The 115,343-nt window shown below is 61.5% G+C and carries 100 protein-coding genes, 4 tRNA genes and 1 riboswitch (1 of these 105 running past the window's edge); of the genes, 25 read left to right on the forward strand and 79 right to left on the reverse strand.

The genetic code is table 11. The annotated features are described in order from the left end of the window. The 6 genes from GCN74_RS03530 to GCN74_RS03555 all read right to left on the reverse strand — a co-directional run. Positions 1–172 (reverse strand): transposase (locus GCN74_RS03530; RefSeq protein ID WP_152255391.1); only part of this gene is annotated, 172 nt, incomplete at its 3' end. Between the two features lie 45 nt (positions 173–217). Then, entirely contained in the window at positions 218–1,105 is an 888-nt protein-coding gene (locus GCN74_RS03535) for a hypothetical protein (RefSeq protein ID WP_226938850.1), read from the reverse strand. Positions 1,106–1,378: 273 nt separating this feature from the next. After that, a complete protein-coding gene (locus GCN74_RS03540) occupies positions 1,379–4,489 on the reverse strand; it encodes an efflux RND transporter permease subunit (protein ID WP_152255392.1) in 3,111 nt (1,036 codons plus the stop codon). Then, a complete protein-coding gene (locus GCN74_RS03545; RefSeq protein ID WP_152255393.1) occupies positions 4,486–5,658 on the reverse strand; it encodes an efflux RND transporter periplasmic adaptor subunit in 1,173 nt (390 codons plus the stop codon). Before GCN74_RS03545 ends, GCN74_RS03540 begins: the two co-directional genes overlap by 4 nt. A gap of 88 nt (positions 5,659–5,746) precedes the next feature. Continuing rightward, on the reverse strand, positions 5,747–7,105 hold the full coding sequence (locus GCN74_RS03550; RefSeq protein WP_152255394.1) for an ATP-binding protein: 1,359 nt from the start codon (positions 7,103–7,105) through the stop codon (positions 5,747–5,749). Further along, a complete protein-coding gene (locus GCN74_RS03555) occupies positions 7,102–7,830 on the reverse strand; it encodes a response regulator (RefSeq protein WP_034753223.1) in 729 nt (242 codons plus the stop codon). Before GCN74_RS03555 ends, GCN74_RS03550 begins: the two co-directional genes overlap by 4 nt. A 196-nt stretch (positions 7,831–8,026) precedes the next feature. Between GCN74_RS03555 and GCN74_RS03560 the strand changes: the two genes are divergently transcribed. Then, complete coding sequence (locus GCN74_RS03560) at positions 8,027–8,560, forward strand: Spy/CpxP family protein refolding chaperone (protein WP_226938851.1); 534 nt, start codon at positions 8,027–8,029, stop codon at positions 8,558–8,560. 71 nt (positions 8,561–8,631) lie between these two features. On the opposite strand, the gene dsbD is transcribed toward GCN74_RS03560, so the two are convergent. The 33 genes from dsbD to creB form a co-directional block, all read right to left on the reverse strand. Continuing rightward, a complete protein-coding gene (gene dsbD, locus GCN74_RS03565; protein WP_152255395.1) occupies positions 8,632–10,584 on the reverse strand; it encodes a protein-disulfide reductase DsbD in 1,953 nt (650 codons plus the stop codon). Positions 10,585–10,748: 164 nt separating this feature from the next. Then, a complete protein-coding gene (rplQ, locus tag GCN74_RS03570; RefSeq protein ID WP_034753219.1) occupies positions 10,749–11,141 on the reverse strand; it encodes a 50S ribosomal protein L17 in 393 nt (130 codons plus the stop codon). 139 nt (positions 11,142–11,280) lie between these two features. Then, positions 11,281–12,258, reverse strand: coding sequence for a DNA-directed RNA polymerase subunit alpha (locus GCN74_RS03575; protein WP_008444343.1), 978 nt, complete (start codon positions 12,256–12,258; stop codon positions 11,281–11,283). Between the two features lie 108 nt (positions 12,259–12,366). Next, positions 12,367–12,990 (reverse strand): 30S ribosomal protein S4, encoded by a 624-nt coding sequence (gene rpsD, locus GCN74_RS03580; protein ID WP_071325659.1) that lies wholly within the window; start codon positions 12,988–12,990, stop codon positions 12,367–12,369. A 258-nt stretch (positions 12,991–13,248) separates the two neighbouring features. Next, positions 13,249–13,653, reverse strand: coding sequence for a 30S ribosomal protein S11 (gene rpsK / locus GCN74_RS03585; RefSeq protein WP_010394475.1), 405 nt, complete (start codon positions 13,651–13,653; stop codon positions 13,249–13,251). Between the two features lie 17 nt (positions 13,654–13,670). Beyond that, on the reverse strand, positions 13,671–14,036 hold the full coding sequence (rpsM, locus tag GCN74_RS03590) for a 30S ribosomal protein S13 (protein WP_046681666.1): 366 nt from the start codon (positions 14,034–14,036) through the stop codon (positions 13,671–13,673). 14 nt (positions 14,037–14,050) lie between these two features. Then, positions 14,051–14,164 carry a 50S ribosomal protein L36 gene (rpmJ, locus tag GCN74_RS03595; RefSeq protein ID WP_010394471.1) on the reverse strand — a complete coding sequence of 38 codons (114 nt, stop codon included), beginning with the start codon at positions 14,162–14,164 and terminating at the stop codon, positions 14,051–14,053. Positions 14,165–14,206: 42 nt separating this feature from the next. Next, entirely contained in the window at positions 14,207–14,425 is a 219-nt protein-coding gene (infA, locus tag GCN74_RS03600) for a translation initiation factor IF-1 (RefSeq protein ID WP_005663428.1), read from the reverse strand. 18 nt (positions 14,426–14,443) lie between these two features. Next, the gene (secY, locus tag GCN74_RS03605) at positions 14,444–15,778 is read right to left on the reverse strand and encodes a preprotein translocase subunit SecY (RefSeq protein ID WP_010394438.1); all 1,335 of its coding nucleotides are present in this window, start codon (positions 15,776–15,778) and stop codon (positions 14,444–14,446) included. 32 nt (positions 15,779–15,810) lie between these two features. After that, positions 15,811–16,242 carry a 50S ribosomal protein L15 gene (rplO, locus tag GCN74_RS03610; RefSeq protein ID WP_034753211.1) on the reverse strand — a complete coding sequence of 144 codons (432 nt, stop codon included), beginning with the start codon at positions 16,240–16,242 and terminating at the stop codon, positions 15,811–15,813. A gap of 30 nt (positions 16,243–16,272) precedes the next feature. After that, positions 16,273–16,452 (reverse strand): 50S ribosomal protein L30, encoded by a 180-nt coding sequence (rpmD, locus tag GCN74_RS03615; protein WP_010394435.1) that lies wholly within the window; start codon positions 16,450–16,452, stop codon positions 16,273–16,275. Positions 16,453–16,462: 10 nt separating this feature from the next. Continuing rightward, complete coding sequence (rpsE, locus tag GCN74_RS03620) at positions 16,463–16,981, reverse strand: 30S ribosomal protein S5 (RefSeq protein WP_010394433.1); 519 nt, start codon at positions 16,979–16,981, stop codon at positions 16,463–16,465. 9 nt (positions 16,982–16,990) lie between these two features. After that, positions 16,991–17,353, reverse strand: coding sequence for a 50S ribosomal protein L18 (gene rplR / locus GCN74_RS03625; protein WP_010394431.1), 363 nt, complete (start codon positions 17,351–17,353; stop codon positions 16,991–16,993). 13 nt (positions 17,354–17,366) lie between these two features. Continuing rightward, a complete protein-coding gene (gene rplF / locus GCN74_RS03630) occupies positions 17,367–17,900 on the reverse strand; it encodes a 50S ribosomal protein L6 (protein WP_071325661.1) in 534 nt (177 codons plus the stop codon). A gap of 10 nt (positions 17,901–17,910) precedes the next feature. Further along, positions 17,911–18,306 (reverse strand): 30S ribosomal protein S8, encoded by a 396-nt coding sequence (rpsH, locus tag GCN74_RS03635; RefSeq protein WP_071325662.1) that lies wholly within the window; start codon positions 18,304–18,306, stop codon positions 17,911–17,913. 14 nt (positions 18,307–18,320) lie between these two features. Beyond that, positions 18,321–18,626, reverse strand: a complete 306-nt coding sequence (gene rpsN, locus GCN74_RS03640; protein WP_131375588.1) for a 30S ribosomal protein S14 — start codon at positions 18,624–18,626, stop codon at positions 18,321–18,323. Positions 18,627–18,630: 4 nt separating this feature from the next. Continuing rightward, entirely contained in the window at positions 18,631–19,170 is a 540-nt protein-coding gene (gene rplE, locus GCN74_RS03645; protein ID WP_010394421.1) for a 50S ribosomal protein L5, read from the reverse strand. Positions 19,171–19,176: 6 nt separating this feature from the next. Next, entirely contained in the window at positions 19,177–19,491 is a 315-nt protein-coding gene (gene rplX / locus GCN74_RS03650) for a 50S ribosomal protein L24 (protein ID WP_010394419.1), read from the reverse strand. A 9-nt stretch (positions 19,492–19,500) separates the two neighbouring features. Beyond that, the gene (gene rplN / locus GCN74_RS03655) at positions 19,501–19,869 is read right to left on the reverse strand and encodes a 50S ribosomal protein L14 (protein ID WP_008444317.1); all 369 of its coding nucleotides are present in this window, start codon (positions 19,867–19,869) and stop codon (positions 19,501–19,503) included. Positions 19,870–20,122: 253 nt separating this feature from the next. Beyond that, positions 20,123–20,395, reverse strand: coding sequence for a 30S ribosomal protein S17 (gene rpsQ / locus GCN74_RS03660; RefSeq protein ID WP_010394415.1), 273 nt, complete (start codon positions 20,393–20,395; stop codon positions 20,123–20,125). Then, positions 20,392–20,583, reverse strand: coding sequence for a 50S ribosomal protein L29 (gene rpmC / locus GCN74_RS03665; protein WP_010394412.1), 192 nt, complete (start codon positions 20,581–20,583; stop codon positions 20,392–20,394). The genes rpsQ and rpmC overlap by 4 nt, the downstream gene beginning before the upstream one ends. 12 nt (positions 20,584–20,595) lie before the next feature. Continuing rightward, on the reverse strand, positions 20,596–21,015 hold the full coding sequence (rplP, locus tag GCN74_RS03670; protein WP_038497037.1) for a 50S ribosomal protein L16: 420 nt from the start codon (positions 21,013–21,015) through the stop codon (positions 20,596–20,598). Positions 21,016–21,017: 2 nt separating this feature from the next. After that, positions 21,018–21,842 (reverse strand): 30S ribosomal protein S3, encoded by an 825-nt coding sequence (rpsC, locus tag GCN74_RS03675; protein ID WP_034753199.1) that lies wholly within the window; start codon positions 21,840–21,842, stop codon positions 21,018–21,020. A gap of 9 nt (positions 21,843–21,851) precedes the next feature. Beyond that, positions 21,852–22,184: a 50S ribosomal protein L22 gene (gene rplV / locus GCN74_RS03680; RefSeq protein WP_170840583.1), complete on the reverse strand. Its 333-nt coding sequence runs from the start codon at positions 22,182–22,184 to the stop codon at positions 21,852–21,854. Next, positions 22,181–22,456: a 30S ribosomal protein S19 gene (rpsS, locus tag GCN74_RS03685; protein ID WP_008444295.1), complete on the reverse strand. Its 276-nt coding sequence runs from the start codon at positions 22,454–22,456 to the stop codon at positions 22,181–22,183. The genes rplV and rpsS overlap by 4 nt, the downstream gene beginning before the upstream one ends. A gap of 10 nt (positions 22,457–22,466) precedes the next feature. Further along, the gene (gene rplB / locus GCN74_RS03690) at positions 22,467–23,294 is read right to left on the reverse strand and encodes a 50S ribosomal protein L2 (RefSeq protein WP_034753198.1); all 828 of its coding nucleotides are present in this window, start codon (positions 23,292–23,294) and stop codon (positions 22,467–22,469) included. Further along, positions 23,294–23,611 (reverse strand): 50S ribosomal protein L23, encoded by a 318-nt coding sequence (gene rplW / locus GCN74_RS03695; RefSeq protein ID WP_010394398.1) that lies wholly within the window; start codon positions 23,609–23,611, stop codon positions 23,294–23,296. Before rplW ends, rplB begins: the two co-directional genes overlap by 1 nt. Continuing rightward, a complete protein-coding gene (rplD, locus tag GCN74_RS03700; protein ID WP_034753197.1) occupies positions 23,608–24,228 on the reverse strand; it encodes a 50S ribosomal protein L4 in 621 nt (206 codons plus the stop codon). The genes rplW and rplD overlap by 4 nt, the downstream gene beginning before the upstream one ends. Positions 24,229–24,231: 3 nt before the next feature. Beyond that, on the reverse strand, positions 24,232–24,888 hold the full coding sequence (rplC, locus tag GCN74_RS03705; protein ID WP_076565200.1) for a 50S ribosomal protein L3: 657 nt from the start codon (positions 24,886–24,888) through the stop codon (positions 24,232–24,234). 335 nt (positions 24,889–25,223) lie between these two features. Further along, positions 25,224–25,436 (reverse strand): hypothetical protein, encoded by a 213-nt coding sequence (locus tag GCN74_RS03710; RefSeq protein WP_152255396.1) that lies wholly within the window; start codon positions 25,434–25,436, stop codon positions 25,224–25,226. Between the two features lie 219 nt (positions 25,437–25,655). After that, positions 25,656–27,047 carry a cell envelope integrity protein CreD gene (gene creD, locus GCN74_RS03715; RefSeq protein ID WP_152255397.1) on the reverse strand — a complete coding sequence of 464 codons (1,392 nt, stop codon included), beginning with the start codon at positions 27,045–27,047 and terminating at the stop codon, positions 25,656–25,658. 87 nt (positions 27,048–27,134) lie between these two features. Beyond that, positions 27,135–28,556 carry a two-component system sensor histidine kinase CreC gene (gene creC, locus GCN74_RS03720; protein WP_152255398.1) on the reverse strand — a complete coding sequence of 474 codons (1,422 nt, stop codon included), beginning with the start codon at positions 28,554–28,556 and terminating at the stop codon, positions 27,135–27,137. Beyond that, positions 28,553–29,284: a two-component system response regulator CreB gene (creB, locus tag GCN74_RS03725; RefSeq protein WP_152255399.1), complete on the reverse strand. Its 732-nt coding sequence runs from the start codon at positions 29,282–29,284 to the stop codon at positions 28,553–28,555. The genes creC and creB overlap by 4 nt, the downstream gene beginning before the upstream one ends. A gap of 176 nt (positions 29,285–29,460) precedes the next feature. Here creB and GCN74_RS03730 point away from each other — a divergent pair, with 176 nt between their 5' ends. Next, positions 29,461–30,009, forward strand: a complete 549-nt coding sequence (locus GCN74_RS03730) for a tetratricopeptide repeat protein (protein ID WP_193316952.1) — start codon at positions 29,461–29,463, stop codon at positions 30,007–30,009. A 16-nt stretch (positions 30,010–30,025) separates the two neighbouring features. Here GCN74_RS03730 and GCN74_RS03735 read toward each other — a convergent pair whose 3' ends face one another. The 6 genes from GCN74_RS03735 to rpsL all read right to left on the reverse strand — a co-directional run bounded on the left by GCN74_RS03735 (position 30,026) and on the right by rpsL (position 36,059). After that, entirely contained in the window at positions 30,026–30,871 is an 846-nt protein-coding gene (locus tag GCN74_RS03735; RefSeq protein WP_152255401.1) for a DUF817 domain-containing protein, read from the reverse strand. Positions 30,872–31,077: 206 nt separating this feature from the next. Continuing rightward, positions 31,078–31,395, reverse strand: a complete 318-nt coding sequence (rpsJ, locus tag GCN74_RS03740) for a 30S ribosomal protein S10 (RefSeq protein ID WP_010394389.1) — start codon at positions 31,393–31,395, stop codon at positions 31,078–31,080. Between the two features lie 180 nt (positions 31,396–31,575). Beyond that, the gene (gene tuf / locus GCN74_RS03745; RefSeq protein ID WP_152255402.1) at positions 31,576–32,766 is read right to left on the reverse strand and encodes an elongation factor Tu; all 1,191 of its coding nucleotides are present in this window, start codon (positions 32,764–32,766) and stop codon (positions 31,576–31,578) included. Positions 32,767–32,838: 72 nt separating this feature from the next. After that, positions 32,839–34,944, reverse strand: coding sequence for an elongation factor G (gene fusA, locus GCN74_RS03750; protein WP_131378985.1), 2,106 nt, complete (start codon positions 34,942–34,944; stop codon positions 32,839–32,841). A 108-nt stretch (positions 34,945–35,052) separates the two neighbouring features. Further along, complete coding sequence (gene rpsG / locus GCN74_RS03755) at positions 35,053–35,523, reverse strand: 30S ribosomal protein S7 (RefSeq protein WP_010394377.1); 471 nt, start codon at positions 35,521–35,523, stop codon at positions 35,053–35,055. Between the two features lie 152 nt (positions 35,524–35,675). Continuing rightward, a complete protein-coding gene (gene rpsL, locus GCN74_RS03760; protein WP_010394376.1) occupies positions 35,676–36,059 on the reverse strand; it encodes a 30S ribosomal protein S12 in 384 nt (127 codons plus the stop codon). A gap of 432 nt (positions 36,060–36,491) precedes the next feature. On the opposite strand from rpsL, the gene GCN74_RS03765 reads away from it, so the two are divergent. Then, positions 36,492–38,417 (forward strand): phosphoethanolamine transferase, encoded by a 1,926-nt coding sequence (locus tag GCN74_RS03765; protein ID WP_193316953.1) that lies wholly within the window; start codon positions 36,492–36,494, stop codon positions 38,415–38,417. A gap of 9 nt (positions 38,418–38,426) precedes the next feature. Here GCN74_RS03765 and GCN74_RS03770 read toward each other — a convergent pair whose 3' ends face one another. After that, positions 38,427–40,010 (reverse strand): MutS-related protein, encoded by a 1,584-nt coding sequence (locus GCN74_RS03770; protein ID WP_152255522.1) that lies wholly within the window; start codon positions 40,008–40,010, stop codon positions 38,427–38,429. Positions 40,011–40,257: 247 nt separating this feature from the next. Between GCN74_RS03770 and GCN74_RS03775 the strand changes: the two genes are divergently transcribed. The 8 genes from GCN74_RS03775 (at position 40,258) to GCN74_RS03810 (ending at position 49,174) form a co-directional block, all read left to right on the forward strand. Then, a complete protein-coding gene (locus tag GCN74_RS03775; protein ID WP_152255403.1) occupies positions 40,258–41,523 on the forward strand; it encodes an efflux RND transporter periplasmic adaptor subunit in 1,266 nt (421 codons plus the stop codon). 24 nt (positions 41,524–41,547) lie between these two features. After that, positions 41,548–42,261: an ABC transporter ATP-binding protein gene (locus GCN74_RS03780; protein WP_099665745.1), complete on the forward strand. Its 714-nt coding sequence runs from the start codon at positions 41,548–41,550 to the stop codon at positions 42,259–42,261. An 8-nt stretch (positions 42,262–42,269) separates the two neighbouring features. Next, the gene (locus GCN74_RS03785; RefSeq protein ID WP_152255404.1) at positions 42,270–43,592 is read left to right on the forward strand and encodes an ABC transporter permease; all 1,323 of its coding nucleotides are present in this window, start codon (positions 42,270–42,272) and stop codon (positions 43,590–43,592) included. 28 nt (positions 43,593–43,620) lie between these two features. Next, a complete protein-coding gene (locus GCN74_RS03790) occupies positions 43,621–44,859 on the forward strand; it encodes an ABC transporter permease (protein WP_152255405.1) in 1,239 nt (412 codons plus the stop codon). A 28-nt stretch (positions 44,860–44,887) separates the two neighbouring features. After that, on the forward strand, positions 44,888–46,240 hold the full coding sequence (locus GCN74_RS03795) for a sigma-54-dependent transcriptional regulator (protein ID WP_152255406.1): 1,353 nt from the start codon (positions 44,888–44,890) through the stop codon (positions 46,238–46,240). Between the two features lie 14 nt (positions 46,241–46,254). Next, positions 46,255–47,571 carry a sensor histidine kinase gene (locus GCN74_RS03800; protein WP_226938852.1) on the forward strand — a complete coding sequence of 439 codons (1,317 nt, stop codon included), beginning with the start codon at positions 46,255–46,257 and terminating at the stop codon, positions 47,569–47,571. A 239-nt stretch (positions 47,572–47,810) separates the two neighbouring features. Then, positions 47,811–48,335 (forward strand): FxDxF family PEP-CTERM protein, encoded by a 525-nt coding sequence (locus tag GCN74_RS03805; protein ID WP_152255408.1) that lies wholly within the window; start codon positions 47,811–47,813, stop codon positions 48,333–48,335. A gap of 59 nt (positions 48,336–48,394) precedes the next feature. Further along, on the forward strand, positions 48,395–49,174 hold the full coding sequence (locus GCN74_RS03810) for a spermidine synthase (protein ID WP_152255409.1): 780 nt from the start codon (positions 48,395–48,397) through the stop codon (positions 49,172–49,174). A 10-nt stretch (positions 49,175–49,184) separates the two neighbouring features. On the opposite strand, the gene GCN74_RS03815 is transcribed toward GCN74_RS03810, so the two are convergent. Further along, positions 49,185–50,669, reverse strand: coding sequence for a PLP-dependent aminotransferase family protein (locus tag GCN74_RS03815; protein ID WP_152255410.1), 1,485 nt, complete (start codon positions 50,667–50,669; stop codon positions 49,185–49,187). A 108-nt stretch (positions 50,670–50,777) separates the two neighbouring features. Here GCN74_RS03815 and GCN74_RS03820 point away from each other — a divergent pair, with 108 nt between their 5' ends. Together GCN74_RS03820 and GCN74_RS03825 are read left to right on the forward strand one after the other, a co-directional pair. Further along, the gene (locus GCN74_RS03820) at positions 50,778–51,437 is read left to right on the forward strand and encodes a pyridoxamine 5'-phosphate oxidase family protein (RefSeq protein ID WP_152255411.1); all 660 of its coding nucleotides are present in this window, start codon (positions 50,778–50,780) and stop codon (positions 51,435–51,437) included. A gap of 87 nt (positions 51,438–51,524) precedes the next feature. Further along, positions 51,525–52,352: a class I SAM-dependent methyltransferase gene (locus GCN74_RS03825; protein ID WP_193316954.1), complete on the forward strand. Its 828-nt coding sequence runs from the start codon at positions 51,525–51,527 to the stop codon at positions 52,350–52,352. 322 nt (positions 52,353–52,674) lie between these two features. On the opposite strand, the gene GCN74_RS03830 is transcribed toward GCN74_RS03825, so the two are convergent. The 4 genes from GCN74_RS03830 to GCN74_RS03845 form a co-directional block, all read right to left on the reverse strand. Continuing rightward, entirely contained in the window at positions 52,675–52,869 is a 195-nt protein-coding gene (locus GCN74_RS03830; RefSeq protein ID WP_152255412.1) for a hypothetical protein, read from the reverse strand. Positions 52,870–53,145: 276 nt separating this feature from the next. Then, positions 53,146–54,783 (reverse strand): serine hydrolase, encoded by a 1,638-nt coding sequence (locus tag GCN74_RS03835; RefSeq protein ID WP_152255413.1) that lies wholly within the window; start codon positions 54,781–54,783, stop codon positions 53,146–53,148. A 24-nt stretch (positions 54,784–54,807) separates the two neighbouring features. Next, positions 54,808–56,667: a M1 family metallopeptidase gene (locus GCN74_RS03840; protein ID WP_152255414.1), complete on the reverse strand. Its 1,860-nt coding sequence runs from the start codon at positions 56,665–56,667 to the stop codon at positions 54,808–54,810. A gap of 119 nt (positions 56,668–56,786) precedes the next feature. Next, entirely contained in the window at positions 56,787–59,168 is a 2,382-nt protein-coding gene (locus GCN74_RS03845) for a M1 family aminopeptidase (protein ID WP_152255415.1), read from the reverse strand. Positions 59,169–59,313: 145 nt separating this feature from the next. Continuing rightward, positions 59,314–59,495, forward strand: a riboswitch (yybP-ykoY riboswitch). Between the two features lie 9 nt (positions 59,496–59,504). Between GCN74_RS03845 and GCN74_RS03850 the strand changes: the two genes are divergently transcribed. Together GCN74_RS03850 and GCN74_RS03855 are read left to right on the forward strand one after the other, a co-directional pair. Then, positions 59,505–60,080, forward strand: coding sequence for a TMEM165/GDT1 family protein (locus tag GCN74_RS03850; protein ID WP_152255416.1), 576 nt, complete (start codon positions 59,505–59,507; stop codon positions 60,078–60,080). A gap of 115 nt (positions 60,081–60,195) precedes the next feature. After that, entirely contained in the window at positions 60,196–60,399 is a 204-nt protein-coding gene (locus GCN74_RS03855; RefSeq protein WP_193316955.1) for a hypothetical protein, read from the forward strand. Here the strand turns inward: GCN74_RS03855 and GCN74_RS03860 are convergent. Together GCN74_RS03860 and GCN74_RS03865 are read right to left on the reverse strand one after the other, a co-directional pair. Beyond that, positions 60,396–69,035 carry a GH36-type glycosyl hydrolase domain-containing protein gene (locus GCN74_RS03860; RefSeq protein ID WP_413541522.1) on the reverse strand — a complete coding sequence of 2,880 codons (8,640 nt, stop codon included), beginning with the start codon at positions 69,033–69,035 and terminating at the stop codon, positions 60,396–60,398. The genes GCN74_RS03855 and GCN74_RS03860 overlap by 4 nt on opposite strands. Before the next feature lie 405 nt (positions 69,036–69,440). Continuing rightward, entirely contained in the window at positions 69,441–71,480 is a 2,040-nt protein-coding gene (locus GCN74_RS03865; RefSeq protein ID WP_152255418.1) for an aminotransferase class V-fold PLP-dependent enzyme, read from the reverse strand. A gap of 153 nt (positions 71,481–71,633) precedes the next feature. Here GCN74_RS03865 and GCN74_RS03870 point away from each other — a divergent pair, with 153 nt between their 5' ends. Beyond that, complete coding sequence (locus GCN74_RS03870) at positions 71,634–72,131, forward strand: Lrp/AsnC family transcriptional regulator (protein WP_152255419.1); 498 nt, start codon at positions 71,634–71,636, stop codon at positions 72,129–72,131. A 54-nt stretch (positions 72,132–72,185) separates the two neighbouring features. On the opposite strand, the gene GCN74_RS29505 is transcribed toward GCN74_RS03870, so the two are convergent. Continuing rightward, positions 72,186–72,320 carry a hypothetical protein gene (locus GCN74_RS29505; RefSeq protein WP_264372871.1) on the reverse strand — a complete coding sequence of 45 codons (135 nt, stop codon included), beginning with the start codon at positions 72,318–72,320 and terminating at the stop codon, positions 72,186–72,188. On the opposite strand from GCN74_RS29505, the gene GCN74_RS03875 reads away from it, so the two are divergent. Further along, a complete protein-coding gene (locus GCN74_RS03875; RefSeq protein WP_152255420.1) occupies positions 72,319–74,313 on the forward strand; it encodes a methyl-accepting chemotaxis protein in 1,995 nt (664 codons plus the stop codon). The genes GCN74_RS29505 and GCN74_RS03875 overlap by 2 nt on opposite strands. Positions 74,314–74,332: 19 nt before the next feature. Here the strand turns inward: GCN74_RS03875 and GCN74_RS03880 are convergent, their stop codons facing one another. Then, entirely contained in the window at positions 74,333–74,833 is a 501-nt protein-coding gene (locus tag GCN74_RS03880; protein WP_152255421.1) for a thioredoxin family protein, read from the reverse strand. A 149-nt stretch (positions 74,834–74,982) separates the two neighbouring features. On the opposite strand from GCN74_RS03880, the gene GCN74_RS03885 reads away from it, so the two are divergent. The 4 genes from GCN74_RS03885 to GCN74_RS03900 all read left to right on the forward strand — a co-directional run bounded on the left by GCN74_RS03885 (position 74,983) and on the right by GCN74_RS03900 (position 79,553). After that, positions 74,983–75,246: a hypothetical protein gene (locus tag GCN74_RS03885; RefSeq protein ID WP_152255422.1), complete on the forward strand. Its 264-nt coding sequence runs from the start codon at positions 74,983–74,985 to the stop codon at positions 75,244–75,246. A gap of 79 nt (positions 75,247–75,325) precedes the next feature. Beyond that, positions 75,326–76,492, forward strand: coding sequence for an HPP family protein (locus tag GCN74_RS03890; protein ID WP_152255423.1), 1,167 nt, complete (start codon positions 75,326–75,328; stop codon positions 76,490–76,492). Then, the gene (locus GCN74_RS03895; protein ID WP_152255424.1) at positions 76,489–77,586 is read left to right on the forward strand and encodes a M48 family metallopeptidase; all 1,098 of its coding nucleotides are present in this window, start codon (positions 76,489–76,491) and stop codon (positions 77,584–77,586) included. Before GCN74_RS03890 ends, GCN74_RS03895 begins: the two co-directional genes overlap by 4 nt. A gap of 155 nt (positions 77,587–77,741) precedes the next feature. Further along, the gene (locus GCN74_RS03900; RefSeq protein WP_152255425.1) at positions 77,742–79,553 is read left to right on the forward strand and encodes a DUF885 domain-containing protein; all 1,812 of its coding nucleotides are present in this window, start codon (positions 77,742–77,744) and stop codon (positions 79,551–79,553) included. Positions 79,554–79,625: 72 nt separating this feature from the next. Here the strand turns inward: GCN74_RS03900 and GCN74_RS03905 are convergent, their stop codons facing one another. From GCN74_RS03905 to GCN74_RS03995, 19 genes are all read right to left on the reverse strand, one after another. After that, positions 79,626–80,465: an HDOD domain-containing protein gene (locus GCN74_RS03905; protein WP_152255525.1), complete on the reverse strand. Its 840-nt coding sequence runs from the start codon at positions 80,463–80,465 to the stop codon at positions 79,626–79,628. A gap of 75 nt (positions 80,466–80,540) precedes the next feature. After that, complete coding sequence (locus tag GCN74_RS03910) at positions 80,541–81,404, reverse strand: ArsR family transcriptional regulator (protein ID WP_226938853.1); 864 nt, start codon at positions 81,402–81,404, stop codon at positions 80,541–80,543. Between the two features lie 392 nt (positions 81,405–81,796). After that, entirely contained in the window at positions 81,797–86,038 is a 4,242-nt protein-coding gene (rpoC, locus tag GCN74_RS03915; protein WP_152255426.1) for a DNA-directed RNA polymerase subunit beta', read from the reverse strand. A gap of 109 nt (positions 86,039–86,147) precedes the next feature. Further along, positions 86,148–90,254: a DNA-directed RNA polymerase subunit beta gene (rpoB, locus tag GCN74_RS03920; RefSeq protein WP_152255427.1), complete on the reverse strand. Its 4,107-nt coding sequence runs from the start codon at positions 90,252–90,254 to the stop codon at positions 86,148–86,150. A gap of 232 nt (positions 90,255–90,486) precedes the next feature. Then, complete coding sequence (rplL, locus tag GCN74_RS03925; RefSeq protein ID WP_152255428.1) at positions 90,487–90,858, reverse strand: 50S ribosomal protein L7/L12; 372 nt, start codon at positions 90,856–90,858, stop codon at positions 90,487–90,489. A 67-nt stretch (positions 90,859–90,925) separates the two neighbouring features. Then, positions 90,926–91,465 (reverse strand): 50S ribosomal protein L10, encoded by a 540-nt coding sequence (rplJ, locus tag GCN74_RS03930; RefSeq protein ID WP_034753621.1) that lies wholly within the window; start codon positions 91,463–91,465, stop codon positions 90,926–90,928. Between the two features lie 320 nt (positions 91,466–91,785). Further along, the gene (gene rplA / locus GCN74_RS03935; RefSeq protein WP_034753134.1) at positions 91,786–92,481 is read right to left on the reverse strand and encodes a 50S ribosomal protein L1; all 696 of its coding nucleotides are present in this window, start codon (positions 92,479–92,481) and stop codon (positions 91,786–91,788) included. Then, positions 92,481–92,915 carry a 50S ribosomal protein L11 gene (rplK, locus tag GCN74_RS03940; protein WP_034783246.1) on the reverse strand — a complete coding sequence of 145 codons (435 nt, stop codon included), beginning with the start codon at positions 92,913–92,915 and terminating at the stop codon, positions 92,481–92,483. The genes rplA and rplK overlap by 1 nt, the downstream gene beginning before the upstream one ends. 114 nt (positions 92,916–93,029) lie before the next feature. Next, complete coding sequence (gene nusG / locus GCN74_RS03945; protein ID WP_076565135.1) at positions 93,030–93,656, reverse strand: transcription termination/antitermination protein NusG; 627 nt, start codon at positions 93,654–93,656, stop codon at positions 93,030–93,032. Next, positions 93,656–94,039 carry a preprotein translocase subunit SecE gene (gene secE / locus GCN74_RS03950; RefSeq protein ID WP_010394308.1) on the reverse strand — a complete coding sequence of 128 codons (384 nt, stop codon included), beginning with the start codon at positions 94,037–94,039 and terminating at the stop codon, positions 93,656–93,658. The genes nusG and secE overlap by 1 nt, the downstream gene beginning before the upstream one ends. A 32-nt stretch (positions 94,040–94,071) precedes the next feature. After that, positions 94,072–94,147, reverse strand: a tRNA-Trp gene (locus tag GCN74_RS03955). 66 nt (positions 94,148–94,213) lie between these two features. Further along, positions 94,214–95,404, reverse strand: a complete 1,191-nt coding sequence (tuf, locus tag GCN74_RS03960) for an elongation factor Tu (RefSeq protein WP_152255402.1) — start codon at positions 95,402–95,404, stop codon at positions 94,214–94,216. 88 nt (positions 95,405–95,492) lie between these two features. Continuing rightward, positions 95,493–95,567, reverse strand: a tRNA-Thr gene (locus tag GCN74_RS03965). Between the two features lie 43 nt (positions 95,568–95,610). Then, a tRNA-Gly gene (locus tag GCN74_RS03970) sits at positions 95,611–95,684 on the reverse strand. Between the two features lie 62 nt (positions 95,685–95,746). Then, positions 95,747–95,831, reverse strand: a tRNA-Tyr gene (locus GCN74_RS03975). A 222-nt stretch (positions 95,832–96,053) separates the two neighbouring features. Next, positions 96,054–97,700 (reverse strand): tetratricopeptide repeat-containing response regulator, encoded by a 1,647-nt coding sequence (locus tag GCN74_RS03980; RefSeq protein WP_152255429.1) that lies wholly within the window; start codon positions 97,698–97,700, stop codon positions 96,054–96,056. A gap of 122 nt (positions 97,701–97,822) precedes the next feature. Beyond that, entirely contained in the window at positions 97,823–99,418 is a 1,596-nt protein-coding gene (locus tag GCN74_RS03985; protein WP_152255430.1) for a DUF3369 domain-containing protein, read from the reverse strand. A 63-nt stretch (positions 99,419–99,481) separates the two neighbouring features. After that, positions 99,482–100,561 carry a J domain-containing protein gene (locus GCN74_RS03990; RefSeq protein ID WP_152255431.1) on the reverse strand — a complete coding sequence of 360 codons (1,080 nt, stop codon included), beginning with the start codon at positions 100,559–100,561 and terminating at the stop codon, positions 99,482–99,484. A gap of 149 nt (positions 100,562–100,710) precedes the next feature. Next, positions 100,711–101,862: a class I SAM-dependent methyltransferase gene (locus GCN74_RS03995; RefSeq protein WP_152255432.1), complete on the reverse strand. Its 1,152-nt coding sequence runs from the start codon at positions 101,860–101,862 to the stop codon at positions 100,711–100,713. Positions 101,863–101,964: 102 nt separating this feature from the next. Here GCN74_RS03995 and GCN74_RS04000 point away from each other — a divergent pair, with 102 nt between their 5' ends. The 4 genes from GCN74_RS04000 (at position 101,965) to pepF (ending at position 106,241) form a co-directional block, all read left to right on the forward strand. Next, a complete protein-coding gene (locus GCN74_RS04000; protein WP_152255433.1) occupies positions 101,965–102,750 on the forward strand; it encodes an SDR family oxidoreductase in 786 nt (261 codons plus the stop codon). Between the two features lie 64 nt (positions 102,751–102,814). Next, positions 102,815–103,213: a dihydroneopterin aldolase gene (locus GCN74_RS04005; RefSeq protein WP_034783508.1), complete on the forward strand. Its 399-nt coding sequence runs from the start codon at positions 102,815–102,817 to the stop codon at positions 103,211–103,213. Positions 103,214–103,290: 77 nt separating this feature from the next. Then, positions 103,291–104,181 (forward strand): tRNA 2-thiocytidine(32) synthetase TtcA, encoded by an 891-nt coding sequence (ttcA, locus tag GCN74_RS04010; RefSeq protein WP_413541523.1) that lies wholly within the window; start codon positions 103,291–103,293, stop codon positions 104,179–104,181. Between the two features lie 179 nt (positions 104,182–104,360). Beyond that, positions 104,361–106,241 (forward strand): oligoendopeptidase F, encoded by a 1,881-nt coding sequence (gene pepF / locus GCN74_RS04015; RefSeq protein WP_152255434.1) that lies wholly within the window; start codon positions 104,361–104,363, stop codon positions 106,239–106,241. A gap of 65 nt (positions 106,242–106,306) precedes the next feature. Here the strand turns inward: pepF and kefC are convergent, their stop codons facing one another. The 5 genes from kefC to GCN74_RS04040 form a co-directional block, all read right to left on the reverse strand. Further along, positions 106,307–108,127, reverse strand: coding sequence for a glutathione-regulated potassium-efflux system protein KefC (gene kefC / locus GCN74_RS04020; RefSeq protein WP_152255435.1), 1,821 nt, complete (start codon positions 108,125–108,127; stop codon positions 106,307–106,309). A gap of 84 nt (positions 108,128–108,211) precedes the next feature. After that, positions 108,212–109,993, reverse strand: a complete 1,782-nt coding sequence (locus tag GCN74_RS04025; protein ID WP_152255436.1) for a M14 family metallopeptidase — start codon at positions 109,991–109,993, stop codon at positions 108,212–108,214. Between the two features lie 125 nt (positions 109,994–110,118). After that, on the reverse strand, positions 110,119–112,839 hold the full coding sequence (locus tag GCN74_RS04030; RefSeq protein WP_152255437.1) for a TonB-dependent receptor plug domain-containing protein: 2,721 nt from the start codon (positions 112,837–112,839) through the stop codon (positions 110,119–110,121). A 162-nt stretch (positions 112,840–113,001) separates the two neighbouring features. Beyond that, entirely contained in the window at positions 113,002–114,507 is a 1,506-nt protein-coding gene (locus tag GCN74_RS04035; RefSeq protein ID WP_152255438.1) for a S41 family peptidase, read from the reverse strand. Positions 114,508–114,627: 120 nt separating this feature from the next. Beyond that, positions 114,628–115,343 carry the 3' end of an indolepyruvate ferredoxin oxidoreductase family protein gene (locus tag GCN74_RS04040; protein ID WP_152255439.1) on the reverse strand. 2,881 nt of this gene lie beyond the right edge of the window, so 716 of the gene's 3,597 nt are visible here — the last part of the coding sequence; the start codon falls outside the window, past its right edge; it ends in the stop codon at positions 114,628–114,630.

Raw genomic sequence — 115,343 nt, forward strand, 5'->3', positions numbered from 1 at the left:
AAGGACCGTAGCGTGGCGGAATGTCGCGCCAAGGGGCGCCTGTGCGCAAGCGCCATAGGATGCCATTGATCACGTGCCGATGCTCGACATACACGTGACCGTGATGGGGATTGGACGGCAGATGGGGTGCAAGTTTGCGCCACTGCTTTTCAGTAAGGTCAGTTCGGCTCATCGTCCTATGACCATTCAACCCTAATTAAGTTCAGTCAGACAGACCCTAGCGCCGTCCCGGTCCCGGACGCTTCTCGGAAAAGAATTCCTGGCGCAGGAAGGCCATCAGTTCGGCCGTGTCTTCCACGCGGGCGCTGAGGTTGACGTTGCGGCCCAAACGCCGCGATTCCCACACGAAGTCGCCTGGCTTCTCGGCACGGATCAGCTGGATCATCTTCTTGATGATGGCCGTTTCGATATCGGGCTCGTTGCCCAGCTCCACTTTTTCCTGCTTCAGCCAATTGCGCTTGAAGTTGCCGTTCCAGCCCTTGAACTTGACTTCGGCACTGAACGAGGTCTGGTTGACGATGGAAAACACGCCGCCCGAATCCTCGCGGTCGCTGCCGGAATTGCGTCCTTGCGCGCCGGCGATATTCGCCCTGGCCACGCGCATGGCGCGGTCGTTTTCGCTTTCCTCGGCCGGCGGCGCGGGATTCTGCGCCTCGCGCTGCTTGCGGCGCTGTTCGATCATCGAACTCATGTCTTCGGCCGGCGGCGGCGGCAACGGCACTTTCGACACCAGCGGCGGCGTGAACGTTTCCAGTTTCGGCTTGTCGCGCGGCACATCCTTCGTCACCACGCGCTTGCTGGGCGCCGGCGGCGGTTTCACCTTGGCAACTTTCGTGTCCTTTGGTTTCGGCGTGGGTTTCGGCTGCGGCTTCGGTTGCGGCTTGTCCTTCAGCGGCGCGATATATACCATCGCACTTTCCTTCTTCGGCGGCGGAATCTTTTCGATCTTGTCGCTGCGTAACAGGACATACGCGGCGAGCAGCACGTGCAACAAGACGGACACGCCCAGCGCAACCTTGCGCGTGGTGCTGGTCCTGGACCCGTAGGCCGGTGGTGGCTGGATCAATTGACCGCACGTGGGGCAATAATCGGAGTCTGCAGCCATCAAATGGGTCGTGTCATGCAAAATGAATCGTGCTTTCTGTGTAGCGACAAAAGTAATCTTACAGGGCAGCCATAGTGCCAGAGTCCCTTGCTTTTGGGAACACTTCCTGTACATTTCCAACCCGAAGCGTACAGGATAGCGGTATTCCTTGCAGCCCAAGCTAGGGTACCCGAGCCGCCTCTTGACGGTTGTTACCGTATGTATCACTCCCCATACAAAACCGGCGCCGCATTCACGCAGGAATGGGGCGCCGGTCACGGGTCAGCCAGGTGCTCAGGCCTTGCCGTCGAGTGCCACCAGTTGCTCGTCCGTCAATGGACCCGTACCGCTGTACTTGTCCAGGAACAAATAGATGACGGGCGTGATAAACAGGGTTATCACTTGCGAAAACAATAATCCGCCCACCACGGCCAGGCCCAGCGGCTGGCGCAGCTCGGCGCCGGCACCCAGGCCCAGGGCGATCGGCAAGGCACCCATCAGGGCCGCCGCCGACGTCATCATGATGGGACGGAAACGCAGGATACAGGCCTGGCGGATGGCCTCGGGCGGGCTCATGCCTTCATTGCGCTGCGCATGCAGGGCAAAGTCGATCATCATGATGGCGTTTTTCTTGACGATACCGATCAGCATCAAAATACCGATGATGGCAATCATCGTCAGGTCCATGCCGAACAGGCGCAAGGTCAATAGCGCCCCCACGGCCGCCGACGGCAAGCCGGCCAGGATGGTCAGCGGGTGGATATAGCTTTCATACAGCACACCGAGCAGCACATAGATCACGGCCAGCGCGGCGATGATGAGGATGATCTGGCTCGACTGCGAATCCTGGAACACGGCCGCATCGCCGCCGTAGCGCGTGATGATGGAAGCCGGCAAGCTCATTTCCTTGCCCATCACGTCGATCTTGCCCGTGGCGATGCCCAGCGGCACGTCCGGCGCCAGGTTGAAGGCGATCGTCACGGCCTGCAGCTGCCCCTGGTGGTTGACGGCCGTGGGACCGATCGTGCGTTCCACATAGGCAATACTGGACAGTTTCACCAGCTCGCCCGACTTGCTGCGCACGGACACGCGCGTGAGCGCATCGTCATACTGGCGGTCCGGCGTGGCCGCTTCCAGGATCACGTAATAGCTGGCTGCCGAGGAATAGATGGTCGACACTTGCCGCTCGCCAAAGGCGCTGTACAGGGCCGTGCGGATGTCGGACATTTGCACGCCCAGCAGATTGGCCTTGTCGCGGTCGATCCGGAGCGATGCCTGCAAGCCCTTGATCTGGGAATCGCTGGTGACGTCGCGGAAGGCCGGGTCGGCACGCATGCCTGCAATAAATTTTTCCGCCCAGTCATTCAAGGCATCGGGACTGACGCTTTGCAAGGTGTACTGGTAACGGCTCTTGCTCTGGCGCCCGCCCAGCTGCAAGTTTTGCACGGGACGGAAATACACGGCCATGCCGGGCACGGCACTCGTTGCGCGGCGCAGGTTTTCCAGCACCACGGGCATTTTCGGCCGTTCGCTGCGCGGTTTCAGCACCATGAACATGCGGCCCGTGTTGCCCCCGCCGACGAACGAAGTCACATCCTGCACGCTGGGGTCCGCCTTGAGCACGGCTGCCACGCGGGCTTGCAAATCCTGCAATGCCGCCGAGGAAATATCTTCCGACGCTTCCGTATTCACCTGGATCTGGCCCAGGTCTTCCTCGGGGAAGAAGCCTTTCGGTATCGTCGCGTACAGCAACACCGTCAGCGCGAAAGTACACACGGCAATGAACAGCACCACGTTGCGGTGCGCCAGGGCCTTGTCGAGCAAATGCACGTAGCCGTTGCGCAATTTCGTGAAACCCGCCTCGAAGTGGCGGCCGATGAAGGACTTTTCGCCATGCGTGGGGTCGTTGTCATTGTGCTCGCGCGAATCGGCCGGCAGGAAGCGGCTGGCCAGCATCGGCACCAGGGTCAGCGACACGATGGCCGACACCAGGATGGAGAGCGAGACGACGACGGCAAACTCGTGGAACAGCAAGCCGATCACGCCCGGCATGAAGAAGATGGGGATGAACACGGCCACCAGCGAGACGGAAATCGAGATGATGGTAAAGCCCATTTCCTTGGCGCCCACCAGGGCCGCCTGGATCGGTTTCTTGCCCATTTCGATATGCCGCACGATGTTTTCCAGCACCACGATGGCATCGTCGACCACCAGGCCCACGGCCAGGGTGATGCCCAACAGGGAAACGTTGTCGAGGCTATAGCCGAGCCAGTACAGCAGGGCCAGCGCGCCGAGCAGGGAAATGGGCATGGTGACGGCCGGAATGAAGGTGGCCGCCGCGCGGTGCAGGAACAGGAAGATCACCAGTACCACGAGGATCACGGTCAGGGCCAGGGTCAGGTTGACGTCGTGAATGGCTTCGCGGATCGAGACGGAACGGTCGTTGACCAGGCTGATCTGGATGGAAGCAGGCAATTGCGCCTTGAAACCGGGCAAGAGTTTGCGCACGGCGTCGACCACTTGCACCGTGTTCGCATCCGGTTGGCGCTGCACCAGCAAGGTGATCGAGCGCTCGCCATTGAAACTGCCCGCCGTCTTGGTCGACTGGAAACTGTCTTCCACCTGGGCCACTTCCTTCAGGCGCACGGGCTGGCCATTGCGCGTGGCGACGATGAGCTCGGCAAAATCGGCCGCCTTCATCATTTGCGGGTTGCCCTGGATGGTCAGAGTCTGGCTGGGGCCGTCGAGGATGCCCAGCGGCGAATTCGTGTTCGACGCGCGCAGCGCGGTGGCCAGCTCGTCCATGGTCAGGTTGCGCGCGTTCATCAGGTCGGCACGGGCACGCACGCGCACGGCGAAGCGTTTCTGGCCATTCACGCTGACCTGGGCCACGCCAGGCAAGGTCGACAGGCTGGGCGCGATCAGGTTTTCCGCATAATCATTCAGGTCCGACAAGTTCAGCGATGGCGAAGTCATCTGGATGAACAGCACGGGCGCATCGGCCGGATTGACTTTGCGGTAGGACGGCAAGTCCGTCATTTCCGTGGGCAACTGGCGCTGCGCGCGCAGCAGCGCCGCCTGCACGTCGACGGCGGCCTCGTTGACATTGATGCTGGCGTCAAACTCCAGGGTCAGCGAAGTATTGCCCAGCGTACTCGTGGAGGTGATCAGGCTCAGGCCCGCGATGGTAGAAAACTGCTTTTCCAGCGGCAAGGCAACGGAAGACGCCATGGTATCGGGGCTGGCGCCGGCCAGGTCGGCGCTGACATTGATGACGGGCGTGTTATAGCTCGGCAAGGCTGCCACGGGAATGTGGCCATACGCCAGCACGCCGGCCAGGATGATGCTCAAGGACAACAGCACCACCATGACGGGGCGGCGAATGCTCAGTTCGGACAGGTTCATGCTGGCTTGCCTTGCGGTGCGACGGCGCCATCGGCGGCCTTGTGTTTGTCCGCCAGGCGCACCTTGCCGCCCGGACGCAGGTTCTGCTTGCCGTCGACGATGACTTTTTCATCGCCGTTCAAGCCCGTGACGACGGCATTCGGGCCGAACGCATACACGCGGGCAATCTTGCGCACCTTGGCCGTGTTGTCGGGCTCCATCGAATACACGAAGATGCCCGTGGTATTGGTGATAATGGCGTTTTGTGGGATGACCAGCGCATCCTTGAGCGTGCGCACGGTCAGCTGCGTATTCACATACTGGCCGGGCCACAGGTCGGTGCTGCCGTTATTGAAACGGGCTTTGACCTTGATCACACCCGTGGCGGGATCGACGGCATTGTCGATGAAGTTCAGTTTGCCTTCGAGCTGCTTGCCGCCCGCGTCGGACAGCAAGGCCGTGACGGGCACGTCGCCCGCTTTCTGCGCCGCCAGCAAGCCTGACAGACTGCTTTCAGGCAAGGTGAACGACACGTCGATGGGATCGAGCTGGGTAATGCTGGTCAGGGACGTGGTCGGCTGCACCAGGCTGCCCGCGTAGACATTGATCGCGCCCACGCGGCCGCCCTGCGGCGCGCGCAGGACGGTGTAGCTGGAGTCGACCTGGGCGGCGCGCAAGGCGGCCTGGTCTGCGGCCAGCAAGGCGCGGGCCGCGTCCAGCTGGCTTTGCAGGGTATCGACGGCGCCCTGGGCGATGAAATTCTTGCTCAGCAAATCCTGGCTGCGCTTGAGCTGGCGCTCGAAGTCCTGCACCGAGGCACGGTCGCGCAAGACCTGCGCCTGCGCCTTGTCCGCATTCGCATGCTCGCTGCGCGCATCGAGCGTGAACATCAGCTCGCCCTGCTTGACGAACTGGCCTTCGCGGATATGCACCTTGGTAATCGTGCTGGTCGTCTGCGGATGCAGGTCGACGCTGCTGATCGGCATCACGCTGCCATTGGCTTGCAGCACCATCGGCACATCCTGGCGCAGCGGCGCAACCACGCTCACCGTGGTCGGCGCCTGTCCGCCCTTGCCCCCTTTGCCGTCCTGGCCGCCGGCAGCTGCGCCGGACTGATGGTTGAAATACCAGATGCCGCCACCGATACACAGGGCCGCACCCACGAGGATTGCCAGACTAGTCTTTTTCATTGTTCTGTCACGCTGTTGCAGCGCAGGGCTGCAGGTTGAATGTAGTTGCCAGGGGGCATAAAAGCACAATATTGTCGCACGGAAATGCCTACTTTCCAGCGTAATACTCTGGCACGATGAGGGTGACTTCCAGTCCGCCGTCGGCATGATTGGCCAGCAAGACCGTGGCGCCATGCTGCTCGGCGATATTGCGCGCGATGGTCAGGCCCAGGCCCGTGCCGCCCGATTCGCGCGAACGCGATGTCTCGATGCGGTAAAACGGTTCGAACACTTTCGCCAGTTGATCCGGCGCAATACCCGGCCCGCCATCGCGGATGCGGATGCGTGCCGCGCCCGCGATGCGCTCGACGGTCACCTGCGCATACAGGCCATATTTGACGGCATTGTCGATCAGGTTCACGAGGCAGCGCCGCATGGCGATGGGACGGGCCATCAAGGCCATGCCGGCCTGCCCGCCCAGGGTAACTTTTTGGCCGGCATCGGCCGCGTCGGAGCAGACGCTGTCGAGCAGGGAATCGAGATCGAGCGCCTGCATCGCCTCCGTGCTGTCCATCGAACGGGCCAGATCCAGCCCTTCCTTGACCATGCTCTGCATGGCCGACAAATCGCCCACCAGGCGGTCATACAATTCCGTGTCAGCCACTTTTTCCAGGCGCAGGCGCAAGCGCGTCAGCGGCGTTTGCAAATCGTGCGTGATGGCGGCCAGCATTTGCGTGCGCTGGGAAATATGCTGGCGGATGCGCGCCTGCATGGCATTGAAGGCGGCGCTGGCCTGGCGGATTTCGCTGGCCCCGGACAGGGTCAGCGGCGGATGGTTGATGTCGTTGCCCAGGTCTTTCGCCGCCTGCGCCAGCTGCTTGAGCGGGCGCATGGTCATGCGCGTGACCAGGTAGGCGAGGATGGCAATGCTGATCAGGAAAGGCAGCAAGGTCATCCAGTCGTTGTGTTCATTGAACGAGGGCTGCTGGCGTGGCGGCAAGACCATCAGGCGCAGCACGTGGCCGTCCTGCATGCGCACGTCGAGGTTTTCGCACGTGCCGCCCCACGGCTTGGCGGCAAACATGCCCGGCGACTGGCGCGGCTTGATGCAGGCGGCGGGACGCTCGGCCAGCGCGCTGACCTTGAAACCTTCGCCCAGCTTGGCTTGCAGGGCCGTGGAAAATTCCGTCGGCGCGCCGGGCGTATGTTCCGTCTCGGGACGCAGCTCCAGGCGCACGCTGCCCTTGTTGGCCACTTTCAGGTAGGCGGCGCGCGACGCCAGCGGCACCACGTCGGCCGCCATCACCAGCTGCTCGGCCCGTTCAACGGCATGGTAGTCGCGGTATTGCTCGATGGCGCGCTGGCGTTCGCCCACGGCCAGCCACTGCGTCAGCGCCGCAGAAGCAACGATGCCGATCAGCAAAAACATGAAGACGCGGCCCGTCATCGACCCCAGGAAGGCCTTCACGCGTGGGGCTCCACATTGACCTGCCCGGCCAGCACGTAGCCGCCGTTGCGCACGGTTTTGATGATTTGCGGCAAGCGCGCATCTTCACCGAGCTTTTGCCGCAGGCGGCTGATCTGGATATCGATCGAGCGGTCGAACGGGTCGGCGTCGCGCCCCTGCGTCAGGTTCAGCAGCTGGTCGCGGTTGAGCACGCGGTTCGGGTGTTCCAGGAACACGCGCAGCAAGCGGAATTCCGCCCCCGACAGCATGATCACCAGGCCGCTGGGATTGAGCAGATGGCGGGCCGTCAAGTCCAGGGTCCAGCCGGAAAAGCGGATTTGCTGCGCCTTGTCCGACGGTACGTTCGATGGCATGGCATGGCTGCGGCGCAAGACGCTGCGTATGCGCGCCAGCAATTCGCGGGGCTCGAACGGTTTCGGCAAATAATCGTCGGCGCCCATTTCCAGGCCCAGGATGCGATCCAGCGGCTCATTGCGCGCCGTCAGCATGATCACGGGCACCGTCGATTGGGCGCGCAGCTTGCGGCACAAGGTCAGGCCGTCGTCGCCAGGCAGGTTCAAATCGAGCACGATCAGGTCGGGCCGCGTTTCATCGAGGATTTTCCACATGGCCGTGCCATCTGCCGCGCCCAGGGTGCGGTAGGCGTTCGTTTCCAGGTAATCCGCCAGCAAGCTGCGGATATCGCGGTCATCGTCGACGATGAGAATTGTAGAAGTGGGTTCCATGGTACGAATTATCCCCACTTCCCCCGCCCTTGCACAACGCATTTGTATCGTCTTGTATATAGGAGACCCGAAGAAACATATAGATACAAACTGTCTGGCAGCGGACACTTCGGGGAAACATGGCGCGTCCAACATGGATTCATGTGCAGCAACATGTACATCCCTCATCTTTTACAAAGTTTACAAAGGAATCCAGATGAACGCCTCAATGACAACCTTGCGCAAGAATTTGATCATCGCCATGAGCGTACTCGGCATGGGTGCGGCATCGCTGACCGTCCACGCCCAGGAAGCGGCCGCCAGCGCGCCTGCCGCCAGTACCAAGATGCAACACGATGGCCAGCACCGCGGCGGCAATCCTGCCGAACGCATGGCCAAGTACCAGGCCCGCCTGCACGACAAGCTGAAGCTGACCGCCGCACAGGAACCGGCCTGGGCCACATTCACGGCCGCCAATGCGCCGAAAAAGCCCATGGGCGACTGGAAAGCCAAGCGCGAAGCGTTTGCGAAGCTGTCGGCGCCGGAACGCATGGAACAATGGATCGCCATGTCGAAGGAACGTATTGCCAGCCAGGAAAGCCGCCTGGCCGCGCTGAAAACCTTCTACGCCGTGCTGACGCCGGAGCAAAAGAAAGTGTTTGACGACAGCGTTCCTGGCGGCAAGCACGGCGGTATGCGCGGCCATCGCGGTGGCCACCATGGCATGCAGCAGGCGCCGAAAGCCGGCTAAGTTTTCGCTGGCGTAGAAACAGAAAAAGCCTGCGATGCAGGCTTTTTCTTATTGACAAGACAAGTGACCGCTTACTGCCCGTCGAGCTTGCGCAATGAGGTCAGGAAGGTCGCCGCATTCTGGAAGCCGATCACGCGCGACTGGGGAATTTCCTGTCCTTGCTGGTTGAACATGATGATGCCTGGCGGGCCGAACAGCTGAAAACGTTTCAGCATGGCCTTGTCGTCCCCATCATTGGCCGTCACGTCCACTTGCAGCAGCACGGCTTGCCCCATCTTCTCGCGCACGGCGGGATCGACAAAGGTCAGTTTTTCCATTTCGATGCAGGATACGCACCAGTCCGCGTAAAAGTCCAGCAAGGCTGGCTTGCCATTGAGCTGGGCCAGCGCCGCATCGAGCTGCGCCACGGTCTTGACGCGCGTAAACGCTTGCGCGTGCACCTGGCCACCGCCCAGGTGCGCCAGCGGCGCCAGCGGGTCGCGGCCACCGCTGGCCACGCCGACCAGCTGCAGCACGCCCAGCACGGCAAACACGAGGCCGAAGGCCTTGGCGACCCAGGCGTTGTTCGCGCCGCTCTTGCCCACCAGCAAATACATGCCGTAGCCGACGAACAGGACCGTCCAGCCCAGCATCTGCACGGCGCCCGGCAGCACGGGCGAGACCAGCCACCAGGCCACGCCCAGCAGCAGCACGCCGAAGAAGCGCTTGACGGCATCCATCCAGGCGCCGGCGCGCGGCAGCAAGGTGCCGGCCGACACGCCCACCAGGATCAGGGGCACGCTCATGCCCACGGCCATGGCGAACAGGGCGCTGCCGCCGATGACGACGTCGCGCGTCTGGCTGATGTACAGCAAGGCGCCGGCCAGCGGCGCGGCCACGCACGGTCCCACGATCAGGGCGGAAATAGCGCCCATGACGAACACGCCCGCCAGGCGGCCCGACGATTGCTGGTTCGACACGGACGTCAGCTTGCCTTGCAGGAAGGCCGGCACTTGCAGCTCATAAAAGCCGAACATCGACAGCGACAGGCCCGCCATCAGCAGGGCAAAGAAACCCAGCACCCACGGATTTTGCAGCTTGGCCGCCAGGCCTTCGCCGGCCAGGCCGGCCGCCACGCCCAGCGCCGTGTAGACGATGGCCATGCCGAGCGCATACGTCAGCGACAGCAGCAAGCCGCGCGAACGGCTGACCTTGGCGCCATCGCCGACGATGATCGACGACAGGATGGGTACCATCGGCAGCACGCACGGCGTGAATGCCAGCCCCAGGCCCAGCAGCATGAACAGGGGCACGATGACGAGCAGCTTGCCGCCTTTCAGCGCCGATTCGATCTTGCCCATCTCGTTCTGCGCCGGCGCCGGCTTGGCCGCCACGGGGGCAGCGGCGACAGGATCGGGGGTACTGGTGATATCGGCACTGGCGATGCTCATCACGGATACGCCAGGCGAGGCCTGCGCCTGCGGGCCGTTGACGGCCGCCGTGTCGACTGCCGGTGCGGCCGGCAAGGCGAACTTCGATGGCAGGCCGGCACCGGGCGCCACGCTCTGGCCGCCGCCACCGCCCACCAGCTGGGCCGTCGCATCCTGCGGCGCATAGCACAGGCCCTTGTCGGAACAGCCCTGGCCCGTCGCCTTCAGGGTAAAGGCGCCGGCCGCTTCCACGGGTATCGTGATGGTCAGGGTCTTGCGGAACGTTTCCACATTCTTCTGGAAGGTGTCGTCGAACTTGACTTTGCCAGCCGGATACACGGGGGTACCCAGCCTGGCGCCCACGGCGTCGAATTTGAAGCGCTCGTGATACATATAGTAGCCATCGGCGATCACGTAGGTGACGGCGATGGTGGACGGGTCCTGCATGCGGGCTGAAAATTTAAAAGCCAGCTCGGGATCGAGGAATTCATCGTCGGCGCGGGCATGGCCGGCGCCAAAAATGGCAATCAGCAGGAAGCAGCAGGCGGCAAACCAGGTGAGCAAGGGATGGCGTGGCGCGGCGCGCGCGGTGGCGCTGGAGGGGAAACGGGACATGAACTACCTTTTCGACCATTCGACAGAGGACGCGCGGAGCAGGCAGCGCTTGTGCCGGGCCGGCGCGAAAGGAGAATAGTACACTGCAGTAAGAATAGCTGCAGCAGAAAACAAAAAAGCCAGGCTAGGCCTGGCTTTCCTTGATGCGGATGCCGCTACTGGGATTACTCGCCAGCAACTTCAACTGCTTCGGTCGTATCTGGACGATCCATCAGTTCAACGAACGCCATAGGAGCGTTATCGCCGACGCGGAAACCCATTTTCAGGATACGCACATAACCACCGTTACGGTTGGCGAAACGTGGGCCCAGTTCAGCGAACAGTTTGACGACCATTTCACGGTCGCGCAGGCGGTTGAAGGCCAGACGCTTGTTTGCCAGGGAGTCGGTTTTGCCCAGGGTCAGAATTGGCTCGACAACGCGGCGCAGTTCTTTTGCTTTTGGCAGGGTGGTTTTGATCGCTTCGTGACGCAGCAGCGATACTGTCATGTTGCGCAGCATTGCCAGACGGTGGGACGAGGTACGATTCAGTTTACGGAGGCCGTGACCGTGACGCATGATAAATCCTTTCGGTGAGTGTTTAAATTCCAGTTCTTCGATCAGCTGATCGGGAAACCCCTGACAGCCGCGGACCGGTTTGGTACTACAAAATAAAAGCCTGGGACACCTGTCCCAGGCAGTTTGCTACAACTACGAATTACTTTTCCAGGCCGGCAGGCGGCCAGTTTTCCAGCTTCATGCCCAAGGTCAAGCCGCGCGATGCCAGCACTTCCTTGATTTCGTTCAGGGACTTGCGGCCCAGGTTTGGCGTTTTCAGCAGTTCGTTTTCCGAACGTTGGATCAGGTCGCCGATGTAGTAGATGTTTTCCGCTTTCAGGCAGTTCGCCGAACGCACGGTCAACTCCAGGTCGTCGACTGGACGCAACAGGATAGGATCGACCAGCGGAGCGCGCGATGGCGCTTCGGCGGCGGCTTCCGTGCCTTCCAGGGCAGCGAACACATTCAACTGGTCCACCAGGACGCGGGCCGACTGGCGGATCGCTTCTTCCGGCGAGATCACGCCGTTGGTTTCGATGTTGATGATCAGCTTGTCCAGGTCGGTACGCTGTTCCACGCGGGCCGATTCAACGAAGTACGATACACGGCGCACTGGCGAGAACGACGCATCCAGGATGATGCGGCCGATGGTCTTGTTCGTGTCTTCCGACAGGCGACGCACGTTACCAGGAACGTAGCCGCGGCCTTTTTCAACCTTGATCTGCATGTCCAGCTTGCCACCAGCGGTCAGGTGGGCGATCACGTGGTCAGGGTTGATCAGTTCGACGTCATGCGGCAGGTCGATATCGGAGGCCAGGATCGCGCCTTCGCCTTCTTTTTTCAGGGTCAGGGTTACCGAATCGCGGTTGTGGACTTTGAAAACCACACCCTTCAAGTTCAGCAACAGATCGACGACGTCTTCTTGCACGCCATCGAGGGAGGAATATTCGTGGACGACGCCAGCGATCGTCACTTCGGTCGGCGCGTAGCCTACCATCGACGACAGCAGAACGCGGCGCAACGCGTTACCCAATGTGTGGCCATAGCCGCGCTCGAACGGTTCCATCACGACCTTGGCGTGACCTGCACCGAGAGCTTCAACATCGATAATACGTGGCTTCAACAAACTGTTTTGCATGAAATGTCCTTTTCAATACCCTCGGCTCATTACACCGATAAGGCTGATGGCATTAGTAAAACGCCCACCCGAAAGAAAACGAGTGGGCGGTGATGGTGCTAACTACTATTAACGCGAGTACAGCTCGACGATCAGCGATTCGTTGACGTCGTTAGCGATTTCGTTACGCTCTGGCAGGGACTTGAAGGTACCTTCCATTTTCTTGGCATCAACCGAAACCCAGCTAGGCATACCAACTTGTTCAGCCAGCGACAGTGCTTCAACGATACGCACTTGCTTTTTCGATTTTTCACGAACAGCGATGATGTCACCAACTTTAACTGCGTACGAAGCGATGTTCACAACGATACCGTTCACGGTGAACGCTTTGTGGCTGACCAGTTGACGCGCTTCAGCGCGGGTCGAGCCAAAGCCCATGCGGTAGCAAACGTTGTCCAGACGGGTTTCCAGCAACTTCAACAGCGTTTCGCCGGTGTTGCCTTTACGACGGTCTGCTTCAGCGAAGTAGCGGCGGAATTGACGTTCCAGCACGCCGTACATGCGCTTGACTTTTTGCTTTTCGCGCAGTTGGTTACCGTAGTCCGAGGTGCGGGCGCCGGATTTGACACCGTGCTGGCCTGGTTTGACGTCCAGTTTGCACTTGCTGTCCAGCGAGCGACGTGCGCTCTTCAGGAACAGGTCTGTACCTTCACGGCGGGAAAGTTTTGCTTTAGGTCCGATATAACGTGCCACGATACTTCCTTTTTTTAAATGATAACGCCCCAGCCACATGCATGATCAAACACACTGATGCGGTTAGGCGCTAGTCTGATTTGGTTTCAATCAGACGGTGGCTGAAAACGAAAAACCCGTCAAACAGGATTTGACAGGCAAGAACAGCCGGGCAGTATAACCGTTTCCGGCTCCCTGCTCCAGCGTTTTCACACAACTGTACTGAGTTACAACAGACAGCAAAGCAGCTGGCGCCGAAGCGCCCTCTGCAACACTATCTTAGATACGACGACGTTTCGGTGGACGGCAACCGTTGTGCGGTACCGGCGTCACGTCCTGGATCTCGGTGATCTTGATGCCCAGGTTGTTCAGCGCGCGAACGGCGGATTCACGACCAGGACCTGGGCCCTTGATACGTACTTCCAGGTTCTTCACGCCACACTCAACAGCCACTTTACCAGCGGCTTCCGCGGCGACCTGCGCTGCGAATGGGGTCGATTTACGCGAACCCTTGAAGCCAGCACCGCCGGAGGTAGCCCACGACAAGGCATTGCCTTGACGATCGGTGATGGTAATGATGGTGTTATTGAACGAAGCGTGGACATGTGCGATGCCTTCAGCGACGTTCTTTTTAACTTTTTTACGCACGCGTGCTGATGCGGCGTTATTTTGCGACTTAGCCATAATTATTCCCTAGCGGATTATTTTTTCAGCGATTGAGCGGCTTTACGCGGTCCCTTGCGGGTACGTGCGTTCGTACGCGTACGCTGGCCACGGCAAGGCAGACCCTTACGATGACGCATGCCGCGGTAGCAACCCAGATCCATCAAACGCTTGATGTTCATGGACAGTTCACGACGCAGATCGCCTTCGACGATGAATTTACCTACTTCATCGCGCAGTTTTTCCAGTTCGCTGTCATCCAGATCTTTGATCTTTTTGTTGGTTGCTACACCGGTCGATGCACAGATTTTCTCTGCGCGTGGACGGCCCACACCGTAGATGGCTGTCAGGCCGATAACGGTATGCTGATGATTTGGGATATTAACCCCTGCAATACGTGCCATTTGTTATTCCTCGATTAACCTTGACGCTGCTTGTGACGTGGTTCCACGCAGATTACGCGGACTACGCCTTTGCGCTTGATGATCTTGCAGTTGCGGCAGATCCGCTTGACTGATGCGAGAACTTTCATTTTGGGGCTCTTTCTTTCGCTTCTTTGGTTTGATTCACTGTGTTACTTGGTACGGAACACAATGCGGGCTCGGCTCAGGTCGTACGGCGTTAACTCCACCGTCACCTTGTCTCCAGGGAGAATGCGAATATAGTTCATCCGCATTTTACCTGAAATATGCCCGAGCACCACGTGTCCGTTCTCCAGCTTCACTCGAAATGTTGCATTTGGGAGATTCTCAAGAATCTCGCCCTGCATCTGTATGACGTCGTCTTTTGCCATTCGGTATGTTTACCGCGCTTAACGCGTCGGAATTCCGCCCTTGAAATTTGCTTTGCGCAGCAGCGAATCATATTGCTGCGACATCACGTAGTTCTGTACTTGCGCCATGAAATCCATGGTGACAACTACAATAATCAATAAAGAAGTACCGCCGAAATAGAATGGTACTTTCCACTGGGCTTGCATAAATTCCGGCAATAAACACACCAGGGTGATGTAGACTGCGCCGGCAAGTGTCAAGCGTGTCAGGATCTTGTCGATGTAACGGGCTGTCTGTTCGCCTGGACGGATCCCGGGAATGAACGCACCGCTTTTCTTCAAGTTATCCGCTGTTTCCTTGCTGTTAAATACCAGCGCTGTATAGAAGAAACAGAAAAACACGATCGCCACTGCGTACAACAGCGCATGGATAGGCTCACCAGGCCCCATCGATGCTGCCAAATCTTTCAAGAACCGCACCGCAGGGTTAGCGTTGTCGGCGCCCTTTGAAAACCAGTCCACGATAGTGGCCGGGAACAAGATGATCGAAGAAGCAAAGATCGGCGGGATCACGCCGGCCATGTTCAGCTTCAACGGCAAATGGCTGGTTTGACCGCCATAAATCTTGTTGCCTACCTGGCGCTTCGCGTAGTTGACCAATATTTTGCGCTGACCACGTTCGACGAATACGACGAAGTACGTTACCAGTGCTACCAGGATCACGATGAAAATCGCGCTGAAGCTGCCGATCGAACCATTCGACACCTGAGTGAACAAGCCACCCAACGCCGACGGCAGACCTGCTGCAATCCCGGCAAAAATGATGATCGAGATGCCATTACCCAAACCACGCTCGGTAATTTGCTCACCCAACCACATCAAAAACATTGTTCCGGTCAACAAAGTGACGACCGTCACGAAGCGGAATGCAAGACCAGGTTCCAACACCAGACCAGCTTGCGACTCCAGTGCGACTGCAATGCCTAACGCTTGGAACAGTGCCAGGGCAACCGTGAAATACCGGGTGTACTGGGTGATCTTGCGACGACCTGCTTCGCCTTCTTTTTTCAACGCTTCCATCTGCGGTGACACGATCGACAGCAATTGCATGATGATCGAGGCCGAGATATAAGGCATGATACCCAGCGCAAACACTGTAAAACGAGACAAGGCACCGCCCGAGAACATGTTGAACATGCCCAGGACGCCGCCTTCGTGCTCCTTGAACAGCGAGGCTAATTGTGTCGGGTCAATCCCGGGAACCGGGACGTGAGCACCGATACGATAAACCACCAATGCGCCAAGCAAAAACCAGAGCCGTCCCCAAGGGAAACCGGCCGCTGCACTTTTAGCAAGTTGTGGATTAGTCGCCAATTTTCGCTCCGATCAAGCTGTTAGCGGTCAACTCAGGCTACCGAGCCGCCGGCTGCTTCGATGGCTGCTTTCGCGCCAGCGGACACTTTCAAGCCCTTCAAATTCACCGCTTTGGTGATTTCGCCGGACAAGATCACGCGCACGTCACGGGCCAACACGCCCAGAACGCCAGCTTGCTTCAAGACCAGAATGTCGACATCGCCAACAGCCAGGTTGTTCAGATCGGACAGGCGCACTTCAGCTTTGAAGGTTGCGTGCATCGATTTGAAACCGCGCTTAGGCAGACGGCGTTGCAGAGGCATCTGACCGCCTTCGAAACCGACTTTATGAAAGCCGCCCGAACGCGATTTCTGACCTTTGTGACCACGACCCGAGGTTTTACCCAGGCCGGAGCCGATACCGCGACCGACGCGACGCTTGTAGTGCTTAGCGCCTTCGGCTGGTGCAATAGTATTCAATTCCATGATTTGCTCCGTTCGTGTAAGCCCGAAGGCTTACCCGACAACTTTAACGAGATACGATACTTTATTGATCATGCCGCGTACGGATGGGGTGTCTTGCAACTCGGAAACCGAATTTACACGACGCAGACCCAGACCGCGCACGGTAGCGCGATGCGATTCGCGCGTACCGATCAAGCCCTTGACCAATTGCACTTTGACTGTGTTTGTCATTTTGTCCACCTTAAGCCAGAATGTCTTCGACCGACTTGCCGCGCTTGGCAGCGATATCGGAAGCAGTGCTCATTTTCGACAGGCCGTCCAGCGTAGCGCGTACCAGGTTGTATGGGTTGTTCGAACCGGTGGATTTCGCCACCACGTCCGTCACGCCCATCACTTCGAAGATAGCGCGCATTGCGCCACCAGCGATAACGCCAGTACCAGGCTTAGCTGGGTTCATCAGGACCTTGGAGGCGCCGTGACGACCAACAACCGTGTGATGCAAGGTACCGTTTTTGAGCGGCACTTTGATCAGGTTGCGACGGGCTTCTTCCATTGCCTTCTGCACGCCAACTGGCACTTCTTTCGATTTGCCCTTGCCCATGCCGACGCGGCCATCGCCATCACCAACTACGGTCAGCGCGGCGAAACCCATGATACGACCACCCTTGACCACTTTGGTCACGCGGTTGATCGCGATCATTTTTTCGCGCATGCCATCATCCGGCTTGTCGCTTTGCATTTTTGCTTGCATTTTTGCCATGATTGATCCTTAGAACTTCAGACCGGCTTCGCGTGCGGCTTCTGCCAACGCTTTCACACGGCCGTGGTAACGGAAACCGGAGCGGTCAAACGCAACTTCGGTAATCCCTGCTTTCAACGCTTTTTCAGCGACGCGCTTGCCGATCAAGGCTGCAGCAGCGGCATTGCCGCCTTTGCCGGATTGGCCTGCCAGTTCAGCGCGAACTTCCGCTTCAGCCGTCGAGGCCGAAACCAGGACTTTAGCGTCCGGGCTGATCAGGTTGGCGTAAATGTGCAGGTTGGTGCGATGCACCGACAAGCGATTTACTTTCAATTCCGCAATCTTGATGCGGGTTTGGCGTCCGCGGCGAAGCCGTGATTCTTTCTTATCCATCGTCAGCCCCTAATTACTTCTTCTTGGTTTCTTTAAGCTTAACCACTTCGTCCGCATAGCGAACGCCCTTGCCTTTATACGGCTCAGGAGCGCGGTAAGCACGAACTTCAGCGGCGACCTGGCCAACCTGTTGACGGTCGATACCTTTAATCAGGATCTCGGTCGGGGTTGGTGTTGCGCAGGTAACGCCGGCTGGCATGTCATGCACTACAGGGTGCGAGAAACCCAGGGACAGATTCAGCTTGTCGCCTTGAGCTTGCGCCTTGTAACCCACGCCTACCAGGTTCAGCTTTTTCTCGAAACCCTTGGTGACGCCAACAACCATGTTGTTGACCAGTGCGCGCAGCGTGCCGGACATGGCATTGGCTTCGCGGCTGTCGTTCGCCACGTCGAAACTCAGGGTTCCTGCATTGTTTTCTACTTTGACCAGGCCGGTGAGGGCTTGGGAAAGCACGCCCAGCGGGCCTTTTACGGTGATCGCTTGTGCGGAGATGGCGACTTCGGCGCCAGCTGGCACTACGATAGGCATTTTAGCTACTCGAGACATGTGTAACTCCTTAAGCCACGTAGCAAATAACTTCGCCGCCGACACCGGTAGCGCGTGCTTTGCGGTCAGTCATGACGCCTTGCGGAGTCGACACGATCGCCACACCCAAGCCATTCATCACAACAGGGATCTCGTCTTTACCCTTGTAGACGCGCAGGCCCGGACGGGACACGCGCTCCAAGCGCTCAATAACGGGACGGCCAACATAATACTTCAAACCGATCTTCAGTTCCGCCTTGCCACCAGCTTCGGCAACAGCGAAATCTTCAATGTAACCCTCGTCCTTCAGGACGTTGGCAATCGCAATTTTGACTTTCGACGATGGCATGGCCACGGTCGTTTTTTGCACGCCTTGTGCGTTGCGAATGCGGGTCAGCATATCGGCGATAGGATCGCTCATACTCATTGCATATTCTCCTATTACCAGCTTGCTTTTGTCATACCCGGAATTTCACCACGCATGGCGAATTCACGGAGCTTGATACGACCCAGACCGAATTTACGGAATGTGCCGCGCGGACGACCGGTGATTGCGCAACGGTTACGTTGACGCGTCGGATTCGAGTTACGTGGCAGCGCTTGCAATTTCAAGCGCGCTTCGTAACGCTCTTCTTCCGATTTCGACTGGTCATCAACGATGGCCTTCAGCTCAGCGCGTTTGACGGCGAATTTCGCAGCCAGGTCTACACGCTTTTGCTCACGGTTAATCAGTGCCAATTTTGCCATGATCTCAGTTTCTGAACGGGAATTTAAAGGCGGCGAGGAGCGCTTTGGCTTCATCGTCGGTCTTAGCGGTTGTCGTGATGCTGATATTCATACCGCGCAACGCGTCAATCTTGTCGTACTCGATCTCAGGGAAGATGATCTGTTCCTTGACACCGATGTTGTAGTTACCACGACCATCAAATGCACGGCCGTTCACACCACGGAAATCGCGTACGCGCGGCAGAGCCACGGTAATGAAGCGATCCAGGAACTCGTACATGCGAGCGCCGCGCAGGGTGACCATCGTACCGATCGGATAACCTTCACGGATTTTGAAGCCTGCGATAGCTTTGCGCGACTTGGTGGTCACTGGCTTCTGGCCGGCGATCTTGGTCAAGTCAGCAACAGCGTGCTCGAGAACTTTTTTATCCGCGATAGCCTCACCAACACCCATGTTCAGGGTGATCTTGGTCAGGCGTGGAACTTCCATTACCGACTTGTAACCAAACTTGCTGGTCAGGTCGGCAACGACTTTTTCTTTATAGAATTCTTGGAGACGTGCCATGATTTCTTAAGCCTTCACTACTTCGCCGGAGGATTTAAAGACGCGGACTTTTTTGCCATCCACTTCTTTGAAACCCACGCGATCTGCCTTGCCAGTCGCTGCATTGAACAATGCAACGTTGGACACGTGAATTGGCATGGTCTTATCGACGATACCACCAGTTACGCCAGTCATCGGGTTTGGCTTAGTCGCTTTTTTAGCGATGTTAATGCCGTCAACCACGATATGTTCAGCATCGATACGCTGCTGTACCACACCACGTTTGCCCTTGTCTTTCCCGGTCAGAACGATGACTTCGTCGTTTTTACGAATCTTATCCATTACGACTCCTTACAGGACTTCCGGTGCCAGGGACACGATTTTCATGAACTTCTCAGTGCGCAGTTCGCGCGTGACAGGTCCAAAAATACGGGTACCGATCGGTTCCAGCTTGGCGTTCAACAGAACGGCGGCGTTGCCGTCGAACTTCACCAGGGAACCGTCTTGGCGGCGAACACCTTTAGCGGTGCGCACAACCACGGCGTTATAAATTTCACCTTTTTTGACACGGCCACGTGGCGCAGCAACCTTGACGGTTACCTTGATCACATCGCCAATGCCAGCATAACGGCGCTTGGAGCCGCCCAATACCTTGATGCACATTACTTCTTTGGCACCGGTATTGTCAGCCACTTCGAGCCGGCTTTCAGTTTGAATCATAGTATTCTCTTTCCCAACTTAAGCCGAAGAATCCACACAATGTAGACCCACGGTCAGTCTTGGTCCCGCCAGAGCCGCCCTGCTGGGCTTCACTGTTTGGGTGCATGACCTTCATACATCAACTGACCGCGAATGCTACTGTCTGTGGCCAGACACTTTGCGGCGTTACATGAACGAAGCCCGCAAGTATTACATACAATTTGCGGGCCTGCAAGTACTAATTAAAACCCACCGCCGAAACGGTGGTTTTTATTTAAACGGTTGGTGCGGCTTGAACCACACGTGTCACCGTCCATGCCTTCGTTTTGGAGATCGGGCGACCTTCCTGGATCTCGACCGTGTCACCGGCCTTGACTTGGTTGGTCTCGTCATGCGCGTGATACTTGTTCGAACGCATGATGATCTTGCCATACAAAGGATGTTTTACGTGGCGCTCGATCAGAACGGTAACGGTCTTGTCCATCTTGTCCGAAACCACTTTACCGATCAGCGTGCGCTTGAGCGACTGTTTCACTGGTTCGTTCATTTGGCTTCCTTCAGATTCATTACCGTCTTCACACGCGCGATATCGCGGCGTACCTTCTTGAGCTGCGAAGTGTTGCTCAGCTGCTGCGTAGCGATTTGCATGCGCAGGCCGAACTGTGCCTTCAACAGGTCATTCAGCTCTTTTTGCAGAGCTGGCTGGTCCTTGCCGCGGAGTTCAGATGCTTTCATATACAACTCCAATTATTGGCCGACTTGACGTACGACAAACGTCGTAGCCAGTGGCAGTTTAGCGGCGGCAAGACGGAATGCTTCCCGTGCCAGCGCTTCATCAACGCCATCCATTTCGTACAGTACTTTGCCTGGCTGAATTTCAGCGACGTAGTACTCAGGATTACCTTTACCGTTACCCATACGGACTTCAGCCGGTTTGTTCGAAATCGGTTTGTCCGGGAAAATACGGATCCAGATACGGCCACCGCGCTTGATGTGACGCGTCATTGCACGACGCGCCGCTTCAATTTGACGCGCAGTGATACGACCGCGCGCAACTGCCTTCAGACCGAATTCGCCAAACGACACGGCGGTGCCGCGGCTGTGCGAAATACCGGTATTACGGCCTTTCTGCTCTTTACGATACTTTCTGCGTGCTGGTTGCAGCATGATTATTCTCCTGCTTTCTCAGCTGGTGCTGCTGCGGCGGCCGGTTTAGCGGCGGTACGCACACGTGCACCTGGTGCTGTGGATGGTTTCGCACCGGCACCGGCTGGACGTGGACGGCCAGCTGGCTTGCCATCGTCACGGCGTGGGCCGCGGCTTTTCTTCTCGTCAGCTGGGGTATCGATGACTGGTGCATCGCCGTTAGGCGCGCGGTCACCTTTGTATACCCACACCTTGACACCGATGATGCCGTAGGTGGTCGACGCTTCGCTGGTACCGTAGTCGATATCGGCGCGCAGGGTATGCAGAGGCACGCGGCCTTCGCGATACCACTCTTTACGTGCGATTTCGATACCGTTCAGACGGCCGGACGACATGATCTTGATACCGAGAGCACCCAGGCGCATTGCATTTTGCATTGCGCGCTTCATGGCGCGGCGGAACATGATCCGTTTTTCCAGCTGCTGAGCGATCGAATCGGCGATCAGTTGCGAGTCGATTTCTGGCTTGCGAATTTCTTCGATGTTCACGTGAACAGGCACGCCCATGATCTTGGTCAGCGCCGACTTCAGTACTTCGATGTCTTCGCCTTTTTTACCAATGACCACGCCTGGACGCGAGCTGTAGATCGTGAAGCGCGCGTTCTTGGCTGGGCGCTCGATAACGATGCGGCCAACGGAAGCGTTCTTCAGTTTCTTTTTCAGGTAAGCACGTGCTTTCAAGTCTTCGTTCAGCATGGCAGCGAAATTACCGTTGCCTGCATACCAGCGCGAAGCCCAGTTACGGGTGACCGCCAGACGGAAACCGGTTGGATGAATTTTCTGACCCATCGTGGCTCCTTAGTTACCGACAGTCACGTAAACGTGACAGGATTGTTTCGAAATACGGTCGCCACGGCCTTTTGCACGCGCGGTGAAGCGCTTCAGGACGGGGCCCTTTTCGACGTAGATCGTTTTCACGAACAATTCGTCGATGTCCGCGCCATCATTGTGCTCGGCATTCGCAATAGCGGATTCCAGAACGCGTTTGATGATCGCAGCACCTTTTTTCGGGCTGAATTGCAAGATGTTGAGTGCAGCGTCAACTTTCTTGCCACGGATCAGGTCAGCAACCAGGCGGCCCTTTTGGTCCGACAGGCGCACACCTTTGAGGATAGCTTTAGTTTCCATTATTTCTTAGCCTTTTTGTCAGCTGCATGGCCCTTGAACGTACGGGTCAGTGCGAATTCGCCGAGCTTGTGACCAACCATGTTTTCGGAAACATAAACCGGCACGTGCAGCTTGCCGTTATGCACCGCGATCGTCAGGCCGATGAAGTCAGGCATGATTGTCGAACGACGCGACCAGGTTTTGATTGGCTTTTTGTCTTTGGCAGCTTGCGCGGCTTCAACTTTTTTCACCAGGTGGGCGTCACAGAACGGCCCTTTTTTCAATGAACGTGTCATGTGCTACCCCTTATTTCTTGCCGCGGCGCGAGACGATCATGGAAGTAGTACGCTTGTTGCTGCGTGTCTTCTTACCCTTAGTCTGTTGGCCCCAAGGCGAAACTGGATGACGACCAGCTGCTGTTTTACCTTCACCACCACCGTGCGGGTGATCGACCGGGTTCATGACCACACCGCGAACGGTAGGACGAACACCGCGCCAGCGCATCGCACCAGCTTTACCGATTTTACGCAGGCTGTGCTCGGCATTGCCGACTTCACCAACCGTTGCACGGCACTCGATGTGCACGCGACGTACTTCACCCGAGCGCAGACGCACTTGAGCGTAGGTACCTTCACGCGCCATCAGCACGACGCCAGCGCCGGCGGTACGTGCCATTTGGGCACCTTTACCTGGCAGCATTTCGACGCAATGCATCACGGTACCGACTGGGATGTTACGGATTGGCAAGCAGTTACCCGATTTGATCGGTGCTTCCGAACCGTTCATCACGCTGTCGCCAACGGCCATGCCCTTGGTTGCGATGATGTAGTGACGTTCGCCGTCGGCGTAGCACAGCAGAGCGATATTCGCGGTGCGGTTTGGATCGTATTCGATACGTTCCACTTTCGCTGGAATACCATCTTTGGTGCGCTTGAAGTCGATCAAGCGATAGTGTTGCTTATGACCACCACCGATATGACGGGTGGTGATGTGACCGTTGTTGTTACGACCAGCGGTCTTGGATTTCTTTTCAACCAGGGCAGCGAACGGACGACCTTTGTACAGGTCGGCATTCACCACCTTCACCATGCCGCGACGGCCTGGCGAGGTTGGTTTCATCTTAACGAGTGCCATTATGCAGCCTCCTCGGAGAAGTTGATTTCCTGGCCAGGCTTCAGGCACACGAAAGCACGCTTGGTATGGTTACGACGACCGTTGAACTTGCCGGTGCGTTTTTGCTTACCTTCGCGGTTTGCAGTTTGCACGGACAGAACTTCAACCTTGAACAGCAGTTCGACCGCTGCCTTGATTTCAGGCTTGGTTGCATCCGGCAGTACGCGGAATACAATTTGCTCGTTCTTTTCCGCGACCATGGTGGCCTTTTCGGAAATCACGGGCGCCAACAGCACCTTCATCAAGCGTTCTTCGCTATGTTTCAAAATCGCGCTCATGCCAGCATCTCCTCAATCTTGGCCAATGCAGCTTTGGTGACCAGGATCTTCTTGTAGAACACCAGGGACATCGGGTCTGCGTGACGTGGCTCAACGACGAGTACGTTAGGCAGGTTGCGCGATGCCAGTTCCAGGTTTTCGTTCAGAACGTCGGTGATGATCAGAACCGAATCAAAGCCCAGGCCGTTCAATTTTTGCGACAGCAGCTTGGTTTTTGGCGCGTCGATCGTCAGATCGTCGATGACGATCAGGCGCTCTTCGCGAGCCAGCTGCGACAGGATCGAGCAGATACCTGCGCGATACATTTTCTTGTTCACTTTGTGGGTGAAGTTTTCGTCAGGCGAGTTCGGGAAAATCCGACCACCGCCGCGCCACAGTGGCGACGACGACATACCAGCACGCGCGCGGCCGGTACCTTTTTGGCGCCATGGCTTTTTCGTCGTGTGGTGAACTTCTTCACGGTCTTTTTGCTTGCGGTTACCACTACGTGCATTCGCCTGATAAGCGATGACGACTTGGTGGATCAGCGCTTCATTGTAGTCACGGCCGAAAATCGTATCGGCTGCAGCAACGTTCGAGGCGGCTTGACCTTGCGCATTCAGAAGCTTGAGTTCCATCGTTTAAGCTCCCTTCTTGGCTTTGGTTTTGATGGCTGGCGAGACAACTACCTGGCCATTTTTCGCACCTGGAATCGCGCCTTTGACCAGCAACAGCTGACGGTCGGCATCGATACGGGCGATCACGAGGTTCTGGATCGTACGGTTAACGTCACCCAGATGACCGGTCATGCGCTTACCAGGGAAAACACGACCTGGATCTTGCGCCATACCGATGGAACCTGGAACGTTATGCGAACGCGAGTTACCGTGCGTTTGACGGCCGGAAGCGAAGTGGTAACGTTTGATAACGCCTGCATAGCCTTTACCGATGGTAACGCCTTGCACGTCGATCTTTTGACCGACTTCGAACAGGGAAGCAGCGACAACATCGCCAGCTTTCAGTTCAGCGGCTTTAGCAGCGTCAACGCGGAACTCTTTCAACAGAGTACCGGCTTCAACACCAGCTTTAGCGTGATGACCAGCAACAGCTTTGGTCACGCGGGATGCGCGACGTTGACCGAATGCGACCTGAACAGCGGAGTAGCCATCTGTTTCAGGGGTTTTGATTTGCGCAACACGGTTGTTCGATACGTCCAACACGGTGACCGGGATCGAATCCCCTTCATCCGTGAAAATGCGCATCATACCAACCTTGCGACCGAGAAGGCCTAGGCTCATTTTTTCTCCATTCCCACCTGCGATTGGGCGGGGCTTGTTTAACTACAAAGTAACGTAGGACTCAAAAAAGACGAATCCATACCGAAGCCGGCTAGTATATAGCACAAAAACCCTTGACGCAACAAGTTAACACGAGGTATGTCAAAGTGTTGCGCGACGCCCCTGCGGGAGTTGTCGGGCACCCCGAAAAATACCCCCTTCTCCAGCGCAAAGCGGCCATCCATGCGCCCTGGCGCCGCAAAAAAAGAAAGGCGCGGACCGGACTTGTCGCCCGGCTCGCGCCCAATGCTTTCGCGCCCTCATGCCCCGCCGGCCTACCGGACGGGCATGCCGCCTTAACCGCCGTGCGTGCGGTCGCAGTTGGCGGTGCAGGTGTCGAGGATCATTTGGCAGATGGGGCTGCTGCCAGCCAGGCCGCCACCGCCCGTGCAGCTGGCGACCTTTTGCCAGCAACCGGAATAGCATTGCTGCAATTCAATGCTCGTGGCATAGGCATAGCTGCCGCTCAGGCTGCAGGCGAAAAGGAAAAAAGCCAGTTTCTTGATCATGGTGCTGTCTCCAGGTTGTTATGAGTGAGGATGAAAGGCACTGCCTGGCGGCGCCAGGCCATCCTGCCTGACGCCGCCCTACTGCTCCGGTACGCTGCGCACGTCATTGCGCGCACTGCAAAAATCAATACCAAAGAGTATCGTAAACAATACCAACTTAACACCACTTATTTACCAAAACAGCAATGTTTTTATCGTATCGCCGGACCGCTCCCGGCGCTACTGCCCGCCCTTGCCTACCTGGTACCAGTCGACCTTGCGCGTGGCCACCATGATGGCCGCCAGCACGGCAAACAACAGGATGCTGCCCATTACCAGCGCATTGTTTTCCGAGTTCAGCAAACCGTACAGCGCGCCATACAGCACCGTCAGCGCCACGCCGAAGCCGATGGCGCGCCACGCGTTGTGCAGCACGTGCACCAGATAAAAGCTGGTCAGGACGATACAGGCGGCGCTGGCGATCAGGTAGGCGGCAAGGAAGGCGATGTGCTCGGCCAGGCCCACCAGCAGCAGGAAGAAGATCACCAGCGACAAGCCCACCAGCAAATACTGCACCGGATGGATGGGCAGGCTCTTCAGGATCTCGAAGATGAAGAAGGCGGCAAAGGTCAGCGCCACGAACAGCAAGCCATACTTGGTGGCGCGGTCCGATTGCGAATACACGTTGATCGGTTCGATGAAGCCCACGTTGAAGCGGTCCACCTGACCCAACGGCGCGCTGTCGGGCACCTTGAACTCGCCCTCGATCGTGCTCAGCTGCGTTTGCGCATTCGTGGCCAGCGAGGAGATGTCCCACTCGACCTGGAAGCCATCGGCGTTGATCTGGCGGTGTTTCGGCGACGGCAGGAAGCGCCCGCCAAATTGCGGATGGGGCCAGTTCGACTTGATGCTGATCTGGTTGTTTTTCGCCACCGGCACGACATGCAGGCGTTCGATGCCGTCCAGGCCCAGGTCGAACGCAAAGGGCACCTGCTGCGGCGCGGCCAGGGGCATGGCGCCGAGGGGCGCATGCAAGCCGCTGCGGAAGGCAAACAAGTCCGTTCCCTGCTCGAACTCGATCTGCCGGCCGCCCCAGCCGATTTTCGGAATATTGCGGATGCCGCGCACGTCCTCGATCGACAGGGCCACGAAAGGCTCGCCCAGGGTCACGCGCGAGTCGGGCGACTTGCGCGGCAGCTGCGTGCTGGCCGGTACCGTAAAGTCGCCCTTGAACGCATGCTGGCCACTGTAGACGAGCACCTGGTGGATGCCACGGTAGCGGCGGTCCGCCTCGATGTTGCCACTGGTTGACAGGCTGTTCGGGTAGACGAGCAGACGGCGCTGCACTGTGCGGCGCAGCAACTCCGTGCGCACAGGCAACTTTACTTCCTGTGACTTGTCATCGCCCTTGGCCACTTCCACGCGCTCTTCATACTGCTCCGTGTAGGGGATCACCAGGATGGGGCCGATGATGGTTTGTTCGCGCACCGAATCGGCGGCGATGCTGTTGATGGCTTCCTGGCGGAATTCCATCCGCTCCTTGATCGTTTCCTGGATCATCAGCAGAGGCAGGCCGATCAGCAGCATCAGGCCGAACACGATCAGCGCTTTGACGAGTAAAGTTTTTTGCATGGCGCATCCTTGAAGTAAGGCGGCCAGTGTAAAAAAGCTGTATGCGCTGACGATGCAGTCCGTGTGAAGCCGGCAAATAAAGGGCGCTCACGCCAGCGGCAGGCGCAGGCGCGCGCAGGCACCGCCCTCCGCATGATTGATTACTTCGACAGTGCCGCCATGCAGGGACGCCACTTCACGCACGAAGGGCAAGCCCAGGCCCGTGCTCTTGCCGGCGCCGGGGCGCGGCAAGGAATAAAAGCGCTCGAAGACACGCTCGAGCGCATACGCGGGTATGCCTGCGCCCCGGTCGCGCACGGCAATTTCCACCTGCACGCCCTCGCGCCACGCCGTCAGGTCGATGCAACTGCCGGGCGGCGCAAAGCCGGCCGCGTTGTCGAGCAGATTGCCCAGCGCCTGGCGCAGCAGCAGGGGATCGCCCGCCACGCTGCCCTCCTCCGCCTGCAGTTGCAGGCGCACGCCGCGCGCCGCCAGGGCGGCGGCACCATCCTGCCCCACTTGCGCCAGCAGCGGCCCCAGCGCGATGCGCTCGGGATGCTCCAGGCGCTGCTGCTTTTCCACCCGGACCAGGGCCAGCAGCTTGTCGATCAATTGGCGCTGGCGCGCATTCTGTTCCAGGATGCTGGCAAGGAACTGGCGCCGCTCGGCCGGCGGCATCTCTTCCTGCAGCAGCTCGGCCGACGCCTGGATGGCGGCGATCGGGCTTTTCAATTCATGCGCCAGCGTGTGCATCAGCTGCTCCACATATTCCTTGCCTTCCAGGCGCGTGCGCATCGCCTCCAGCGCCCGCCCCAGGGTGCCGATCTCGTTCCGGCCCAGCGCCGGCAGCGCCACCTTGCGCCCCGCTTCCACGTCGCCGATGTAATGCATCAGCTTGCCAAGCGCATGGTGCAGCCACCAGGCAAATGCCAGGCCGATCAGCAGAGACAGCAGCAACAGCACGGCGCCGCGCTGCAGGATCTTGCGCTGGCTGCGCTCGACAAACGCCTGCACGCTGGCATTCGGCTTGGCCACTGTCAGCACGCCGATCACTTCATTGCCATCGCGAATCGGCGCAGCCACGTGCATGACGGTCGACATCTCGTCATCGGGCCGGCTGCGCGTGCTGCGCGCGCCATACTTGCCCTGCAAGGTGAGGTAGACATCATTCCAGCGCGAATAGTCGCGGCCCACGTCGCGCCCGCTGGAATCGAACAGCACGATGCCGTGCCGGTCCGTGATGGTGATGCGGTAATCGAGCGTGCGCTTGCGCACGCCATTGATATTGATGTCCACGCCATGGCGCGCGTAATCCTGCATGCGCTCGGTCAAGGCCGACTGCGCCAGCTTGCCCTCCTTCATGTCCGGCGCCACCAGGCTGGCCAGCAGCTGCGAGGTATCGACCAGCGTGTCCTCCAGGGTCGAACGCACGCCCGGCTTGACCTGCTCCATGAAGACATTCAGCAGGAACCACGCGGCCAGGCCCACGACCAGGAAGTAGCCGAGCAGAATGCGCAGGCCGATCTTCATGCGCCGGCCAGGCTGTAGCCGAGGCCACGGTGGGTGTGGATGGGGTCGGCCTGCGCATCGACGGCACGCAGCTTGGCGCGCAACGATTTGACGTGCGCATCGACGGTACGGTCGAGCGTGTCGGGCGCGCCGCTCCATACGCGCTCCATCAGCTGCGCGCGCGACAGGACGTGGCCAGGATGCTCGAGCAAGGCCTTCAGCAGCAGGTATTCGTAGCGGGTCAGCTCCAGCGGCTGGCCCCGGAACAGCACGCGCGCCTCGAGCGCGCGCAACTCGAAGCACGCCGGCGCTGCTGGCGCAACGCCAGCAGCTATCGTCATGCCAGTCTCGCGGGGGGCTGGCGCGGTGCCGGCGCGGCGCAAGATGACGCGGATGCGGGCCACCAGTTCGCGCGGCGAAAACGGTTTGGTGACGTAATCGTCGGCGCCGATTTCCAGCCCGACGATGCGGTCGATTTCATCGCTGCGGGCCGTCAGGAAGATCACCGGCACGTCGGAAAACTGGCGCAGCCGGCGGCACACTTCCAGCCCGTTCATGTCGGGCAGCCCCACGTCGAGCACCACGAGCACGGGCATGCATGCGGCTTCCGCGTGCGCCGGACGCAGTGCGGCCAGCGCTTGCTCGCCCAACATCACATGGCGCGGCGCAAAGCCATCCGTGCGCAAGGCATAGGCGATGCTGTCGGCAATCGCCTGTTCATCTTCCACGATCAGGACAGTCTTGGACATGGCGGCGGCACGCAGTAATGGACAAGCCCGGAGTATCCCTGAAGCGGGCAAGCGGCGTCAATCGCGCGCCTTGCCGTGCGCCCGCGGAAAGCCGCCCATGCCAAAAAAACTTATAGTATATTTATCACAGCATGACTCCACCGATACACCGTGTCCAACACCCGTCCGAGGAGACTATGAAGACCCATACCATCAGCCTGCTATGCGCTGTCAGCCTGCTGGCCGCCTGCGCGGCGCCCGCGACACTCGCCACCTCCAATGCGCAACACGACGCCTGCAACGCGGCCGAACTCAAAGGCCAGCTAGGCGAAGCAGAACTGGCCTGCGTACAGGCGCTGCAAAGCGCCGAGCAGGCCGGGGCCAGCGCGGACATCCTCTCGCAGCGCCAGTACAACCTGGGCCGCATCAAGCGCTTGCAGGGCAAGAATACGGAAGCGGAGCAACTGTTCCGGCAGGCGCTGGCCACGGAAGAGGCGGCGCAGCCACGCAGCGATGCGCGCGTCGGCCGCCGCATGGTGGAACTGGCGTCGGCGCTGGCGGCGCAAGGCAAGTGGCAGGAAGGCACGGGCTACCTGGAACGCGTGCTGCCGCTGCTGCCGAAGCTGTCGCCAGCCTCGCGCACCTATTCGGCAGAGGTGCTGCGCCAGTACGCCAGGCAACTGCAGAGCGGCCCGCAAGCGGGACTGGGCGGGCGCTTTGAGGCCGTGGCGGCCAGCCTGCAATAAGGCTTCGGAGCCCGGCCTAGGGCTGGGCGACGTGGATGCTGGCCTTGATGTGCTTGAGGTGGGCCACGATGGTGAACGTCATCACCACCAGCAGCGACCACGAGCTCCATTTGCTGACATGCACCGCCGACCAGGCGCCAAGCTGGTTCGGGTAGCGCCACACGCCCCAGAAGGTGCTGATGTTTTCGGCCAGCCAGATAAAGAAGCCGACCAGCACGAAACCGAGCAGCAAGGGCATGCTGCGGTCGCGGTCGAGCGGACGGAACACCACGGTCGTGCGCGCGTACAGGCCCAGCGCGCAGGCGGCCAGGTACCAGCGATAGTCGCCGATGTAGTGGTGGGTGAAGAAGTTGGCGTAGATCAGCAGCGCGATCAGCACCGCCATCCAGTACGGCGGATGGTGGCGTATCCGCATATCGAGCAGGCGCCAGGTCTGGATGATGTAGCTGCCGACGGCCGCGTACATGAAGCCGGAAAACAGGGGGACGCCAAGCACCTTGCTGTAGGCGAAGTCGGGATAGCTCCACGACTGGATCGTCCCCGATACCTTGAACACTTCCAGCGCGAAGCCCACCGCATGAAACAGGCAGATGGCTTTCAGCTCATCCCACGTTTCCAGTCCGCTCCAGACCATCGCGGCCTGGATCGCCAGCGCCACCAGCAGCAGCACGTCATAGCGCGGCAGGCCGAACAGGCCGGCGCGGGGCACCAGGAACACGGCAGCAAAAAACAGCCCCACGAACAGGCACGACCTCGCCTCCTTGATGCCGAAATACAGGAATTCGGTCAGGAAACGGGGCCAGCCGCGCAAGCGCTGGCGTGGAGTCGCATTTAACAGGTGGGTATCGAGGGCATTGAGCATGCAGCAACTTTATCGGCGGGCTGCTGCACTGTAAAGCGGTTTTGCACGCGCACGCCGGTGTCGGCCATGCGCCAATGGCAATGGGGCCGGGCGCACTCACGATCGTGAGCAGGCCCGGCCCCATCATCAGGCAGCGGGACGCCCCGCCAGCCCGGAACAGCTGTCACCACCTGATGCTACGGCGCTGACAACTGCCCTGGAAACTCTTATTGCAGTTTGATTTCGACATCAACACCAGCTGGCAGGTCCAGCTTCATCAGCGCGTCAACGGTTTTGTCCGTTGGGTCAACGATGTCCATCAGGCGTTGGTGCGTACGGATCTCGAACTGATCGCGCGAAGTTTTGTTGACGTGCGGGGAACGCAGCACATCGAAACGTTGAATACGGGTAGGCAGTGGTACTGGGCCTTTGACGACAGCGCCGGTGCGCTTCGCGGTTTCAACGATTTCCAGAGCGGACTGGTCGATCAGTTTGTAATCGAAAGCCTTCAGGCGGATACGGATTTTTTGGTTTGGTGCCGACATGATATTTCCTTAAAAGAACGAACCGCGCGGTGTGCACGGCAATGAGGTCATACGGGGAATTTCTGACGCAACAACCGTCAGGGTCGACATGATAGCACCAAAATGCTTGCCAACCCCGGCAGTTGAATAAAAAGAAGGGCGCCGGGCGACGACGCGTCTTCTTTTCTAATCGCTTAGTAATTAAGCGATGATTTTGGCAACCACGCCGGCGCCGACGGTACGGCCGCCTTCGCGGATAGCGAAGCGCAGACCTTCTTCCATCGCGATCGGGTTGATCAGCTTGACGGTGATCGACACGTTATCGCCTGGCATGACCATTTCTTTGTCTGCTGGCAACTCGATCGAACCGGTTACGTCCGTCGTACGGAAGTAGAACTGTGGACGATAGTTGTTGAAGAATGGCGTATGACGGCCGCCTTCGTCTTTCGACAGAACATAGATCTCGCCGGTGAAGTGGGCGTGCGGCTTGATCGAGCCTGGTTTTGCCAGAACTTGACCACGTTGCACGTCTTCACGCTTGGTGCCGCGCAGCAGCAGACCAACGTTGTCGCCTGCTTGACCCTGGTCCAGCAGCTTGCGGAACATTTCCACGCCGGTGCAAGTCGTTTTGACGGTATCGGTGATACCGACGATTTCGATCTCTTCGCCGACCTTGATGATGCCGCGCTCGATACGACCGGTCACCACGGTACCGCGACCCGAGATCGAGAACACGTCTTCCACTGGCATCAGGAAGGCACCGTCAACAGCGCGCTCTGGCGTTGGGATGTAGGCATCCAGCGCATCGGCCAGACGCAGCACTGCGTCAACGCCCATTTCGCCTTCTTTGCCTTCCAGCGCCATACGTGCCGAACCTTTGATGATTGGCAGGTCGTCGCCTGGGAATTCGTACTTCGACAACAGCTCGCGCACTTCCATTTCAACCAGTTCCAGCAGCTCTGCGTCGTCGACCAGGTCGCACTTGTTCAGGAACACGATGATGTATGGAACGCCAACTTGGCGGGCCAGCAGGATGTGTTCGCGGGTCTGTGGCATTGGGCCGTCAGCTGCGGAGCACACCAGGATCGCGCCGTCCATCTGCGCAGCACCGGTAATCATGTTCTTGATGTAATCGGCGTGGCCTGGGCAGTCAACGTGCGCGTAGTGACGCGTTTCCGTTTCGTACTCGACGTGGGCGGTGTTAATCGTGATACCGCGCGCTTTTTCTTCTGGCGCTGCATCGATCTGGTCGTATGCTTTAGCTTCGCCGCCGAATTTCTTCGACAGAACCGTTGCGATTGCAGCGGTCAGCGTGGTTTTACCGTGGTCGACGTGGCCGATGGTGCCGACGTTGACGTGCGGCTTGGTCCGTTCGAATTTACCTTTTGCCATTTTATTCTTCCTTAGAACAATGATTTAAATGTAGGGACCGGCATTCTCGTGAAAGCCGGCCCGGAACTTCTATTACTTAGCTTTCGAGCTTACGATTGCTTCAGTCACATGCTTAGGTGCTTCAGCATAGTGCTTGAATTCCATCGTGTAAGTCGCACGACCTTGGGTCGACGAACGCAACGATGTGGCGTAACCGAACATTTCCGACAGAGGTACTTCGGCCTTGATGATCTTGCCGCCACCGCCAGCAATTTCATCCATACCTTGCACCATGCCGCGACGCGACGACAGATCGCCCATCACGGTACCGGCGTAATCTTCCGGCGTTTCCACTTCCACGGCCATCATCGGCTCCAGGATGACTGGCGATGCTTTGCGGCAGCCATCTTTGAATGCCATCGAAGCGGCCATGCGGAATGCATTTTCGTTCGAGTCAACATCATGGTACGAACCGAAGAACAGCGTGACTTTAACGTCAACGACCGGGTAACCAGCCATCACGCCCGAAGTCAGCGTGTCGCGCACACCTTTTTCAACTGCAGGGATGTATTCGCGAGGAACGGTACCGCCCTTGATCGCGTCAACGAATTCGAAGCCCTTGCCCGGTTCTTGCGGTTCGATCTTCAGAACCACGTGACCGTATTGACCACGACCACCCGATTGCTTGACGAATTTGCCTTCCGACTCTTCGCACACTTTACGGATCGTTTCGCGGTAAGCCACTTGTGGCTTGCCGACGGTCGCTTCAACGTTGAATTCGCGCTTCATGCGGTCAACGATGATGTCCAGATGCAACTCGCCCATACCGGCGATGATGGTCTGGCCCGATTCTTCATCGGTACGCACGCGGAACGACGGATCTTCTGCTGCCAGACGGTTCAGCGCCAGGCCCATTTTTTCCTGGTCGGCCTTGGTTTTTGGCTCAACTGCCTGGGAAATCACTGGCTCAGGGAAGACCATGCGCTCCAGAACCACGCTTGCCTTGTCGTCGCAAAGCGTATCGCCAGTGGTGGTGTCTTTCAGACCCACAACGGCGGCGATGTCGCCAGCGCGCATTTCCTTGATCTCTTCGCGTTCGTTCGCTTGCATCTGCACGATACGGCCGATACGCTCTTTCTTCTGCTTCACGGAGTTCAACACCGAGTCGCCCGAATTCAGAGTACCCGAGTAGCAACGGATGAAGCACAGCTGACCCACGAACGGATCGGTTGCGATCTTGAATGCCAGCGCCGAGAATTTCTCGTTGTCGTCAGCTTTACGCTCGACAGGCTGCTCATCTTCATCCAGACCAGGTACTGGCGGAATGTCGATAGGCGATGGCAGGTACTCGATGACCGCGTCCAACATTGCTTGTACGCCCTTGTTTTTAAAGGCGGTACCGCACAACATTGGAACGATTTCGCTGGCGATGGTACGTTGACGCAGAGCAGCCTTGATCTCGGCTTCCGACAGGTCGCCTTCTTCCAGGTACTTGTTCATCAGGTCTTCCGACGCTTCAGCAGCGGCTTCGACCATGTTCTCGCGCCACTTGGCAGCATCAGCGGCCAGGTGTGCAGGAATGTCTTCGTATTCAAACTTCATGCCTTGCGAAGCGTCGTCCCAAATGACGGCTTTCATCTTGACCAGATCGATAACACCGGTGAAGACGTCTTCAGCGCCGATAGGCATCTGAATAGGCACTGGGTTTGCTTTCAGACGCGAACGCATCTGATCGTAGACCTTGAAGAAGTTGGCGCCGGTACGGTCCATCTTGTTCACGAAGGCCAGACGTGGCACTTTGTACTTGTTAGCCTGACGCCATACCGTTTCCGATTGTGGCTGCACGCCGCCGACTGCACAGTAAACCATGCAGGCGCCATCCAACACGCGCATCGAACGTTCCACTTCAATGGTGAAGTCAACGTGGCCTGGGGTGTCGATGATGTTGATGTGGTGAGCTGGGAAGTTGTTAGCCATGCCTTTCCAGAAGCACGTAACAGCAGCCGAGGTAATCGTGATACCGCGCTCTTGCTCTTGTGCCATCCAGTCGGTGGTGGCAGCGCCATCATGGACTTCGCCCAGCTTGTGGTTCACGCCTGTGTAGAACAGGACGCGCTCGGTCGTGGTCGTCTTACCTGCATCGATGTGAGCGGAGATACCGATATTACGATAGCGCTCAATGGGGGTCTTGCGGGCCATAATTAATCCTAAATGAATGGACAAAACCGAGCAGCATTTTTTTGCAAAAATGAGCCCGGCCTCGAACAACAGATGCTTGACAGCCGCCTTGCGGTAGCTGGCTTTATATTAGAAGCGGAAATGCGAGAACGCTTTGTTCGCTTCAGCCATACGATGGACTTCGTCGCGTTTTTTCATCGCGCCGCCGCGGCTTTCAGCCGCTTCCATCAGCTCACCGCCGAGGCGTTGTGGCATCGACTTTTCGCTGCGCTTGTTAGCAGCTTCACGCAACCAACGCATGGACAGAGCCATACGACGGACTGGGCGAACTTCGACCGGCACCTGGTAGTTTGCACCACCGACGCGACGGGATTTCACCTCAACCAACGGCTTGGCGTTGTTGATTGCGGTAGCAAAAACTTCGAGCGGATCTTTGCCCGATTTTGCTGCGATGTGCTCGAAAGCACCGTAGATGATGTTTTCTGCAACCGATTTCTTACCGGACAGCATCAGCACGTTTACAAATTTAGCGACATCAGTGTTGCCGAATTTTGGATCTGGCAAAATTTCGCGCTTGGGTACTTCACGACGACGTGGCATATCAATTCCTTTCAATCTTCAGTTGAGCGCGCGTTCTTCGCACACTCGCGGACGACCATCATAGTCTTCCACTTACTCGACCAGATGCGGTCGACTACATTCACTTAGCTAGTTGCCACTGAGCGAAACTTGGGTTTGCTGCGTACAACTTATTACTTCTTGCCTGCTTTAGCGCGCTTGGTGCCGTACTTCGAACGCGATTGCTTACGGTCTTTAACGCCTTGGGTATCCAGGGCACCGCGAACCATGTGGTAACGCACACCCGGCAAATCCTTAACGCGACCGCCGCGCAGCAGCACAACACTATGCTCTTGCAGGTTATGGCCTTCACCGCCAATGTACGAAATCACTTCGAAACCATTGGTCAGACGAACTTTAGCGACTTTACGCAGAGCCGAGTTAGGCTTCTTTGGAGTCGTGGTGTAAACACGTGTGCAGACGCCACGTTTTTGCGGGCTGTTTTCCAGCGCCGGCGATTTGCTCTTCACGGTCAAAGCGACGCGTGGATTGCGAATCAATTGATTGATGGTTGGCATCGTTATAAATCCAACAAAAAACTACGATTAATAACCCGGGCAAGATGCCCGGCGACTAAAACCTCGTCCCGCTTTCATCTACTGCGCACCGGAGGCGCCCGCAGCCACTCGATAAGGAGCGGCCATGAAATGCCAAGCAATACGTAAACGATGAGCAGAATAAAATCGAGAACTCGCTAGTTTAGACCTTGTGTTACAGGGGGTCAATCAGTTTACCGCTTTTTGCTATAAAAAAAGGCAAAAAAGCGGCTTGTTTGTGGCATTTTGACTAATCTTTGACGCCCGGGCGCGCACGTTGGCACCGCACGGCTATTAATGATTTGACATTCTTTCTCTGCGGCAAAGCATCGCACGGACGCACTCTTGTATGACCGCAACACAACAAAAGGATTGATAATAGCGGACATTTTTCGCTGCGTTCCCGCCCCCTTTATGCACCCCTTGCTTCGCCCCGCCAATCTGTTCCTGCTCCTGACCTATGCCTTGCTGACGGCCGTGCCCTTCATCCCCGCGCTGCTGGGACGTCCCCTCGAGCATCCCTGGCAGATGCTCACGTTCGAGCTGTTGGCCTGGCTGGCCGTCTGGAGCATCTTCAAGCGCCCCGCGTACTTCCACTGGCTGCTGGTGCCCGCCTTCCTCGCCCTGCCGACGGAAATCTATCTGTTCATCTTCTATGGTCAGGGCATTTCCACGCACCACCTGGGCATCATCTTCGAAACCAGTCCCAAGGAAGCGATGGAATTCCTCGGGCAAAAAGTGTGGCTGATGGGCGCCGTCATGCTGGGCGTGATCGCCTGGTGCGCTGCCAGCTGGCTGGCGGCCGCGCGCACCCGCGCGCTCGACTGGCGCGGCAAGACGCGCCCGGCGGCCTTCGTGCTGCTGATCCTGCTGGGCGGTTTCTGGTGGTATGGCTACGAATTCGGTTTCGAGGCCAAGGTCCTGCATAGCGCCGCCGCGTCCGCCAAGGCCGGCAAGGCGTCGGCGGGCGGCAAGGCGGGCGCCTCCGGCTTCGGCGACGCCAGCTCGGCCGACGACGAGGCGGCCGAGGAAGACGACGAAAGCAGCAAGCCGGAAAACGCCAGCGTCGCCGGTGCCGATGAAACGGGACTGGGCTGGCCCAGCCTGCCCCACTGGGCGCGCCTGCCCTACGCCTTCGACACCGTCAGCAATTCCTGGCCCTTCGGCCTGGCCGCGCGCGGCTTCGATTTCTACAAGGAGCGCAAATACCTGGCCGAACTGGGACAGAAAAGCAGCAGCTTCCGTTTCGGCGCGCACCAGCAAAATCCCGATCCCCATCCGGAAGTGGTGGTCATGGTGATCGGCGAATCGTCGCGCTACGACCGCTGGAGCCTGAATGGCTACGAACGCGACACCAATCCCCTGCTGAAACAGGAAAGCAATCTGGTGCCGCTGGCCGACGTCATCACGGCCGTCTCCGCCACGCGCCTGTCCGTGCCCGTCATCATCTCGCGCAAGCCGGCCACGCAAAGCCTGAAGGATGGCTTCTCGGAAAAATCCTTCCTCACCGCCTACAAGGAGGCCGGCTTCAAGACCTACTGGCTGTCGAACCAGATCTCGTTCGGCCAGTTCGATACGCCCGTCTCCGTGTTTGCCAAGGAAGCGGACGTGGTGCAATTCCTGAACCTGGGCGGCTTTACCAACAATTCGAACTTCGACCAGATCCTGTTCGATCCGTTCAAGAATGCGCTGGCCGATCCAGCGCCGAAAAAACTCATCGTGCTGCACACCCTGGGCAGCCACTGGAACTACAGCCAGCGCTATCCAAAGTCCTTCGACAAATGGCAGCCGTCGCTGTTCGGCGTCGACAAGCCCGTCTACACGGACACGGCCATCAAGCCCCAGCTGAACAACAGCTACGACAGCTCCATCCTGTACACGGACTGGTTCCTGTCGAACGTGATCGGCATGCTGAAGGACGATGGCCAGCGCACTGCCCTGCGCAGCTCGCTCGTCTACGTGGCCGACCATGGCCAGACCCTGTACGACGGCACGTGCCGCCTGGCCTTCCACGGGCATAACACGCAGTTCGAATTCCACGTGCCCGCCTTCGTCTGGTATTCGCCGCAGTTCCAGCAGCACTATCCGGACAAGGTGGCGCAGCTGCAGCGCCACCAGAAGGCGCGCCTGTCGACGGAAAACATGTTCCACACCCTGCTCGACCTGGGCGACATCCGCTTTGCCGGCGAACAGCCCGAGTGGAGCATCGCCAGCCCCCGCTTCAAGCAGCACAAGCGCTACGTCGACAGCTACGGCTGGACCAACTACGACAACGCCATCATCCGCGGCGATTGCCGCGAAGTGATCGACAAGAGCACGCCGGAGCAGCAGGACAAGTAAGGGCGGCCATCAGACCCGTTCCAGCACGCCGCCGCAATCGGCCGGTTGCGCCATGTGCGTGCTGAGCCAGTCGAAGACGCGCCCCGCCTTGTCCGCAATGCGGGCGTCAAAGCCGCGCTGCGCCAGCAGGGCGATGCCATTCGTGGCCTGCAGCACGCCGGACGCCAGCTGCAGCGCGCCCTTGTCATCGCGGCGCACGCACCACGGCGCCAGGCAGTCTTCCAGCAGCGGCCCCAGCACCAGGTTGTGCGACGAGACGATCACCAGGTGCTGCGCCGCCAGGCTGTGCAGCACGGCCGCGGCCGCGGCCACCGATTCGAGGTGGTTCGTGCCGCGGAAAATCTCGTCGATCAGGAACAGCGCCGGCGCGCCTTCCTCGGCCAGCGCCAGCAATTCGCGCGCGCGCCGCAATTCGGCAATATATAGACTTTCGCCGCCATCGAGCGAGTCCTCGTTCTGCATGCTCGAATACAGGGGCAGCATGGGCACGCGGGCCGCCTGCGCATGGCAAAAGCCGAAGGCGCGCGCACTGATCAGATTGAGCCCCACGCCGCGCAGCAAGGTACTTTTTCCCACCGCATTCTGCCCCGAAATAAAAGCGCCACTGCCATCGAGCCGCAGCGACAGCGGCTTGGCGTTTTCCAGCAACGGATGCACCATGGCGTCGAGCGACAGCTGCCGCGCATCGCTTTCCTGCGCCCAGCAGAACTGCGCGCGGCCGCGCAGGTGGCGCGCCAGGGCCAGATCCGCTTCCAGGTCGGCCAGCAGCAGGAAGCTCTGGCGCAAGAAGGCGCGCTCGCGCCGCACCACGCGCAGGCTGTGAAAGTAGCGCCGGATATTGCCCAGCATGAGCCAGTCGTCATATTCGCTCAGCAGGGGAATCATCTTGATCCAGCGCACTGGCGTGATCTGCCGCTTGATCACGCCGGCAGCCCGCCCGCCTTCCCGCAGGTCCGCCGTGAACGCCGTCTCGAGCGCCCCCAGTCGGCCGTGCACCAGCAGTATCTGCTGCAAGGTAAAGACGCTGCGCTCCCACGGTTTGCAACGGTCGTGAAAACGCATCTGCAACGCCATCAGCAAGAACCAGACGGGTACCGCGACGGCCCATGCCAGCGGCGCAAACAGCCACGCGGCCAGCAGCGACGCCAGCAGCGCCAGGGTCGGCAGCAGCAGCCAGCGGCTCCACCACGGTGCTACCGGCGGCGCTGCGCCGCACAGCAGCGCCGCCACTTCCATGTCGGCCATGCGCAGCGGCAGCATGGCTTGCTCGAGCGACGCCTGCTGGGCCGGCGCGGCCAGCAGCGCAGCGATGCGCGCGCGCGAGGCGGCATCCGCCGTACCGCTGGCCAGGCGCTGATGCAATCGCTGCTGGCCGAGAATGCTGGCCTGCGTGGCAAGTTGCGCATGGTAGGCGTCCAGCAGCATTTCATCCCACGTCTGGTCGTCGAGCTGGGGCAAACCGCCCTCGATCCTTTGCAACATGGCGATGTCGCTGGCGGCAAATGGATAGTCGAGTTCCGCCGGTTCGGGCAGGCTGGCAAACTGACGCAGCCAGGGGCGCAGGCGGGCAAAAAGGGAGGGCGAAGGCGACATCATGCTCCAAGGAAGGGGGCCAGCATGGCGCCGCGCGCCATCACTGCATGGGCAGCAGTTCAGGTCGATTGCCAGAATATCAAGATCCATGCACAAACGCCGCGACGGTGCGCCGCACGCGGACAGCGCGTGGACAGCACGGACACGGCGGACAGCCGGACGCCGGAATTTTTTCCCAGCCAAATCAACGGCTTAACAACTGGCACGGATCATGCATTGGAAAAGGCATCCTTCACGAGACCCGACCATGATCCGCGATACCTCCTCCCAAGACGCCGTACTGTCCGCCCCGCCGGGCCAGCGCCACAAGAAACGCGCCCTGCTGCTGGCCGGCGCCGCCGTCGTCATCGGCGCCGCCATCGCTGCCGTTGCAGGCTGGCGCAACAGCGAGCATTCCGTCAATGCCGACCGCCTGCGCATCGCCGACGTCACGCGCGGCACCCTGATCCGCGACGCCGCCGTGAACGGACGCGTGGTGGCCGCCATCAGCCCCACGCTGTATTCGACCACGGTGGCCACCGTGACGCTGAAAGCGAAGGCCGGCGACACCGTCAGGAAGGGCGACATCCTGGCCGTGCTGGAATCGCCCGACCTGTCGGACGCGCTGAAACGCGAGCAGTCGAGCGTGCAGCAGCTGGAAGCGGAAGTGGCGCGCCAGCAGATCCTGGCCAAGAAACAGAAACTGCTGGCCCGGCGCGAAGCGGACACGGCGGAAATCGAGCGCCTGTCCGCGCAGCGCACGCTGGAGCGCTATGAAAACGTGGCGCAGGTGGGCATCATCGCCAAGATCGATTACCAGAAGGCCAAGGACGCCTTGAATTCCGCCGAGATCCGCAGCAGGCACGCTTCGCAGGCGGCGGGCCTGGAAGGCGAGGACGTGAGCCTGGCGCTGAAGACCCGGGTCAACGAACTGGAACGCCAGCGCCTGAGCCGCGACAACGCCCAGCGCAGGGTCGACGAGCTGACCGTGCGCGCGCCCGTCAATGGCTTCATCGGCACGCTGTCGGTGGCCAACCGCAGCGTGGTGCAGGCCAACACGGCCCTGATGACCCTGGTCGACCTGTCGCAGCTGGAAGTGGAGCTGGAAGTACCGGAAACGTATGTGGCCGACATCGGCCTGGGCATGAGCGCCGAGATCGAGACGGGCGCCATCCGCGCCTCCGGCAAGCTGTCGGCGCTGTCGCCCGAGGTGGTCAAGAACCAGGTGCTGGCGCGCGTGCGCTTCAACGGCGAGCAGCCGGCCGGCCTGCGCCAGAACCAGCGCGTCTCGGCACGCCTGCTGATCGACGAGCGGCCCAATGTGCTGATGCTGGCGCGCGGGTCCTTCGTCGAAGCCGAAGGCGGACGCTTTGCCTACGTGGTGCGCGATGGCGTGGCCGTCCGCACGCCCATCAAGCTGGGCGCCACCAGCATCGCTGCCGTCGAGATTCTCGGCGGCCTGAAACTGGGCGACAAGGTGGTGGTCGCCGGCACGGAAAATTTCGCGAACGCGACCCGCGTCGCACTCAATTAATTTCAGTCAACAAGGAGGCTTCCCATGCTGCGCATGCAAAACCTGAGCAAGATCTACCGCACCCACATGATCGAGACGCACGCGCTGCGCGGCTTCGAGATCCACGTCCGCCAGGGCGAATTCGTCACCGTCACGGGACCGTCCGGCTCCGGCAAGACGAGCTTCCTGAACATCGCCGGCCTGCTCGAGGAATTCACCGATGGCGAATACATCCTCGACGGCGTCAACGTCAAGGGCATGGACGACAATGCCCGCTCGCGCCTGCGCAATGAAAAACTGGGCTTCATCTTCCAGGGTTTCAACCTGATCCCCGACCTGTCGCTGTTCGACAATGTCGACGTGCCGCTGCGCTACCGGGGCTTCAACAGCGCCGAGCGCCGCGAACGCATCGAGGATGCGCTGGCCAAGGTGGGACTGGCCTCGCGCATGAAGCATTATCCGGCCGAGCTGTCGGGCGGACAGCAACAGCGCGTGGCGATCGCGCGCGCACTGGCCGGCTCGCCGAAACTGCTGCTGGCCGACGAACCGACGGGCAACCTGGATACGCAGATGGCGCGCGGCGTGATGGAACTGCTGGAGGACATCAACGCGCAAGGCACGACCATCCTGATGGTGACGCACGATCCCGAACTGGCGCTGCGTTCGCAACGCAACGTGCACATCATCGACGGCCAGGTGTCGGACCTGGTGCAGCATGGCGCCACGCTGTCGGCCAGGCCACAGCACGCGACCGCCTAGGAGCCGCCATGTTCCACTACTATTTCAAGCTGGGCCTGCGCAACCTGCGCCGCAATCCCGCCCTGACGGCATTGATGGTACTGACCCTGGCCGTCGGCGTGGCCGCCAGCGTGGCCACCGTGACCATCCTGCACGCCATGTCGGGCGACCCCTTGCCGCACAAGAGCGACCGCCTGTTCGTGCCGATGATCGACGTGGTTCCCTTGAAAGGCTATACGCCGGGCACCAAGCCCAGCTTCGGCCAGGCGCAGCTCGCCTATACCGATGCGAAGAACTTCATGGCCAGCAAGATAGGCATCCGCCGCAGCGTCATGTACGGCGTGGCCGGCCCCGTGGAACCGGCGCGCCGGGACCTCGGCGCCTTCCGGGCACAGGGCCTGGCCCCCACGCGCGATTTCTTCGCCATGTTTGAAGTGCCCTTCCTGTATGGCCAGCCATGGAGCGAGGCCGACGACGACAGCGGCGCCGACGTCATCGTCCTGAGCCGCGCCCTGGCGGAAAAGCTGCTGGGCACAGTCAATCCCGTGGGCCAGCGCGTGACGGTGCTGGGACGCCCCTATCTGGTCAGCGGCGTGCTCGCTCGGTGGGACCCCGTGCCGCGCGTGCACCGCATCATCGGCAGCAAGGGCGCCTTCGGCACGGAAGATGAATTCTTCATTCCGTTTGCCAGCGCCATCCGCCACGAAACGGGGCATGACGGCGGCATGGCCTGCAGCGGCGTCGAGCGCAGCCCCGGTTACCAGGGCATCCTGGCGTCGGACTGCACCTGGCTGCAATTCTGGTTCGAAATGGCCAGCGCCGGCGAACGCAGCGACCTGCAGGCTTATCTCGACAGCTATGCGGCCGAACAGCGCAAGCTGGGCCGCATGCCGCGCCATGCGCCCAACATGCTGTACGACGTCAGGCAGTGGCTCGATTTCCTGAACGTGGTCGACAACGACAACAAGCTGGCCGCCTGGCTGGCCTTCGGCTTCCTGCTGCTCTGCCTGGTCAATACCATCGGCCTGCTGCTGGCCAAGTTCTCCGTGCGGGCGGCGGAAGTTGGCATCCGCCGCGCACTGGGCGCCACGCAGCGCGACATCTTCCGCCAGTTCCTGATCGAGACAGGCGTCATCGGCCTGGCCGGCGGCGTACTGGGCCTGCTACTGGCCTTTGCCGCCCTGGCCGTAGTGAGTTCGCAGTCGAAAGAGCTGGGCACCGTGGCGCACCTGGATGTCCCGATGCTGCTGCTGACGTTTGCCGTCTCCGTACTGGCGGCCTTGCTCGCAGGGCTGCTGCCCACCTGGCGCGCCTGCCAGGTCACGCCGGCCATGCAGCTCAAATCCCAATGACCCCCACCTTTTCACAATGAGGCCCCACATGGAAATCCGCCCCATCCTGTCGGCGCTGATGCGCAGCAAGACCGGCGCCGTGCTCGTCGCCGTGCAAGTCGCCATCAGCCTCGCCATCCTGGCCAACGCCTTGTACATCGTCAACCTGCGCCAGGCCATCGCCGCCCGTCCCACCGGCGTGGCGGCCGAAAACGACATCTTCTATGTCAAAGTCCAGAACATGGACAAAGGCAGCCCGCAGCGCCAGATAGCCGAGCAGAAGCGCCAGGCCGCGATCCTGCGCGCCCTGCCGGGCGTGGCCTCCGTGGCGCAAACCACGCAGGCAGTGCTGTCGCGTTCCGGCAGCAGCACCAACGTCGCGGCCAAACGCGGACAGGCCGAGGCCAGCGCCGGCACCTCGATGTACGTCACGCCCGATTCGCTGGTCAGGACGTATGGCCTGAAGCTGGTGGAAGGCCGCGATTTCCATCCCGACGAGGTCCCGGAAATCAATGAAGACGTCGATGAAACCTTCCCCAAGGTGGTGATCGTGACGCGCGCCGCGGCGCAAAAGATCTGGCCAGGCGAAACCAGTTTTGTCGGCAGACCCCTGTTCAATGGCACCGGCGACAACGATGACGAGATGCGCGTGATCGGCGTGGTGGAACGGTTGCAGACGCAGGTCGGCCAGGTCAGCGCCCAAGGCGAATATTCGATCATCCTGCCGGCGCGCCTGACGGGCGGGCGCGATGCGCTGCTATTTGCCGTGCGGGCAGAACCAGGCCAGCGCAACCGCCTGATGCAGGAGGCGGAACAGGCCATCCGCACGTCCAGCACCGAGCGCCTGCTGGTGCGCACGGATACCCTGGAGCAGCACCGCAAAGCACGTTATCTGGCCGACCAGGGCTTGTCCTGGATGCTCATCGCCGTCAGCACCCTGCTGCTGCTGGTGACGGCCAGCGGCATCGTCGGCATCGCCAGCCTGTGGGTCTCGCAGCGGCGCAAGCAGATCGGCGTGCGGCGCGCGCTTGGTGCGCGCCGCATCGACATCCTGCGCTACTTCCTGACGGAGAATTTCATGATCACCAGCGTCGGCGTGGCGGCCGGCGTGCTGCTCGCCCTGGGCCTGAATCAGCTGCTGGTAAGCCAGCTGGAAATGGCGCGCCTGCCGCCCGGCTACCTGCTGGCCGGCGCGCTGGTATTCTGGCTGCTGGGCGTGGGCGCGGTGTACGGCCCGGCGTGGCGCGCGGCCAGTATTTCGCCGGCCACCGCCACCCGCAGCACCTGAGCCGACACCTGAGTGATATGCTGCACGCATGCCTACCGTACTGATTATTGACGACAATGCCGCCGTGGCCATCGCGCTCGACGTGCTGTTTTCGCTGCACGAGATCGATGCGCTGCGCGCCGCCTCGCCCGAAGAGGGCCTGCAGCTGCTCGAGCGCCACGCCATCGACCTGGTGGTGCAGGACATGAACTTCACGGCCGACACCACCTCGGGCGAGGAAGGCAGCGCGCTGTTCCACGCCATCCGCGCGCGCTACCCGGACCTGCCCGTGGTCCTGCTGACGGCCTGGACGCAGCTCGACGCGGCCGTCGACCTGATCAAGTCCGGCGCGGCCGACTACCTGGCCAAGCCATGGGACGACCGGCGCCTGATCGCCAGCGTGCAAAACCTGCTGGAGCTGGGGCAGGCCAGCCGCGCGCTGCGCCAGCGCGTGGTGGCCGAGCAGCGCCAGCGCCATGCTCTGGAACACGACTTCGACCTGCGCGGCATGGTGTGGCAAGACCCGGCCACCGAACGCGTGGTGCACCTGGCGTGCCAGGTGGCGCGCGCCGACGTGCCCGTGCTCATTTCGGGGCCGAACGGCAGCGGCAAGGAACGCATCGCCGCCATCGTGCAAGCCAATTCCCAGGTCGCCAGCGGTCCTTTCGTGGTGCTCAATTGCGGCGCCGTGCCGGTGGACCTGATCGAGGCGGAACTGTTCGGCGCCGAGGCCGGCGCGTACACGGGCATCACCCGCGCGCGCGACGGCAAGTTCGATGCGGCCGACGGCGGCACCCTGTTTCTCGACGAGATAGGCAACCTGCCGCTGGCCGGGCAAATGAAGCTGCTGCGCGTGCTGGAAACGGGACGCTTCGAGCGCCTCGGCTCGAACCGCGAGCGGCAGGTGAAAGTGCGCGTCATCAGCGCCAGCAACGCCGACCTGCCGGCGATGATCAAGGCCGGCACGTTTCGCGAAGACCTGTTTTACCGCCTGAACGTGATCGAACTGCGCCTGCCGCCGCTGGCCCAGCGCCCGCTCGACATCCTGGTACTGGCGCGGCATTTCCTGGGCGGCGAAAAAACGCTCGATGCGCAGGCGCAAACGACCCTGCTGGCCCACGGCTGGCCGGGCAATGTGCGCGAACTGAAAAACGTCATGCAGCGCGCCAGCCTGCTGACGGCAGGTCCCGTGATCCGCGCGCAGGAGACGGGCTTGCCGCTGGCAGGCGTGCCATCGCCGCGCGCGCCGCAGGATGGCGCCGCGATGGAGCCGGACCGCGACAGCGTCACCGCCGCCCTGGCGCGCGCGCAAGGCGTGGTGGCGCAGGCGGCGCAGGAACTGGGACTGTCGCGCCAGGCGCTGTACCGGCGCATGGAACGCCTGGGCATCGCGCGCGGCTGATGGCCTACCATCCCATGCGCCTCTCCCTGCTCACGCGCTGGACGGCGCTGATCGTCACCTTGCTGGTGCTGGGCATCGTCATCGCCCTGCTGCTCGCGCATTTTTTGCCAGGCCAGCCGCTGCTGGTGCTGGCCGGCACCCTGCTGTGCGTGCTGCCGGTGGCCATCATTACCATCCGCGCGCAGCTGCAAGCCATGCTGTCGCTGTTCCGCGCCCTGGGCGGCACGGTCGCCAGCTACCAGGACGGCGACTTCGGCTTCAGCTTGCGCTGGCAGCAGAACGATGAACTGGCCGACCTGGTGGCGGCCCACAATGCGCTGGGCGACGTGCTGCGCAAGCAGCGCCTGGACCTGGTGCAGCGCGAACTGCTGCTCGACACCATGGTGCAAAACACGCCGGTGGCCATGCTGCTGGTGGCCGAGGGCAGCGCCATCGTCTACGCCAACCTGGCCGCGCGCCAGCTGCTGCATCACGGCCGCCGGCTCGAAGGGCGCCACCTGGCGGACATCGTGCGCGGAGCGGCGCCGGCCCTGGCCGAGGCGCTGGCGCGCCGCAACGACGGCCTGTTTACCAGCGGCGAAGGGGAACAGGAAGAGGTGTATCACCTGGCGCGGCGCAGCTTCAGCTTGAACGGGCGCAAGCATGAACTGCTGCTGCTACGCCAGCTGACCCTGGAACTGCGGCGCCAGGAAGTGCAGACCTGGAAAAAAGTCATTCGCGTCATCAGCCATGAGCTCAACAACTCGCTGGCGCCACTGGCCTCGCTGGCCCATTCGGGCGCCGAACTGGTGCGCCGCGGCCAGACCGAACGCCTGCCGCAAATCCTCGCCACGATCGAGGAGCGCACGCGCCACCTGGAAACCTTCATCCTCGGCTATGCGCGCTTTGCCAAGCTGCCCGCGCCACGCCTGGCGCCATGCGAATGGCAACCGTTTCTCGACAGCCTGGCCTCGCAAGCGGCCTTCACGCTCGACGGTACGCCGCCCGCGCAGGCCGCCATGTTCGACGCGGCGCAGATGCAGCAGGCGCTGCTCAACCTGCTCAAGAATGCGCTGGAATCGGGCTCGCGGGAAGCGCATATCGGCCTGCAGGTCAGCCAGGCGCAAGGGCAGCTGCGCATCGAGGTGCGCGACCGCGGGCCGGGCATGAGCGGTGCCGTGCTGGAAAACGCGCTGGTGCCGTTTTATTCCACCAAGCGCAGCGGCACGGGCCTCGGCCTGGCGCTGGCGCGCGAAATCGCCGAAGCCCATGGCGGGCGCATCACCCTGGCCAATCGCGAGGGCGGCGGCCTGGCGGTGACATTGATTCTTCCTTTGCCGGATAGAAACTAGTTACCGCCGTAACGATTTTTCAAAGCACGGTCTGTGCGATTATTTTTCAATATTATATTGACAATTAGAGTTTTAAATATTGCAACACTGCGAGCGCCATGCCCGTATGTTAGAAATAAGCTATTTAAGTTTGCATAATGATATAAAAATAGCTCATTGACAATGAAATGTCTTGGCGATAATTTATCTGAGCGGTACGGTTTTTTTGAAACATCAATCGTTTTTTCGCGGGGATAAATATGAAACTGAAATCACTCATCGCAGTAGCGCTCCTGAGCGCAGCTTCCATCGGTGCAGCACAGGCGACAGCGTATAACGTCGACCTGAGCAACACCACGGGCAACCTGTGGACAGGCGGCTTCAACGCCACGCCCAGCCCGCTCGGCGCGTTTACCGATACCTTCACCTTCACTCCCGATGCCACGTTCGGTTCGACCGCGCAAGCCTTCCTGGCCAACCTGTCGGTCACAGGCAGCGATGCCTCGTCCATCAACTTCAGCGGCGCCAACCTGAACGGCATCGCCCTGACTGGCTTTGGCGGTCCCACCGTCTTCGGCTATGCCCAAGGCGAGGTGCTGGCGCAAACCAGCCTGCTATTCAACGGCCCCTTGGTCCTCACCGTCATGGGCAACAGCAATGGCGGCAGCTATGGCGGCACCTTCAACCTGAACCTGGCCCCGGTCCCCGAACCGGAAACGTATGGCATGCTGCTGGCCGGCCTCGGCGTACTGGGCTTCCTGGCGCGACGCCGCAAGCAATCTTGAGCTCCCCTCCCAAAAGACGCTGCGGCGTCTTTTTTGCGTCCGGCTGCTAAACTGCCGCCATGACGACCGACTTTACCTCCACCAGCCATCCCGCTTTCAGCCACCCGGGCCATCCTCCTGCCACCACCACCGAGCACCGCGGCATCCGCTACCTGCACCTGGGGACCAAGTGGGTGCAGGGCGCCATGCGCCTGGACAAACCCGACGCCATCGAGCTCGAATACGTGCAGATGATGATGATGTGGATGCTCTTCAAGACGCAGCCCAGACGCATCGTGCAACTGGGCCTGGGCAGCGCCGCGCTGACCAAATTCAGCTACCGCCGCTTTCCCGACGCCGCGGTCACGGCCATTGAACTCAATCCGAACGTGATCGCCATCTGCGGCGCCCAGTTCGCGCTGCCGCCGAACGACGCGCGCCTCGACGTGCGCGAAATGAATGCACTCGACTTCGTGCTCGACCCTGCCAACCATGGCACCGTCGACGCGCTGCAAGTGGACCTGTACGACGAAGAGGCGCGCGGTCCCGTACTCGACACGCCCGAGTTCTACCAGGCCTGCTTCGACTGCCTGACGGACGACGGCATCATGTGCACGAATGTCTTCGGCGACTTCCCCAACTACGACAAGAATTTGCAGGCGATGGAACTGGTCTTCGACGCCGTCGTCTGGGTGCCGGAAATGGAAGATGAAAACATCGTCGTGCTGGCCTTCAAAAAATCGCCATCGCTCGACTTCAGCGACTTGTACGAACGCGCCGCCGCCATCAAGAAGCAGTTCAACCTGCCTGCCAAGAACTGGGTCAACGGCTTGAAGCAGTGGATGCTGGACCAGCAGTAAGGCACCAGGCTCACGCCGGCAGCAGCGCGCCCAAACGGCGCGCCAGGCCATCCATGTTCTCGGCCGGCACCTGCGCATAGCCGAGCAGGAAACCGTTCCAGCCTGCGCCTTCGTCCACCCTGTCGCCCGTGCCATGCGCGGACAGCGCCAGCGCCACGATGCCATCCTGCGCAGCGCGGCGGCTCAGGACCAGGTCATCCCACGCCGCATCGTGAAAACGCAGCGCCAGGTGCATGCCGGCCGTGCCGCCATGGATGGTCGCGCCCGCGCACGCATGGCGCTGCAGCGCCTCGCTCAAGGCATCGCGGCGCTGGCGGTACAGGCGGCGCATGCGCCGCACATGGCGCGCAAACAGGCCGCTGCACAGGAACTCGGCCAGCGCCAGCTGTTCCGCCACCCTCCCCCGGGCGGCGCCCTGCGCCTGCATCTGCGCGAAGGCCCCGGCCAGCGGGGCCGGTACGACGATAAAGGCCAGGCGCAAGGCGGGAAACATAGTCTTGCTGAACGTGCCCAGGTACACGACGGGCGCATCCGCCACCAGTCCCTGCATGGCCGCCAGGGGCGGACCGCCATGGCGAAACTCGCTGTCGTAATCGTCCTCGATGATCAGGGCGCCAGCGGCACGGGCGCGCTCCAGCAGCGCCATGCGGCGCGCGGGACTGAGCACGCTGCCCGTCGGGTACTGGTGCGACGGTGTCGTGTAGATCAGGCGCGGCGGCGCCGCGTGCCAGTCAGCTTCCGTGGGCGCGATGCCATCCATGTCGACGGCAATGCCCGTCACCTGCAGGCCGGCGCCGCGGCCTGCCGCCAGCGCGCCGCCATAGCCGGGGTGCTCGATCCACAAGGTATCGCCCTGGTCGGCAAAGGCGCGCAGGCACACATCGAGGCTGCTCTGCGTGCCGTCCGTGATGAACACCTGGCCCGCATCGCACACGACGCCGCGCGCGGCGCGCAAATGGTCGGCAATGGCCATGCGCAACTGCGGCTCGCCGGCAGGATCGCCGTAATTGAGCTGGCGCGGCGTCAGCGCGCGCCACGCGCGGTCCAGCATGCGCCGCCACTGCGCCAGCGGGAATTCATCGAGCGCCGGCACGCCGGGGGCAAACGCGCCCATCGCGTCGGCGGGAAACACCACCGAGGCATTCACGTCCTGTCCCGCCACGCCGCGCAAATGCCGCGCGCGGCGCGACAAGCCACCGTTGCCCCCGGCCGCAGGCGCAGCCGCAGGCATGCCGGCGCTGCCGGCGACCACGGTACCGCGCCGGTCCGGCAAGACAAACCCCTCGCTGGCCAGCTGCTCATAGGCGTACAGCACGGTATTGCGCGCCAGTCCCAGTTCGGCCGCCAGCACGCGCGTGGCGGCCAGACGCGTGCCCGGCGCCAGCTGGCCGCCGCGGATCGCCGCGCGCAGGCATTCATGCAGCAGGCGCTGGCGCGACCAGCCCCGCCCGCGGTGCGTGCGCTCGAACGCGTTCAGCAGCAAAGCGAAGTCCATGCGCCCCCTTCATTGTGGCTCTAAATTATTTGTCGGTTCTGGATCTTTTTTCAGGGCCAGATGCCGATTATAGTGCGGCCTGCTTCTTCAACCAACGGGACTTCCACCATGACCGCTACCGCCCTGCCCCCCAGCCTCCGCACCCGCGTGCGCCGCGTCGCCGAACTGGCCAGCTATGAGCAGACCGCCCTGCACGCCATCCTCGATGCCGCCTACCTGTGCCATATCGCCTTCCGCGACGACAAGGGCAGCCATTGCATCCCGACCGCCTGCTGGCGCATCGGTGGCCACCTGTACATCCATGGTTCGAACGGCAGCCGCATGCTCAAGCAGCTCCTGCTCGACGGCGACGCGTGCGTGACGGTCAGCCATCTCGACGGCCTGGTGCTGGCGCGCTCCGCCTTCAATCACACCATGAACTACCGCTCGGCGATGGTCTACGGGCGGTTCGAGAAAGTCAGCGACATCGGCCAGCAGCATGCGGCCATGGACGCGCTGATGGAGAAGCTGGCGCCGGGCCGCCTGGCACAGGTGCGCGGCGGCAGCGCCAAGGAATACGCGGCCACCACCGTGCTGCGCATCGCGCTCGACGAATGCGCCGTCAAGCAGCGCACGGGCGGGCCGCTCGACGATGCGGGCGACATGGCGCATGCCGTCTGGACGGGCGAACTGCCCTTCACGCACGGCCGTGGCGCGGCCATTGCCGATGCGCTCAACACCTGCGAATTGCCCCCGTATGCCGCCGCCTGGGGCACGGAATCCGCTTGACCGGCCAGCGTGCTTGCCCGATGATCGGCGTTGATGGCGATCGCCACCATTTACCAACCGATCCAATCACGCATGGAGCATATGATGATGAAGCGAGTATCCCTGGCTGCGGCCCTGACGGTCATGCTGGCCTGTGGCGGCAGCGGCGCGGCACTGGCCGCCGATGCGGGCGACGCGGCCCTGAAGGCGGCCATCGCCGGCAGTGCGCGCACGCCGGCCAACGCGCTGCGCGACAGCGCCCGCCACCCGTATGAAACGCTGACGTTCTTCGGCATCAAGCCGAACATGACGGTGGTGGAACTGGCGCCCGGCGGCGGCTGGTACACGGAGATCCTGGCGCCCTACCTGCGCGACAACGGCAAGCTGATCGCCGCCGGCAACGACCCGCAGTCCGCCAGCGAAGGCGCACGCCGCGGCGCGGCGCGCTTCCAGCAAAAACTCGACGCCAACCCTGGCGCTTTCGGCAAGGTGGAAATCGGCGCCTTCGCGCCGCCCACCACCTACCGCATCGCCCCCAAGGGCACGGCCGACATGGTGCTCACCTTCCGCAATATCCACAACTGGATACCGATCGGCGACGAGGGCATGAAAACCCTGTTCAAGGAAGTGTATGACAGCCTGAAACCGGGCGGCGTGTTCGGCGTCGTCGAACACCGCCTGCCGGCCAGCAAGACGCAGGATGCCACGGCCAGCAGCGGCTACATGCACGAGGCGTATGTGATCAAGCTGGCCGAGAACGCCGGTTTCAAACTGGCGGCCAAGTCGGAAATCAACGCCAATCCCAAGGACACGGCGGACCATGAGGGCGGCGTCTGGGCACTGCCGCCCACCTACGCCAACAAGGACGTGGAACGGGCCAAATACACGGCCATCGGCGAGAGCGACCGCATGACCCTGAAGTTCGTCAAGCCGTAAAAAAATGGCGGCGCGCCGTCCTGGCGCGCCGCCGTTGCTGCTTCAAACGCTGTCCTAGATATACATGCCATACACCGCGCAATAGCGCGATACGAATGTGCACTGGTTTGCATTCGCGTCCTCGGTGCACTCAATCAACGCCTTCGAGCACTCACGGAATGTCGGTTGCGCGTACGCAGTGTTCAAGACACCAGCGAGGCCACAGGCGGCACCGAAGAGAAAGACGGCTTTTTTTACATTGATCATGTTTATCTCGTTCCCAAAGAATTGAGCCAAAAACAACTGATGGCGCACGCATGGCCTGGCGCGTGCCACCGCATGCCTACAGGTGGATGCCGTACACGCCGCACAGGCGCTTGACCAGTGCGCAGGCGTCGGCATCGCCGTCCGCCACGCACGAGGTATAGGCTTCCTCGCAGGTTTCGCGCGTTGGCAGCGCATACGCGGAAGAACTGATGGCGCCGGCAAAACCGACGGCGGCGCAAAAGACAAAGACGGCTTTTTTCACATTGATCATTTTTATCCCATTCCCAAGAGTTGAGTCGTTATAAAAACCACTGAAGACACAGGCTTCAGCCGCCGGAAACCGCCTGTCGACAGACGAATTTCGTGGCGAATGGAAATAATAGCACTCTAAAAAATTATTAAATATGCAAACAGGAAAACAAGATAACGTCTCTTTTTCTGCCTGTTTCATGAAATAAAAACCGGCCTGCCGCCATTCTGGCGCGCACTTGCATGGAAACAGGCGAAAAAAAACCGCAGGCGACGCTGCGGTTTTTGTATCGACACCTTATTTCTTCGCTTCCTTCGGTTTCACCGGCACCAGGCTCAGGTCCTGGAAGTCATAGCTGAAATCCGTCTCGGCCGACACGGGCGCCATCTTCACCCTGTCGATGCTGCCATCGGGATTGAGCGAGAACGTCACGTAGGCGTCGGCGTTGAAGTTGCGCTCTTTCCAGCGCACGATGAAGGTATCGTGCTGCCAGTGTTCCAGCTCGCCCGTCAGGTCCGGCGTGCGCGTAAAACTGAGGATGTGCTTCTTGCCCTCGGGCTTGATCACGACCTTGCCATACCAGGCATCCTCGTACTCGCCGTCGTACGCCGCCAGCGGCAGCGACGGCTGCGATTTGGCCGCGCGCGCGCTCGACGCCTTGCCCTGCTTCTTGACTTCCTCCGCATGCTGGTCCTGCTCCACCTTGGCCACCAGCGCGAGCCAGTCCGACGGCGCCGCCTGCAGGTAATGGTCGAGAATGCGCCATTGCATCGCCGTCATGGAACCGCCGTTTTCCGCGTTGGTCAGAATGGCCACGCCCAGTTTTGCCTCCGGCACCATCACCACGCGCGAATAAAATCCCTGCAGCGCGCCGCCGTGCATGGCCACCTTCATGCCCTTGTAGTCGCGCAGCTGGAAGCCCAGGCCATACGCGCTGAAATTCGGCTTGGTCGCCGCCAGCGCCGGTTTTGGTTCGGGAATCTTGATCGGCGTTTGCGCCGTCCACATTTCGCGGCCCTGCTTTTCGCTGAACAGGCGCGCTTCCTTGCCGTCCTTGTCCTTCACGCCGGCGATCTTGCCGCCGTCGAGCAGCACCATCATCCACTTGGCGATATCTTCCGCATTCGTGTTGATGCCGACGGCGCCCACGGCGTTCGGCACGGGCATCGACTTGACGGCGGCAATCTTGCCGTCGATCTTGCTGTGCGCGTTGGCGACATCGGGATTGCCCGCGTTCTCAAGCAGGCTGGTGGTGGTGCCCGTCATGCCCAGCGGCGCCAGGATGCGCTCATGCATGGCCTCGCCCCAGCTCTTGCCCGCCTTGTCGGCGATGATCTTGCCGGCCACGATGTACAGCAGGTTATCGTAGGCATAGCTGTTGCGAAAACTCGTGGCGGGACGGATGTAGCGCAGCTTCTCGATGATCTCGTCGGTGCTGAACGTGGTGGTGGGCCACCACAGCAAGTCGCCCGCGCCCAGGCCCAGGCCACTGCGGTGCGTCAGCAAATCGCGGATGGTCATGGCGCCCGTCACGTAGGAATCGTGCATCTGGAAGCCGGGCAGGTGCTTGGTGACGGGATCGTCCCAGGCCAGCTTGCCTTCGTCGACCAGCATGGCCAGCGCGGCGGCCGTGAAGCCCTTCGAGTTCGATGCCACTTCGAACAGCGTCTTCGCGTCGACGGCCGCCGGCTCGCCCAGCTTGCGCACGCCAAAGCCCCTGGCGGTGACGACCTTGCCATCCTTGACGATGGCGATCGCCATGCCGGGCACGTCGAACACCTTCAGGGCGGTGGCGACGTCGCGGTCAAGATCGAAGGCGGGCGCGGGCGCGGATGCGGCGGCAGCGACGGGTAAGGCATCGGCTGCCAGCGCCGGCACGGCGATGCTGGAAAACGCCAGCACGATGGCGGCGGCAAGACGGTTCATGGAATGCATGGTCAGGATGTCCAAAAAAAAGGTTCAATGCGCTTGCGCGGCCATCAATTTATCGACGCTTTCCTGCGTCACCGGGTGGTAGCGTTCGCGTGCCTGCGCATACACGTCCTTGGCCCACGCATGGCCTTGCGGCGTCTTCATCAAGGCGCCGTACAGGGGCACGACGAACTTCTGGCGGCCCACGCTCATCAGGAAGGCTTGCAGCGGCTGGCGCACATCGTAGCCGGCGTTCACGGAGGCCAGGTAGAAGCGGTACGCCACTTCATTGTTGCCGCTCTTGCCCACGCCGTAGACCTGGTCCAGCTCACGCAATTGCGCGGCGCTGGCCTTGTTGTTGATGTCGTTCAGGAAGTGCATCGATTCGATGGCGATCCACTTGTTCATGCCCAGGTCCTTCGTCGACAGTTCGCCTTTCAGCCAGGCGTCGCGGTGCTGGTCCAGCAGCGCCAGGCGCGGCGACACGACGCGCTGCGCGCTGGCCGGCACGCCCGTGCCATACAGCCATTCCTGGAGTTCCGCTTCCGGCATCACGTCCGGATGCTGCGCCAGCAGGTTCTTGCGCAGGTAGGCGACGAACTGGTCCGTCGTCACGCTCTGGAACGCATGCTGGTCGAACCAGCCGCGCAGGAAAGGATCGAACACGGCGCGGCCCGCACGGCGCTCCATGGTGGCCAGGAACCAGGCGCCCTTCGGATAGATGATGCCGTCGTCCGTGTACGTTTCCGCGGGATTGGCATCCGCATCGCGCGTGACCAGCGCCGTTTTCGCCGCCGGCAGTTCCTTGATCGAGGCGGCCAGTTCTTCCTGGTCGACCTGCACGCCCATCTGCGCCACTTCGCTGCCATACAGCTGCTCGACGATGCGCGTGGTGACGTAGGTGGTAAAGCCTTCGTTGAGCCACATGTGCTTCCACGACGCATTGGTGACCAGGTTGCCCGACCACGAGTGGGCCAGTTCATGCGCGATCAGGTCGACCAGGCTGCGGTCGCCCGCGATCATGGTCGGCGTGAGGAAGGTCAGGCGCGGGTTTTCCATGCCGCCGTAGGGGAACGATGGCGGCAGCACGATCATGTCGTAGCGGCCCCAGCCATACGGGCCATACAGGGCCTCGGCGGCCTGGATCATCTTTTCCGTATCGGCCAGCTCGTATTCGGCGGCCTGGATGCGCGGCGGTTCCGCATACACGGCGGAGCGGGGGCCGAGTTTACGCACTTCCAGTTCGCCGATGGCGATGGCCAGCAGGTAGGACGGAATCGGCTGCGGCATCCTGAATTTCCAGCCGCCCTTGCCCGTCGCCTTTTCGTCGTTCTCGGCGCTCATCACGACGCGCATGCCGCTCGGCGCCTCGATGCGCGCGCCATAGGTAAAGCGCACGGCCGGCGTATCCTGCGACGGCACCCACGAGCGGGCGTTGATGCTTTGCGACTGGCTGAACATGAAAGGCAGCTTGCCCGACATGGTCTGCTGCGGCGTGAGCCACTGCAGCGCGATGGCGTTGGGGGCCGTGTGATAGTAGACGCGCACCTTGCCCGGCTGGCCCGTGGTCGTGATGCGCAGCGCCTGGCCCTTTTCCGGGTCGGCCTTGTCCAGCTGGTACGGCGCCATCTGCCATGCGCCGCGCTTGTCCTGTACCTGCACTTTCGCAATCGACAGGTCGCGCGTATCGAGCACCAGGGTACGCGCCGCCGGGTCGATCCAGTTCAACGACAGCTCGGCATAGCCGCTCAAGGTCTTTTGCTTGAAGTCGGCTTTCAGGTCCAGCTGCAGGTCGCGCGTGCGCACCTGGTCGTAGCGCGCGTAGCTGAGGGGGTCGGCGTGCGCGGCCAGGGTTACCTGGCAGAGTAGCGCACAGCCCAGCGCGCGCAGGAAGGTCAAAGTTTGCATGGTCGTCTTTTGAATGATTTGCGAAAGCCCCGGTCCGTGTGCGCCGAGGCGTCGCGCAGAATAGCACTTCCGGCGCAGGCCGGCAGAAAAAAAAAGCCGGAGCGGCCGGCGCCCCCTGCCTATTTCGCCTCGGCCTTGGGCTCCGGCGCCTTGAGCGGCGTATTCAAATCCTTCATCAGATTGTTCTTGTCGCGATCCAGCTTGAACAGCTCCAGGCGCGATGGCGTGATTTTTCTCGGCCAGGCGTTATTGCTGATGTCGATATCGGCCGTCTCCCAATACGGGTCCTGCACCAGCCCCACCATCGGTTCATCCGTGATGATGACCTTGCTGATCTTGTGCGGCGAGTAGCGCCACACTTCGGCCGGCACGCGCTCGACGATCTTCTTGCCGCTTTTCAGTTCGATTTCCAGGATCAGCGGCATCACCAGGCCGCCGAGATTCGAAAAATCGACCAGGTACAGATGCTTGCCCATGTTGTGCTGTTCCAGCAGCTTTCTCTCCCATGGCTCCAGCGTTTCCTGCTCCTCCGCATAGCTGTTGCGGTCCTTGTTGGTGACCGTGAATTCATCGTGCCGGTTATAGAAATCCTTGAGCGCAGGGTCGAGGTCGACCTTCTTCGGCAGCGCCTTGTTGCGCTGGTCCGAGATCGAGATCGGTTGCGCGGCCTTCTGCGCCTTCTTCCACGCTTTCTCGACTTCGGGATTCTTCGTGCTCACGCCATATTCGCTGATACCGTCGATGCTGATGTCGACCGCGTCGGTGGTATAAAACCAGCCGCGCCAGAACCAGTCCAGGTCGGTGCCCGAGGCATCTTCCATGGTGCGGAAAAAGTCGGCGGGAGTGGGACGCTTGAACTTCCAGCGCAAGGCGTACTGCTTGAAGGCGAAGTCGAACAGCTCGCGCCCTAAAATGGTTTCGCGCAGGATGTTGAGGGCGGTGGCCGGCTTGTCGTAGGCATTCGCCGTGAACTGCAGCAGGGACTCGGAATTGGTCATGATGGGCACCTGGTTCTGGCTGCGCATGTAGTCGACGATCTTGCGCGGCTCGCCATTCCAGGAGGGGAAATGCTCTTCCCACGCCTGTTCGGCCAGGTACTGCAGGAAGGAATTGAGGCCCTCGTCCATCCACGTCCACTGACGCTCGTCCGAGTTGACGATCATGGGAAAATAATTGTGTCCCACTTCATGGATGATCACGCCAATCAGGTCATATTTCGCCGTCTTCGAATAGGTCAGCGCGCCCGTCTTCTTGTCCTTCACGGGGCGTCCGCCATTGAACGAGATCATCGGATACTCCATGCCGCCCACGGCGCCATTGACGGACAGCGCATTCGGATAGGGATAGTCGAAACTGTACTTGTTGTACTGCTCGATCGCGTGCACGATGGCGCGCGTGCTGTACTGCTGCCACAGCGGGTTGCCCTCGTTCGGATAGTAGGACATGGCCATCACGCGCTTGCCGCCGCTATTCAAGCCCTGCGCGTCCCAGATGAACTTGCGGCTCGACGCCCACGCCACGTCGCGCACATTGGCCGCCTTGAAGTGCCAGGTTTTCATCCCCGCCGCCTGTCCCTTTTCCGCCGCCAGCGCTTCGGCGGGCGTGATCACCAGCAGCGGCGTGTCGCTGTTCTTCGCCCGCGCCAGACGCTCGCGCTGCACCGCGCTCAGGACGGCGGCAGGATTCTGCAATTCGCCCGTGGCGGCCACCACATGGTCGCCCGGCACCGTCAGGTACAGCTCGTAGTCGCCAAATTCCAGCGTGAATTCGCCCGAGCCGAGGAACTGCTTGTGCTGCCAGCCGACGGCGTCGTAATACGCGGCCATGCGCGGAAACCACTGCGCGACCTGGAAGATCGCGTTCTTGTCGTCTTCAAAATATTCATAGCCGGAGCGCTCGACCAGCACCTTCTGGTCATTGATGCTGTAGGACCAGTCGATGCCGAAGCTGATGCTCTGGCCGGGCGCCAGCGGCGCCGGCAAATCGATGCGCAGCATGGTCTGGTTGACGACATACGGCAGCGGCTTGCCGTTGGCCGCTTTCACGGCGGTGAGCTTGAAGCCGCCGTCGAATTCACGGCCCACATGGATGGCGCGCAAATCCTCGAATTTCAGCGCCTCCTCTTCGCTGCCACTGAGCCAGGCCTGGCGCGACGGCGCGCTCAGGACGCGGCGCTGGTCGGCATCCTTGCGCAAGCCATTCTGGTCCAGCTGCAGCCACAGATACGCGAGGCTGTCGGGCGAGCGGTTGTGGTAGGTGATCTGTTCGCTGGCCGTGATTTCGCGGCGCGCTTCGTCCAGGGTGGCGCGGATCACGTAGTCGGCGCGCTGCTGCCAGTAGGCGTGGCCCGGCGCGCCGGACGCCGTGCGGTAGGCATTCGGCGTGGGCAGCAATTCTTCGAGCTGGCGGAACTTGTCGTCGAAGGGCGCCGCGGCGCACAGGCCGGGCAAGGGAGACAACAACGTCAAACACAGGGCAAGCAAGCGGACAAGGACCGGCATGGCGCATTCCATCTGGGAGTCGTGGACAGACTGCATTCTAAGTCGAGTCTGTTTGCAAATCGATCATTGTTGTCGAAGTCCCACACACCAGGCCGCAGCATCCCCCGGCGGCACTGGCGCGGACGCGGGCATTGGCGTATGATGCGCCTCGAACATTGGGGAGTAGTCGTCCTGCGGTCCTGCCGCGGGAACCTGTATCAACATAATTGGCCCGCAGGCCATGGTGCAGGTGGTTGCAGAACTTGACGAGACCATTGATCCAGGGCGGCCGCATGGGCCGGAGTCGCCCGTGGATCATTGGTTAATTCGTCCGGCCCGCGTACCTCTTGCAATCTCATGGAAGCATTCCTCATCTCCACCGGCATCGTCGGTCTCGCTGAAATCGGCGACAAAACCCAACTCCTGGCCTTTTTACTGGCCGCCAAATTCCGCAAGCCCTTGCCCATCGTGCTGGCCATTTTCGTCGCCACCATCGCCAATCACGCGTTTGCCGCCGCCATCGGCGCCTGGATCACCAGCATGCTGGGGCCGGACGTGCTGCGCTGGGTACTGGGCGTGTCCTTCCTGGCGATGGCTGCCTGGACCCTGATCCCCGACAAGCTCGATGAAGACGAAACCAGATTGGCCAAGTATGGCGTCTTCCTGACCACCCTGATCGCCTTCTTCATGGCGGAAATGGGAGACAAGACGCAGGTGGCCACGGTGGCGCTGGCGGCGCGCTACCACGACATCTACTCCGTCGTGCTGGGCACCACTTTCGGCATGATGCTGGCCAACGTGCCGGCCGTGTACCTGGGCGACAGGATCGCCAACCGCGTCTCGCTGCGCCTCGTGCACGGCATCGCGGCGCTGGTCTTTGCCATATTGGGCGTGGCGACCCTGCTGGGCGCGGGCGCGGCGCTGGGCTTCTGACGCGCAGCCTTAAATAATTTCTCATTTACAATGTTCATGTTCATAATTACAATGGCGGCGACATGAACACCGGCGCGCTGGCCCCGAATGGCCAGCGCGCTTTCTTGAGGAATGTATGCATTGGAATGGAAAAATGGCGGCGCTGTGCCTGGCCGCCTGCACCTGCCAGCTCCCCGCCGCCACGGCGGCGCCGGCGAACCACCAGACGGCAGCGCCGTCCGTGCCCGAAGTGCGCACGCGCGACCTGCTGTTGCTGGGCGCGGGCCTGATCCTGCTGCTGGGACTGCGCCGGCCCGAACACGATACGTGGCAAGACTAAAGCAGCAGTAGCACCGCATACTCGCGGCTCTCGTCGCGCAGGGCGATGCTGTTGCCCTCCTGCGCCACGCCGTCGAGCGACAATCCTGCGGGCCGCCCCTGCGCCTGTTCCACCGTGATCGCGTAGCTGCTGGCGCCAAAGCGGTAATGCAGCTTGAAGGCGCGCCAATCGGCCGGCATGTTCGGCGCCACGCGCAGCACGTTCGCTTCGCGCGTCAAGCCGAGCAGCGATTCGACGATCAGCCGGTACAGCCAGCCCGACGACCCCGTGTACCAGCTCCAGCCGCCGCGTCCCACGTGCGGCGCCACGGCATACACGTCGGCCGTCACCACGTACGGCTCCACCTTGTAGCGCGCCACGGCCTGCGCATCGACGCCGTGGCGCACGGGGTTGATCATGCGCAGCAGTTCCCACGCCTTTTCGCCATCGCCCAGGCGGGCAAACGCCATCGCCGTCCAGATGGCCGCATGCGTGTACTGGCCGCCGTTCTCGCGCACGCCCGGCACATAGCCGCGGATATAACCGGGGTTGAGGCTGGATTTATCGAACGGCGGATCGAGCAGCTGGATCACGCCAAGGTCTGTGCCAGGCCAGCGCCGCACCAAGCGCGCATCGACCTGGCGCATGGCGCCGGCGACCCGCTCCTTGTTGGCCGCGCCCGACAGCACGCCCCAGCTTTGCGAAATCGAATCGATCTGGCATTCCTCGTTCGTATGCGATCCCAATGGCGTGCCGTCGTCGAAATACGCGCGCCGGTACCACTCGCCATCCCACGCATGCTCCTCGACATTGGCCGCCAGCTTGACTGCTTCGTCGCGGCAGAACCGGGCGAACGCCGCGTCGCCGCGCAGCACGGCCACTTCCGCGAAGCGCTGCAGCACCTCGTACAGGAAGAAGGCCAGCCACACGCTCTCGCCCTTGCCATGCTCGCCCACCTTGTCCATGCCGTCGTTCCAGTCGCAGGAACCCATTAGGGGCAAGCCGTGCACGCCCAGGCGCAGGCCGTGGCGGATGGCGCGCACGCAGTGCTCGTACAGGTCGGCCGATTCGCCCGAGCGCACGGGCAGGTCGTAATACGAATCCTCTTCCGGCTTGACGGCGCGCCCCTCGATGAAGGGCGCCACTTCCGACAGCACGTTGACGTCGCCCGTGGCGATCACGTAGCGGCAGGCGGCCAGCGGCAGCCACAGGTAGTCGTCGGAGCAGTGCGTGCGCACGCCCCGGTCCGACGGCGGATGCCACCAGTGCTGCACGTCGCCCTCGACAAACTGGTGCGCCGCGCACAGCAGCAAATGGCCGCGCAGCAGCTGCGGCGCCGTGTGGATCATGGCCATCGCATCCTGCAGCTGGTCGCGGAAACCGTAGGCGCCGCCCGACTGGTAATAGCCGCTGCGCGCCCACAGGCGGCAGGCGATGGTCTGGTACATCAGCCAGCCATTGGCGATCACGTCGAGCGAGGGATCGGGCGTCTCGATGCGCACGGCGCCCAGGGTGCTGTCCCAGTGCGCGCGCACCGCGTCGAGCGCACTGCGGGCCGCCTCCTTGCCCGCATGGCGCTGCACCATGGTGCTGGCGTCCGCATTGCGGCGCCCGCCCACGCCGAGCAGGAAGACGATTTCGCGCTCCTGCCCCGGCTGCAGCTCGAACGGCACCTGGATGGCGGCGCACGGGTCCAATCCGGTACCCGCCTTGCCCGACAAGCGCACGCGGCGCAGCGCCGCCGGCTGCGCCAGGCTGCCGTTGCGGCCGATGAATTCATTGCGGTCGCAGGTGATGGAGCGGATGCTGGCGTCCGTATTGAAAAATCCCACGCGGCCTGAAAACTCCGTGTTGTAGTTATTGCGCGCAAACAGGGCGCCGCTGATGGTGTCCACTTCAGTGGCCACGTGCATGCCGGACTTGGCGCGCAGGTCGGCCATCACCCATTCCACATAGCCCGTGACGGACAGGCGGCGCGGCACGCCGCTGTCGTTGCGCACCTTGATGACGGAGTATTTGACGGCCGCGTCCAGCGCCACATAGGTGCACAACTCGGTGGCGATGCCCCCTTCGCTGTGCTCGAACACGCTGTAGCCGAAACCGTGGCGCGTGACGTAGTCGCCGCTGCCGCGCGCGGGCAACGATGACGGCGACCAGAACTGGCCGCTCTGCTCGTCGCGCACATAGAACGCTTCGCCGGACAGGTCGGACACAGGGTCGTTCTGCCATGGCGTGAGGCGGAATTCATGCGCATTCTCGCTCCAGGTGTACGCCTGGCCGCCTTCCGACACCACGGTGCCGAATTGCGCATTGGCCAGCACGTTCGACCAGGGCGCCGGCGTCTGTTTTCCTTCGCCCGTGGTGATCACGTATTCGCGGCCATCGGGCGTGAAACCGCCCAGGCCATTTTCCAGGATCAGCTCGCGCTGTGGCGCCCGGTGCGGCACGCCGCCATGTTCGCGCGCGGGCTCTTGCAGCAGCGGCGGCATGCGCAGCACGGGACTGGCCGGGCGCTTGACCTGCTCGGCCAGCGTGCCGCGCAGGTCGCTGATGATGGCGCGCGCCACCGACTGCAGCAGGATGCGGTCTTCGTTGGCGATCTGCTCGGCCAGGCGCACGAAGATGCCGCCCGGGCGGTCGATCGCCTGCGCATCGATGCCCGAGGCGATCAGGCCCATGATCTGGTCGTGCAGCAGCTGGCGGTAGCCCGCCTGTTCCTCGTACCAGATCACCAGGTCCACCACCAGCCCTTTCAGGCGCCAGTAGGCATGCGCCTGCACCATCTGGCGCGCCAGTTCGATATTGGCCGTATCGCGTATCTGCAGCAGCACGATGGGCAGGTCGCCCGAGATGGCATACGCCCACAGGCCGGACTGGCCGCGCTGGTTCTTGATCAGGATGCTGGCCTCGGCACGCAAGGCCGCATTCGGATAGATCACGGCATTGGCCAGGCGCGCATACAGCTGCGCATCGGCTTCGCTGGCATTCAACTGGCGCAGCACCACCTGGCTGTGCGTCCAGGCCAGCTCGAACACGCGGTCGGCCAGATGGCGGTCCTGGTATTTGTCGATCAGGTGCAGCGCCGCCTCGCGCTGCTCCACCATGCCGGTCACGCTGTCGACCGTCACGGCCTGGTCGGGGGCCAGCGTGATGACGTAGCGGATGGCCACGATGGGGTCCAGCACGGAACCGTGACCGCCGCTCAACGGGCCGCTTTCCTGCAGCGCCAGCGGCAGTTGCGCCGTGTTGCCGCGGCCGATGAAGCGCGCGCGGTCCGTCTCGAACGAGACCTCGTAGCGCTCCGCGTCATGCACCGTCATCAGGTGCAGCAGCCACGGCATCTGCTCGTCTTTCGAACGGGGTCGGCGCGTGCACAGAATCGCATTTTCCTGCGCCAGGATTTCCGTCTGCACGAACAGCTTGCTGAACGCGGGATGGGCCGCGTCGGCCGCCGCCGGCGCCATCACCACTTCGGCAAAGCTGGTGATCTCGATGCGCCGCTGGCGGTTCGAATTGTTGCTGATGCGGGTACGGCGGATTTCGATGTCGTCCTCGGGCGAGACGACGATTTCCGTGTACAGATCCAGGCCGTGGTCGGCGCGGCGGAACTCGGCACGTCCCTCGGAAAAGATCACCTCGTATTTCTTCGGCTCGGCCAAGGTGGGCTGGTACATGGTGGACCAGACGGCACCGTCGTCAAGGTCGCGCAGGTAGCAGAAATTGCCCCAGTTGTCACGCGTGCTGTCCTCGCGCCAGCGCGTCACGGACAGGTCTTTCCAGCGGCTGTAGCTGCCGCCCGCATTGCTCACCATGACGTGGTAGCGGCCATTCGACAGCAGCTGCGTTTCGGGCACGGCGCTGTTGGCCTGCGTGAGGATGCGCATCGGCATGGCCTGCTCGGGCGCGCCGCTGCGCAGCACCGCCAGTTCGGCCGTGTTCGAGTAAAAAGCGCCCGCCTGCGGCGTGCGCTCCTGCAGCACCAGCAAGGCCGATTGCAGCAGCGGATCGGACTCGAAACGGCGCTGCATGGGGCGGTCGTGCAGCAGGTAGCTGAGGGCCAGGAAACCCATGCCCTGGTGGTGCACCATGAAGGAACGGATGACGGCGCTGCCCTGCCCGCGCGGCAGGCGCGCGGTGGTAAAGTCGATCGCCTCGAAGAAGCCGTAGCGGCCCATGTAGCCGGCCGCCCGCATGCGCTGCAGGTTCTGGCACGACGCTTCGGGCTGCACCATCAGGCCCATCATGCTGGCGTACGGCGCCACCACCAGGTCGTCGGCCAGGCCCCGCTTCAGGCCCAGCCCCGGCACGCCGAAGGCGCGGTACTGGTAGTTCAGGCTGGCGTCGACCGCGTTGTAGCCGGACTCGGAAACGCCCCACGGCACATCGCGCTGGCGGCCATAGTCGATCTGCGCCTCGATGACGGAGTGATACGTCTGGTCGAGCAGGGTGTTCGGATAAGTCGGCATCACCAGCAGCGGCATCAGGTATTCGAACATCGAGCCGCTCCACGACAGCAGCACGGGCTGGCCGGCCACCATGCACAGCTGGCGCCCCAGCGCGAACCAGTGCTCCTGCGGCAGCTGTCCCTGGGCGATGGCGATGAAACTGGCCAGGCGCACTTCGGAAGCGAGCAAATCGTAATAGCTGGGGTCGAGGCGCCGCTCGCTCACGTTGTAGCCGATGGCCAGCAGTTTTGTCGACGGGTTGTACAGGAATGCGTATTCGACCTGCGCAAAATCGCGCGCCTGGCCCGCCGCATGGGCGATGTCGCGCATGTGGCGGCCCGCCTGTTCGCTGCCCTGCGCCAGCAGCGCCGCCAGCTCGCGCGGCGTGCCGTCGATCAGCGCCAGGTTGGCCAGTTCGCGCAGGGTCGGCACGCGCTGCCACGCCGCATCGAGGTCCGCTTGCGCCGCCCACGGCGCCAGCTGCAGCAGCTCGGCCAGCGCCGCGCGGCACTGGCGCGCCAGCGCGCCGCTCCACATGGACAGCTCGCCATCCTCGCTTTGCAAAGTCAGCGACAGCAGCGCGTCGGCCGCGCCATTCACCGCATGCAGGTAGGCATGCCATTCGGGCAGACTGGCCGGCGCGGCTGGCGCCTGCAGCAGCGCCAGCGACGCGCGCACTTCCTTGCCTTCGCCTTCGGCGGCGATGAACTCCTGCAGTACCTGCGCCGTCGTGCGGATGCCGTCCGCGATTTGCGGACCCATGATGGGCGCGTCGTACAGTTCCACCAGTCCCGGCTGCAAGGTCAGCAGATGGCCGGCCAGGTTGCCGCTGTCGACCGTCGAGATATACATGGGCTGCAAGGCCTTCAGCGTTTGCGTGTCGTACCAGTTGTAGAAATGGCCCTGGAAGCGCTCCAGCTCACCCATGCTGCGCAAGGTGGCGCGGCTGCGCTCGATCAGCTGGCCCATGGTGAGGTAGCCGAAATCATAGGCCGTCAGGTTGGCCAGCAGCGCCAGGCCGATATTCGTCGGCGAAGTGCGGTGCGCCACCACCAGGTTCGGATGCTCCTGCATGTTATCGGGCGGCAGCCAGTGATCATCGGGGCCGACGAAGGTATCGAAATACGCCCAGGTCTTGCGCGCCACGCCATGCAGGAAGCGCCCCTGCTCGGCCGACAGGCGCGCCACGGCCCGTTCGATGGGACGGCTGATCCACCAGGCGATGGCGGGGGCCGCCAGCCATAGCAGCAGCACCACGGCCGCTGCCGGCAAGGCGGCGGGACGCCAGGCCAGCAAGGCAGCAAAGGTGGCCAGCGCCAGCGCGGGCGAACACCACATGGCGCGCCAGCTATCGGCCTGCGAGCCGGAAGAGCTGTGCAGGTTCGAGGCGCGCCAGTCGAGCAAATGTTTGTGCGACACGCCCAGGCGCCACACGGTGCGGGCGATGGCGTCCAGGCTGATCCAGGCTTCGTATGGCAGGAAGGCGAGCGTCAGCATGGCGTGCGAAAACTGCACGCCGCAGCGCCGCTCGAACGCGGCCAGGTGCTGGCGCCACAGGGTGTCGCGCGGTTTGCGCAGCAGGTCGTATAGGGCCGAAAACACGGGCGGCAGGAAGATGATGGCCAGCACGGCCGCGCTCCAGAACGCCACGTGCGGCAAAAAGCCCCACACCAGCAGCAGCGACACGGTGGTGGCGGGCGCCACGACGCTGCGGCGCAGGTTGTCGAACAGCTTCCAGCGCGACAGCATCGACAGGGGATTGCGTTCGCGCTTGCCCGCGCGGCCCGGCACGCGGCCCAGCAGCCAGCCGACCAGTTGCCAGTCGCCGCGTATCCAGCGCTGGCGCCGGCTCACGTCGGCGTCATAGCGGGCCGGATATTCCTCATACAGCTGCGAATCGCTGAGCAGGCCGGCGCGCAGGTAGCAGCCTTCCAGCAGGTCGTGGCTGAGGATTTTATTGTCGGGCAGGCGCTGGCCCAGCACGCGCTCGAACATGTCGAGGTCATAGATGCCCTTGCCGATGAAAGAACCTTCATAGAACACGTCCTGGTACAGGTCGGAGACGGTGCGGGTGTACGGGTCGATGCCCGGTTCGCCGCCGCACAGCAGTTCGTAGCGCGACGCGTTCGCGCTGGGCAGCGCGACGGCCACGCGCGGCTGCAGGATGCCGTAGCCGGCCACCACGCGCGTGCCGGCCGCGTCCAGCACGGGCCGGTTCAGCGGGTGCATCATGGTGGCGATGAATTCGCGCGCCGCGTCGCGCGGCAGCTGCGTATCGGTGTCGAGCGTGATCACGTATTTGATCGTGCGCAGGCCGCGCAACGCGCCTTCCACCAGCGCGAATCTGTCGCGCGCGCCGCCGCGCAGGAACGCGTGCAGGTCGGACAATTTGCCCCGCTTGCGCTCCTGCCCCATCCACGCATTCTGCTGCGAATTCCACAGGCGCGGACGGTGCAGCAGCAGGAACGGTCCCGCGTGGCCCGCCTCTTCGCGTTCGGCCGGGTCGCCATTGTCCTTGAACTCGATGCCTTCCACGCGGTATTTGTCGTTCAGGCCACGGATGGTCTCCTGCGCCTGGCGCAGCAAGGCCTCGTCGCCGGGCAGCGTTTGCGCCTCCGCATCGACAAAGTCCGTCAGCAGGCAAAAGCGCAGGTTCGGATCGCGGTTGGCCAGATAGCGCACTTCCAGCGCCTCGCACAGGGCCGCCACGTTGTCCTGGCTGTAGATCAGGGTCGGCACCACCACGATGCCGCGCGCGTCCGACGGAATGCCGGCCTGGTAATCCATGCGCGGCAGCGGGTGCGGCGACGTCATCAGGGTCGCCAGCCAGTTCACCACGGCCACGGCCAGCTGGCTGCTGCCCAGCAGCGCCAGCACGCCCAGCGCCGCCAGGGGCCAGCCCTGCACGCCATGGCGCACGGCGCGCTCGAGCAGCAAGGCGCTTGTCGCCAGGCTCAGGAAACAGATGGCGCCCAGGTAGACGGCCAGCGGCGCGGCGCGCGCCGTCTGCTGCAGCGCCTCGAGGAAGGGCAGCCTGGCGCCGGCCTGCTTTTCCAGCACCAGCACGCCGCGCCCCACCAGGTAAAAGCCGATGTGGCCGCGGCGCGCATCGCTGCCGTTGCCATGCGTGTGCGCCAGCTGCACCACCATCTCGGCCACCTCCACTTCGCTGCGCGCGCTGCGCCTGGCGATGCGCTCGATGGCGTGGCGGTAGCTGTCGCGCGTGGCGAAATCCATCAAGCCATACGTGCCGGCAGGATCGAGACGCAGGGTCTGCTCGACGACGCTCATGGTCTCGACGAATTCCTGCCAATCCATGGTGCCCAGAAAACGCAGGCTGCCGATGCTGTTGGCGATCGACACCTGGTCGGCCGCCTGCTGCCCGATCTCGGACTGGATCTGCTGCTCGATGGTGAGGCCCGATTCGGCCAGCTTGTGCGTCAGCCACGACAGCGCCAGGGTCAGCGACGAACTCTGCCCCTGCAGGCGGCGCGACAGCTCCGCCACGAAGGCGCTGGTCATCGGCGGATTCGAGCGCGCCATGTCGGCCACCAGCAGGATCAAGCCGCTGGGATTGCGCTCGGCGATCTCCGTCATCTGGTCGGCCCAGGTATTGGCCAGGTCGCGCTGCATGCGGTCATCGGCCACGCGCACGGCGACGCGCCGCAGGTTTTCGATCAGGGCAAGGCGCAGCATGATGGGCACGGCCCACAGTTCGCCCAGGGTCAGGGTGGCCACATCCTGGTAAGCCTCGATGAAGTGGCACAGGTTTTCCAGGTCGACCCGGCCGTCGCCATGCGAGATGATTTCCAGCGCGATCTTGTACACGCGCGGACAGCCCGCATCCACGCCGGACGTCAGCCGTGGCAGCTCCTTGCTGTAGTTCTTCGGCAGATGGCGCCGCGTGGTGCGGATCTGCTCTTCGATCAGATAAAAATTATCGAGCAGCCATTCCGACGCGGGCGTGACCTGGCGCCCGCTTTTTACCGTGGCCGTCAGCTCGTTGACGGTGGCCGTGATCAGAGCCGCATTGTCGGCCAGGCGCGCCAACAGGCGGTCGCGGCCATGGTGCCGTCCCACCGCATGGCCGGCAGCCACGTGCTTGCCGTGGGCAGCCATCTGCATGGCGCTGAACAGCTCGGAACGCAGGGGCAAGGCATCGTCGCGCGCGGCGTCGAAACTGTCCGGCGCGAGGGCATGGTCGCGGAAGATTTCTTTAAATTTGGAAATCTGTTGCTGGATCTGCTGCGTGACTACTGCGGTGTACTCTTTCAACTTGGCCTCGCTAGGTGCGCGCAGGCAGCCAGCGGCCACCGTCACGCTGGCCCAGTCTGGAAGAACACGATCGGACACTGGCGAAGACGGAAAGCGAAGCGCCGGAGCGTTGCGACGAATCTCAGGGTATAGGGAGATTTTCTGAACTTCATCGTAGGTGCGCCCTGCGCGCAAGACCGTGCGCTAGCGTACATACCCGAGGTTTTAGGGACGTGCCGGCAAAGAAATCAGGCAGTTGTAGGGAGGAAAAATGCCAGGAAGAAATTAACAGGGGAAATGCGCCAACGGCACCGTGCCAATGATGGCACGGTGCAATATTTCAACGAGGAAACTTCAACCCTGTCAGGCCGCGATGGCCAGCGGGTGGCGCGTCGCTTCCGCCATCGCCATGCCGCCGTTGAGTTGCCACGCCGCGCCATGGCCCAGGCGGCGCAAACAGGCGGCGGCGCGCGCGCTGCGGTTGCCGCTGCGGCAGAAAAAGACCAGCGGGCGCTGCGGCTGCTGCAGCCAGGCAGCCACCTGTCCGGCCAGGCGGCTCAGCGGGACGCTGTGCACGGCACAGCCCTCGAATACCGTGCCGGCACAGGCCGCGTGTTCATATGCTTCGCGCACGTCGACGAGGATGGCGTCGGGGTGCTGGCGCAGGAAAGCGGGCAAGCCGGCCGCATCGAGCTGCAGTTCGCTGGTGGACGCTTCGCCTTCGCCGGCAGCACGCACGGTGCTGCAGAGGCGGCCGTCGTCGCTTGAGCTGCACAGCACGGTGTCCGGCGTCACCAGCCCCGCTTCGAACAGGGGCGCCAGCGCCTCGGGCGCCAGGGCGCCGGTGAAGGCGAAGCGCTGCCCCAGCAGGTACACATGCGTTTCACCGCACTCGATCCGGCGCAGGCGCTGCTGGCCCAGTGCCAGCTCACCGTCGATATCGACGCGGCCCACCTGTTCGATGGCGAGCTCCTGCAACAGCGCCAGGCGCGCCGCGCCATGGTCGTCCGGCGCCGTCGTGTGCACGATGGCGCGCAAGGCCAGGTGCTGGCAGCGGATGAAGGCGGCCAGGCGCGGCACGAGCGCGGCGGCGGGATCGATGACGACGCACCTGGCGCTGGCCGCATCGCTGAGCAGCCAGGTGCACTGGCCATCGACGCCCAGCTGGATTATGCCCTCTTGCGCGCCGTCCTGCGGCGATGGCGCCAGCGCCGACGGCAGCAAACAGCTGCTGCGCAGCGCTTCGCCGCAGCGCTCGATGCGCGCGCAGGCGGCGGCGATGGTTGCCGCGTCGATCAGGGGGCCGAACGACAGGCGGATAGCCGAACTGGCGCGCCATTGCGGCACGTGCATCGCTTCCAGCACATAGCTGGGCAGGGCCTTGGCGGCGGAACAGGCGCTGCCCGAGCTGACGCGCACGCGCGCCGCATCGAACAGGTCCAGCAATTCCTTCGAAGACAGGCCCGGCACGGAAAAATTGAGCGTCGTCGGCAGGGACAGCTCGAACGGCATATTGAAGACGATGCCGGGGAACGCGTGCTCCAGGCTGGCCACCAGGCTGTCGCGGAACGCTGCCAGGTCGGCGTGGCTGCGGAAAGTCTTGCCATCTTCCAGGGCGGCCAGCACGGCGCCCAGCGCGGCGATGCCGGCCATGTTTTCCGTGCCGGAGCGCAGGCCCGCTTCCTGGCCGCCGCCCATCATCAGGGGTGTAAACGGCGCGCCGGCGCGCACGTACAGCATGCCGATGCCCTTGGGCGCATACAGCTTGTGGCCGGAAAACGGCGCGTAATCGATGCGCGTGGCAGCCAGGTTCAGCTTCAGCTTGCCCAGCGCCTGCACGCAATCGACCATCCAGTAGGCATCGGCGCCCCGTTCCTGCAGCAGCTGCGCGATGGCGGACAGGTCGCTGACGACGCCCGTTTCATTGTTGGCTGCCATCGTGCACAGCATGGCCGCATCGCCGATCAGCGCATCAAGCGCCTGCAGATCGTGGCGCCCCTGCGCATCGACGGGCAGCTTGCGCACTTCCAGGTTCAGGCCCAGCAAGCGGTTCCAGTGGGCCAGGCTTTCCGGCACGGCCTTGTGCTCGGTCGCGCCATACAGCAGCAGGCTGCCGATGCGCTTGCCCGCGTCGCGCCGTTCGCGCAGCGCGCACAGGGCCGACAGCACGGCCGTCTGGATGCCTTCGGTGGCGCCGCTGTTGAACATCAGGCGGCCGTCGCCCACGCCCAGCAATCGGCTGGCGCGCTGGCGTACGCCATCCATCATGGCCTTGGCCTGCAAACCCGTGGCGTGGGTGCTGCTGGGATTGCCATAGCCCTGTTCCATCGCCTGCCTGGCGGCGGCAACGGCGGCGGGCAGCACGCAGGTGGTGGCATTGCTGTCGAGGTAGATTTCTTTCATGATGGCAGTCCGGGTATTCGATGAAAAGGGCGCAGCGCAAGCGGCTGGAACGTCTCGATAGTCTACCGGCAGGCCCCCGTGAAGATATGCCAAAAGTCACTGCAAATAGCGTAATATGTAGCATATCGATGCTACAAAATAGAGAATCATAAAATGAATTCACCAAACACATCGCTCGACAAATTCGACTGCGCCATCCTGGCCGCCCTGCAGCAGGATGGCACCCTGTCGATCGCCGCCCTCAGCGAGAAGATCGGCCTGTCCAGCACGCCATGCTGGAAGCGCGTCAAGCGCCTGGAGGAAGACGGCTACATCGAGAGCCGCGTGGCCATCGTCAACCGGCAAAAAGTGGGCTTGCCCGTGACCGTGTTTGTCAGCGTGCGCACGGGACAGCACGATGAGAAATGGCTGCGCCGCTTTGCCGCCGCCGTCATCGTCTTGCCCGAAGTACAGGAATTTCACCGCATGAGCGGCGACATCGACTACCTGCTGAAAGTCGTCACCACCGACATCAAGGGCTACGACACCTTCTATAAAAAGCTCATCAAGGCCGTGCAGCTGACGGGCGTGTCGTCCGCCTTCTCCATGGAGCAAATCAAGTGCAGCACGGAATTGCCGCTGGAATTGATCGCCCACGGCTTGCCTGCCTGACCCATTTTCCCCGCATGGCGAACAAGCATGAAAAATCGGCATGATTGCCTGCCATTACGTTGCTGCATTGCAACATAAATAGCCTGAAAGCAGCAATGGCGCAGTGAAACGCGGGGCCTGGCCGGTATACTGGCGGCTCGCCTGCCCGCTTTTCTGCCGATTGTGCAGGCCATCACTCAAGGTTTCCATGTCTCTGCTCCGCCGCCTCTCCATCCAGAAAAAACTGCTGTTCAGCATGGGCCTGTGCCTGCTGCTCTTCATGGCGATTTCCTCGTTCCTCAGCGTGCGCATGAGCAGCGATTACGTGCGCGGGCGCGTCGTCGGCCAGGAATTGCCGGCGCAGGCGGGCGAGATCCGCAACGATGTGCTGCGCCAGATCAGCCAGCCCCTGTCCGTGGTGCAAACCATGGCCAACGATGTCTATCTGCAGGATTGGGAAGATGCGGGCTTGCCCGACAGCGGCATCGCCACCTTCCAGCGCTACGCCACCGTGGTCAAGGACAAGAACAAGGCGGCCTCGATCAACTGGGCTTCCGCCAGCACGGGCAAATATTTCACCACGGATGGCTTGCTGCGCACCCTGGACAAGAACCAGGCGGCCGACCAGTGGTTTTATCGCTTGCTGGCCGGCGACAAGGCGTACACGCTCGACATCGACAAGGCGGAAAACTCCAGCGACCTGATGCTGTATCTGAATGCGCGCGGCCAGACGGCGGGCGGCAAGCAGATCGCCGCCGGACTGGGCCTGTCCATCAATGCGCTGGCCGATACCATCCGCAGCTACAAGATCGGCCAGACGGGCCATGTCTACCTGGCGCGCGCCAATGGCATCGTGCTGGTGCACCGCGACACGGCCCTGGCCGACGGCAAGCACCAGCTCAAGGATTTGCCCGGCTTTAGCGATGCATTGAGCAAGAGTCTTCTCAGCGGCAACAAGTACGCGTACGCCATCTATGATGCGCCTGCCGGACGCCAGTTCGTGGCCGCTTCCTTCGTGCCGGAACTCAATCTGTACGTGATGGCGGAAGTGCCGGAAACGGAAGTGCTGGGCAATGTCACGCGCTCGGCCCTGATCGCCGCGCTGATCGCCGGCCTCGTCGGTGGCGGCATCGCCCTGCTGATCATTTATGTGATCAGCCGCGCCATCGCCGCCCCCGTCGCGCGGGCGGCCGACATGCTCAGCGAGATCGCCAGCGGGAACGGCGACCTGAGCCGCCGTATGCCCGTCGAATCGGAAGACGAGGTCGGTGCGCTGGCCGCCGCCTTCAACCGCTTCGTCGCGTCGCTGAACGTGACGATACGCGAAGTTCGCGACAGTACCGGGGCCATTGCCAGCGCATCGAGCCAGATCGCGTCGGGCAACCTGGACCTGTCGGCGCGCACGGAAGCCCAGGCGTCGAGCCTGGAAGAAACGGCTGCCGCCATGGAAGAGCTGACGTCGACCGTGAAACAGAATGCGGACAATGCGCGCCAGGCCAACCAGTTGGTGGTATCGGCCTCGAGCCACGCCGTCAAGGGTGGCGACGTGGTGGGACAAGTCGTGCAGACGATGGGCGCGATTACGGAAAGTTCACGCAAGATCGCAGACATTATTGGCGTGATCGACGGCATTGCCTTCCAAACCAATATCCTCGCCCTGAATGCGGCGGTCGAGGCGGCGCGCGCGGGCGAACAAGGCCGCGGCTTTGCCGTGGTGGCAACGGAAGTGCGCAACCTGGCACAGCGTTCGGCGGCGGCAGCCAAGGAAATCAAGGACTTGATCGTCGACTCGGGCAGCAAGGTGGAAGCGGGCAGCAAGCTGGTCGATTCCGCCGGCGCCACCATGCAGGACATCGTCGTATCCGTCCAGAGAGTGGCCGACCTGATGGGAGAAATCGCGTCGGCCAGCCAGGAACAAAGCCAGGGCATCGCGCAAGTCAATGCCACGGTCACGCAGATGGATGATGCCACCCAGCAAAATGCGGCATTGGTGGAAGAAGCGGCCGCGGCGGCCCAGTCCTTGCAGGATCAGGCCGGTCGGTTGGCACAGGTGGTCAGCGTGTTCAAGCTCGAGGAAACGGGGCAAGCGCCGCAGCAAGCCATCGCCCGGCCCGCGCCACCCAAGGCTGTGCGCCCGGCAATTGCCGCAGCACCGGCCGCGCGCCCGAAAGCGCCGGCCAGCGATGCGTGGGAAGAGTTTTAAGGCAATTATTTCACCATCATCACAGCGCCGGCGTCTTCACGCTGGCCGCTTGCTTGAAGAAATCATAAATGCCGCTTTCGCTCATGCGGCGCGCATTCGCCAGTTCGCCGCGCTTGGTGGCGTACAGCACCTGGTTGTTGTCGCTGGAGACGAGCACGGCAGCAGGAATCCCCTTTTTGAGGGGATTGCCATAGATTTGCGCCACATCGAGGTTATGGTCGAAATTCCCCACGTCGACCTTGACGACCTTGAACTGCTGCTGCATCAGCTCGGCATTCTTGCCTTCCTTCAAGGCCTTGTCGAGCGCACGGCAATCCTCGCACCAGTTGGCGCCAAAGATCAGCAGTACGGGCACATGCGCCGCCTTGGCCTCGGCCAAGGCGCGGGCCACGTCGGCCTTGGCGTCGGCTGCCGCGTTGTACGGCAGGTGCGGCGTGGCGACGGGGTTGCTCGGCGTCGGGGCGGCGGCAACGGCGGTGCCGGCAAGCAGCAGGCTGGCAAGAAGAAGGGAAAGGCGCATGCAAGGCTCCTGAGAAAAATCGTAAGGCCAGCTGAACGGATGCCAGCGGACGTGATTGTCTAGAATATGCCTGCTTGTGGGAAATATCCACCATTTAATTGCACTGTGCTTATGCGAAAAACGTATAAGCAGCCCCAAGGAGTAAGCGCTTGAGCATGCAAGATGTCCTGCCTCCTACACTGTCCGGCGGCATGCCCGACACGGCCTACCAGGCGGTATTGGCCCTGCTGCATGAACATTTTTCCGACCGCAACCTGACAGCAGTAATGGCGGCCGTCACGGGCAGGAATGCGGCGTCGGTCTTCCACGACATCCATGCCTGCGCCAGCAGCAAGTGGGAGCCATCCGCCACCGGGGCTGTCCGGCGCCTGCTGGAGCAGCACGGCTTGCAGGCAGTCTGTGCCGAAGACTAGCGCCCGCGGGCAGCGAAATCCCGCGCATGGGATAATGTCGGGCTCACACTGAGCAACGCGGCCTGAACGCGCCCTCCCCATGACGACTTCTTTCCTGGCACGCTGGCTGCCGCAACCGAACAACGGCAGCCGCCGCGAACAATTGCGCGCCTGCGCAGGCGCCATCTGCGGCCTGCTGCTCACTGGACTCATCTGCCATTTCCTGCTGGCCCCCGACAGCGCCAGCGTGTACCTGATCGCGCCCATGGGCGCCTCGGCCGTATTGCTGTTCTGCCTGCCTGCCAGCCCGCTGGCGCAACCGTGGTCCGTGGTGGGCGGCAATGTGGTCTCCGGCCTGGTCGGCATGGCCTGCGTGAAATGGCTGGGCCCCAGCGTGGGCGTGGCGGCGCTGGCCGCCTGCCTGGCCATCGGCGCCATGTTTGCCCTGCGCTGCCTGCATCCGCCGGGCGGGGCCGTCGCGCTGACCACCGTGGTCGGCGGCGCCAGCGTGCATGCGGCCGGTTTTGAATTCGTCTTCATCACCGTGCTGTTCAATTCAGCCGTGCTGGTCGCCTGCGCCGTGCTGTACAACAACCTGACGGGGCGCCGCTACCCGCACATCCAGCAACTGGCCGCCCCCCATCCGCACGCCACCAGGGACGACGTGCCCAGCAACCGCCTGGGCTTTTCGCCGGACGACCTCGATGCCGTCCTGCGCCAGCACAGCGAGGTGCTCGATATCAGCCGCGACGATTTGCAGGCGATCTTCCTGCAAACGGAAATGCGCGCCTACCAGCGCCGCTTCGGCGTCGTCACCTGCGCCGACATCATGTCGAAGGATGTGCTCAGCGTGGAATTCGGCACGCCACTCGACGTGGCCTGGCGCACCATGCGCGAACACGAGGTGGGGGCCTTGCCCGTCGTCAACCGGGCGCGCCGCGTCATCGGCATCATCACGCAGACGGATTTCCTGCGCCATGGCGGACTCGACGATTACCAGGGCGTGCGCCAGCGCCTGCGCAGCCTGCTGCAGCGCAGCGGCCTGTTCCACGGCGACAAGCCGGAAGTGGTGGGGCAGCTGATGACGCCGTCGCCGCACACGGCCCGCCTGGGCATGCCCATCATCGATCTGGTGCCCCTGATGGCCGATGCCGGCTATCACCATATTCCCATCCTCGACGATGCAGAACGCCTGGCCGGCATCATCAGCCAGTCCGACCTGATGGCGGCCCTGTACGAGAGCCGCTTTGCCGAGGCCGCCGCATGACACCATTCCAGGCATTGCTGACTGGCCCCGATGGCGGGCCGTCCGGCACGCCCGTCAGCGCGCATTTCTTTGGCGCCCAGCTGGCCATCGACGCGCCCGGCCACAGCGTCGCCGTGGCGCAACTGGTCGTCAGCGTGGGCGGCGTCGACGGGCCGGAACTGTTCCTGAACTGGCTCGATGGGCAAGGCCGGCAAGCATCGCTCAAGCCGCTGACAGGCAGCGACATCGCCATCGTGTTGACGGAAGCGCCGGCCGCGCTGCAGCCGCAACTGCGGTGCCTGTGGAGCGAACGCCAGCGCAACCGGCGGCAAGTGTCGGGCTGGCTGGCCGGTTTGACGGGCGCGGCCGTCGTTGCCTCTGCCCTGCTGTGGTGGCAGGGCGGCAATGCCATCGGCGCGCTGGCGGGCTTCATTCCCTTGTCGGTAGAAAAACAGCTGGGCGCACTTGCCCTGTCGCAAGTGCGCGCGCAAGGCGGCATCGCCGACAGCGGCGTGGCGCAGCAAACGGTGCAGGATATCGGCCGCAAGCTGACGGCCGGCTCGCGCTACTCCTACCGCTGGCTGGTCAAGCAGGACGACAGCGTCAACGCCTTTGCCATGCCCGGCGGTATCATCGTCGTACACACGGGATTACTGCGCCAGGCTGCCGACCCGGGAGAGCTGGCCGGCGTGCTCGCGCATGAAGTGCAGCATGTGGAGCAACGCCATTCGCTGCGGCAAATAATCAGCAGCCTGGGCTGGGGCGCCCTGGTCGGCGTGACCATCGGCGACATCAGCGCCGTGGCCGCCATGCTGGCGCACCAGGCCGGCACCCTGTATTTCAGCCGCGACATGGAAGAGGAAGCGGACCGCCTGGGTTTGCTTGCCTTGCAGCGCGCGCACATCCAGCCAGACGGCATGCTGCGCTTTTTCCAGAAACTGGGCAAGACGGATGACGCAACGCCGCCAGGCTGGCTGTCCTCGCACCCGCAAACGGCGGCGCGCGCCCAGCAAATCCGCGGCCTGATCGCGGCCACGCCCTGCCCCGCCTGCACACCATTGACCAGCCAGCACTGGCAGGCGATGAAAGCCACCCTGCCGCCTACGGCAAAATAGCAACATTCCTCCCGCACAATTTATCCAAACGCACTGGGCAATGGCGTATGCTTACGCCCCGGCCGCTCCATCTCGACCGGCCACCCCGACCTCGCTACGGTTTTGTCAGGCGTTGTAAGCCTCCGTTCATTCCCTCCTTACAAAGGACATCGCGCATGAAGCATCGTTTTGCCGCCGGCACCCTCGGCACCCTGGCCATCTCCCTGTTGCTCGCCTACGCCCCCATGGCGCAAGCGGTGCAGTCCACAGCCCAAACCGTAGCCGTCAGCGCGCCCAAAGCGAAGCAGCAGCTGCGGGTGCTGGCCGACCAGTATTACGATGCGCTGGCCCGTTTCGAGCCGATCAATGCCACCGAAAGCGGCGACAACCGTTTTGACGACCAGCTCGGTTCTGCCATCGTGCCTGCCGCGCGCGCGAAACAGTTTGCCCTGTACCGCCAGTACCAGAAGACCCTGCGCAGCATTGCCCGTGCGCAACTGTCGCACCAGGACCAGATCAACTACGATATCCTCGACTATGAACTGGCCACGGCGCTGAGCTTCGAGCGCTTCCCCGAATACCTGCTGCCACTGAACCAGATGGACAGCATGCCCGTCACCCTGGCCAATTATGCGGGCGGCGAGGCATCGCAGCCTTTGACCACGGTCAAGGAGTACGACGCTTACCTGAGCCGTATCGGCCAATTGCCGGGCTGGATAGACCAGGCCATCGCCAACATGAAGGTCGGCATGCAAAAGGGCATCGTGCTGCCCAAGGCACTGACGGAATCGGCCCTGCCGCAATTCAAGAAACTCGTCAGCGCCACGCCGCAGGACAGCGTCTATTACACGCCCGTCAAGAAACTGCCCGCCGGCTTTTCCGAGGCGGACAAGGCGCGCCTGACGCAAACCTACACCGTCGTCATCCAGGCCAAGCTGATGCCCGCGCTGCAGCGCCTGGCCACGTTCATGGAACAGGATTACCTGCCAGCCGGCCGTACGAGCAGCGGCTGGAGCGCGCTGCCCGACGGCGCAGCCTGGTACCAGGCGCGCGTGGCCAGCAGCACCACCACGGATTTGAAACCGGAGCAGATCCACGCCATCGGCTTGAAGGAAGTGGCGCGCATCCAGGAGCAATATGCGATCGTGGGCCCGAAGATGGGCTACACCGGCCCGGCCGCCGGCTTGCCCGTGTGGGTCTCGGAACAGGCGAAATACCGTCCGTTCAAGACGGAGCAGGAAGTGCTCGACGTCTACCGCAAGCTGAACGTACTGCTCGACAGCAAATTGCCTGCCCTGTTCACCCTGGTGCCGAAGGCGCCGCTGGACTTGCGCCTGGAGCCTGAACTGAGCCGCGACACGGCCGCCGACCACTACACGGCGCCGGCCGCCGACGGTTCGCGCCCTGGCGTGTTCTGGTCCGTCGTCACCGATCCAAAACTGTACGGCGATACGGGCATGACCACCCTGTTCCTGCACGAAGGCAAGCCTGGCCACCATTTCCACCTGGCGCTGGTACAGGAAATGGACTTGCCGAACTTCCGCCGTTTCGGCGGCAACAATGCCTTCACGGAAGGCTGGGCCCTGTACGCGGAAACCCTGGGCAAGGAAATGGGCCTGTTCGACGATCCGGCCCAGTATTTCGGCCATCTGAACGACGAGATGCTGCGCGCCGTGCGCCTGGTGGTCGACACGGGCTTGCACACCAAGGGCTGGACACGCGAGCAGACGATCAAGTACATGCGCGACACCCTCGGTTACGATGCCGTGGCGAAAAGCGAAACGGAGCGCTACATGGCCTGGCCGGGCCAGGCGCTGGGCTACAAGATCGGCTCGCTGAAGATCGTCGAACTGCGCCAGCGCGCGCAGCAGGCACTGGGCGACAAGTTCAACCTGCCGAAATTCCACGAAGTCGTACTCGGCGACGGCACCCTGCCCCTGCAACTGCTGGAAGCCAAGGTCGACCGGTGGATCGCGCAGCAGAAGTAAAACGCAGCGCCTGAAGTACAACGGCAGCGCCTCAATGGCGCTGCCGTTTTTTTTTGCCCGCAGCGTATCCCCTTACACCAGCAGCGCTGCACTCATGGAACGCACTTCCTCGGCCGATTCGGCCAGGATGCTTTGCAGGGTCTCGTTATCGATAATGAAATCGATGACGGAATCGGAGGGCGTGAGCATTTCCACGTACGTCACCTGCAAGGGCGACGGCACGGGCGCCAGTTGCTTGGCCAATAATAAGGTGTCGAGCAGGGAGTCGGGCGGAATCGACAGCAAGCCGTCGCGCAGGCCTTCGATGGCGTCACTGACGGCCAGCGGAATCAGCAGCTTCTTCATGACTTCGCGGGAAATGATTTCTTCGGCGGACTCCATCCAGTGATCGGCATCGTCGTCGAGCAGGCCGGGGAATTCATCGGCACGCGACAACAGGTAAAAGCCGCCCACCTCATGCACGATGCCGGCGAACAGGGCCGTGTCCGCATCGACGTGCGTCACGCGGCGGGCCAGCACGTGCGCCAGCGCCGCCACATGCGCCGTGTGCTCCCACAGCTGGGTCGCTTTCTGGCGCAGGACGGGGTCGATGATCTTGCTGCCGAACTGGCGCACCACCATGGCCGCCACCAGCGCATACAGATTGCGGTACCCCATGCGCATGACGGCGGCGCGCACGCTGGTCACGGGCGCCGCCTCGCCACGGCTGTACACGGCCGAATTGGCCAGCGCGACAGTGCGCGCCGCCAGCAAGGGTTCGGCCAGCACCAGCTTGATCGCATGATCGATATGGCAGTCCGGTTCGGCCAAGGCCAGTTGCAATTGCAAAGCGGAATTAACACTGGTGGGGAACGTTAATTCTCCACGTACCGCTTGGGAAACAATTAAACCGAAAGCCTGTAATTTATTCATCATACGTTCAATCCGCCTTAAAGATTTTTCCAGCATCAATTCCATGCATCAGAAATTGAATGCCAGACCCGGCCTTTAGAATATAGATGGCACGTCATTCGCTTGCAAGTGGGAATCTGGCAATGCCAGCGCATGCAATAGCGATTCATCGCCGATGACAAACAATTTCGGCTGCTGTAATACCTGCAGCAGGAATGGCTGGCCTTCACGCAGACGTCGGCGATAATCGGCCAGCGTATATAAGTTGGGATTGATTTTACGCCTTAAGGTTCGCTCGGCCGGGGCCAATCCCGTCAACAGATCACCGTAATTGGCTTCTTCGCCCACCAGCAGCAAGTCGATGGCGCTGCCGGGCATGTCCTGGCCCTTCGCCGTGGCGCCCGACACGAAGGCCAGGTGCAACTGTGCACGCAAGGGCGCCAGGGTTGCACTGAGCACGCCGACGATGCCGAAGGTTTTCTGCACCAGCCCGCTCAACTCGGGATACACGAGACTTTCCTTGTTGGGCCAGAAGCGCCGCACATTGCCGATCCGCTCCGAAGTGATCAGGCCGGATTCATGCAGGCGGCGCAGTTCCCGCTGCGCCGATGCGCTGCCCAGGCCCGTCAAGCGCATGATCTCGTTCAAATGAAAGCCTTCATTCACGCGGACAAAGAGCAATCCCAGCAGTTTCTGCTGGGCGGGAGTAAACAGGGCTTGGGCAATCATGCGCCAAATCTTAGCATGAATGAACTGAAAACTGGCGTGGCGGGGCAATAGTGCGTGATGACGCAACAACGCGGCGACGCAGCGCCACATGCCCGTTGCGGACCGAGACGCAGCAAACTGGCGATGCCCCGGCACTCCGCAGCCGGCAATCAGCACTCCTTGTGAGCACTCACTTCCATTTCCCTTGCGCGATGAACAGATATCCCGGCCCACCGCATCCGCCAGCTGCATACCGACGGCAGCGCCGGTCTTTCATCCCTCGATTCCAGCTTGCCCGATACCGCAGTCACCGGGACATATTGATTCACAGGCCAGACAAGGAGAATACAGGCGTATCGGTTTGATTATGAATTCCCGCCGTGAATAACAGCATGAGCGGACTGGACTTTCAACCCATTTTCATTTCCCCATGCTGCCAATCTAAAATTCCATGCATGGATAATCTCCGGAAATGACATTCTTTTTATGTGCTGCATACGCATTGCAATGGAGATACTGCCGAATACATACGGACCGCCGTGATATGGGGCATTTCACGCCGTTGCAACCCTGTCTCTGGAAAAGCGCGCAGGCATAAAAAAACGGCACCCGAAGGTGCCGTTCTTGTCAGCTAGCAGCGTAGATTACGCTTCGTCGCCGTGGTGTTGCTGGGTTTCGATGTCTTGCAGCGCTTCGGCAGCTTCGCCAGCCATCGAGGCTTTCTCGGCCAGCAGCAGAGCTTGACGCTCTTCCACTTCCCACGCTTCTTTTTCTTTGCGTGCGCGGTGGAAGGCCAGGCCCGTACCGCCAGGAATCAGACGGCCGACGATGACGTTCTCTTTCAGGCCGCGCAGACCATCGCGCTTGCCCATGATCGCCGCTTCGGTCAGCACGCGGGTGGTTTCCTGGAACGAGGCGGCCGAGATGAACGAATCGGTCGACAGCGATGCCTTGGTAATACCCAGCAAGACGTTCTCGTAGGTCGCAGGAATCTTGTTCTCCGACGTAACGCGATCGTTCTCGTCCAGCAGTTCCGAACGCTCCACCTGCTCGCCAACGATGTAGTTGGTATCGCCGGCATTGACGATCTGCACGCGACGCAGCATCTGACGCACGATCACTTCAATGTGCTTGTCATTGATCTTCACGCCTTGCAGACGGTACACGTCTTGCACTTCGTCGACAATATAGCGTGCCAGCGCTTCGATACCCAGCAGGCGCAGGATGTCTTGCGGGTCGGCCGGGCCGTCCACGATCATCTCGCCCTTGTTCACGACCTGGCCGTCATGCACCAGCACTTGCTTGTCCTTGGTAATCAGGAACTCGTGCTTGTTGCCGTCCATGTCCGTGATTTCCAGACGCTGCTTGCCCTTGGTTTCTTTACCGAACGCAACCGTACCCGTGACTTCCGCCAGCATGCCGGCATCTTTCGGCGAACGTGCTTCGAACAGTTCCGCAACGCGTGGCAGACCACCGGTAATATCGCGCGTTTTTTGCGATTCGGTCGGGATACGTGCCAGCACTTCACCCACCGATACCTGTTGACCGTCCTTGACCATGATCAGCGCGCCGACCTGGAAGCCGATCGCCACCGAGTGTTCGGTGCCGGCGATCTTGACTTCTTCGTTCGCGTCGTTGATCAGCTTGACTTGCGGACGCAGGGTCTTGGTCAGCGAACCGCGACGTTTCGCATCGATCGCCACCAGGGTGGACAGACCGGTCACTTCGTCGACCTGACGGGCTACGGTGACGCCTTCTTCGACGTTCTCGAAACGCACTTGACCGGCGTATTCGGTAATGATCGGACGGGTCAGCGGATCCCACGTTGCCAGGGCAGTACCGGCCTTGATGACCATGCCGTCCTTGACGATCAGGGTCGCGCCGTACGGTACTTTATGACGCTCACGCTCGCGGCCATGGTCGTCGGTGATCAGCACTTCGCCGGAACGGGAAATGACGATTTGCGCGCCCTTGCCGTTCGTCACGTAACGCATGGTTGCCGTGAAGCGGATGGTACCGTTCGACTTGGCTTCCACCGACGAGGCCACTGCCGCACGCGATGCCGCACCACCAATGTGGAACGTACGCATGGTCAGCTGGGTACCCGGCTCACCAATCGACTGCGCTGCCACCACGCCGACAGCTTCGCCGGCGTTGACCAGCATGCCGCGGCCCAGGTCGCGGCCATAGCACTTGGCGCACAGGCCGAAGCGCGTGTCGCAAGTCAGTGGCGTGCGAACCTTGACTTCATCGATGGACAGACGCTCGATCTCTTCGACCATGTCTTCGTCCATCAGGGTGCCGGCGTCATACAGGGTTTCCTGGGTTTCAGGATTGACGACGTCATGCACCACCACGCGGCCGAGGATACGGTCGCGCAACGGTTCGATCACTTCACCGCCTTCGACCAGAGCCTTCATGACGGTACCGTTCATGGTGCCGCAATCGTCCTCGATCACCACCAGATCTTGCGTCACGTCAACCAGACGACGCGTCAGGTAACCGGAGTTCGCCGTTTTCAGCGCCGTATCGGCCAGACCTTTACGCGCACCGTGGGTCGAAATGAAGTACTGCAAAACGTTCAGACCTTCGCGGAAGTTCGCGGTAATCGGCGTTTCGATAATCGAGCCATCCGGTTTGGCCATCAGACCACGCATACCGGCCAACTGGCGAATCTGGGCTGCGGAACCGCGCGCGCCGGAGTCGGCCATCATGTAAATGGCGTTGAACGATTCTTGCGTCGACTGCGTACCGTCGCGGCGGGTCACGTCTTCGACCTTCAACTGGTCCATCATGGCCTTGCCGACTTCATCGGAGGTCTTGCCCCAGATATCGACTACCTTGTTGTAACGCTCGCCGGCGGTCACGAGACCCGAGGCGTATTGCTGTTCGATCTGCTTGACTTCCGATTCGGCCGTCGCGATCAGGGTGACTTTTTGAGGCGGTACCAGCATGTCGTCGACGCAGATCGAGATACCGGCGCGTGTCGCCAGGCGGAAACCCGATTGCATCAGTTTGTCTGCGAACACCACGGTGGCGCGCAAGCCGCACTTGCGGAACGACGTGTTGATCAGCTTGGAAATTTCTTTCTTTTTCAGCGCGCGGTTCAGGACGGAGAACGGCAGGCCTTTCGGCAGAATTTCCGACAGGATCGCACGGCCGATCGTCGTTTCGTAGCGCGTTACCGTTTTCTCGAATTCGCCCGTTTCGGCGTTTTTCGGGTATTCGGTAATACGCACGGTCACGCGGGTCGTCAGTTCGACTTCCTTGTTGTCGTAGGCGCGGATCACTTCCGACACGTCAGGGAACATCATCCCTTCGTTCTTCGCATTGATCGCTTCGCGGGTCGCGTAGTACAGACCCAGCACGATATCCTGGGAAGGCACGATCGACGGTTCGCCGTTCGATGGGAACAGGATGTTGTTCGATGCCAGCATCAAAGTGCGTGCTTCCATCTGCGCTTCGATCGACAGAGGAACGTGGACCGCCATTTGGTCGCCGTCAAAGTCGGCGTTGAATGCGGCGCAGACGAGCGGGTGCAACTGGATGGCCTTGCCTTCAATCAGGACTGGCTCGAACGCCTGGATACCCAGACGGTGCAAGGTCGGTGCGCGGTTCAACATGATCGGATGTTCGCGGATCACGTCTTCCAGGATGTCCCACACGACCGGTTCTTGAATCTCGACCAGCTTTTTCGCGGCCTTGATCGTGGTCGCCAGACCCATCAGTTCCAGTTTATTGAAAATGAAAGGCTTGAACAGTTCCAGTGCCATCAGTTTCGGCAAGCCGCACTGATGCAGTTTCAATTGCGGGCCCACGACGATGACCGAACGACCGGAGTAATCGACGCGTTTGCCCAGCAAGTTTTGACGGAAACGGCCGCCCTTGCCCTTGATCATCTCTGCCAGCGATTTCAGCGGACGCTTGTTGGCGCCGGTCATCGCTTTGCCGCGACGGCCGTTGTCCAGCAGCGAATCGACCGCTTCTTGCAGCATGCGCTTTTCGTTGCGCGTGATGATCTCTGGAGCGCGCAGCTCCATCAGGCGTTTCAGACGGTTGTTACGGTTGATGACGCGGCGATACAGATCGTTCAGATCCGAGGTCGCGAAACGGCCGCCATCCAGCGGTACCAGCGGACGCAGTTCCGGCGGCAGCACTGGCAGCACTTCCATGATCATCCAGTCAGGCTTGATGCCCGAACGTTGGAACGCTTCCAGCACTTTCAGGCGCTTCGCGTATTTCTTGATCTTGGCTTCGGATTTCGATTCCTTCAGTTCCACGCGCAGGGTTTCGGCATCGCGGTGGATGTCGATCGAGCGCAGCAGTTCACGGATACCTTCGGCGCCCATGAAGGCGGTGAAGTCGTCGCCGTACTCTTCGTACTTGGCGGCGTAGTCGTCTTCCGACATGATCTGGCACTTCTTCAGCGGGGTCATGCCTGGATCGGTCACGACGTATGCTTCAAAGTACAGCACGCGTTCGATGTCCCGCAGGGTCATGTCCAGGACCATGCCCAGACGCGACGGCAGCGACTTCAGGAACCAGATATGCGCAGTCGGCGAAGCCAGTTCGATGTGGCCCATGCGCTCGCGGCGCACCTTGGCCAGGGTAACTTCGACGCCGCACTTTTCGCAGATCACGCCGCGGTGTTTCAGGCGCTTGTACTTGCCGCACAGGCATTCGTAGTCCTTGATCGGGCCAAAGATCTTGGCGCAGAACAGGCCATCGCGCTCAGGCTTGAAGGTACGGTAGTTGATGGTTTCCGGCTTCTTGACTTCGCCGTAGGACCACGAACGGATTTTCTCAGGCGAAGCGAGACCGATCTTGATTGCATCGAAGGTCTCGTTGGTCTGTACTTGCTTGAATAGATCGAGCAGTGCTTTCATGTATCACTCCAGAGGTGATTAAATTTCTATATTCCTGAGACTACATTGCCCGGCGTGGTTTCCCAGCCGGGCTTTGTATTTCCCAAACCAAATGACAGATGGCTGTCTTTTAGTTGCGTTCGAGGTCGATATCGATACCCAGCGAACGGATTTCCTTGACCAGCACGTTGAACGATTCCGGCATGCCGGCGTCGATCACGTGGTCGCCCTTGACGAGGTTCTCGTACACTTTGGTACGGCCATTCACGTCATCGGACTTGACGGTCAACATCTCTTGCAAGACATACGACGCGCCATACGCTTCCAGTGCCCAGACTTCCATCTCACCGAAACGCTGACCACCGAACTGGGCTTTACCACCCAGCGGCTGCTGCGTTACCAGCGAGTAAGGACCGGTCGAACGCGCATGCATCTTGTCATCCACCAAGTGATGCAGTTTCAGCATGTGCATGACGCCGACAGTAACCTTGCGCTCGAACGCTTCACCGGTGCGACCGTCATACATGGTCACCTGGTTTTTCGAAGCGGTCATGCCCAGGTTCTTGGCGATGTCGTCCGGATACGCCAGGTCCAGCATGCGGCGGATCTCTTCTTCATTGGCGCCGTCGAACACTGGCGTGGCGAATGGAACACCTTTTTTCAGGTTTTCCGCCAGCTTCATGATCTCTTCGTCGTCGAAGTCGTTCAGCTCTTCGGCACGGCCGTTGTCGTTGTAGATCGTCGTCAGGTACTTGCGCACTTGCTCGACCTTGGTTTGCGCCTTCAGCATTTCGCCGATGCGGATACCCAGACCCTTGGCAGCCCAGCCCAAGTGAGTCTCGAGAATCTGACCAACGTTCATCCGCGAAGGAACGCCCAGCGGGTTCAGCACAACGTCGGCTGGCGTGCCGTCGGCCATGTATGGCATATCTTCCACAGGAACAATACGGGAAACCACACCCTTGTTACCGTGGCGACCTGCCATCTTGTCGCCCGACTGCAGGCGGCGTTTCACGGCCAGGTACACCTTGACCATTTTTTGCACGCCTGGTTGCAGCTCATCGCCTTGCGTCAGTTTCTTGCGCTTCTCTTCGAAGGCCAGATCGAACTGGTGACGCTTCTCGTTGATCGATTCCTTGATCGCCTCCAGCGCTACCGCGGCATCGTCGTCCGCAGGGCGGATGTCGAACCAGTGGTATTTGTCCAGATCGGCCAGGTATTCCTTGGTGATCTTGGCGCCTTTGGCCAGCTTTTTCGGACCGCCGTTGACAACTTTGCCGATCAGCATTTTTTCCAGACGCTGGAAGGCATCGCCTTCAACGATACGCATCTGGTCGTTCAAGTCCAGACGGAAACGTTTCAGTTCGTCATCGATAATTTGCTGGGCACGCTTGTCGCGCACGATGCCTTCACGGGTGAAGACTTGCACGTCGATCACGGTACCGATCATGCCCGAAGGCACGCGCAGCGAGGTGTCTTTCACGTCCGACGCTTTTTCGCCGAAAATCGCGCGCAGCAGCTTCTCTTCCGGGGTCAGCTGTGTTTCGCCTTTTGGCGTTACTTTACCGACCAGGGTGTCACCGGCTTGAACTTCCGCGCCGATGTAGACGATACCGGACTCATCCAGACGAGCCAGCTGGTTTTCAGCCAGGTTCGAGATGTCGCGCGTAATTTCTTCCGCGCCCAGTTTCGTGTCACGGGCCACCACCGACAACTCTTCGATGTGAATCGAGGTGTAGCGGTCGTCCTTGACGACGTTTTCCGAAATCAGGATCGAATCTTCGAAGTTCAGACCATTCCATGGCATGAAGGCCACGGTCATGTTCTGGCCCAGCGCCAATTCACCCAGATCGGTCGATGCGCCGTCGGCGATCACGTCGCGCTTGGCAACACGGTCGCCCACTTGCACGATAGGACGCTGGTTGATGTTGGTGTTCTGGTTCGAACGGGTGTACTTGATCAGGTTGTAGATGTCGACGCCCACTTCACCAGCTTGCGCTTCGTCATCGTTCACGCGAATCACGACACGGCCCGCATCGATGTAATCGACGATACCGCCACGCAGCGCTTGCACGGTGGTGCCCGAGTCGACCGCAACGGTGCGTTCGATACCGGTACCGACCAGCGCTTTTTCCGGACGCAGGCAAGGCACAGCCTGACGTTGCATGTTGGCGCCCATCAATGCACGGTTGGCATCATCGTGTTCGAGGAACGGAATCAGCGAGGCAGCGACGGACACGATCTGGCCTGGCGCCACGTCCATGTACTGGATGCGCTCCGGGGAGACCAGGATGGTTTCGCCGGCTTCACGGGCCGAGACCAGTTCATCGGACAGCATGCCTTCGTCGTTGATGGTCGCATTCGCCTGAGCGATGATGTAGCGGCCTTCTTCGATGGCGGACAGGTAGTCGATCTTATCGGTAATCTTGGAGCCTTCGACCTTGCGGTACGGGGTTTCCAGGAAGCCGTATTCATTCAGGCGGGCATACAGAGCCAGCGAGTTGATCAGACCAATGTTCGGACCTTCCGGTGTCTCGATCGGGCAGACGCGGCCGTAGTGGGTCGGATGCACGTCGCGCACTTCAAAGCCGGCGCGTTCGCGTGTCAGACCGCCGGGTCCCAGAGCCGATACGCGGCGCTTGTGGGTAATTTCCGACAGAGGATTGGTTTGGTCCATGAACTGCGACAGCTGGGACGAACCGAAGAACTCGCGAATTGCGGCCGAAATCGGCTTCGAGTTAATCAGGTCGTGCGGCATCAGGTTGTCCGCTTCGGCTTGGCCGAGGCGTTCCTTGACGGCGCGCTCAACGCGCACCAGGCCGGCGCGGAATTGATTCTCGGCCAGTTCGCCCACGCAACGTACGCGACGGTTACCCAGGTGATCGATATCGTCGACTTCGCCGCGGCCATTGCGCAGTTCCACCAGGATCTTGATCACGGCCAGCACGTCTTCGTTCGACAGCGTCATGGCGCCCGTCAGTTCATCGCGGCCAATGCGGCGGTTGAACTTCATGCGGCCCACGGCCGACAGGTCGTAACGGTCCGAGTTGTAGAACAGGCCGTTGAACAGCGCTTCAACGGAATCTTCCGTTGGCGGTTCGCCTGGACGCATCATGCGATAGATCGCCACTTTCGCTGCCATCTGGTCGGCGGTGTCGTCGATACGCAGGGTTTGCGAGATGTAGGCGCCCTGATCCAGGTCGTTGGTGTACAAGGTCTGGATTTCGGTGATGCTGGCATCGCGCAGGCGGCCCAGCAGGTCTTCCGTCAGCTCATCGTTCGCGGAAGCGACGACCTCACCGGTGTCGCCATCGACGATGTTCTTCGCCAATACGCGGCCCAGCAGGTAGTCTTCCGGTACGGAAATGTGCTTGATGCCGGCAGCTTCGATATCACGCACGTGCTTGGCGTTGATACGCTTGTCTTTCAGCACCAGGGTCTTGCCCGACTTGTCGACGATGTCGAAACGCGCCACTTCGCCGCGCAGACGCTCGGAGACGAATTCCATTTCCGCGCCTTCGGAGCGCAGGTTGAAATTGTCGAAGACGAAGAAGTTCGCCAGGATTTGCTCATGCGACATGCCGATGGCTTTGAGCAGGATCGTCACTGGCATCTTGCGGCGGCGGTCGACGCGGAAGAACAGGATGTCTTTCGGGTCGAACTCGAAGTCCAGCCACGAACCGCGGTAAGGAATGATACGTGCGGAGAACAGCAGCTTGCCCGACGAGTGGGTCTTGCCGCGGTCGTGCTCGAAGAACACGCCAGGCGAACGGTGCAGCTGGGAAACGATAACCCGCTCCGTGCCGTTGATGACGAACGAACCGGTGGTCGTCATGAGCGGCAATTCGCCCATGTAGACTTCCTGTTCTTTCATTTCCTTGACGACAGGCTTGGTTGGCGATTCCTTGTCCAGGATCACCAGGCGCACTTTCGCGCGCAGCGGCGACGCGAACGTCAGGCCACGTTGTTGACATTCTTTGACGTCAAAGGCAGGATCGCCCAGAACGTACGACAAGAATTCGAGACGCGCAAAACCATTGTGCGAAACGATAGGGAAAATCGAAGTGAAAGCCGACTGCAGGCCATCATTCTTGCGGCCGGACGGTGCTATGTCCTCTTGCAAGAAACTATGATAAGACTCGAGCTGGGTCGCCAGCAGGAACGGAACGTGGTGAACGTTGGCGCGCTTCGCGAATGATTTGCGAATGCGTTTCTTCTCAGTAAATGAGTAGTGCATGGACACTCCGTGAGTGACAGAAAGGATAGAAAATTCAGGTTTTGCAAGTGTTCGTTTGCACCGCTGCGTGTGACACAGACGAAACCTCAAGGCTCTGCTTTCCGGCTTGAATCGAACAAAACTGCTGCTACAAATACGATACAGACGACAAAGGAGCCAAAGTCGGATTCCCCCCCTTGCGAGGGGAAACCTCAGACTTTGACTCGGGCGCTAACTGACGCCGGTACAGATATTACTTCATCGAAGCGGTTGCGCCGGCTTCTACCAGTTTCTTAACTGCTGCTTCTGCATCAGCTTTCGACACTGCTTCTTTCAGCGTTTTTGGTGCGCCGTCGACCAGGTCTTTAGCTTCTTTCAAGCCCAGGCCGGTGATTTCGCGAACTGCTTTAATGACGCCAACTTTGTTTGCGCCGAAGGTGTCCAGAACAACGTTGAACTCGGTTTGCTCTTCAGCAGCTGCTGCTGGGCCTGCTGCAGGACCGGCCGAAGCCATCGCTGCTGCGGACACGCCGAATTTTTCTTCGAATGCTTTAACCAGGTCGTTCAGGTCCATTACGGACATGGCGCTAACTGCTTCCAGGATATCGTCTTTGCTAATTGCCATTTTGAAACTCCTAAATTTATTACGTTAGTTACATCAGATTGGTACTGAGAGAAAAAAGCGCGCGCAATTAAGCGGCTGCTGGGGCTTCTTCTGCTGCTGCTTCTGCAGGAGCTTCGGCGCCTTCGCCTTTTTTCGCTGCCAGGGCAGCCAGACCACGTGCAAAGCCCGAAACCGGAGCCAGCATAACGCCCAACAACTGCGAAATGAGGACTTCACGGCTAGGAATGCTCGCCAACGCGGTGACAGCAGCTGTATCCAGCGGCTTGCCTGCGTAGTTACCTGCTTTGATGACCAGTTTGTCGTTGGTTTTAGCGAAGTCAGCGATGACTTTAGCTGCTGCAACGGCATCGGCCGAGATCGAGTAGATCAACGGGCCGGTCATGGCATCTGCCAGGCTGGCGAATGCGGTACCTTCAACGGAGCGACGAGCCAGAGTGTTTTTCAACACACGCAGGTACACGCCTTGGGCACGCGCTTTAGCACGCAGTTGCGTCAAGTGACCAACCTGGATGCCACGATATTCGGCCACGACGATCGTTTGCGCATTTGCTACCTGTGCGGAAACTTCGGCGACGACGGCCTTTTTGTCATTCAGATTGAGACTCACGGTCAACCTCCTTAAATGATGTTCGGCAATCACAACCGAGTGGTTGAGCGCCTTGCATCGGTTCGAACACGGCGTCCGAAGTCAAGAAGTACTAAACTGAGCGGATGGATTCACGCAGCATGAGGACTACAAAACTTGTTCGGGTACACCATCTGCGTTGGGCACTTGCCGTTGCCGGCAAGCCTATTAACCTTCTGCATGTGCAATCACAGTCGGCCCAACGGTCTTTGATTGTCTGCCTGCCTGGTGCGAACACCGGGCAGACAGCCCAAAGATGCGCCCGCAGCGCCCGAAGGCGCTACAGGACTTGATTCTGTTACTTAGGCTGCCAGGCTAGCCTGGTCAACACGGACGCCAGCGCCCATGGTCGACGACAGCGAAACCTTGCGCAGGTACACGCCTTTGCTCGATGCTGGCTTGGCTTTGTTCAGTGCGTCGATCAGTGCGACCAGATTCGATTTCAGATCTGCGTCAGCGAACGATTTACGGCCGATGGTAGCGTGGATGATACCGGATTTGTCGGTACGGTACTGCACTTGACCGGCTTTCGCGTTTTTCACGGCGGTAGCGACGTCAGGAGTAACAGTGCCGACTTTCGGGTTAGGCATCATGCCGCGTGGGCCCAGGATCTGACCCAGGGTACCAACGATACGCATGGTATCTGGCGAAGCGATAACGATATCGAAAGGCATGTCGCCGGCTTTGATCTGCTCAGCCAGGTCTTCCATACCAACGATGTCGGCGCCGGCTGCTTTGGCAGCTTCAGCTTTTTCGCCCGACGCGAATACTGCCACGCGTACGGTTTTGCCGGTACCAGCTGGCAGCACGACGGAGCCGCGCACCACTTGGTCGGATTTCTTAGGATCTACACCCAGTTGTACCGATACGTCGATCGATTCATTGAACTTGGCCGTTGCGCACTCTTTGATCAGAGCGACAGCGTTGTCGAAAGCGTACACTTTGGTACGGTCGACTTTGGCTTTCAAAGCCTTGATACGTTTGGATAACTTAGCCATTATACAACACCTTCCACCGTGATACCAATCGAACGAGCGGAACCAGCGATGGTGCGCACAGCAGCATCCATGTCGGCAGCGGTCAGATCAGGGGTTTTCAATTTAGCGATTTCTTCAGCTTGTGCGCGGGTCAGCGTACCGACTTTGTCGGTATGTGGCTTCGGCGAACCTTTGGTGATCGCAGCAGCTTTTTTGATCAGGTAGGTTGCTGGAGGCGTCTTCATCACGAACGTGAAGGACTTGTCCGCAAACGCGGTGATCACGACTGGGATCGGCATGCCTGGTTCCATACCTTGGGTCTGCGCGTTGAACGCTTTGCAGAATTCCATGATGTTCAGACCACGTTGACCCAGAGCTGGACCGATTGGTGGGGATGGGTTTGCTTTACCAGCTGGCACTTGCAGCTTGATAAAACCAATGATTTTCTTTGCCATGATGGCTCCTATCTTGGATTGAGTAGTAGCGCCCCGCCGATCCTACCCTGGCGGGGCTCCTCTGACCGGATTTCGCTGAGACTGCCGCGGCGCTCCTGGTGGCGCTGATACAACTTAAACTTTTTCGACCTGGCCGAATTCGAGCTCTACCGGGGTAGCGCGGCCGAAGATGGTGACCGAGACGCGCACCTTGGATTTCTCGTAGTTGACTTCTTCGACATTGCCGTTGAAATCGGTAAACGGACCATCCTTGATGCGGACTTGCTCGCCCACCTCGTACAAGGTCTTCGGACGGGGCTTTTCAACACCTTCCTGCATCTGGCGCATGATGGCATCGATTTCGCGCGCGGAGATCGGCGTCGGCTTGTTCGACTTGCCACCAATGAAACCGGTAACCTTGCTGGTATTCTTCACCAAGTGCCAGCTCTCGTCCGTCATTTCCATTTCAACCAGCACATAGCCAGGATAGAAACGACGTTCGGTGACGGACTTGACGCCATTCTTAACTTCGACCACTTCTTCGATCGGCACCAGGATCTGGCCGAACTGGTCTTGCATGCCCGCGCGCTCGATGCGCTCGGTCAGTGCGCGCATGACGCTTTTTTCCATGCCGGAATAAGCATGCACGACATACCAGCGCTTGCTGCTCACTGGCACGCTCAGCGCTGCACCAGTATCCGCTACCGGAGCGTCGCCCGGAACGGACTCGTCCGCCGCTTCATCATGCACATTTTCGCTCATTATTTTTTCCAACCCAGAATTACGTCATACAACAAAAACTCGAGCAATTTATCCGTGCCCCACAGGAAAATCGCCATGACCAGCACAAAGGCAAACACGATCGCAGTAATCTGCGTGGCTTCTTTGCGGGTAGGCCAAACGACTTTCTTGGTTTCGCGCACAGCTTCTTTGGCGAAATTGAGAAATTCACGGCCGGTCGTCGAGACATACAAGAGCGCAACAGCAATAACCAAACCAGCCACAAGCGCGCTTGCACGCACCAGAGCTGGTTGGCCTGCCAGGTAATAAAACCCGACTACTCCTGCAATCGCAGCCACTATTGCCAGCGCGACTTTTATCTTGTCACTCGACGTGCTAACGGTTTGCACGGATTGATTTGACATTTTTCTACTTTCGGTGCCCTGCACCTTGACGGTGGCAGGGACGGAGGGCATCGAACCCCCAACCTTCGGTTTTGGAGACCGACGCTCTGCCAATTGAGCTACGTCCCTACGTAAAACTTTCGAGGAGTGCTATTCTACCACCCAGGACGCCCCGGGTGGAAGCATAACATTTCCTTATGCGATGATTTTTGCAACCACGCCGGCGCCGACGGTACGGCCGCCTTCGCGGATAGCGAAGCGCAGACCTTCTTCCATCGCGATCGGGTTGATCAGCTTGACGGTGATCGACACGTTATCGCCTGGCATGACCATTTCTTTGTCTGCTGGCAACTCGATCGAACCGGTTACGTCCGTCGTACGGAAGTAGAACTGTGGACGATAGTTGTTGAAGAATGGCGTATGACGACCACCTTCGTCTTTCGACAGAACATAGATCTCGCCGGTGAAGTGGGCGTGCGGCTTGATCGAGCCTGGCTTTGCCAGAACTTGACCACGTTGCACGTCTTCACGCTTGGTGCCGCGCAGCAGCAGACCAACGTTGTCGCCTGCTTGACCCTGGTCCAGCAGCTTGCGGAACATTTCCACGCCGGTGCAAGTCGTTTTGACGGTATCGGTGATACCGACGATTTCGATCTCTTCGCCGACCTTGATGATGCCGCGCTCGATACGACCGGTCACCACGGTGCCGCGACCCGAGATCGAGAACACGTCTTCCACTGGCATCAGGAAAGCACCGTCAACAGCGCGCTCTGGCGTTGGGATGTAGGCATCCAGCGCATCGGCCAGACGCAGCACTGCATCAACGCCCATTTCGCCTTCTTTGCCTTCCAGCGCCATACGTGCCGAACCTTTGATGATTGGCAGGTCGTCGCCTGGGAATTCGTACTTCGACAACAGCTCGCGCACTTCCATTTCAACCAGTTCCAGCAGCTCTGCGTCGTCGACCAGGTCGCACTTGTTCAGGAACACGATGATGTATGGAACGCCAACTTGGCGGGCCAGCAGGATGTGTTCGCGGGTCTGTGGCATTGGGCCGTCAGCTGCGGAGCACACCAGGATCGCGCCGTCCATCTGCGCGGCACCGGTAATCATGTTCTTGATGTAATCGGCGTGGCCTGGGCAGTCAACGTGCGCGTAGTGACGCGTTTCCGTTTCGTACTCGACGTGGGCGGTGTTAATCGTGATACCGCGCGCTTTTTCTTCTGGCGCTGCATCGATCTGGTCGTATGCTTTAGCTTCGCCGCCGAATTTCTTCGACAGAACCGTTGCGATTGCAGCGGTCAGCGTGGTTTTACCGTGGTCGACGTGGCCGATGGTGCCGACGTTGACGTGCGGCTTGGTCCGTTCGAATTTACCTTTTGCCATTTTGAACTCCTAATGATTTGATTAGATTGCTCAGGCACACGCCCGACGGTCTGGTTTGAATTGCTTCTGTGCTGCCTGCTGCGAATTCTGGTGCCCTTGACGTGGATCGAACACGTGGCCTCTCCCTTACCAAGGGAGTGCTCTACCACTGAGCTACAAGGGCTGTAATTTGTTGCATGCGATGCATCAAGCATCTGAACGGAAACTGGAGCGGGTGAAGGGAATCGAACCCTCGTCGTAAGCTTGGAAGGCTTCTGCTCTACCATTGAGCTACACCCGCGAGGTATCGTTCACTTTATCTTCACTTACTTTTGCTACTACCCAGTTTTCCTTGCAAAAACTTGGTGGAGGGGGCTGGATTCGAACCAGCGTACTCATAGAGAACAGATTTACAGTCTGTCGCCTTTAACCACTCGGCCACCCCTCCGCGGGAACCGCAGAGTATGAAGCATCTACTCACAACTGTCAACCTTATTTACTGATGCCTGACTGCTGCATTTGCGTATAAAGAAGAAGTTGGCTGCTTCGGGGCGTGATTATAAGCTCCCGATTTGAGAAAGTGCAAGGGTTGGCGCGAAAAAGTCGTCTTTTTTCGCATTTTTTTTATCTCGCCTGCCGGCAAGCCGCATTTTCCCGTCATTTTCCCCTTTTACCGGGCGTCAGGCGGATGCATCCAGGTGTTGCCGTGTGGCTTATATTTACGCAATAACTGCTGATGCAGGCCCGATAGGACGGGCAATTTGGGGTTGCGCGGGTCCAGACGGCGCACACCGGCAATAAACGTCAGCGCCTGCTGCCCCATGCGTTCATCCCAGCCTTCGTGCTCCAGGCATTTCAGCACGGCCACGGCCGCATTGAACACCACTTGCGGATTGTCGGGCAGGCGCGTGACGGCTTCGCCCATCAGATCGACGGCGCCGCGGAAATCGCCCTCGCCCGCCCTGGCGGCGCCGGCCGCCACCATGTCGGCCACTTCCTGGCGGCTTTGCCGCGCCAGCGCCTTGGCCAGCTCTTCGCACCCCGCCTGCTCGAACACGGCCATGGCGCGCGTCATGGCGGCGCTGTCGGGCGCATTGCGCATGACTTCGCGCATCACCTCGGCCGCGCCGTCTTCGCGTCCATGGGCCAGGCAGTGGCGCGCCAGTTCCGTTTTCAGCATGTTCGAGCTTCCCACGCTGTGGCGGTTGGCGGCCAGCGCCGCATCGAGCGATTGCTGCAGGCGCGCCTCGTTGCCCGTATGCGCATGCAGCATGGCGCTGCACAGGGCGCTGCACAGTTCCGCATTCTTTTGCCCGCCCATCGACTTGTCGAGATCGCGGATCACGGCCCCCACCTGCAAGGGATCGCCCTTGCGCACCAGGGTCTGCACCAGGCGCACATGGTCTTCCGGGTCGCGGAATTCCGAATACTTGGCCTTGCTGACCACCAATTTGAGGGATTTTTCCGCCATATCGATATCGTCGGCCGCCAGGGCCGCCTCGCCCAGCCGGCGCAGGCGGCGCACGGCGTGCGGCGACAGGGCCACCGCCTCGCTCAGGGCCGCCTGCGCCAGGTCCGGCTTGCCTTGCGCCAGGTGCGTGCGCGCCAGCCAGTCATACGCGTCGAGGAAACGCTTGTTGTTTTCCAGCAGCCCTTCCAGCATGCCTTGCGCCGCTTCGTATTCACCCAGCAGGAATTGCGTCTTGGCCTGCCCCAGGCGCGCCCAGCCGATGGCCTTGGCGTCATACAAGGCTGCGTAGATCGGTTCGGCGTCGGCCGCCTCGCCCAGCAGCAGATGCAGTTCGGCGCGCAGGCGCAGGAAATCCGTGGCGTAGCGGGGGTACAGGCTGGCGCCCTCGGCGCAGGCGGCAATCGCCGCGCGCTCGTTACCCACGTCGATCAGCTCGTACACGGGCACGAAGGCATTGCGCTTGTCCAGCGCGCGGCCGATACGCTCCAGCATGTTGTCAGCGGTAAATGGCTTGAGGATGTAATCGGTGGGCAGCAGCTCGACGGCGCTGACCACCTTGGCGAAGCTGCCTTCGCCCGTGACCATGAAAAACATGGTCGACGCATGCATCAGTTTGTGGTGGCGCAAGTCTTCCAGCATCTGCTGGCCATCCTGCCCGCCGTCGAGATCGTATTCGCACAGGATCAGGTCATACGATTTGCTGCCCAGCATGCGGATCGCCTGGCCCGAGCTGGCCGCGTCATCGATCTTCGCCAGGCCGCACAGGTTGAGCATATTGTGCAAGCTGGCGCGCATGCCCGGATGCGGCTCGATGATCAGTGCGCTAAGGCCCTTGAGTTCTTTCATGTCGTGATGTCCGAAAACTCCGCGGCGCGCCACACTGGTGTGTGGCGCCGGCCAGCATGAGGCTGCCGAGTATATGACGGCGCCGCGCACAAGGGAATGGCGGCGTGCCGAAAAACGCCAACTCAGGCGATGGCGCGCTCCGGATGCCACAGTTGCGGCTCATGGTCGATCAGGTCCAGCAGCGCCGCCACCACTTCCGGATCGAACTGGCTGCCGCGGCGCTGTTCGATGTATTCGCGCACCTGCGGATACGGCCACGGCTCCTTGTAGGGCCGCTCGTGCAGCAAGGCATCGAAGACGTCGACCACGGCAACGATGCGCGCGGCGAGGGGAATGTCGCGCCCCTTCAGGCCGTTCGGATAGCCGGCGCCATCGAAATGCTCGTGGTGGCCGCCGGCGATCTGCGCGCCATACGTGAGGTAGCTGACGCCGTCGACCATGTTGGCGGCCCGTTCGAGGATGGTGCGCCCGACGCTGGCATGCAGCTGCATCTGCGCCCGTTCCTCGTCCGTATGCTTGCCCGGCTTCAGCAGCACGACGTCCGGCGTGGCCACCTTGCCCACGTCGTGCAGGATGCTGGCCAGGCCGATCATGTCGAGCAGCTGCGGCGTGAGCTCGTCCGCATACACGCCGCGCTGCTGCATGCGGCGGGCGATGGCGTCGGACAATTGCTGCACGCGCCGCACGTGGCCGCCCGTGTCGCTGTCGCGGAACTCGGCCAGGTCGGCCAGCGCCACCACGGTGGCTTCCTGCGCCTTGCGCAGCTGGCCGAACATGTACAGGTTGTCGAAGGCGGCGGCGATGCGCTGGCAAAACACTTCCAGCAAGTCGCGCTGGATCTGCGCCAGCGGCCACGGCGGCGTGACGGAGATGGCCAGCTCGCGGTTGCCTTCCGTATGGATGAACAGCACGTTGGCCGGATGCTCGAACTGGCTGCGCTTTTCCGCAAACGCCTTGTCGATGGTGGACGTGAGCGCATGGTCGCTTGGCATGGCTTCGGATTCGGCCAGCACGGCATAGGTGCCCGTGGCGGCCACCACCTCGGGCCGCCCCGCGCCGCCCTGCATCAGGCACAGCACGCCGTCGGCGCCCACGTCGAGGATGGCGCTGACCTGGTTGAGCACGCCGGAAGCGAATTCGCGCAGGGAATGGATCTGGTACAGGTTGGTGGCGCCGGCCAGGATCTTGCCCAGGCCGATGCGGCTGCGCTCGAGCATCATCAGGCTCTCGTAGGCGCGCAGGGCCGAGATAACGGTCGTAAACAGCTTCTGCGTCGTCAGTTCCGTCTTGGCCTTGTAATCGTTGATGTCGTATTCGATGATGACGCGCTGCTCGGGCGCCTGGCCCGGCTGGCCCGTGCGCAGCACGACGCGCACGATGGAATTGTTCAGATCGGCGCGGATGCGCTTGGCCAGGATCAGTCCCGCATCGTCCGTTTCCATCACCACATCGAGCAGGACCAGGGCGATATCGGGCGTGTCGCGCAGGATCTCGAATGCTTCGCGGCCGCTGTAGGCGGAAAACAGTTCCAGTTCGCGGCCCTTGAAACTGACATTGCGCAGCGCCAGCCGCGTTACCGCATGCACGTCCACGTCATCGTCGACGATCAGCACGCGCCACAGGCGCTGGTCGGGCGCGGCCAGCCCGGCAGGAATGGCCACCGGCTCATCCTCGTCGAGCAGCCAGTTATCATCTGCATCGGCTTTGAGGTCGGTCATGAATACTCCTAATGGATAAGTTCGATGTGGACGCTGCGTTGACGCCTTTCAAGCATAATCAGATTAGATGCTGCTTACAACAGGATTCTTCGCGCCGTCGTCGCCAGCGGCTGGCGCCGGCGTGGCGGCCGATGCACCGCTGCGCGCGCTGCTGCCGCAACTGTCCTGGCCGGGCCCGACGGCCTGGTAGCGCACTTCATACTTGCCCGCGCTGAGCTGCTCCACCAGCAGCTTGTCGTAAGCGAGGATGTACAGGTAGCGCACGTTCGAGCGCCGCTCCGTGTCATACAGCTTGACGAACACGGGCGCCGCATTGCTGCTGTTGTCGATGCTCACGGCCAGCTCCTCGCCCTTGTTACCGATCGGGAAGCCATCGACATAGCCGGAATGCACGGGCCACGGTTCGCCATTCGGCGCCACCAGCGATGCCGACTCTGCCTTGCTTGCGCCATCGCAGGCGGGCTGGATGGCTTTCAGGCTCAGCTGGGACACGGCCAGCACGCGGATCTCGGGCGTCTTCGCTTGCTGGGGTTCGGGCGCATACGGCTTGCCTACCGCCCAGCTGTCGACGGCCACGGGCTCGCCCTTCGATGGCGGCGCAGCACTGGCCGCCGGCGCATGGGGCTTGGCGCCATCGCGGGCCAGCCCGCTCCAGGCCGAGGCCAGCGCGGCAGGCATGGGCTGCGAAGTGTCGAGCATCAGCAAGGCGCCCAGCCAGCCCAGCAACAGGCAGATAAGCAAACTCAGCCACCAGCGCCAGTTGCGCCAGACGGGCTGCATGCCGCGCCGCGGCTTGCCCGCCGGCGGCGGCACATCCTGCGCCCAGGCATGTTCATGTGGCTGTCCATGGCTTTTCGCGCGGCCATCGCGGCTCTTGCCTTCTTCCTGGTGGGTGCTTTCCAGCCATTCGATTTCCCACTCCTCGGCAGCGATCCACTCGTCGTGTTCCTTGCGCCGTTGCGGATCGGACAAAGTGCCATAGGCGCTGTTGAGGATCGCCATGATGCGGGCGGCCTTTTCATCGCCGGGATTCTTGTCCGGGTGGTACTTCTGGCTGAGGGCTTTGTACGCGGCACGTATGACTTCCTGCGGCGCCAGGCGCGCCACTTTCAGGTTGTCATAGTGTGTATGTATCTTTCCCATCGTTCTATCTTGAAATCGGTGCGCGGCGACGGGTTCTTGCAGGATGGAACCGTGCTGTGTCGGTCATCATATACGATATGACAAGATAATAACCACCGGCAAACAGGAAATTGCAGGGCGAGACTGCCCTGCCTTGATATTGCAGGCGCTTACAGGCGATGGCTGCGGTCAGCGGACAACAGCGCTTCCGGCAACTCCACGCGGTGGCCCACGGCCAGCACCTTGAACAATTCCCCCATCTCGGCTGGCGAAACCAGCTTTTGCACGGCGCTCGCCTGCGGCAAATAGGTCTTGACTTGCTGGGGATCGGTGCGCAGCAGCAAGTCGCCGAGCCCCGAGCCCAGCAGGAAGGAAGCCTGGTTCATGTAAGCGAGCACATCGAGACCCGCATCCTGCGCCGCCACGGCCATGGCCGTGAAGTCGACGTGGGCCGTGATGTCCTGCAAGCCGGGCAGATAAAACGGTTCCGCGTGCGCGTGGTGGCGGTAATGGCACATCAGGGTGCCCGTGGCGCGCAGGTCCAGGTAATACTCGTGCGCCGGGAAGCCGTAGTCGAACAGCACGGCCGCGCCGCCCTTGCCATTGGTCAGCATGCGCGCCAGCGAGCGCATGAAGCCGCAAGCCACGCCGTGGATCTCCGTGACGTAGCCGACAGGCAAGGCATCGGCCTCGGGCACCTGGGCGGCGATCTGCGCGGCCACCTCGGCGCCGGCCGGACGCTCGACGAAGACGAATTGGCCATCGGCAATGCTGACATCGAGTTCGCACCAGCCGGCGGGCGTCTTGCTGATCAGGTTGACGGGCATGGCGTCCAGCACTTCATTGCCGAACACGGCGCCGTCGAAACTGTCGGGAAAGCCGTCAAGCCACACCACTTGCGGGAAGGCGGCCAGCGCCAGCTCCTGGCGCGCGCGCAATTCGCCGGACAGTTCGACGATTGCATACTGTTCTATATGGATGCCGGCGCTGGCCGCTTCCGTCAGGATATCGAAGGCCAGCTTGCCCGTGCCGGCGCCGAATTCGAGGATGCGCGGAGCCGTTTGCGCCATAATAGCGGCTGCCACATGAGCCAGGGTGGCGCCGAACAGGGGAGAAATCTCCGGCGCGGTTGTAAAATCGCCATCTTTGCCCAGCTTGGCGGCGCCGCCGCTGTAATAGCCGAGGTCAGGCGCGTACAGCGCCAGCTCCATGAAGCGGACAAAGGGAATGGCGCCGTCATTGCGCGCGATTTCGGCGGCAATCTGGTGCTGCAAGGCATGGGACGCGGCCAGCGCGTCGCTATCGGGTGCGGGAAGAGACATTCCCGCATTGTAGCGAATCGGCGGGCCACGGCGCCAGTAGCAGCCATGGCACCGGCCGAGGCGGCCATGCGCACTTCACACACAAGCACAGTAAATAAAGACATGACTCCAGCATCGACACTGCCACACAGCACTCCCCGCGTCGCCCTCGTCACGGGCGCGGCGCGCCGCATCGGCCGCGCCATCGCGCTGGGCCTGGCGCGCGACGGCTGGGATATCGCCGTCCATTACCGCGACTCGCGCGACGAAGCGCTCAGCCTGGTGGCGGAAATCGCCGCGCTGGGCCGCCGCGCCCACGCCCTGCCCTGCGACCTGGCGCAGGAAGACGCCGTGCGCCAGCTGCTGCCGCAGGCGCAGGCGGTGCTGGGAACGGTAACTTGCATCGTCAACAACGCATCGTTGTTTGAATACGACAATGCGGGCGATTTTTCCGTCGCCGCGCTGGACGCCCACATGCACGCCAACCTGGCCGCCCCCATCCTGCTGGCGCAAGCGCTGTACCAGGCCACGCCGCAGGGAGAACAAGCCGTGGTCATCAACTTGCTGGACCAAAAACTGTACAATCTCAATCCTGATTTTTTGTCGTACACCCTGTCCAAGGCGGCGCTGCTGTCGGCGACCACCATGCTGGCCCAGGCGCTGGCGCCGAAAGTGCGCGTGGTGGGCATTGCCCCCGGCATCACCCTGGTCTCCGGCGAGCAAACGGAAGCGAACTTTACCAAGGCACATGAAAACACGCCCTTGGGACGCTCCAGCACGCCCGAGGATGTGGCCGACAGCGTCTGTTACGTGGCCCGCGCGCGTGCGCTGACGGGCACGACCCTGCTGGTCGATGGCGGCCAGCATTTGATCGGGCTGCCGCGCGACGTCATGTTTTTGACCAAATAATCAGCAGCCCTACCGCATACGCAACAAAAAACGAGTATTCCAGCATTCCCTAAAAGGTAAAACTATGTCGTCCGCCCTGTCCCACCCCCGCCTGGCCGATTGCCGCCGCCTGTTCCTGCGCAATTACGAAGTCCTCATCAACATCGGTGTCTACGACTTCGAGAAAAAGGGCGAACAGCGCGTCCTCATCAACGTCGACCTGTACATTCCCCTGGCCCTGTCGACGCCCAAGGATGACCAGCTGGAAGAAGTGGTCGATTACGACTTCATGCGCGAAACCATCGCCAGGCGCATGGCGCAAGGCCACGTGCAGCTGCAGGAAAGCCTGGTCGACGACGTGCTGGCCGCCATGCTGGCCCACCCGCGCGTGCGCGCCGCGCGCGTGTCGTCCATGAAGCCGGACGTGTATCCCGACTGCGAAGGCGTGGGCGTGGAAGTATTCAAGATCAAGGATGAAGCATGAGCAACATGAACAATGCCGCAGTGATGGAACCGATGACGGCCGCCGTGGAGATTCCCGCCAACGTGGAAGCGCAGAAAATGGCGCGCAAGAAGGCGGAAAAGATCGCCCTGGAAAACAACAAGCTGCACAAGCGCCTGTGCCGCCTCGTGGGCCAGGCCATCGGCGATTTCAATATGATCGAAGACGGCGACAAGGTGATGGTGTGCCTGTCGGGCGGCAAGGACAGCTACGCGCTGCTGGACATCCTGATGACCTTGCGCGAGCGCGCGCCGATTCACTTCGATATCGTCGCCGTCAACCTGGACCAGAAGCAGCCGAACTTCCCGCCGGAAATCCTGCCCGCCTACCTGACGGAACTGGGCGTGGCTTTCCACATCGAAAACCAGGATACCTACAGCATCGTCAAGCGCCTGATTCCGGAAGGCAAGACCACCTGCTCGCTGTGCTCGCGCCTGCGCCGCGGCATCCTGTACCGCGTGGCCGACGAACTGGGCGCCAACAAGATCGCCCTGGGCCACCACCGCGATGACATTCTTGAAACTTTCTTCCTGAATATGTTCTTCGGCGGAAAACTGAAAGGCATGCCGGCCAAGCTGCAGTCGGACGACGGCAAGCACATCGTCATCCGCCCGATGGCCTACGTGAAGGAAGAAGACACGCAGCGCTATGCGGAAGTCAAGGGCTTCCCCATCATTCCATGCGACCTGTGCGGTTCGCAGGAAAACCTGCAGCGCAAGCAGATCAAGGGCCTGATGCGCGAATGGGACAAGAAATTCCCCGGCCGCGTGGAAAGCATCTTCTCGGCCCTGTCGAACGTGGCGCCATCGCACCTGATGGACCCGAAACTGTTCGGTTTCAAGGATTTGAAGGCGGACGGCGTGGCCAACCCCATGGGCGACATCGCGTTCGACGAAGAGCCGTGCTCGACGCCCACCACCTTCGGCACGATCCCGCTGCAACCGCTGTAATCGGCTGTTCTCAGCCCGTGTTGTTTCGCCGCCACCGCCCAGGTGGCGGCGCCCCGCCTCTTTCCCCCTCCCCTCATTTGCTGTACCGTAGGCAACTCTGCCGGTACGCGGCGTGTCGCGCGCACGTCCCTGCCCGGCGGTCAGCACGCATTCTTCCGACAACCTCACTGGAATGAACCATGACGCCATCCGCGCTCAAGCGCCCCCTGCTGTTCTCGCTGCTTGCCCTCAGCCTCGCCACCGCCTCTGCCGCTCCTGCGCCAGCCCAGACTGACAGGCAGGCCGACCGCTGGGATCTGACGGCGCTGTATGCAAACGACGCCGCGTTCGACGCGGATGCGAAAAAACTGTCGGCCCAGCTGCAGCAGCTGGACGCCTGCAAGGGGCAGCTGGCGTCGCCGGCCCGCCTGAAAAGCTGCCTGGACCTGTACGCCGATGCGCGCAAGCGCGTCAACATGCTGTACACGTATGCGGCGCAGTATTACGACCAGGATACGGGCGACAGCAAGGGCAACCAGCTGAACCAGCGCGCCGCCCTGCTGGGCAACGAATTCACCCAGGCAAGCACCTTCCTGCAGCCGGAAATCCTCGCCCTGGGCGCCAGGCGCGTCGATGCCATGCTGGCCAAGGACAAGGGTTTGCAACTGTACCGTTTTCAATTGAGCAACATGTTGCGCAGCGCACCCCATACGCTGTACGCGGCGGGTGAACAGCTGGTGGCGCAATTCGGCCTGGCGACCAGCTCGGCCGCCAGCGTCTACCGCACCCTGGCCAATGCGGAAATCCCGTGGCCCACCATCAAATTGTCGGACGGTAAAGAGGTCCGTCTCGACCAGGCGGCTTACACCAAGTATCGCGGCGACGACCAGCGCGCCGACCGCAAGCTGGTGTTCGACGCCTTCTTCGGCAAATGGAAAGAATATGAACGCACGTTCGGCGAAACCCTGTACGGCCAGCTGAAAACGGATGCCGCGTATGCTAAGGTGCGCCGCTATGCCGATTCGCAAAGCGCAGCGCTGGACGCCGACAATTTGCCGCCGGCCGTCTACCAGACCCTGATCGCGCAAACCAATGCCAACCTGCCCACCCTGCACCGCTACTTCAAGCTGCGCGCGCGCATGCTGGGCATCCAGGACCTCGCGTATTACGACATCTATGCGCCGCTGCTGAAAAGCGACCGCAGCTTCCCGCTGGCCGACGGCAAGCAGATGATGCTCGATTCCGTCGCGCCGCTGGGCCCCGACTACGTCAAGGCCCTCGCGTCGGCCGTGGAGGCGCGCTGGATGGATGTGTACCCGCGCCCGCGCAAGGTGGCGGGCGCCTACATGAATGGCGACGCGTACGACGTGCATCCGTTCGTGCTGCTCAACTACACGGACAATTACGAAGCCGTCAGCACCCTGACGCACGAATGGGGGCACGCCATGCACTCGGTGCTGGCCAACAAGGCGCAGCCGTCGATCTATGCGCCGTACAGCATCTTTGTCGCGGAAATCGCCTCGACGACGAACGAGGCGCTGCTGCTCGACGCGCGCCTGAAGCAGGCCAAGGATGACGACGAGCGCCTGCTGTACCTGGGCGCGGCGCTGGAAAACCTGCGCGGCACCTTCTTCCGCCAGGCCATGTTCGCCGAATTCGAAGCGGCCATCCACGGCAAGGTGGACAAGGGCGAGTCGCTGACGGGCGAAGAGATCACGGCCATCTATGCCGGCATCCTCCAGCGCTACCACGGCGCAGCGCAAGGCGTCATGAGCATCGATCCCGCCTACGCGCTGGAATGGGCGTACGTGCCGCATTTCTATCACGGCTTCTATGTGTTCCAGTACGCCACCTCGATCGCGGCGGCGCAGGATTTCGCGCAGCGCATCCTCGACAAGGAACCGGGCGCCCTGGCCGCCTACCTGAAGATGCTCGGTTCCGGCGGCTCGGCCTACCCGTATGAGCTGGTGAAGGCGGCCGGCGTCGACCTGGCCTCGCCGAAACCGTACCAGGCGCTGGTGGCGCGCATGAACGGCATCATGGACCAGATCGAGGCGATTGAAAGCAAACGGGGGAAGTAAGCTTTAGCAAACCCCAAGCGAAGGCTGGGGTCAGGCCCCCTCTATTGTTAGCGCAAGCCTCTGTGTTAGCGGTGTTGAGGGTCTGACCCCGAAGTTTCAGCCGCTGCAAACGCGGCCGCATCGCTCTCGAACATGTCTTCCAGCTCCTCGCGCGCCTGGCGCGTGAGCGACATGACCTTTTGCTGGTCCTGGAAGTGCGGCGCCACTTCCAGCAGGGTCTTGAGGTTATGCCGGCCAAAGATGCCGGCCGCGCGCTGCGCCCGCTCCGCGCTGTAGCCCACCTGCTGCAAGGTCTGCTCGCCCAGCAGCAAGGCGGCGGCAAAGGTCTCGCGTTCGATCAGGGTCACGCCCCGTTTCATCAATTCATAGTAATGCGTGACGTTGCGCGCACGCGCCAGTATCGTCAGTTCGGGCAAGCGCAGGCGCACGGCGTCGACCAGCGCCAGGCTGTCGTCCACATTGTCGATGGCGATCACCAGCGCCTTCGCCTTCTCGATGCCGGCCACCACCAGCAGGTCCACGCGCGTGGCGTCGCCATAAAACACCTTGAAGCCGAACTTGCGCAGCAGGTCGATCTGGTCCGGGTCGTGGTCCAGCACCGTCACGCCGATCTTGTTCGCCGCCAGCAGGCGGCCGATGATCTGGCCAAAGCGGCCAAAGCCGGCGATGACGACGGGATTGTCCTGCGCCTCGATATGGTCGTCGGGGCGGCGCTTCTTGTCGCCTTGCAGGCGCGGCGCGACAAATTTATCGTGCAACAGCAGCAGCAAGGGCGTGGCCACCATCGACAGGGTCACCACCACGACCAGCAGCGCGGCCGTTTCCGGCGCAAACACATGCGCGGCCTCGGCGGCGGCAAACACGACGAAGGCGAACTCCCCGCCTTGCGACAGCAACAGCGCGAAGAACAGCTGCTGGCCGCGGGGAATGTCGAAAAACTTCGACAGCACATACAGCAAGGCGATCTTGACCACCAGCAGGCCCGCCACCAGGGCCAGGATCAGCAGCGGCTGGGCGCGCAGCACGCCGAAATCGACGGACATGCCCACGGCGATGAAGAACAGGCCCAGCAACAGTCCCTTGAACGGTTCCAGGTCGCTGATCAGCTCATGCCGGTATTCGGAGTCGGCCAGCAGCACGCCCGCCATGAAGGTGCCCAGCGCCATCGACAGGCCCACCGACTCCATCAGCACGCAAATGGCGATCACCAGCAGCAGGGCAAAAGCCGTGAAGATTTCGCGCAAGTCCGTCTTGGCGATGAAGCGCAGGATGGGGTTGACGAGAAAGCGCCCGCCCACCACGAGGGCGGCCAGCACGGCGGCCAGCTTGGCCACACGCAGCCAGCCCGGCTCGCCGCTATGCGTGACCAGGCCGCCCAGCAGCGGCACCAGCGCGATCATGGGAATGGCGGCGATATCCTGGAACAGCAAAATGGAAAAGCCGGCGGAACCGGCCGGGGTACTCATCAGTTTTCGTTCGCCCAGGGTGGCCAGCACGATGGCCGTCGACGACAGCGACAGCCCCAGCGCGCCCACCAGCGCCGTGCGCCAGTCCACGCCGAACGCCATGGCCACGGCGCACAGCCCCGCGCTGACGACGCCCACCTGCGCCCCGCCCCAGCCGAAAATGGGGCGGCGCAGCAGCCACAAGCGCTTCGGCTCCAGCTCCAGGCCAATCAAGAACAGCAGCAGCACCACGCCGAATTCGGAAAAGCTGAGGATCACCTCGACATTCTTGATCAGGCCCAGGCCCCAGGGACCGATGACGACGCCGGCCACCAGGTACCCCAGCACGGCGCCCATGCCCAGGCGCTTGGCCAGCGGCACCATGATGATGGCCGCCACCAGGTAAAACAGTATGTTAATGAGAAAGCTGTGGTGTTCCATGCGGGTTCCAGGCAGAGATGTGGATGAAGCGACATCATGCCTGAAATGCCCGGCCCCGGTTTGCCCCGGGCCGGGAAATGTCGCTTATTGCGCGACGCCGGCCGGCGCGACATCCGTGCGCAGCACCGGATACAGGTTCAGGCGCTCATCCCACGAAGCATGGCGGCGGGCGAAGAATTCCAGGCGCGCGGCCGGGCTGGCGGCAAACGCGGGATCGCTGGCCAGCTTCTGGTGGAACTGCGCGGCCAGCGCCGGGTCGGCCGCCAGCTGCGCGCGCGCCACGTCTTCGGCCACGTATTCCTCCATGTATTCCTTGCGCTCGAAGGCCGTATTGAAACTGCCCCAGGCCAGCAGGGAATCGGGCGCGCGCGGCTCCAGCATGGCCACCACCAGGCGCGCCTTGGCCTGGTTGACGGGCACGTACAGCGCGCCCGCGCCGACCGCGCGCTCCTCTTTCTGCCACTCGCCCTGCACGCTTGCCGTCTGGCGCCCTTCGAACGACTGCGCGCCGAATTTCACCATCGTGGCGCGAAAGGCTTCGACCGGCAGCTTGCCGGGCGCGCCAGCCAGTACCTGGTACGACACGCCATGCTGGCGCAGCTTGGCCGCCACCATCTGCGCCTGCGCGGCGGGCACCAGGTAGCCGGCCTTCGGCGCGGCCAGCTGCAGGTCGGGCACGATCTCGTCGCGCAGGGGCACGTTCCAGATCTGCGGCGTGGTTTCGTCGTAGCGCGTCATCAGCGCGCCCGACACCTCGGACGGCGTGCGCGTGTAGGCGTAGCCGCGAAACGCGATCATGCGGCTCTTGTCCGTCGTCTTGTAGGTCAACGGCAAGGTAGCGCCGGCCAGCTGCATTGCGCGCCGGTCCGCCTCGAGCGCCGTCTGCCGCCACTGCGCGCCGTGCTGCGCCACTTGCGACAGCAGCGAGACGATGGTGTTGCGGGTGATGCGCACACGGGTCGGATAGTCTTTCCACGAATGGGTTTCCACCAGCATGCCGAAGCGGTTGCGCAACTGGAAATAGCCGTGCGAAAAGCGAGGATTCGGCGCCGAATCGACAAAGCCCGATTGCGGATTGTCGTTCTCGGCAAACGAAATGTAAAACGGCTTCGGGTCCGAACCCTGGCTGGCCAGGTCGGCCAGCACCTGGTCGCGCAAGGCCGTGCCGGCCACGCGCAGGGCCGCATCGCCCGCATGCACGGGTTCGACCTGGATCGAGATGTCCGGTTCGAACTGGGCGCCATCGGTGACGTGCAGGTCGACATACACCAGCGGATCCCAGGCATTGACCAGCGCCAGCATGTGCTGCATCTCGGGCGTATCGGCCTTCATGTATTCGCGGTTCAGGTTATAGTTTTGCGCCGTGCTGCGCCAGCCCATTTCCACGGGACCGCGCTGGTTCGGACGGTTCCACCGGCCGAAGCGCTCATGGCCATCGACATTGAAGACGGGGACGAACAGCAGCACCTGCTTGTCCAGCGCGCCGGGCGCCGCCTTGCCCTCCAGCGCTTCGCGCAAGGCCAGGAAGCCCGCATCCTTGCCATCGATTTCGCCTGCATGGATACCGCCCTGCACCAGCAGCACGGGCAGCTTGCGGCGCGCCGCCTCGGCCGGCGTCAGGGCGCCCGTATTCGTCACGGCCAGCGCCAGCATGGGACGGTTTTCCGGCGTGCGGCCGAACTCCACGCAGCGCACCTGCTTCGGATAGCGCGCCTGGAACTGCCGGCACAAGGCTTCCACTTCCGCGTAGCGGCCCGTCTGCAGGAAAGCGGAGCGCTCGGCCACCGTCGTCAAGGCGGGGGCGGCTTGCGCGCTGGCGGCAAAGGCGGTGAACAGGGCGGTGGACAGCAGGGCGTGGCGTAGCATGGGTCAGACTCCATCGAGAGAGGACAAGCGGGCAATTATAGAAGGAGGGCGCGATAAAAAACGCGCCGGAAAATAAAAAAGCCGGAACAGCAGATGCTGTCCCGGCTGGATGCGGCCAGTGCGGTTTACGAACCAAAATGGTAGTTAAACTCGATCCATCCCTGGCGGCCTTGCGGGCTGTAGTTGCCAATCGGATAGTACGGCCAGCCGCCACTGTTGTCGCGCTTGATCTTGTCGAACACATTGTTGACGATCAGCGAGACGGTGGCACGGTCGTTGATGCGGTACACGGTGCTGATATTGGCCAGCGCCGTCGGCGTCAGGTAACCCGTGCCGGCGCCATTCGGCACCTTGCCGTAACGGCTGACCAGCAAGGTGTTCGACCAGTCGCCCGCGCCCCAGTTGACGCTCAGGTTCAGCTTGTCCGGCCAATCCATGTTGGTCAGCGATTTGGTTTCGTCGATCTCTTCGTCGCCCGCGAATTGCTGCGATTTCTTGCTCAGCACCTTGGCGTAATTGGCCTTGAAGGCGAAGCGGCCATAGTTTGTCGTGCGCAGCAAATACTTCAGGCTGATATCGATGCCGCTGCTGCTTTGCTTGGCCGCGTTGATCGGGTTGACGGTGATGGTCTTGATCTCGCCCGCCTTGTTCAGTGCATTGGCCGCGTAACGCTCGATGCGGCCCAAGGTATCGATGCAGGTGGGCGAGCCGATGTCCGTCTTGCCCAGGCGGCAATCGGCTTCATCGCGCAGCAGCTTGTCGTCGCTCAGGTTCGTCACCAGGTCGTCGATCTTGATGTTCCAATAGTCGACGGACACGTCGAAATTGGAACTCGGCGACCAGACGGCGCCCACGCCGAACGACTTGCCTTTTTCCGACTGCAGGTCGCGGCTGCCGTTCTGCACATAATCGGCACCGGGCGACTTGTTGGCGTACTCGCAGTTTTCGATGGCTTGTCCGGCGGCGCCGCAACGGTAGTAATCAGTGGTGCTCGAGTAATAGCCGGTGCCGCGCGCCTGGTAGATATAGTTCATGTCCGGCGCGCGGAAGCTGGTGGCGTAGTTGGCGCGGAACAGCAGCTCCGGCGCCGGGCGCAGTTCCAGTCCGCCGTTGTAGGTGAACTTGCCTTCCTTGCGGCCGGCAAAGCTGTAGCGGTCATAGCGGCCGGCCAGGGTGCCCGTCAGCTTTTCATGCAGCGGCAGATTGACTTCCGCCCCCAGCGCCGAGCGCGAACGCGTGCCGGCCGTGACGCCCGAACCGGTAGCGATATTGAAGTAGCCTTCGTTGATGCGCGCATCGGGCGCGTTACGGAAGCCCTGCTTGCCCAGTTCGGCGATCGTGGCGATCTTCACCATGCCGGCCGGCAGCTGGAACAGGTCGCCGTTCGTCGCCAGGCTCAGGGTATTCGTCCACGCCTTGTCGTCGCTGTTGGTGTAGTCGGTGATGCCGTTGAATTCTTCCGGCGTCAGGCGGCGCGACAGGCGCGCGGGATCCGGCGCGTAGATCGCCACGCCATTCGCATCCGTGCCCAGCCTCGGGCCCAGGAAGAAGCTGTCGATGTTCGAACGCAGGCGCGGCGTATGGCCTTCGCTCTTGTAGATCGAGGCGTTGTAGTTCGCCTCATACTGCCAGGCGGTGCCGGGAATGCGGCCCTTGGCGCCCAGCGAGATGGCTGTGGCCAGGTCGTTCCAGCTGCGGTTGTAGCGCTGCACGCCGCCGATTTCCTCGGGCGAGATATAGCGCGTCCACTCTTCGTAGGCGCCGCTGTTGCGGTTCAGGAAGGAACCGCCGCCCAGCGAAGCCGAGGTCCACGACGGGCCGCGCGTATTGTTGACGGTCTTGTTCTTGCCGAGCAGGAAATCGGCAAACAGCGTGGTCTCCGCATCGAGCTCGTAGTTGGCGCTGCCAAACACGTTCTGGCTGCTGTTCTTGGTCTGCGTGGTCCAGTAGGTGGGGCGGGTTTTCGGGCTGGCGCAATAGCTGCCGTTTTTCGCCGTGTACTTGCTGACGCTGCCGCCGAACATGTCGCCGAACTGGCTGCACGTGTCGCCCAGGTCGACATAGCGGCCGGACGTGCCGGAGGCCAGGGTGCGGCGCGAAGCAACCGTCGTCGGCACGCCGGAGCGGCTGCTCATGAAATCGCGGTCCATGCTCCACAGCGGATCGCGCTCGCTCAGCTCCACGCTGAACAAGGTATGCAGCTTGTCGAAATTGCCGCCGCCGGTCAGCTGCACGCGCTGGCTGCCGGCGCCGCCGCGCGAGGTGCCGCCCAGCTTGACGTTGATATCGAAGCCTTCCGTCTGTTTTTTCAGGATCACGTTGACCACGCCGGCGATCGCGTCCGAACCGTAGATGGCCGAGGCGCCACCGTTGAGGATTTCGATGCGCTCGACAATGCTCGACGGGATGTTCGCCAGATTGGTAAAGTTGACGGCACCGTCATAGGCGATGGGGAAATCGGCCAGGCGGCGGCCGTTCAGCAGGATCAGCGTATGGTTCGGCCCCAGGCCGCGCAGGCTGATGGTATTGGCCGACGGCGTGAAGGTGTTGCCATAGTCTTCGCCCTGCGTAAAGCCGCTGTTCTGCACCTGGTTGGTCAGCGCGTCGAAGACGTTCTTGTAGCCCTGCTTGGTGATTTCATCGCCGGTCAGGATGGTGACGGAAGACGGGCCTTCCAGGCTGGCGCGGGGAATGCGCGAACCGGTGACCACGACGGCTGGCGGGGTGGCCGCTGCCTGCTGATCCGCTGCGGGCGCTTGCGTTTGCGCGTGCGCCTGCCATGCGGTGCCGCCCAGGATGGCCAGTACGCCAAGGCTGAGCGGTGTTAACTTGAACTGTTTCGACATCGTTGCGCGTTTCGAGGTGGAGAAAGGCTGCAAGATAGCAAAATGCCAGTCGTTCCAGAACGAACGGATTCATCTTTCTATATATCAAAATTGTTATATAGAAAGATTTGTGAGCAGGAAAACGTCAACCACCTTGGCGTGGCCGTGGCAGAAGCATGCGCTTTAAGGCCGCATGATGGCAATTTCCTTGTAGGCCGGGCGCAGCAGGCGCATGGCCGTGTCGGCCGGACTCTCCACCGAACTCAGCAGCCGGGTCGCGCCCATGGCCGGGGCACAGCTGCCGCTGCTGCGGTAGCGCAGCGCCGCCGCCAGCATGCCTTCTGCCGCGTCGCCCAGCTGATGCTGGTAATCGTCGGCCACGTCGCAAGTGGGCGCCATGCCATCGGCAAAGTCGCCGAAACCCTTGGCATTGACGCCCTGGAACTGCACGGCGAAGTAGGTCGTGCCGCAATTCGGCGCCGGATAAAAACCATAAGGCTTGCCGCACGTCGTGCCGCCGATCAGGTTGACCTGCACGTCCACGCCGCGCAAGCCATTGATGATGGCTTCGCTGGCCGAGCAGGTATTGCCTGTCGTGAGCAGGGTCACGCGCTTGAGGCCCAGCGATGGCAAGGGCGTGCCCTGGGCGAGGGGATTGGGCGCGGGAAAGCCCTGGCTTTGCGCATGGAAGGGCACGGGCGCTTCGGGCTTGGTCTTGTCATTGAAGACCACCTGCTCGAAGGTTTTGCCGGCGGTGACTTGCGGACCGGCGATCATGTAGGCGAGCTCGCTGGCGACATCGAGGTAACCGCCGCCGTTGTAGCGCACGTCGACCACCAGGTCGCTGATGCCCGCCGCCTGGAAGCGCCGCATGGTCTCGACCAGCTGGCGTTCGGCCACGTTGTTGTGCGTATTGAAGGTCAGATAGCCCACCTTGCCCGTGGGCGTGTCGATGACGCGCTCGTTCTGCACGGCGCTGGTGTTCACGCTTACTGCCGTCAGGCTCACCGACATGGGCGCCCCACCGCGGCTGAAACCCAGCGTGTGCGTGCCCTGCGCCTTCGGGAACAGGCCCGCGTTGATGATAGTCACGCTGGCCGCGTCGGGGGCATTGACGAAATCGACGCCATCGATGGTTTGCAGCACGTCGCCCCGCTGCAGGCCCGCCAGCGCCGCCGGCGAACCCGGTTCCACTATCGAGATCACCGCCTTGCGCGGCGGCGTGTTGCGCGTCATGGCCAGCAGCATGCCGTAACCGAGTTCCACGCCGTTGAGCGACGCTTCCCATTCGGCCGTCGTATACGTGAAATGAAACTGGTCCTTGGGCTTGCCGGATGCCGTCGTGGCCGTTGTTTTCAGCACATTGAAATACGCGATGGGCGTGGCGAAGCTTTGCGGCAGGTAGGTGGTCGGCACTTCGCGGTACCACAGATAGGTTTCATCGATCCAGCTGCGCACCCACATCTGCTCATTGAGCAGGGTACCGGGCTTGTCGATGCTGCTGCCGCTGCGCGGCGCCTCGCACCGGTTCGCCACCGTGGCGGATGCGACCAGCGCCGTCGAATCGGGCGGCGCGACAGGCGGGACGACGGGCGCGCTATCGCTGCCACCGCCGCCTCCCCCGCAGGCACTCAACAGCAAGACAAGGGCAAGGGGAACCGCCAGGGTGGAAAAGCGCAGGGAACGCATGGCAAACTTTCCGAAAAGAAATTATCGAAAAATTATAATGCGTTTTGCCATCAGGCGTTGTTTTCTTTGACACAATGGCGCCCGCAGGCGCCATTGTGTCAAGCTCCCGCCATCACGCCATCACGCCACGGTGGCCGCCACGGGTGCTGCCACGACGGGCGGCAGCGGCGTCGGCGCGTTGAAGGCGATCAGCAAGCTGGCTTCCTTCTCTTTCGCCGCCTTCAGATGACGTTCCTTCACGTGGCCATAGCCGCGGATGTCTTCCGGGATGCTGGCGATGGCCACGGCTTGCGCCAGCTTGGCCGTCGTCAGTTTCGGCAGCAAGCCGCCCACCGTCGCGCGGTATTCGAGTATCAGCGCGCGCTCCATCTTGCGCTCGGCCGTATGGCCGAAGATGTCGAACGCCGTGCCGCGCAAGCCCTTGAACCTGGCCAGCACGCCAAACGCCTTCATCATCCATGGGCCGAATTCCTTTTTGACCAGGTGGCCCTGGGCGTCGGTTTTCGCCATGATCGGCGGCGCCAGGTGGAACTTGAGCTTGATGTCGCCTTCGAACATGGACGCGATCTTCGCCTGGAAGGCGCCATCCGTGTACAGGCGCGCCACTTCATACTCGTCCTTGTAGGCCATCAGCTTGTAGAAGTAGCGGGCCACGGCTTCCGTCAGGCGCAGGTGCGGGCCATTCAGGGCGCTTTCGGCGGCGCGTACCTGGCCGACGAAGTCCAGGTATTGCTGCGCGTACGCGCGGTCCTGGTAAGCCGTCAGCAGGGCCACGCGCTTTTCGATCAGGTCGTCGAGCGTTTCGATGCGCTTAAATTCCACCACTTTCGCAGGCG

The organism is Janthinobacterium sp. FT14W, from assembly GCF_009208755.1.
Classification (GTDB): Bacteria; Pseudomonadota; Gammaproteobacteria; order Burkholderiales; family Burkholderiaceae_D; genus Janthinobacterium; species Janthinobacterium violaceinigrum.

Excerpts from the sequence above, each read along its gene's own strand:
- tuf (WP_152255402.1), bottom strand. The coding sequence starts at position 95,404 with ATGGCAAAAGGTAAATTCGAACGGACCAAGCCGCACGTCAACGTCGGC.
- GCN74_RS04035 (WP_152255438.1), bottom strand. The coding sequence starts at position 114,507 with ATGCGTTCCCTGCGCTTTTCCACCCTGGCGGTTCCCCTTGCCCTTGTC.
- GCN74_RS03540 (WP_152255392.1), bottom strand. The coding sequence starts at position 4,489 with ATGAACCTGTCCGAACTGAGCATTCGCCGCCCCGTCATGGTGGTGCTG.
- rpsG (WP_010394377.1), bottom strand. The coding sequence starts at position 35,523 with ATGCCACGTCGTCGTGAAGTACCCAAGCGCGAAATTTTGCCAGATCCA.
- rplL (WP_152255428.1), bottom strand. The coding sequence starts at position 90,858 with ATGGCAATTAGCAAAGACGATATCCTGGAAGCAGTTAGCGCCATGTCC.
- rpsS (WP_008444295.1), bottom strand. The coding sequence starts at position 22,456 with ATGACACGTTCATTGAAAAAAGGGCCGTTCTGTGACGCCCACCTGGTG.
- rplW (WP_010394398.1), bottom strand. The coding sequence starts at position 23,611 with ATGAGCGCGATTTTGAAACATAGCGAAGAACGCTTGATGAAGGTGCTG.
- rpmD (WP_010394435.1), bottom strand. The coding sequence starts at position 16,452 with ATGACAAACACAGTCAAAGTGCAATTGGTCAAGGGCTTGATCGGTACG.
- GCN74_RS03735 (WP_152255401.1), bottom strand. The coding sequence starts at position 30,871 with ATGCTCAATGCCCTCGATACCCACCTGTTAAATGCGACTCCACGCCAG.
- rpsN (WP_131375588.1), bottom strand. The coding sequence starts at position 18,626 with ATGGCAAAATTGGCACTGATTAACCGTGAGCAAAAGCGTGTAGACCTG.
- fusA (WP_131378985.1), bottom strand. The coding sequence starts at position 34,944 with ATGGCCCGCAAGACCCCCATTGAGCGCTATCGTAATATCGGTATCTCC.
- rpsL (WP_010394376.1), bottom strand. The coding sequence starts at position 36,059 with ATGCCAACCATCAATCAATTGATTCGCAATCCACGCGTCGCTTTGACC.
- GCN74_RS03535 (WP_226938850.1), bottom strand. The coding sequence starts at position 1,105 with ATGGCTGCAGACTCCGATTATTGCCCCACGTGCGGTCAATTGATCCAG.
- GCN74_RS03985 (WP_152255430.1), bottom strand. The coding sequence starts at position 99,418 with ATGACCGACCTCAAAGCCGATGCAGATGATAACTGGCTGCTCGACGAG.
- rpsQ (WP_010394415.1), bottom strand. The coding sequence starts at position 20,395 with ATGAACGAACCAGTGAAACAGTCGCTCAAGCGCACGCTGATCGGTAAA.
- rpoB (WP_152255427.1), bottom strand. The coding sequence starts at position 90,254 with ATGCACTACTCATTTACTGAGAAGAAACGCATTCGCAAATCATTCGCG.
- GCN74_RS03910 (WP_226938853.1), bottom strand. The coding sequence starts at position 81,404 with ATGCAGCTGGCGGATGCGGTGGGCCGGGATATCTGTTCATCGCGCAAG.
- GCN74_RS03865 (WP_152255418.1), bottom strand. The coding sequence starts at position 71,480 with ATGAAAGAAATCTACCTCGACAGCAATGCCACCACCTGCGTGCTGCCC.
- GCN74_RS03820 (WP_152255411.1), top strand. The coding sequence starts at position 50,778 with ATGACCGCTACCGCCCTGCCCCCCAGCCTCCGCACCCGCGTGCGCCGC.
- GCN74_RS29505 (WP_264372871.1), bottom strand. The coding sequence starts at position 72,320 with ATGGAAACCTTGAGTGATGGCCTGCACAATCGGCAGAAAAGCGGGCAG.
- rplF (WP_071325661.1), bottom strand. The coding sequence starts at position 17,900 with ATGTCTCGAGTAGCTAAAATGCCTATCGTAGTGCCAGCTGGCGCCGAA.
- rpsE (WP_010394433.1), bottom strand. The coding sequence starts at position 16,981 with ATGGCAAAAATGCAAGCAAAAATGCAAAGCGACAAGCCGGATGATGGC.
- rplK (WP_034783246.1), bottom strand. The coding sequence starts at position 92,915 with ATGGCAAAGAAAATCATTGGTTTTATCAAGCTGCAAGTGCCAGCTGGT.
- rplP (WP_038497037.1), bottom strand. The coding sequence starts at position 21,015 with ATGCTGCAACCAGCACGCAGAAAGTATCGTAAAGAGCAGAAAGGCCGT.
- GCN74_RS03710 (WP_152255396.1), bottom strand. The coding sequence starts at position 25,436 with ATGATCAAGAAACTGGCTTTTTTCCTTTTCGCCTGCAGCCTGAGCGGC.
- GCN74_RS03795 (WP_152255406.1), top strand. The coding sequence starts at position 44,888 with ATGCCTACCGTACTGATTATTGACGACAATGCCGCCGTGGCCATCGCG.
- GCN74_RS03835 (WP_152255413.1), bottom strand. The coding sequence starts at position 54,783 with ATGCATTCCATGAACCGTCTTGCCGCCGCCATCGTGCTGGCGTTTTCC.
- rplO (WP_034753211.1), bottom strand. The coding sequence starts at position 16,242 with ATGGAATTGAATACTATTGCACCAGCCGAAGGCGCTAAGCACTACAAG.
- rpoC (WP_152255426.1), bottom strand. The coding sequence starts at position 86,038 with ATGAAAGCACTGCTCGATCTATTCAAGCAAGTACAGACCAACGAGACC.
- rplN (WP_008444317.1), bottom strand. The coding sequence starts at position 19,869 with ATGATTCAAACTGAAAGCCGGCTCGAAGTGGCTGACAATACCGGTGCC.
- GCN74_RS03770 (WP_152255522.1), bottom strand. The coding sequence starts at position 40,010 with ATGTCGCCTTCGCCCTCCCTTTTTGCCCGCCTGCGCCCCTGGCTGCGT.
- creC (WP_152255398.1), bottom strand. The coding sequence starts at position 28,556 with ATGAAGATCGGCCTGCGCATTCTGCTCGGCTACTTCCTGGTCGTGGGC.
- GCN74_RS03545 (WP_152255393.1), bottom strand. The coding sequence starts at position 5,658 with ATGAAAAAGACTAGTCTGGCAATCCTCGTGGGTGCGGCCCTGTGTATC.
- GCN74_RS03780 (WP_099665745.1), top strand. The coding sequence starts at position 41,548 with ATGCTGCGCATGCAAAACCTGAGCAAGATCTACCGCACCCACATGATC.
- GCN74_RS03555 (WP_034753223.1), bottom strand. The coding sequence starts at position 7,830 with ATGGAACCCACTTCTACAATTCTCATCGTCGACGATGACCGCGATATC.
- rplC (WP_076565200.1), bottom strand. The coding sequence starts at position 24,888 with ATGAGCCTAGGCCTTCTCGGTCGCAAGGTTGGTATGATGCGCATTTTC.
- GCN74_RS03855 (WP_193316955.1), top strand. The coding sequence starts at position 60,196 with ATGCATTGGAATGGAAAAATGGCGGCGCTGTGCCTGGCCGCCTGCACC.
- secE (WP_010394308.1), bottom strand. The coding sequence starts at position 94,039 with ATGTCAAATCAATCCGTGCAAACCGTTAGCACGTCGAGTGACAAGATA.
- kefC (WP_152255435.1), bottom strand. The coding sequence starts at position 108,127 with ATGGAACACCACAGCTTTCTCATTAACATACTGTTTTACCTGGTGGCG.
- GCN74_RS03890 (WP_152255423.1), top strand. The coding sequence starts at position 75,326 with ATGACGACTTCTTTCCTGGCACGCTGGCTGCCGCAACCGAACAACGGC.
- GCN74_RS03830 (WP_152255412.1), bottom strand. The coding sequence starts at position 52,869 with ATGATCAATGTGAAAAAAGCCGTCTTTGTCTTTTGCGCCGCCGTCGGT.
- GCN74_RS03810 (WP_152255409.1), top strand. The coding sequence starts at position 48,395 with ATGACGACCGACTTTACCTCCACCAGCCATCCCGCTTTCAGCCACCCG.
- GCN74_RS03825 (WP_193316954.1), top strand. The coding sequence starts at position 51,525 with ATGAAGCGAGTATCCCTGGCTGCGGCCCTGACGGTCATGCTGGCCTGT.
- rplR (WP_010394431.1), bottom strand. The coding sequence starts at position 17,353 with ATGGATAAGAAAGAATCACGGCTTCGCCGCGGACGCCAAACCCGCATC.
- GCN74_RS03785 (WP_152255404.1), top strand. The coding sequence starts at position 42,270 with ATGTTCCACTACTATTTCAAGCTGGGCCTGCGCAACCTGCGCCGCAAT.
- rplQ (WP_034753219.1), bottom strand. The coding sequence starts at position 11,141 with ATGCGTCACGGTCACGGCCTCCGTAAACTGAATCGTACCTCGTCCCAC.
- ttcA (WP_413541523.1), top strand. The coding sequence starts at position 103,291 with ATGGCGCGCAAGAAGGCGGAAAAGATCGCCCTGGAAAACAACAAGCTG.
- GCN74_RS03775 (WP_152255403.1), top strand. The coding sequence starts at position 40,258 with ATGATCCGCGATACCTCCTCCCAAGACGCCGTACTGTCCGCCCCGCCG.
- rpmJ (WP_010394471.1), bottom strand. The coding sequence starts at position 14,164 with ATGAAAGTTCTCGCATCAGTCAAGCGGATCTGCCGCAACTGCAAGATC.
- GCN74_RS04000 (WP_152255433.1), top strand. The coding sequence starts at position 101,965 with ATGACTCCAGCATCGACACTGCCACACAGCACTCCCCGCGTCGCCCTC.
- GCN74_RS03870 (WP_152255419.1), top strand. The coding sequence starts at position 71,634 with ATGAATTCACCAAACACATCGCTCGACAAATTCGACTGCGCCATCCTG.
- rplD (WP_034753197.1), bottom strand. The coding sequence starts at position 24,228 with ATGGAACTCAAGCTTCTGAATGCGCAAGGTCAAGCCGCCTCGAACGTT.
- GCN74_RS03995 (WP_152255432.1), bottom strand. The coding sequence starts at position 101,862 with ATGTCTCTTCCCGCACCCGATAGCGACGCGCTGGCCGCGTCCCATGCC.
- GCN74_RS03980 (WP_152255429.1), bottom strand. The coding sequence starts at position 97,700 with ATGAAAGAACTCAAGGGCCTTAGCGCACTGATCATCGAGCCGCATCCG.
- GCN74_RS03805 (WP_152255408.1), top strand. The coding sequence starts at position 47,811 with ATGAAACTGAAATCACTCATCGCAGTAGCGCTCCTGAGCGCAGCTTCC.
- GCN74_RS03800 (WP_226938852.1), top strand. The coding sequence starts at position 46,255 with ATGCGCCTCTCCCTGCTCACGCGCTGGACGGCGCTGATCGTCACCTTG.
- GCN74_RS03560 (WP_226938851.1), top strand. The coding sequence starts at position 8,027 with ATGAACGCCTCAATGACAACCTTGCGCAAGAATTTGATCATCGCCATG.
- GCN74_RS03575 (WP_008444343.1), bottom strand. The coding sequence starts at position 12,258 with ATGCAAAACAGTTTGTTGAAGCCACGTATTATCGATGTTGAAGCTCTC.
- rplE (WP_010394421.1), bottom strand. The coding sequence starts at position 19,170 with ATGGCACGTCTCCAAGAATTCTATAAAGAAAAAGTCGTTGCCGACCTG.
- rplX (WP_010394419.1), bottom strand. The coding sequence starts at position 19,491 with ATGGATAAGATTCGTAAAAACGACGAAGTCATCGTTCTGACCGGGAAA.
- GCN74_RS03895 (WP_152255424.1), top strand. The coding sequence starts at position 76,489 with ATGACACCATTCCAGGCATTGCTGACTGGCCCCGATGGCGGGCCGTCC.
- GCN74_RS03790 (WP_152255405.1), top strand. The coding sequence starts at position 43,621 with ATGGAAATCCGCCCCATCCTGTCGGCGCTGATGCGCAGCAAGACCGGC.
- GCN74_RS03905 (WP_152255525.1), bottom strand. The coding sequence starts at position 80,465 with ATGAATAAATTACAGGCTTTCGGTTTAATTGTTTCCCAAGCGGTACGT.
- GCN74_RS03880 (WP_152255421.1), bottom strand. The coding sequence starts at position 74,833 with ATGCGCCTTTCCCTTCTTCTTGCCAGCCTGCTGCTTGCCGGCACCGCC.
- rpsC (WP_034753199.1), bottom strand. The coding sequence starts at position 21,842 with ATGGGTCAGAAAATTCATCCAACCGGTTTCCGTCTGGCGGTCACCCGT.
- rplA (WP_034753134.1), bottom strand. The coding sequence starts at position 92,481 with ATGGCTAAGTTATCCAAACGTATCAAGGCTTTGAAAGCCAAAGTCGAC.
- rpsM (WP_046681666.1), bottom strand. The coding sequence starts at position 14,036 with ATGGCACGTATTGCAGGGGTTAATATCCCAAATCATCAGCATACCGTT.
- GCN74_RS03845 (WP_152255415.1), bottom strand. The coding sequence starts at position 59,168 with ATGCCGGTCCTTGTCCGCTTGCTTGCCCTGTGTTTGACGTTGTTGTCT.
- infA (WP_005663428.1), bottom strand. The coding sequence starts at position 14,425 with ATGGCAAAAGACGACGTCATACAGATGCAGGGCGAGATTCTTGAGAAT.
- rplB (WP_034753198.1), bottom strand. The coding sequence starts at position 23,294 with ATGGCACTCGTTAAGATGAAACCAACCTCGCCAGGCCGTCGCGGCATG.
- tuf (WP_152255402.1), bottom strand. The coding sequence starts at position 32,766 with ATGGCAAAAGGTAAATTCGAACGGACCAAGCCGCACGTCAACGTCGGC.
- GCN74_RS03850 (WP_152255416.1), top strand. The coding sequence starts at position 59,505 with ATGGAAGCATTCCTCATCTCCACCGGCATCGTCGGTCTCGCTGAAATC.
- rpmC (WP_010394412.1), bottom strand. The coding sequence starts at position 20,583 with ATGAAAGCATCTGAACTCCGCGGCAAGGACCAGCCAGCTCTGCAAAAA.
- pepF (WP_152255434.1), top strand. The coding sequence starts at position 104,361 with ATGACGCCATCCGCGCTCAAGCGCCCCCTGCTGTTCTCGCTGCTTGCC.
- rpsK (WP_010394475.1), bottom strand. The coding sequence starts at position 13,653 with ATGGCTAAGTCGCAAAATAACGCCGCATCAGCACGCGTGCGTAAAAAA.
- GCN74_RS03815 (WP_152255410.1), bottom strand. The coding sequence starts at position 50,669 with ATGGACTTCGCTTTGCTGCTGAACGCGTTCGAGCGCACGCACCGCGGG.
- rpsH (WP_071325662.1), bottom strand. The coding sequence starts at position 18,306 with ATGAGTATGAGCGATCCTATCGCCGATATGCTGACCCGCATTCGCAAC.
- dsbD (WP_152255395.1), bottom strand. The coding sequence starts at position 10,584 with ATGTCCCGTTTCCCCTCCAGCGCCACCGCGCGCGCCGCGCCACGCCAT.
- GCN74_RS03875 (WP_152255420.1), top strand. The coding sequence starts at position 72,319 with ATGTCTCTGCTCCGCCGCCTCTCCATCCAGAAAAAACTGCTGTTCAGC.
- GCN74_RS04025 (WP_152255436.1), bottom strand. The coding sequence starts at position 109,993 with ATGCTACGCCACGCCCTGCTGTCCACCGCCCTGTTCACCGCCTTTGCC.
- GCN74_RS03990 (WP_152255431.1), bottom strand. The coding sequence starts at position 100,561 with ATGGGAAAGATACATACACACTATGACAACCTGAAAGTGGCGCGCCTG.
- GCN74_RS03840 (WP_152255414.1), bottom strand. The coding sequence starts at position 56,667 with ATGCAAACTTTGACCTTCCTGCGCGCGCTGGGCTGTGCGCTACTCTGC.
- GCN74_RS03765 (WP_193316953.1), top strand. The coding sequence starts at position 36,492 with ATGCACCCCTTGCTTCGCCCCGCCAATCTGTTCCTGCTCCTGACCTAT.
- GCN74_RS04030 (WP_152255437.1), bottom strand. The coding sequence starts at position 112,839 with ATGTCGAAACAGTTCAAGTTAACACCGCTCAGCCTTGGCGTACTGGCC.
- creB (WP_152255399.1), bottom strand. The coding sequence starts at position 29,284 with ATGTCCAAGACTGTCCTGATCGTGGAAGATGAACAGGCGATTGCCGAC.
- nusG (WP_076565135.1), bottom strand. The coding sequence starts at position 93,656 with ATGAGCGAAAATGTGCATGATGAAGCGGCGGACGAGTCCGTTCCGGGC.
- GCN74_RS04005 (WP_034783508.1), top strand. The coding sequence starts at position 102,815 with ATGTCGTCCGCCCTGTCCCACCCCCGCCTGGCCGATTGCCGCCGCCTG.
- GCN74_RS03900 (WP_152255425.1), top strand. The coding sequence starts at position 77,742 with ATGAAGCATCGTTTTGCCGCCGGCACCCTCGGCACCCTGGCCATCTCC.
- creD (WP_152255397.1), bottom strand. The coding sequence starts at position 27,047 with ATGCAAAAAACTTTACTCGTCAAAGCGCTGATCGTGTTCGGCCTGATG.
- GCN74_RS03730 (WP_193316952.1), top strand. The coding sequence starts at position 29,461 with ATGAAGACCCATACCATCAGCCTGCTATGCGCTGTCAGCCTGCTGGCC.
- rpsJ (WP_010394389.1), bottom strand. The coding sequence starts at position 31,395 with ATGTCGGCACCAAACCAAAAAATCCGTATCCGCCTGAAGGCTTTCGAT.